At 68.7% G+C, this 113,928-nt stretch carries 111 protein-coding genes and 4 tRNA genes (2 of these 115 cut by a window edge); 75 read left to right on the top strand and 40 right to left on the bottom strand.

All coding sequences use genetic code 11. The features are described 5' to 3' along the window. Positions 1-143 carry the 5' portion of a BldC family transcriptional regulator gene (locus tag JOE30_RS01120; RefSeq protein WP_042574081.1) on the bottom strand. It extends 67 nt beyond the left edge of the window, so the window shows 143 of its 210 coding nt (coding positions 1-143); the start codon lies at positions 141-143; its stop codon lies beyond the left edge, outside the window. 168 nt (positions 144-311) lie between these two features. On the opposite strand from JOE30_RS01120, the gene JOE30_RS01115 reads away from it, so the two are divergent. Beyond that, complete coding sequence (locus JOE30_RS01115) at positions 312-629, top strand: DUF4229 domain-containing protein (RefSeq protein WP_027504527.1); 318 nt, start codon at positions 312-314, stop codon at positions 627-629. Here JOE30_RS01115 and pepN read toward each other — a convergent pair. Then, complete coding sequence (pepN, locus tag JOE30_RS01110) at positions 609-3,086, bottom strand: aminopeptidase N (protein WP_204869038.1); 2,478 nt, start codon at positions 3,084-3,086, stop codon at positions 609-611. The two genes, JOE30_RS01115 and pepN, sit on opposite strands and share 21 nt — an antisense overlap. Before the next feature lie 75 nt (positions 3,087-3,161). Here pepN and JOE30_RS01105 point away from each other — a divergent pair, with 75 nt between their 5' ends. After that, entirely contained in the window at positions 3,162-3,554 is a 393-nt protein-coding gene (locus JOE30_RS01105; RefSeq protein WP_204870669.1) for a phage holin family protein, read from the top strand. Between the two features lie 18 nt (positions 3,555-3,572). On the opposite strand, the gene JOE30_RS01100 is transcribed toward JOE30_RS01105, so the two are convergent. Continuing rightward, positions 3,573-4,055 (bottom strand): FBP domain-containing protein, encoded by a 483-nt coding sequence (locus JOE30_RS01100; protein WP_204869037.1) that lies wholly within the window; start codon positions 4,053-4,055, stop codon positions 3,573-3,575. A gap of 59 nt (positions 4,056-4,114) precedes the next feature. Beyond that, positions 4,115-4,984, bottom strand: coding sequence for a 1,4-dihydroxy-2-naphthoate polyprenyltransferase (locus JOE30_RS01095; protein ID WP_204869036.1), 870 nt, complete (start codon positions 4,982-4,984; stop codon positions 4,115-4,117). Between the two features lie 197 nt (positions 4,985-5,181). Here JOE30_RS01095 and JOE30_RS01090 point away from each other — a divergent pair, with 197 nt between their 5' ends. After that, positions 5,182-5,376 (top strand): hypothetical protein, encoded by a 195-nt coding sequence (locus JOE30_RS01090; RefSeq protein WP_204869035.1) that lies wholly within the window; start codon positions 5,182-5,184, stop codon positions 5,374-5,376. A 7-nt stretch (positions 5,377-5,383) separates the two neighbouring features. Here JOE30_RS01090 and JOE30_RS01085 read toward each other — a convergent pair whose 3' ends face one another. From JOE30_RS01085 to JOE30_RS01070, 4 genes are all read right to left on the bottom strand, one after another. After that, positions 5,384-6,505, bottom strand: coding sequence for a GAF domain-containing protein (locus JOE30_RS01085; protein WP_204869034.1), 1,122 nt, complete (start codon positions 6,503-6,505; stop codon positions 5,384-5,386). A gap of 113 nt (positions 6,506-6,618) precedes the next feature. Next, positions 6,619-7,782 carry an o-succinylbenzoate--CoA ligase gene (gene menE, locus JOE30_RS01080; protein ID WP_204869033.1) on the bottom strand — a complete coding sequence of 388 codons (1,164 nt, stop codon included), beginning with the start codon at positions 7,780-7,782 and terminating at the stop codon, positions 6,619-6,621. Beyond that, positions 7,775-8,161, bottom strand: coding sequence for a VOC family protein (locus tag JOE30_RS01075; RefSeq protein ID WP_204869032.1), 387 nt, complete (start codon positions 8,159-8,161; stop codon positions 7,775-7,777). The genes menE and JOE30_RS01075 overlap by 8 nt, the downstream gene beginning before the upstream one ends. 13 nt (positions 8,162-8,174) lie before the next feature. Then, positions 8,175-9,083, bottom strand: a complete 909-nt coding sequence (locus tag JOE30_RS01070; RefSeq protein WP_371831694.1) for a 1,4-dihydroxy-2-naphthoyl-CoA synthase — start codon at positions 9,081-9,083, stop codon at positions 8,175-8,177. Positions 9,084-9,134: 51 nt separating this feature from the next. Here JOE30_RS01070 and JOE30_RS01065 point away from each other — a divergent pair, with 51 nt between their 5' ends. From JOE30_RS01065 to JOE30_RS01055, 3 genes are all read left to right on the top strand, one after another. Beyond that, the gene (locus JOE30_RS01065; RefSeq protein ID WP_204869031.1) at positions 9,135-9,746 is read left to right on the top strand and encodes a PaaI family thioesterase; all 612 of its coding nucleotides are present in this window, start codon (positions 9,135-9,137) and stop codon (positions 9,744-9,746) included. Continuing rightward, positions 9,743-10,726, top strand: a complete 984-nt coding sequence (locus JOE30_RS01060; protein WP_204869030.1) for an o-succinylbenzoate synthase — start codon at positions 9,743-9,745, stop codon at positions 10,724-10,726. Before JOE30_RS01065 ends, JOE30_RS01060 begins: the two co-directional genes overlap by 4 nt. Positions 10,727-10,858: 132 nt before the next feature. After that, positions 10,859-11,302, top strand: coding sequence for a hypothetical protein (locus tag JOE30_RS01055; protein WP_371831693.1), 444 nt, complete (start codon positions 10,859-10,861; stop codon positions 11,300-11,302). A gap of 58 nt (positions 11,303-11,360) precedes the next feature. Here JOE30_RS01055 and JOE30_RS01050 read toward each other — a convergent pair whose 3' ends face one another. Further along, the gene (locus tag JOE30_RS01050; RefSeq protein ID WP_204869028.1) at positions 11,361-12,416 is read right to left on the bottom strand and encodes an AbrB family transcriptional regulator; all 1,056 of its coding nucleotides are present in this window, start codon (positions 12,414-12,416) and stop codon (positions 11,361-11,363) included. Then, entirely contained in the window at positions 12,413-13,006 is a 594-nt protein-coding gene (locus JOE30_RS01045; protein WP_371831692.1) for a flavin reductase family protein, read from the bottom strand. Before JOE30_RS01045 ends, JOE30_RS01050 begins: the two co-directional genes overlap by 4 nt. Positions 13,007-13,085: 79 nt before the next feature. On the opposite strand from JOE30_RS01045, the gene menD reads away from it, so the two are divergent. Next, a complete protein-coding gene (gene menD / locus JOE30_RS01040; protein ID WP_204869027.1) occupies positions 13,086-14,696 on the top strand; it encodes a 2-succinyl-5-enolpyruvyl-6-hydroxy-3-cyclohexene-1-carboxylic-acid synthase in 1,611 nt (536 codons plus the stop codon). Here menD and JOE30_RS01035 read toward each other — a convergent pair. Further along, positions 14,693-15,193 (bottom strand): DUF2505 domain-containing protein, encoded by a 501-nt coding sequence (locus JOE30_RS01035; protein WP_204869026.1) that lies wholly within the window; start codon positions 15,191-15,193, stop codon positions 14,693-14,695. The genes menD and JOE30_RS01035 overlap by 4 nt on opposite strands. A 102-nt stretch (positions 15,194-15,295) precedes the next feature. On the opposite strand from JOE30_RS01035, the gene JOE30_RS01030 reads away from it, so the two are divergent. From JOE30_RS01030 to JOE30_RS01015, 4 genes are all read left to right on the top strand, one after another. Next, a complete protein-coding gene (locus JOE30_RS01030) occupies positions 15,296-15,760 on the top strand; it encodes a DUF3592 domain-containing protein (protein ID WP_239533215.1) in 465 nt (154 codons plus the stop codon). An 87-nt stretch (positions 15,761-15,847) separates the two neighbouring features. Further along, entirely contained in the window at positions 15,848-16,993 is a 1,146-nt protein-coding gene (locus JOE30_RS01025; RefSeq protein ID WP_204869025.1) for a glycosyltransferase family 1 protein, read from the top strand. 30 nt (positions 16,994-17,023) lie between these two features. Further along, entirely contained in the window at positions 17,024-17,728 is a 705-nt protein-coding gene (locus JOE30_RS01020) for a demethylmenaquinone methyltransferase (RefSeq protein WP_027504546.1), read from the top strand. Between the two features lie 61 nt (positions 17,729-17,789). Further along, positions 17,790-18,773 (top strand): hypothetical protein, encoded by a 984-nt coding sequence (locus tag JOE30_RS01015; protein WP_204869024.1) that lies wholly within the window; start codon positions 17,790-17,792, stop codon positions 18,771-18,773. Between the two features lie 32 nt (positions 18,774-18,805). Here JOE30_RS01015 and JOE30_RS01010 read toward each other — a convergent pair whose 3' ends face one another. Beyond that, a complete protein-coding gene (locus tag JOE30_RS01010; RefSeq protein ID WP_204869023.1) occupies positions 18,806-20,083 on the bottom strand; it encodes a geranylgeranyl reductase family protein in 1,278 nt (425 codons plus the stop codon). An 82-nt stretch (positions 20,084-20,165) separates the two neighbouring features. Here JOE30_RS01010 and JOE30_RS01005 point away from each other — a divergent pair, with 82 nt between their 5' ends. Both JOE30_RS01005 and htpX read left to right on the top strand, forming a co-directional pair. Next, positions 20,166-21,200 carry a polyprenyl synthetase family protein gene (locus JOE30_RS01005; protein WP_204869022.1) on the top strand — a complete coding sequence of 345 codons (1,035 nt, stop codon included), beginning with the start codon at positions 20,166-20,168 and terminating at the stop codon, positions 21,198-21,200. A gap of 72 nt (positions 21,201-21,272) precedes the next feature. Beyond that, positions 21,273-22,139, top strand: a complete 867-nt coding sequence (gene htpX, locus JOE30_RS01000; protein WP_204869021.1) for a zinc metalloprotease HtpX — start codon at positions 21,273-21,275, stop codon at positions 22,137-22,139. Position 22,140: 1 nt separating this feature from the next. On the opposite strand, the gene JOE30_RS00995 is transcribed toward htpX, so the two are convergent. Beyond that, positions 22,141-22,632, bottom strand: coding sequence for a YajQ family cyclic di-GMP-binding protein (locus JOE30_RS00995; protein WP_056441678.1), 492 nt, complete (start codon positions 22,630-22,632; stop codon positions 22,141-22,143). A 144-nt stretch (positions 22,633-22,776) separates the two neighbouring features. Here JOE30_RS00995 and JOE30_RS00990 point away from each other — a divergent pair. From JOE30_RS00990 to rplA, 11 genes are all read left to right on the top strand, one after another. Further along, positions 22,777-22,859 (top strand) — tRNA-Tyr (locus tag JOE30_RS00990). A gap of 170 nt (positions 22,860-23,029) precedes the next feature. After that, positions 23,030-23,102 (top strand) — tRNA-Thr (locus tag JOE30_RS00985). Positions 23,103-23,137: 35 nt separating this feature from the next. After that, positions 23,138-23,210: transfer RNA gene (locus JOE30_RS00980), tRNA-Met, on the top strand. A 98-nt stretch (positions 23,211-23,308) separates the two neighbouring features. Continuing rightward, positions 23,309-23,476 carry a 50S ribosomal protein L33 gene (gene rpmG, locus JOE30_RS00975; protein ID WP_027504552.1) on the top strand — a complete coding sequence of 56 codons (168 nt, stop codon included), beginning with the start codon at positions 23,309-23,311 and terminating at the stop codon, positions 23,474-23,476. 190 nt (positions 23,477-23,666) lie between these two features. Next, entirely contained in the window at positions 23,667-24,221 is a 555-nt protein-coding gene (gene hadA, locus JOE30_RS00970; protein WP_371831691.1) for a (3R)-hydroxyacyl-ACP dehydratase subunit HadA, read from the top strand. Then, positions 24,211-24,639, top strand: coding sequence for a (3R)-hydroxyacyl-ACP dehydratase subunit HadB (hadB, locus tag JOE30_RS00965; RefSeq protein ID WP_204869020.1), 429 nt, complete (start codon positions 24,211-24,213; stop codon positions 24,637-24,639). The genes hadA and hadB overlap by 11 nt, the downstream gene beginning before the upstream one ends. Positions 24,640-24,772: 133 nt before the next feature. After that, a tRNA-Trp gene (locus JOE30_RS00960) sits at positions 24,773-24,848 on the top strand. 80 nt (positions 24,849-24,928) lie between these two features. Next, the gene (gene secE / locus JOE30_RS00955; protein ID WP_204869019.1) at positions 24,929-25,393 is read left to right on the top strand and encodes a preprotein translocase subunit SecE; all 465 of its coding nucleotides are present in this window, start codon (positions 24,929-24,931) and stop codon (positions 25,391-25,393) included. Positions 25,394-25,463: 70 nt separating this feature from the next. Next, positions 25,464-26,318 carry a transcription termination/antitermination protein NusG gene (gene nusG, locus JOE30_RS00950; RefSeq protein ID WP_204869018.1) on the top strand — a complete coding sequence of 285 codons (855 nt, stop codon included), beginning with the start codon at positions 25,464-25,466 and terminating at the stop codon, positions 26,316-26,318. A 78-nt stretch (positions 26,319-26,396) separates the two neighbouring features. Next, on the top strand, positions 26,397-26,831 hold the full coding sequence (gene rplK / locus JOE30_RS00945; RefSeq protein ID WP_027504556.1) for a 50S ribosomal protein L11: 435 nt from the start codon (positions 26,397-26,399) through the stop codon (positions 26,829-26,831). An 86-nt stretch (positions 26,832-26,917) separates the two neighbouring features. Next, positions 26,918-27,637 (top strand): 50S ribosomal protein L1, encoded by a 720-nt coding sequence (gene rplA, locus JOE30_RS00940; RefSeq protein ID WP_027504557.1) that lies wholly within the window; start codon positions 26,918-26,920, stop codon positions 27,635-27,637. A gap of 61 nt (positions 27,638-27,698) precedes the next feature. Here the strand turns inward: rplA and JOE30_RS00935 are convergent, their stop codons facing one another. From JOE30_RS00935 to JOE30_RS00925, 3 genes are all read right to left on the bottom strand, one after another. Next, positions 27,699-28,544: an alpha/beta fold hydrolase gene (locus tag JOE30_RS00935; protein ID WP_239533212.1), complete on the bottom strand. Its 846-nt coding sequence runs from the start codon at positions 28,542-28,544 to the stop codon at positions 27,699-27,701. Between the two features lie 132 nt (positions 28,545-28,676). Beyond that, positions 28,677-30,650 carry a CocE/NonD family hydrolase gene (locus tag JOE30_RS00930; protein ID WP_204869017.1) on the bottom strand — a complete coding sequence of 658 codons (1,974 nt, stop codon included), beginning with the start codon at positions 30,648-30,650 and terminating at the stop codon, positions 28,677-28,679. A gap of 112 nt (positions 30,651-30,762) precedes the next feature. Further along, positions 30,763-30,960, bottom strand: coding sequence for a hypothetical protein (locus JOE30_RS00925; RefSeq protein ID WP_204869016.1), 198 nt, complete (start codon positions 30,958-30,960; stop codon positions 30,763-30,765). Between the two features lie 333 nt (positions 30,961-31,293). Here JOE30_RS00925 and rplJ point away from each other — a divergent pair, with 333 nt between their 5' ends. Further along, positions 31,294-31,848, top strand: coding sequence for a 50S ribosomal protein L10 (rplJ, locus tag JOE30_RS00920; RefSeq protein ID WP_204869015.1), 555 nt, complete (start codon positions 31,294-31,296; stop codon positions 31,846-31,848). A 105-nt stretch (positions 31,849-31,953) separates the two neighbouring features. Further along, positions 31,954-32,340, top strand: a complete 387-nt coding sequence (gene rplL, locus JOE30_RS00915) for a 50S ribosomal protein L7/L12 (RefSeq protein WP_188543368.1) — start codon at positions 31,954-31,956, stop codon at positions 32,338-32,340. Between the two features lie 77 nt (positions 32,341-32,417). On the opposite strand, the gene JOE30_RS00910 is transcribed toward rplL, so the two are convergent. Together JOE30_RS00910 and JOE30_RS00905 are read right to left on the bottom strand one after the other, a co-directional pair. Then, the gene (locus JOE30_RS00910; protein WP_204869014.1) at positions 32,418-33,116 is read right to left on the bottom strand and encodes a hypothetical protein; all 699 of its coding nucleotides are present in this window, start codon (positions 33,114-33,116) and stop codon (positions 32,418-32,420) included. Then, positions 33,116-33,706 carry a sigma-70 family RNA polymerase sigma factor gene (locus tag JOE30_RS00905; protein WP_307806017.1) on the bottom strand — a complete coding sequence of 197 codons (591 nt, stop codon included), beginning with the start codon at positions 33,704-33,706 and terminating at the stop codon, positions 33,116-33,118. Before JOE30_RS00905 ends, JOE30_RS00910 begins: the two co-directional genes overlap by 1 nt. Before the next feature lie 140 nt (positions 33,707-33,846). Between JOE30_RS00905 and JOE30_RS00900 the strand changes: the two genes are divergently transcribed. After that, positions 33,847-34,548 carry a CHRD domain-containing protein gene (locus JOE30_RS00900; protein WP_204869013.1) on the top strand — a complete coding sequence of 234 codons (702 nt, stop codon included), beginning with the start codon at positions 33,847-33,849 and terminating at the stop codon, positions 34,546-34,548. A 13-nt stretch (positions 34,549-34,561) separates the two neighbouring features. Continuing rightward, positions 34,562-35,161: a class F sortase gene (locus JOE30_RS00895; protein WP_204869012.1), complete on the top strand. Its 600-nt coding sequence runs from the start codon at positions 34,562-34,564 to the stop codon at positions 35,159-35,161. 12 nt (positions 35,162-35,173) lie between these two features. Here JOE30_RS00895 and JOE30_RS00890 read toward each other — a convergent pair whose 3' ends face one another. Then, positions 35,174-36,349 carry an acyl-CoA dehydrogenase family protein gene (locus JOE30_RS00890; RefSeq protein ID WP_307806016.1) on the bottom strand — a complete coding sequence of 392 codons (1,176 nt, stop codon included), beginning with the start codon at positions 36,347-36,349 and terminating at the stop codon, positions 35,174-35,176. A 300-nt stretch (positions 36,350-36,649) separates the two neighbouring features. On the opposite strand from JOE30_RS00890, the gene JOE30_RS00885 reads away from it, so the two are divergent. Together JOE30_RS00885 and JOE30_RS00880 are read left to right on the top strand one after the other, a co-directional pair. Next, positions 36,650-37,930, top strand: a complete 1,281-nt coding sequence (locus JOE30_RS00885) for an aminotransferase class I/II-fold pyridoxal phosphate-dependent enzyme (protein WP_239532455.1) — start codon at positions 36,650-36,652, stop codon at positions 37,928-37,930. Positions 37,931-37,934: 4 nt separating this feature from the next. Then, positions 37,935-38,441, top strand: a complete 507-nt coding sequence (locus tag JOE30_RS00880) for a DUF2505 domain-containing protein (protein ID WP_204869011.1) — start codon at positions 37,935-37,937, stop codon at positions 38,439-38,441. A 6-nt stretch (positions 38,442-38,447) separates the two neighbouring features. Here the strand turns inward: JOE30_RS00880 and JOE30_RS00875 are convergent, their stop codons facing one another. Genes JOE30_RS00875 through JOE30_RS00865 form a run of 3 tightly spaced genes read right to left on the bottom strand, consistent with a single transcriptional unit; the run spans position 38,448 to position 43,422 of the window. Further along, on the bottom strand, positions 38,448-40,088 hold the full coding sequence (locus JOE30_RS00875) for an NAD-dependent epimerase/dehydratase family protein (RefSeq protein WP_204869010.1): 1,641 nt from the start codon (positions 40,086-40,088) through the stop codon (positions 38,448-38,450). Next, entirely contained in the window at positions 40,085-41,719 is a 1,635-nt protein-coding gene (locus JOE30_RS00870; RefSeq protein ID WP_204869009.1) for an MFS transporter, read from the bottom strand. Before JOE30_RS00870 ends, JOE30_RS00875 begins: the two co-directional genes overlap by 4 nt. Beyond that, positions 41,716-43,422 (bottom strand): MFS transporter, encoded by a 1,707-nt coding sequence (locus tag JOE30_RS00865; RefSeq protein ID WP_204869008.1) that lies wholly within the window; start codon positions 43,420-43,422, stop codon positions 41,716-41,718. The genes JOE30_RS00870 and JOE30_RS00865 overlap by 4 nt, the downstream gene beginning before the upstream one ends. A 454-nt stretch (positions 43,423-43,876) precedes the next feature. Between JOE30_RS00865 and JOE30_RS00860 the strand changes: the two genes are divergently transcribed. From JOE30_RS00860 to JOE30_RS00795, 14 genes are all read left to right on the top strand, one after another. Further along, positions 43,877-45,112 (top strand): ABC transporter ATP-binding protein, encoded by a 1,236-nt coding sequence (locus JOE30_RS00860; RefSeq protein ID WP_204869007.1) that lies wholly within the window; start codon positions 43,877-43,879, stop codon positions 45,110-45,112. Positions 45,113-45,121: 9 nt separating this feature from the next. Then, a complete protein-coding gene (locus JOE30_RS00855) occupies positions 45,122-45,916 on the top strand; it encodes an ABC transporter permease (protein ID WP_027504566.1) in 795 nt (264 codons plus the stop codon). Positions 45,917-45,918: 2 nt separating this feature from the next. Beyond that, the gene (locus tag JOE30_RS00850; protein WP_027504567.1) at positions 45,919-46,779 is read left to right on the top strand and encodes an ABC transporter permease; all 861 of its coding nucleotides are present in this window, start codon (positions 45,919-45,921) and stop codon (positions 46,777-46,779) included. After that, positions 46,776-48,107 (top strand): MCE family protein, encoded by a 1,332-nt coding sequence (locus tag JOE30_RS00845; RefSeq protein ID WP_204869006.1) that lies wholly within the window; start codon positions 46,776-46,778, stop codon positions 48,105-48,107. Before JOE30_RS00850 ends, JOE30_RS00845 begins: the two co-directional genes overlap by 4 nt. Further along, positions 48,104-49,168: an MCE family protein gene (locus JOE30_RS00840; protein WP_027504569.1), complete on the top strand. Its 1,065-nt coding sequence runs from the start codon at positions 48,104-48,106 to the stop codon at positions 49,166-49,168. The genes JOE30_RS00845 and JOE30_RS00840 overlap by 4 nt, the downstream gene beginning before the upstream one ends. Then, on the top strand, positions 49,165-50,184 hold the full coding sequence (locus JOE30_RS00835) for an MCE family protein (RefSeq protein WP_307806015.1): 1,020 nt from the start codon (positions 49,165-49,167) through the stop codon (positions 50,182-50,184). The genes JOE30_RS00840 and JOE30_RS00835 overlap by 4 nt, the downstream gene beginning before the upstream one ends. 56 nt (positions 50,185-50,240) lie before the next feature. Then, positions 50,241-51,470: an MCE family protein gene (locus JOE30_RS00830; RefSeq protein ID WP_204870654.1), complete on the top strand. Its 1,230-nt coding sequence runs from the start codon at positions 50,241-50,243 to the stop codon at positions 51,468-51,470. Between the two features lie 2 nt (positions 51,471-51,472). After that, the gene (locus JOE30_RS00825) at positions 51,473-52,735 is read left to right on the top strand and encodes an MCE family protein (RefSeq protein ID WP_204869005.1); all 1,263 of its coding nucleotides are present in this window, start codon (positions 51,473-51,475) and stop codon (positions 52,733-52,735) included. Further along, positions 52,732-53,982, top strand: coding sequence for an MCE family protein (locus JOE30_RS00820; protein WP_204869004.1), 1,251 nt, complete (start codon positions 52,732-52,734; stop codon positions 53,980-53,982). The genes JOE30_RS00825 and JOE30_RS00820 overlap by 4 nt, the downstream gene beginning before the upstream one ends. A 70-nt stretch (positions 53,983-54,052) precedes the next feature. Further along, positions 54,053-54,784, top strand: a complete 732-nt coding sequence (locus tag JOE30_RS00815; RefSeq protein ID WP_204869003.1) for a hypothetical protein — start codon at positions 54,053-54,055, stop codon at positions 54,782-54,784. 60 nt (positions 54,785-54,844) lie between these two features. Continuing rightward, positions 54,845-55,609, top strand: a complete 765-nt coding sequence (locus JOE30_RS00810; RefSeq protein ID WP_204869002.1) for a hypothetical protein — start codon at positions 54,845-54,847, stop codon at positions 55,607-55,609. 439 nt (positions 55,610-56,048) lie between these two features. Further along, complete coding sequence (locus JOE30_RS00805; protein WP_204869001.1) at positions 56,049-59,555, top strand: DNA-directed RNA polymerase subunit beta; 3,507 nt, start codon at positions 56,049-56,051, stop codon at positions 59,553-59,555. 97 nt (positions 59,556-59,652) lie between these two features. Continuing rightward, complete coding sequence (locus JOE30_RS00800) at positions 59,653-63,609, top strand: DNA-directed RNA polymerase subunit beta' (protein WP_027504575.1); 3,957 nt, start codon at positions 59,653-59,655, stop codon at positions 63,607-63,609. Positions 63,610-63,808: 199 nt separating this feature from the next. After that, positions 63,809-64,198 (top strand): VOC family protein, encoded by a 390-nt coding sequence (locus tag JOE30_RS00795; protein WP_204869000.1) that lies wholly within the window; start codon positions 63,809-63,811, stop codon positions 64,196-64,198. Between the two features lie 16 nt (positions 64,199-64,214). Here JOE30_RS00795 and JOE30_RS00790 read toward each other — a convergent pair whose 3' ends face one another. After that, positions 64,215-64,541: a hypothetical protein gene (locus JOE30_RS00790; RefSeq protein ID WP_204868999.1), complete on the bottom strand. Its 327-nt coding sequence runs from the start codon at positions 64,539-64,541 to the stop codon at positions 64,215-64,217. A 112-nt stretch (positions 64,542-64,653) separates the two neighbouring features. Between JOE30_RS00790 and JOE30_RS00785 the strand changes: the two genes are divergently transcribed. After that, positions 64,654-66,291: an alkaline phosphatase gene (locus tag JOE30_RS00785; protein ID WP_204868998.1), complete on the top strand. Its 1,638-nt coding sequence runs from the start codon at positions 64,654-64,656 to the stop codon at positions 66,289-66,291. Positions 66,292-66,308: 17 nt separating this feature from the next. On the opposite strand, the gene JOE30_RS00780 is transcribed toward JOE30_RS00785, so the two are convergent. Then, positions 66,309-67,892, bottom strand: a complete 1,584-nt coding sequence (locus JOE30_RS00780) for a GMC oxidoreductase (RefSeq protein ID WP_204870653.1) — start codon at positions 67,890-67,892, stop codon at positions 66,309-66,311. A gap of 205 nt (positions 67,893-68,097) precedes the next feature. Between JOE30_RS00780 and JOE30_RS00775 the strand changes: the two genes are divergently transcribed. Further along, positions 68,098-69,060, top strand: a complete 963-nt coding sequence (locus JOE30_RS00775; RefSeq protein WP_204868997.1) for an MsnO8 family LLM class oxidoreductase — start codon at positions 68,098-68,100, stop codon at positions 69,058-69,060. A 4-nt stretch (positions 69,061-69,064) separates the two neighbouring features. Here the strand turns inward: JOE30_RS00775 and JOE30_RS00770 are convergent, their stop codons facing one another. The 3 genes from JOE30_RS00770 to JOE30_RS00760 all read right to left on the bottom strand — a co-directional run bounded on the left by JOE30_RS00770 (position 69,065) and on the right by JOE30_RS00760 (position 72,164). Beyond that, on the bottom strand, positions 69,065-70,171 hold the full coding sequence (locus JOE30_RS00770; RefSeq protein ID WP_204868996.1) for an endonuclease/exonuclease/phosphatase family protein: 1,107 nt from the start codon (positions 70,169-70,171) through the stop codon (positions 69,065-69,067). 81 nt (positions 70,172-70,252) lie between these two features. Then, positions 70,253-71,599 carry an MFS transporter gene (locus JOE30_RS00765; protein ID WP_204868995.1) on the bottom strand — a complete coding sequence of 449 codons (1,347 nt, stop codon included), beginning with the start codon at positions 71,597-71,599 and terminating at the stop codon, positions 70,253-70,255. Between the two features lie 181 nt (positions 71,600-71,780). Beyond that, entirely contained in the window at positions 71,781-72,164 is a 384-nt protein-coding gene (locus JOE30_RS00760; RefSeq protein WP_204868994.1) for a VOC family protein, read from the bottom strand. Positions 72,165-72,317: 153 nt separating this feature from the next. Between JOE30_RS00760 and JOE30_RS00755 the strand changes: the two genes are divergently transcribed. After that, the gene (locus JOE30_RS00755; RefSeq protein ID WP_204868993.1) at positions 72,318-73,211 is read left to right on the top strand and encodes an SDR family oxidoreductase; all 894 of its coding nucleotides are present in this window, start codon (positions 72,318-72,320) and stop codon (positions 73,209-73,211) included. Here the strand turns inward: JOE30_RS00755 and JOE30_RS00750 are convergent. From JOE30_RS00750 to JOE30_RS00730, 5 genes are read right to left on the bottom strand one after another with little or no spacing between them, the layout of a single operon-like run. Beyond that, positions 73,190-73,687, bottom strand: a complete 498-nt coding sequence (locus tag JOE30_RS00750; protein ID WP_204868992.1) for a histidine phosphatase family protein — start codon at positions 73,685-73,687, stop codon at positions 73,190-73,192. The two genes, JOE30_RS00755 and JOE30_RS00750, sit on opposite strands and share 22 nt — an antisense overlap. A gap of 9 nt (positions 73,688-73,696) precedes the next feature. Continuing rightward, positions 73,697-74,494, bottom strand: a complete 798-nt coding sequence (locus JOE30_RS00745; RefSeq protein WP_204868991.1) for a glycosyltransferase family 2 protein — start codon at positions 74,492-74,494, stop codon at positions 73,697-73,699. Continuing rightward, entirely contained in the window at positions 74,491-75,483 is a 993-nt protein-coding gene (locus tag JOE30_RS00740; RefSeq protein ID WP_204868990.1) for a glycosyltransferase, read from the bottom strand. Before JOE30_RS00740 ends, JOE30_RS00745 begins: the two co-directional genes overlap by 4 nt. Next, positions 75,480-76,613 (bottom strand): glycosyltransferase, encoded by a 1,134-nt coding sequence (locus JOE30_RS00735; RefSeq protein ID WP_204868989.1) that lies wholly within the window; start codon positions 76,611-76,613, stop codon positions 75,480-75,482. Before JOE30_RS00735 ends, JOE30_RS00740 begins: the two co-directional genes overlap by 4 nt. Further along, positions 76,610-77,695, bottom strand: coding sequence for a hypothetical protein (locus JOE30_RS00730; protein WP_307806013.1), 1,086 nt, complete (start codon positions 77,693-77,695; stop codon positions 76,610-76,612). Before JOE30_RS00730 ends, JOE30_RS00735 begins: the two co-directional genes overlap by 4 nt. 194 nt (positions 77,696-77,889) lie before the next feature. On the opposite strand from JOE30_RS00730, the gene JOE30_RS00725 reads away from it, so the two are divergent. From JOE30_RS00725 to JOE30_RS00710, 4 genes are read left to right on the top strand one after another with little or no spacing between them, the layout of a single operon-like run. Then, positions 77,890-78,843, top strand: coding sequence for a WcbI family polysaccharide biosynthesis putative acetyltransferase (locus tag JOE30_RS00725; RefSeq protein ID WP_204868987.1), 954 nt, complete (start codon positions 77,890-77,892; stop codon positions 78,841-78,843). Then, on the top strand, positions 78,840-79,853 hold the full coding sequence (locus JOE30_RS00720; RefSeq protein ID WP_307806012.1) for a glycosyltransferase: 1,014 nt from the start codon (positions 78,840-78,842) through the stop codon (positions 79,851-79,853). The genes JOE30_RS00725 and JOE30_RS00720 overlap by 4 nt, the downstream gene beginning before the upstream one ends. After that, positions 79,850-81,181, top strand: a complete 1,332-nt coding sequence (locus JOE30_RS00715; protein ID WP_307806011.1) for a glycosyltransferase — start codon at positions 79,850-79,852, stop codon at positions 81,179-81,181. Before JOE30_RS00720 ends, JOE30_RS00715 begins: the two co-directional genes overlap by 4 nt. A gap of 40 nt (positions 81,182-81,221) precedes the next feature. Continuing rightward, positions 81,222-82,412: an NAD(P)/FAD-dependent oxidoreductase gene (locus JOE30_RS00710; RefSeq protein WP_204868986.1), complete on the top strand. Its 1,191-nt coding sequence runs from the start codon at positions 81,222-81,224 to the stop codon at positions 82,410-82,412. Position 82,413: 1 nt separating this feature from the next. Here JOE30_RS00710 and JOE30_RS00705 read toward each other — a convergent pair whose 3' ends face one another. Next, a complete protein-coding gene (locus JOE30_RS00705) occupies positions 82,414-83,043 on the bottom strand; it encodes a TetR/AcrR family transcriptional regulator (RefSeq protein WP_204868985.1) in 630 nt (209 codons plus the stop codon). A gap of 89 nt (positions 83,044-83,132) precedes the next feature. Between JOE30_RS00705 and JOE30_RS00700 the strand changes: the two genes are divergently transcribed. After that, positions 83,133-84,476 (top strand): cytochrome P450, encoded by a 1,344-nt coding sequence (locus tag JOE30_RS00700; RefSeq protein WP_204868984.1) that lies wholly within the window; start codon positions 83,133-83,135, stop codon positions 84,474-84,476. On the opposite strand, the gene JOE30_RS00695 is transcribed toward JOE30_RS00700, so the two are convergent. Continuing rightward, the gene (locus tag JOE30_RS00695; protein ID WP_204868983.1) at positions 84,418-84,846 is read right to left on the bottom strand and encodes a DUF1707 domain-containing protein; all 429 of its coding nucleotides are present in this window, start codon (positions 84,844-84,846) and stop codon (positions 84,418-84,420) included. The two genes, JOE30_RS00700 and JOE30_RS00695, sit on opposite strands and share 59 nt — an antisense overlap. 114 nt (positions 84,847-84,960) lie before the next feature. Here JOE30_RS00695 and JOE30_RS00690 point away from each other — a divergent pair, with 114 nt between their 5' ends. Beyond that, complete coding sequence (locus JOE30_RS00690) at positions 84,961-85,479, top strand: PadR family transcriptional regulator (protein ID WP_156380457.1); 519 nt, start codon at positions 84,961-84,963, stop codon at positions 85,477-85,479. Positions 85,480-85,564: 85 nt separating this feature from the next. On the opposite strand, the gene JOE30_RS00685 is transcribed toward JOE30_RS00690, so the two are convergent. Then, positions 85,565-86,389 (bottom strand): acyl-[acyl-carrier-protein] thioesterase, encoded by an 825-nt coding sequence (locus JOE30_RS00685; protein WP_371831690.1) that lies wholly within the window; start codon positions 86,387-86,389, stop codon positions 85,565-85,567. 14 nt (positions 86,390-86,403) lie between these two features. Next, positions 86,404-86,859: a type II 3-dehydroquinate dehydratase gene (aroQ, locus tag JOE30_RS00680; protein WP_204868981.1), complete on the bottom strand. Its 456-nt coding sequence runs from the start codon at positions 86,857-86,859 to the stop codon at positions 86,404-86,406. A 32-nt stretch (positions 86,860-86,891) separates the two neighbouring features. Between aroQ and JOE30_RS00675 the strand changes: the two genes are divergently transcribed. After that, a complete protein-coding gene (locus JOE30_RS00675) occupies positions 86,892-88,184 on the top strand; it encodes a nitrate/nitrite transporter (protein WP_204868980.1) in 1,293 nt (430 codons plus the stop codon). Here the strand turns inward: JOE30_RS00675 and JOE30_RS00670 are convergent. Further along, positions 88,132-89,349: an MFS transporter gene (locus JOE30_RS00670; protein WP_204868979.1), complete on the bottom strand. Its 1,218-nt coding sequence runs from the start codon at positions 89,347-89,349 to the stop codon at positions 88,132-88,134. The two genes, JOE30_RS00675 and JOE30_RS00670, sit on opposite strands and share 53 nt — an antisense overlap. 49 nt (positions 89,350-89,398) lie before the next feature. Between JOE30_RS00670 and JOE30_RS00665 the strand changes: the two genes are divergently transcribed. From JOE30_RS00665 to JOE30_RS00650, 4 genes are all read left to right on the top strand, one after another. After that, positions 89,399-90,430, top strand: a complete 1,032-nt coding sequence (locus JOE30_RS00665; protein ID WP_239532453.1) for a LacI family DNA-binding transcriptional regulator — start codon at positions 89,399-89,401, stop codon at positions 90,428-90,430. Positions 90,431-90,641: 211 nt separating this feature from the next. Continuing rightward, positions 90,642-91,502: a lysophospholipid acyltransferase family protein gene (locus tag JOE30_RS00660; protein ID WP_371831734.1), complete on the top strand. Its 861-nt coding sequence runs from the start codon at positions 90,642-90,644 to the stop codon at positions 91,500-91,502. 16 nt (positions 91,503-91,518) lie between these two features. Beyond that, positions 91,519-91,902, top strand: a complete 384-nt coding sequence (locus tag JOE30_RS00655) for a MerR family transcriptional regulator (protein WP_204868977.1) — start codon at positions 91,519-91,521, stop codon at positions 91,900-91,902. Positions 91,903-91,910: 8 nt separating this feature from the next. Continuing rightward, positions 91,911-92,906, top strand: coding sequence for an aldo/keto reductase (locus JOE30_RS00650; RefSeq protein ID WP_204868976.1), 996 nt, complete (start codon positions 91,911-91,913; stop codon positions 92,904-92,906). A gap of 93 nt (positions 92,907-92,999) precedes the next feature. On the opposite strand, the gene JOE30_RS00645 is transcribed toward JOE30_RS00650, so the two are convergent. Next, positions 93,000-93,746, bottom strand: a complete 747-nt coding sequence (locus JOE30_RS00645) for a giguanylate cyclase (protein WP_204868975.1) — start codon at positions 93,744-93,746, stop codon at positions 93,000-93,002. 244 nt (positions 93,747-93,990) lie between these two features. Between JOE30_RS00645 and JOE30_RS00640 the strand changes: the two genes are divergently transcribed. The 14 genes from JOE30_RS00640 (at position 93,991) to tuf (ending at position 109,743) form a co-directional block, all read left to right on the top strand. Further along, a complete protein-coding gene (locus tag JOE30_RS00640) occupies positions 93,991-94,803 on the top strand; it encodes a TIGR03084 family metal-binding protein (RefSeq protein WP_204868974.1) in 813 nt (270 codons plus the stop codon). A gap of 5 nt (positions 94,804-94,808) precedes the next feature. Continuing rightward, positions 94,809-96,512: an acyclic terpene utilization AtuA family protein gene (locus JOE30_RS00635; protein WP_204870646.1), complete on the top strand. Its 1,704-nt coding sequence runs from the start codon at positions 94,809-94,811 to the stop codon at positions 96,510-96,512. Continuing rightward, positions 96,509-97,657: an acyl-CoA dehydrogenase family protein gene (locus tag JOE30_RS00630; RefSeq protein WP_204868973.1), complete on the top strand. Its 1,149-nt coding sequence runs from the start codon at positions 96,509-96,511 to the stop codon at positions 97,655-97,657. Before JOE30_RS00635 ends, JOE30_RS00630 begins: the two co-directional genes overlap by 4 nt. After that, positions 97,654-99,252 (top strand): acyl-CoA carboxylase subunit beta, encoded by a 1,599-nt coding sequence (locus JOE30_RS00625; RefSeq protein ID WP_204868972.1) that lies wholly within the window; start codon positions 97,654-97,656, stop codon positions 99,250-99,252. Before JOE30_RS00630 ends, JOE30_RS00625 begins: the two co-directional genes overlap by 4 nt. Before the next feature lie 5 nt (positions 99,253-99,257). Continuing rightward, on the top strand, positions 99,258-101,228 hold the full coding sequence (locus JOE30_RS00620) for a biotin carboxylase N-terminal domain-containing protein (protein WP_204868971.1): 1,971 nt from the start codon (positions 99,258-99,260) through the stop codon (positions 101,226-101,228). Further along, positions 101,225-102,385 carry an acyl-CoA dehydrogenase family protein gene (locus tag JOE30_RS00615; protein ID WP_027504609.1) on the top strand — a complete coding sequence of 387 codons (1,161 nt, stop codon included), beginning with the start codon at positions 101,225-101,227 and terminating at the stop codon, positions 102,383-102,385. The genes JOE30_RS00620 and JOE30_RS00615 overlap by 4 nt, the downstream gene beginning before the upstream one ends. Before the next feature lie 56 nt (positions 102,386-102,441). Next, positions 102,442-103,263, top strand: a complete 822-nt coding sequence (locus JOE30_RS00610; protein ID WP_204868970.1) for an enoyl-CoA hydratase family protein — start codon at positions 102,442-102,444, stop codon at positions 103,261-103,263. Between the two features lie 5 nt (positions 103,264-103,268). Next, on the top strand, positions 103,269-103,958 hold the full coding sequence (locus tag JOE30_RS00605) for a TetR/AcrR family transcriptional regulator (protein ID WP_204868969.1): 690 nt from the start codon (positions 103,269-103,271) through the stop codon (positions 103,956-103,958). Positions 103,959-104,023: 65 nt separating this feature from the next. Further along, positions 104,024-104,557: a DUF3558 domain-containing protein gene (locus JOE30_RS00600; protein ID WP_204868968.1), complete on the top strand. Its 534-nt coding sequence runs from the start codon at positions 104,024-104,026 to the stop codon at positions 104,555-104,557. Then, positions 104,554-105,123: a DUF3558 domain-containing protein gene (locus tag JOE30_RS00595; protein ID WP_307806010.1), complete on the top strand. Its 570-nt coding sequence runs from the start codon at positions 104,554-104,556 to the stop codon at positions 105,121-105,123. The genes JOE30_RS00600 and JOE30_RS00595 overlap by 4 nt, the downstream gene beginning before the upstream one ends. A gap of 291 nt (positions 105,124-105,414) precedes the next feature. Continuing rightward, positions 105,415-105,789 carry a 30S ribosomal protein S12 gene (rpsL, locus tag JOE30_RS00590; protein ID WP_027504614.1) on the top strand — a complete coding sequence of 125 codons (375 nt, stop codon included), beginning with the start codon at positions 105,415-105,417 and terminating at the stop codon, positions 105,787-105,789. A 1-nt stretch (position 105,790) separates the two neighbouring features. Continuing rightward, positions 105,791-106,261: a 30S ribosomal protein S7 gene (gene rpsG / locus JOE30_RS00585; protein WP_027504615.1), complete on the top strand. Its 471-nt coding sequence runs from the start codon at positions 105,791-105,793 to the stop codon at positions 106,259-106,261. Between the two features lie 90 nt (positions 106,262-106,351). After that, positions 106,352-108,454 (top strand): elongation factor G, encoded by a 2,103-nt coding sequence (gene fusA / locus JOE30_RS00580; protein WP_204868967.1) that lies wholly within the window; start codon positions 106,352-106,354, stop codon positions 108,452-108,454. A gap of 98 nt (positions 108,455-108,552) precedes the next feature. Next, the gene (tuf, locus tag JOE30_RS00575; RefSeq protein ID WP_027504617.1) at positions 108,553-109,743 is read left to right on the top strand and encodes an elongation factor Tu; all 1,191 of its coding nucleotides are present in this window, start codon (positions 108,553-108,555) and stop codon (positions 109,741-109,743) included. A gap of 62 nt (positions 109,744-109,805) precedes the next feature. On the opposite strand, the gene JOE30_RS00570 is transcribed toward tuf, so the two are convergent. Then, entirely contained in the window at positions 109,806-110,471 is a 666-nt protein-coding gene (locus JOE30_RS00570; RefSeq protein ID WP_204868966.1) for a hypothetical protein, read from the bottom strand. 100 nt (positions 110,472-110,571) lie between these two features. Continuing rightward, positions 110,572-110,856 (bottom strand): hypothetical protein, encoded by a 285-nt coding sequence (locus tag JOE30_RS00565; RefSeq protein WP_204868965.1) that lies wholly within the window; start codon positions 110,854-110,856, stop codon positions 110,572-110,574. A 67-nt stretch (positions 110,857-110,923) separates the two neighbouring features. Between JOE30_RS00565 and JOE30_RS00560 the strand changes: the two genes are divergently transcribed. The 3 genes in view from JOE30_RS00560 to JOE30_RS00550 are tightly spaced (at most 50 nt apart) and all read left to right on the top strand, a layout consistent with a single transcriptional unit that may run on beyond the window. Beyond that, positions 110,924-111,688 carry a glutamate racemase gene (locus JOE30_RS00560; protein ID WP_204868964.1) on the top strand — a complete coding sequence of 255 codons (765 nt, stop codon included), beginning with the start codon at positions 110,924-110,926 and terminating at the stop codon, positions 111,686-111,688. A gap of 50 nt (positions 111,689-111,738) precedes the next feature. After that, on the top strand, positions 111,739-112,956 hold the full coding sequence (locus tag JOE30_RS00555; protein ID WP_307806009.1) for an MFS transporter: 1,218 nt from the start codon (positions 111,739-111,741) through the stop codon (positions 112,954-112,956). A 44-nt stretch (positions 112,957-113,000) separates the two neighbouring features. Then, a protein-coding gene (locus tag JOE30_RS00550) for a HoxN/HupN/NixA family nickel/cobalt transporter (RefSeq protein ID WP_204868963.1) crosses the window boundary here: on the top strand, positions 113,001-113,928 show its 5' portion. The gene runs 182 nt beyond the window's last position; 928 of the gene's 1,110 nt are visible here — the first part of the coding sequence; it begins with the start codon at positions 113,001-113,003; its stop codon lies beyond the right edge, outside the window.

Here is a 113,928-nt window from a genome sequence, read left to right as displayed (position 1 = left end):
TGGCCGCCGGGCGTGCGGAGCGATCCGAGCCGGCCGGCGTGGGCCCAGCGCGTGACGGTCTTCGGATCGACATGGAAGAGTGCGGCCACCTGGCCGGGGGTGAGCAGGTTCTCCTGCGTGGGGGTGTAAGCCGGTGCACTCATCGCGATCCTCCAGGGACACAGTATTCATATCGGTCGACTGCGGCTGTCTGTCCGCATCCGTTGCCCATGGTGGCACCGGGACCCCCGGGTACTCGACTCTTCTAATGTTGGTAAAGCGGAGGTAATGGACAAATCGGATACGTCGAACGGCTCCGGTAATCTGTGCCCATGACCGATCCCATCCCCACCGGCAGCACCCCGAGCGGGTCGGCGAAGGGCCGACTGGTCCGCGATCTCGGCCTCTACACCGCCGCCCGGCTCGGTCTCATCGCCGTGGTCGCGGCCGTCATCTACTTCGGTGCCGCACTGGTCGGGGTGACCGTGCCGCTGCTGATCGCGATGGTGTTCGCCCTGGTCGTCGCGTTCCCCCTGTCACTCGTGCTCTTCAAGGGACTGCGCCGACGCGTCAACGAGGACATCGCCGCCGTCGACGAGAAGCGTCGCCGCGACCGAGAGGATCTGCACTCACGCCTGCGCGGAGAGTGACCGGGCGGCGAGAGCGCGAGCCAGGTGGTCGCGCTGCTCGATCACGCACCGTCGCAGAGCCGCGGGTGCGTCCGGGTGACCCGAGAGCCAGCGATCGGCATCCCCGCTGTGGGCGGCGGACGGAAAGAGTCCGATGACGAGTCGTCGAGCGATCTCGATGCTCCGCTCCCGCCAGAACGTCTCCAGTAGGGCGTAGTACTGCTCGTCGAAGCGCTCGATCAGCGCGCGTGACGGCCCGGCGGTGAAGCCGCGAATGAGCGCCCCCACCCGTTCGTTGCTCAGGGCCGCCGAACCGGTCAGGGCGGCCCAGGTCGCGTCCTTGACCGCCGCGACGGGCTGCGCCGCCACCGCGGCGGCATACTGCACCTCACCGGCGCCCGTGCGGTCGGACTCGAGCACCGTCGCCAGCTCGGTCTCGTCGGTGTGACCGGTGGCCGACAGGGCGAACCACAGGCCCCAGCGCTGCTCGGCGTCCAGTTCGAGACCGTCGACGGCGTCCGCGCCGGAGAGCAACGCGCGCACTCTCCCTGTGTGCGACGGGTCGTGTGACGCCGCGGCGGAGAACGCCCGGAACCACTCGAGCTGCGCGTCCGACCCGGCCGGCGCTCCGGCGAGTTGCTCGGCCGCCGTCGCGGTCCACCGCCGCCGGACACCGTCCCGGTCCGCGGCGTAGTGCTCCACCGCGACCGCGGTGTCCGCGAGAATCGATCCGAGCACGGCGGGATGCGACTCGGTGGGTGCGAAGCGGACGGCCAGATCGACGTAGGTCTGCGCGGGCAGTTCGGCATCGCGCGTCGCGTTCCACCAGGACGACCACACCAGTGCGCGGCGCAGGTCGTCGGGGATGCGGTCCAGCGACTGCATCGTCGCCTCCATCGACCGCGCGTCCAGACGCACCTTCGCGTACGTGAGATCGCCGTCGTTCGGCAGGATCACCGCGGCATCGGGCAGCGCGAGCGGTGTCTCCGCATCGGTGATGTGCACCGAGATCGGTTCCGCATCGACGAGGTGGCCGTTCTCGTCCGGCGACAGGCACGCGATGTCCAACCGCTGAGGACGCGGATCCGTCTGTGTGAGAACACCTCTGGTGCGGTCGTACAGCACGGTCGACACGCCGGTGGTCTCGAGCCAGGCGGCCGACCAGTCGTCGAGCGATCGACCGGCCGGTGCGGCCAGGGCGTCGAGCAGGTCGCGGAGGGTGGCCGTCCCGAAGGCTCGAGCGCGGAAGTACGCGCGGGCGCCCTCGAAGAAGGCCTCGTCACCGACGAAGGCCCCGAGTTGTTTGATCACGCTGGCGCCCTTGGCGTAGGTGATGCCGTCGAAGTTGAGCTTGGCCGCCTCGAGGTCGACGATGTCGGCGACGACGGGGTGGGTGGTCGGGAGTTGGTCCTGCGAGTAGGCCCAGGCCTTGCGGCGCAGGGCGAACGACACCCACGCGTCGGTGAACCGGGTGGCCGCGACCGAGGCGTACGCGCCCAGGTAGTCGGCGAGGGACTCCTTCAGCCACAAGTCGTCCCACCACTGCATGGTCACCAGATCGCCGAACCACATGTGCGCCATCTCGTGCAGGATCGTGTTCGCGCGGCGTGCGTACTGCGCTCGGGTGGCCGCACTGCGGAACACGTACGACTCCGTGAACGTGACACAGCCGGGGTTCTCCATGGCGCCGAGGTTGTACTCGGGCACGAACACCTGGTCGTACTTCCCGAAGGGGTAGGGGAACTCGAACGCATCGTGGAAGAAGTCGAGACCGGCGCGCGTGACGTCGAAGATGTCGTCGTGGTCGAGGTGTTCGCCGAGCGACGCACGGCACCACGCGCCGAGTTCGATGGTGAGGTCGCCGCGGCGGTACTCCGACGTGGCGCGGTGGTACGGGCCCGCGACGACGGCCGTGATGTACGTGGAGATCGGCTGCGTGGCGGCGAAGACACGGGTGGACGACCCTGCGTCGTCGGTGGTGGTCGATTCCGCACGCTCGTTCGACAGCACGGTCCACTCGTCCGGTGCGCTCACCCGGAAGACGAACGGGCCCTTGAGGTCCGGCTGCTCGAAGTTCACGAAGACGCGCCGCGCGTCGGCGGGCTCGTACTGCGTGTAGAGGTAGGTCTCGCCGTCCGCCGGATCGACGAATCGGTGCAGGCCCTCCCCGGTGCGGCTGTACGAGCCGCGGGCGTGGATGCGCACGGTGTTGCGGCTCCCGAGATCACGCAGCAGCACCCGCGCGCCGTCGTACTCCACCTCCTGCTCGTGGTCGTTGACGATCACGCGGTCCACGCCGGCGCCGAGGAAGTCCATCCACGTCGACGACGCGGTGGCCGCGAAGCTCACGGTGGTGACGGTGCCGAATTCGGCTCGGGTCCGTGCCTCGGTCAGGTCCAGCGCCACGTCGTATCGCACGTCGGACACCACCCGGGCGCGGTCGGCGGTCTCGGCGCGGGTCAGGTTCGCGGTACTCACACCTTCATGCAACACCACCGGCGGCGCGGCTCGCGACACACCACCGTCCCGGCGACCCGTGCCATCATGGGGCGCATGATTCTGGTGCTCAGATTGATCGTCACGGCGTTCGCGATCTGGCTGGCGGCGTCCTGGGTGGACGGCATCTCGATCGCGAGTTCGGGGCGCGGGCAGGGCTGGGACCTGGCGGTGCTGATCGGGATCGCGGCCGTGTTCACCGTGATCAACGCCCTGGTCAAGCCGATCGTGCAGCTGTTGTCGCTGCCCCTCATCGTGCTCACGCTGGGGCTGTTCCTTCTGGTCATCAACGCGCTGATGCTGCTGCTCACCGCCGCCATCACCGAGAGCACCGGATACGGGCTCACCGTCGACGGTTTCGGGGCCGCCTTCTGGGGCGCGGTGATCGTGTCCGTCGTCAACTGGGTTCTCGGTGGACTGGTGCCGGACCGGCGATCGGCGCGCCGCTGAGGCTGCCGCCGATGGCGGTCAGCCCAGCCGCGCCACGAACGCGGTGATGGTCTCGCGCAGCTTGCCGACGCGCTCCTCGATCGGGGTGTCGTCGCGGTACTGCCGTCCCAGCGTCGGCGTCTTGATCCGCCGCGCGTACAGCGAGCAGGCCAGGTCCGAGCACAGGTAGGTGCCGACGGTGTTGCCGCGGCGGCCGGACTCACCGGTCTTGCGGGCCACCATCAGAGTGACGCCGCCGTTCTGATGCCCGGTGGTGCAGATGCTGCACATCTGCGACCGTCGAGAACTGCTCTCCGACCGCAGGGCGACCCCGACGAGTCGGTCGGCGGTCGGCACGACGAGGAAGCTGCGGCCCGGATACGCGGGGTCGCTCCAGCCGAGGAAGTCCAGGTCGTCCCACGGGCGACCGTCCAGATCGGTGGGGACGGGGATGCGCTTCGCCTCGCCTTTCGAGCAGTTGACGAACGATGCCCGGATCTCGGGTTCGGTCACGGGGTCCATGGGACGACCGTAGAGGGAGATCATGACCGTCGGCAACGGAATTACCCGTCGCGCGGCGACTACCCGAGCAGCAGGCCGACGGTGGTCGCCACCGCCCAGACGAGCATCGCGAGCCCCGAGTCGCGCAGCGCCGGAATGAGCGCGAGGCCCTGCTGCCGGGTGCGGACGGGGGCGTTGGCGCGCCAGGCCAAGGGGAAGGCGACGACGCCCAGCACGGCCCACGGCGAGTGCAGAAGCAACAGCAGGCTGATGAGGAACGGCACGCCGAGCAGCGCGGCATGCAGACCGCGGCTCCGGGCGTCGCCCAGCCGGACCGCGAGGGTGAGCTTGCCCGCCTCGGTGTCGGTGGGAATGTCGCGGATGTTGTTGGCCACCAGGACGGCGCTCGAGAAGCAGCCCATCGCGACGGCGCACGCGAGTCCCACGAGGTCGACGCGATCGGTGAGCACGAACTGGGTGCCGAGCACGGCGACGAGGCCGAAGAAGACGAAGACGGCGATCTCTCCGAGGCCGCTGTAGCCGTAGGGCTTAGATCCGCCCGTGTAGTACCAGGCTCCGGCGATGCACACGACGCCGACGAGAACCAGCCACCAGGCCGTCGTCAGGGCGAGGACGAGCCCCGCGACGGCAGCGAGTGCGAAGCACGCCACGGCCGCGCCGCGGACGGCCGACGGCGTCGCCAGCCGGGAACCGACGAGTCGGATCGGTCCGACGCGGTCGTCGTCGGTTCCGCGGATGCCGTCGGAGTAGTCGTTGGAGAAGTTCACGCCGACGATGAGGGCGACCGACACGAGCAGGGCCACCGGGGCCTTCCACCACGTCACGTCGCCGGCCGCCGCTGCCGCACCCGCCGCGGCGACGACCGGTGCGATCGCGTTCGGAAGTGTGCGCGGCCGTGCGCCTTCGAGCCACTGGGATGCTGTCGCCATGTGTGGATCATTGCCTACGCATGCCGATGCGGCCCCGCGCGGTCGTGTTGTGAGGTCCACCGCTCCGGGCGTACACTCCGGATGCGCCCTCGACCTCGGGGGTTTCTCACAGGCTTGTCGCGTCGGCCGTGAATGTGGCACACGAATGCGGAACCGATCGTTCGATCGGTTCACCTGTCGCACCCCGGGGATGAACGATGGACGACATCACCAGTTCCACCATCGACGCCGCCGTCGAGGCCATGACGGACGTCGAACTCGACCGCGCCATCCGCGCGCTCACACTGCGTCAGCGGTCCCTGTTGCTCGGCGGTGACCTCGACACGGCCTGGGCGGTCACCGAGGATCTCGAACGCTGCCTCGCCGCCCGGTTCGGCATGCCGCGAACCTGAGAGCGGCTCAGGTCGACCGTCTGCGCGGCCCACGACCCGGGTATCCGGTGTCGGTGGGCGGGACGGGATCGTCCTCGTCAGAGAATCCGACCGGTTGGAATTCCACCATCAGGAACCGTTGTCCCGGAACACGTGTCGCCCGCAGGTCGACCACGGTCCACCCGCCGTCGACACGGCGCAGACGCACGCCGGGGATCTCGGTGCGATGGTCCGCCCACTCGTGCATCTGCCGATAGGCCGACACGATGCGGGCGATGTCCGTGGGGTGCGGGGTGTCGCGCTGATCGGCCTGCCCCTTCCACAGGATGTTCTCCACCGGATCCGTCAGCCACCGCACGACGCGCACGCGCTCGGTGTCGATGAGCGCGATCGCGGTGGGGGAGTTGCGTGTCAGCGACCGCAGCGCGAACGCCTCGACAGACGGCCCGGCCACCACCAGTTCGTCCGCCCGGAGCGAGATCGCCAACGCATGCGAGACGGTGTCGACGTACGGGCTGCCGTCGCCGGCGGACGAGGCATCGAGCACCGTCCGCACCGCATTGCGCAGGGGCCGGGCGCCGCGCGGGGTACGCAGCGCCACCGTGCCGTCCCAGCGGGTTCCGGGTTCCGCGTCGAGCAGGGCGACGAGGAGGTACATCGCGCTGTCGGCGTCGTCCGAGTGGTCGAACAATTCGAACGCCGGTGCGGCGAGCTTCGGTGCCGAGTCCCGGCCCACGACGCCGGCGATGCCGGGGGTGAACGCGAACTGTCGACGGGACGACGACCAGTCGTAGCCGACGACGAGGGGCGGCGGCGCATCGGAATCGTCGCCCGCGTAGAGCATCACGCCATGAACGGCCTTCCGGGGACCCGGCACCGCGACGGCGCGCAGCGGACTGCGCAGTCCCGGCACGGTCTCGGCCGCGTCCTCGCCGCTCGTCGCCACGAACGCGGTCATCGCACGCGCCGCGTCCGCGATGCGCTTGCTGCCGACGGCGCGGGAGAGCGCCGTCCAGTCCTTCGCCCGACCGTCCTTGGCGACGACGGTCCCCACGGGACCCGTATCGCCGTCGGGCGGTTCGGCGAGTGTCTCCACGACGATCCAGCCGTCGTGCGCGTCGGGAGCTGCTCCCGTCGCCTGCCTCGCCATCGTCACTGTCCTCCGAACACGAACAACCAAGCCCCCGACCCGGATGTACCGGGAGGACCTTACTCACCGTCACGGTCTCGGGCGGCTCGCCCCCTCGGGCGTGCACGAGAGTGTCATTCCATAGGACTACACGCGACCAGCGTCGTTCGCGCCGCTGCGCGGTCCACCTTGCCCGGGCCGCGCGCCGGTAGTGCGTCCACGAACAGCACCTGCCGGGGCGCCGCGGCAGGGCCGAGGACGTCGGAGACGGCCGCCCGCAGGAACTCCGGCGACAGCTCGATCCCGGGTCGGAGCACCACCAGCGCGCCGACCCTTTCGACCAGGCGCGGATCGGGAACGCCGACCACGACGCACTCCGCGACGCCGTCGATCCCCGCGATGGCGTCCTCCACCACCCGCGGTACGACGGTGAGTCCGCCCGTGCTGATGGCGTCGTCGGCCCTCCCGAGAATCTGCAGGCGGTCGCCCTGCAGGCGTCCGAGATCATCGGTACGGAACCACCCCGCCTCGGCGAACGCCGGGTGATCGGGCATTCCGCGGTAGCCGTTCGCCAGTGTGGGTCCGCCGAGGCGCACCCGGCCGTCCGCCTCGAGACTCACGGTCACACCGTCCAGCGGGACGCCGTCGTAGACGCACCCGCCGCACGTCTCGCTCATCCCGTAGGTGCGGACCACGGTGATGCCCGCGGCGAGTGCGCGGTCGAGTACGGGAGCCGGGGTCGCGGCCCCGCCGAGCAGAACAGCGTCGAGGGACGCGAGCGCCGCGACGGCGTCCGGACTCTCCAGAGCCTTGACCATCTGGGTGGGGACGAGGGAGGTGTAGCGCCGGGGCCCGCTCATCGACGCGACCGCGTGGACGAGGTGCGCGGGGTCGAAACCCGTCGACACGTCCACCACCGCGGGTTCGTGGCCGGCGGCGACGGAGCGCAGCACCACCTGCATCCCGGCGATGTGATGGGCCGGCAGCGCGAGCAACCACTGTCCCGGCCCACCCAGCCGGGCATGGGTGGCGGCGGCGCTGGCCCGGAGCGCGGCGGCCCCGAGCAGGGCTCCCTTCGGGGTTCCCGTCGACCCGGACGTCGCGAGCACCATGGCGGTACCCGGCTCCGCGGGAGTGCCCGGAGACAGCGCGTCGGAGAGGCGTCGACGCTCACGATCGTCGTCGGCGGGGACCGGCAGGACCGGCTCGGCGGTGCCGTCGAGCACGGCGCGCAGTCGGGGCAGTAGACCCAGCACCGCGACGCCGCCGGGAACCGGGAGGACGGTCAGGTCAGCCACGGCGTTGCGGATGGTCGGGCGGCACCTCGACCACGACGATGCGCGTGCCGTCGGGGTCGGCGATCCACATCTCCGTCAGTCCCCAGGGCTCTGTTCTCGGAGGCCGCACGATCTCGACACCCGCCGACTCGAGCTCGGCGCGGGCCGCCTCGACGTCACGCACCTGCAGCAGAATCGTCGCTCCCCCCTGCCCGTCGGCTCTCGACCGGCCTCCGGCCTGCCCGTGCCCCGCCACCTCGATCAACGACTGCCCCGCGAAGAACACGACACCGCCGGGATATTCCCGAAAGATGCCGAGCCGCAACCGGTCCCGGTAGAAGATCAGGGTCTCGTCGACGTTCCTCGGCCGCAGAATGATTCGGCTCGCCAGCACCTCCATCGTCGGTCGCCTCTCAGAAGTACCAGGGGTAGGGAGACCAGTCCGGCTCACGCTTCTCGAGGAACGAATCGCGACCCTCGACGGCCTCGTCGGTCATGTACGCCAGGCGCGTCGCCTCACCGGCGAAGAGCTGCTGCCCCACCAGGCCGTCGTCCTGAAGGTTGAACGCGTACTTGAGCATTCGCTGCGCCTGCGGGGACTTGCCGTTGATCGTGCGCCCCCACTCGATGGCGACGGTCTCGAGGTCGGCGTGATCGACCACCTTGTTCACCGCACCCATCCGGTGCATGTCCTCCGCGGTGTAGGTGTCGCCGAGGAAGAAGATCTCGCGAGCGAACTTCTGTCCCACCATCCTCGCCAAGTACGCACTGCCGTACCCGCCGTCGAAGCTGCCGACGTCGGCGTCGGTCTGCTTGAACCGGGCGTGCTCCCGGCTCGCGAGCGTGAGATCGCAGACCACGTGGAGGCTGTGTCCGCCGCCCGCGGCCCAGCCGTTGACGAGGCAGATCACGACCTTCGGCATCGTGCGGATGAGGCGCTGCACCTCGAGGATGTGGAGACGCCCGGCGCGTGCCTTGTCGACGGTCTCCGCGGTGTCGCCGCTCGCGTACTGGTACCCGCTGCGTCCGCGGATGCGCTGGTCGCCACCGGAGCAGAAGGACCACACCCCGTCCTTCGGTGCGGGTCCGTTACCGGTGAGCAGGACGGCACCGACGTCGGAGGTCATCCGCGCGTGGTCGAGGGTCCGGTACAGCTCGTCGACCGTGCCGGGGCGGAACGCGTTGCGCACCTCGGGGCGGTCGAACGCGATGCGCACGGTCCCGTCGGTCACGTGGCGGTGGTAGGTGATGTCCACCAGGTCCTCGAAGCCGGGGACCGCGGTCCACTGCTCGGGCTGGAACGGCGAGGTCTGATCGGTCACCCTCGACAGCCTAACGACGGACCGTGTCGGACTCCGCGTTACCGTCGTCCGATGACCGACGATTCCCCCCACGGCGGATTCCCGAAGTTCACCAGGGCCACGCCGCCGCCGGACTACGGCCGGTTGATCGAGGCGTTGCGCACCGTCCAGGACCTCGCGGTGTCCACCGACCTGCCGGACGACCAGCTCGCCCTGGCCGCCGACCAGGCGGAGAAACTCGCCGCGACCATGGCGCCGTACGTGGTGCCGGAGGGGCTCTCACCGGCGGGCCGCGCGCTGGACCTCCCGGGCCGCGGCAGTCTGCTGATGCTGCCGTGGACCATCGAGAAGTACGGCGCCGAGGGCGTGCGGTCCACCGGTGTGTTTCGCCGGTTCCATCTCGGCGGCAACGGCGCAGCGCACGGTGGCACTCTGCCGCTGCTGTTCGACGACCTCTTCGGGTTGATCCAGCACGCGTACGGTCGCCCGATCAGCCGCACCGCCTTCCTGCACATCGACTACCGCGCCGTGACCCCGCTGAACGAGCAGCTCGTCGCCGAGGGGCACGTGACGAAGGTCGAGGGCCGCAAGACCTTCGTCGAGGCTCGGTTGACCAAGCAGGACGGCACGCTCGTCGCCGAGAGCAACGCCCTCATGGTGCAGTTGCTCCCCGGCCAGCAGTGACGGCGTCACCCGCTCCCGGGCTCGACGAGATCGTCGCGTCGGCTCACGTGCTGTCGCTTCCCATGCGCACCCGGTTCCGCGGCATCACGACGCGGGAGGTGCTGGTCTTCTCCGGACCCGCCGGGTGGGGTGAGTTCGGCGCGTTCCCCGAGTACGACGACGCCGAGGCATCGGCGTGGCTGCGTGCCGGTATCGAGATGGCGTGGCAGGGCGCGCCCGATCCGATGCGGGACCACGTCGAGGTCAACGCCACCGTGCCCGCGGTGCCCGCCGCCGAGGTGCCCGCCGTGCTCGCGCGCTATCCCGGCACGCGCACGGCGAAGGTCAAGGTCGCCGAGAAGGGACAGACCCTCGCCGACGACGTCGCACGAGTCGAGGCGGTCCGGGCGCTGGTCCCCACCGTGCGGGTCGACGCCAACGGGGGTTGGACGGTCGACCAGGCCGAGACGGCCCTGCGCGCCCTCACCGAGAACGGTGACCTGGAGTACGCGGAGCAGCCCTGCGCGACGGTCGAAGAACTCGCCGAGGTGCGCAGACGTGTACGCGGGGTGTCGATCGCCGCCGACGAGAGCATCCGGCGTGCCGAGGACCCGCTGCGCGTGGTGCGGGCCGGGGCCGCCGACGTGGCCGTCGTCAAGGTGCCGCCGCTCGGCGGGGTGCGGGCGGTGCTGCGGCTCGCCGAGGAGTTGGCGCAGTACGGCGTCCCCGTGGTCGTGTCGAGCGCCCTCGACTCGGCGATCGGCATGTCCGCCGGACTCGCTGCGGCGGCGGCCCTGCCGACGAGTACCGCGTGCGGCCTGGGCACCGGCGCACTGTTCGTCACCGACGTGGCCGAGCCGCGAGCGCTCGTCGACGGTCGGCTGCGGGTCGACACCGTCGTCCCCGATGCAGATCGGCTTCGCGAACTCGCCGCCCCGGACGATCGGCGGGCGTGGTGGCTGGAGCGTCTCGCCCGGTGCCATCCCCTCGCTCTGTTGTAGGGTCGCGCCGACCAGAAACCTTCTCCGAGAGCGGCCTACGGCCCGACTCTCAACCAAGAGAACGGCCCCCGGCCTGACTCTCAACCAAGAGAACGGCCTCCGGCCTGACTCCCGACGACAGGATTGTTTTCCGTGGCATCACTGCAGACCACCCTCCTCGACGAGAACACAGCACCGGCCGTGCGCGCGGACGTCCGCGCGCTGATCGACGCCGAGGTCTCCGACAAGAAGGGCGCCTCCGGCCTGGCGGTCAAGGGCGGATACGGCGCCGTGAAGAAAGTGAGCCCCAGCGTCGTCGACGATGCGGTCGCGAAGTTGTGGCCGAGCTTCGTCGAGAAGCTCGACCCGTTCTGGCAGCGCTACCAGGCGGCGCCGGCCGGCACGTTCGGTGAGTTCCTCGCCGCGAACGGTGACGAGGCGTCCGACGCGCTGCTGTCCGTCACCGACGCGCGCATCGACGAGACCAGCAAGTCGACCATCAAGAAGGCGTACTCCTCGCTTCGCCCGTCGGCGAAGAAGAACGTCACCGAGGCTCTCCCGCGCGTCGGCGCCCTGGTGCAGAAATACGCAGCCTGAATCGATCGGCGCTCGGTGCGCTGGGCCGCGGTATCCGCGGTTCGGCGCACCGTCGCCGTCAGTCCCGCCTGCGTGCCCGGGTGAACAGCGGGACCACCAGCAGCATCATGAACACCCGGAGCACCTGGGCCGCCACGACGAAGGTCACGTTCACGCTGCTCGCCGCCGCCAGCGCGAGCACGGCGTAGATACCGCCCGGCGTCGTGGCGAGGTAGGCCTCGTACGGAGTGATGCCAGTGGTGCCGACGAGGATCAATCCGAGCAGGGCGCAGCCCACCGCGATGGCGATGATCAGCAGTACCGCCCACGGGATGATGCGGCCGATGGACTTCAGGCTGTCGAGGGTGAACTGCAGGCCGGCCTGCCACCCGATGACGATGTAGACGAGCTGGAGCAGCAGGAAGGGAACGCCGGCGTTGCCCGTCCACCCCAGCAGGTCCGCGGCACCGGAGATCAGCAGCGGCCCGAGCAGGGCGGGCGCGGGCAGGCGGATCAGTCGGCCGAGGGGGATGCCCACCAGCAGGCACACCGCGATGAACAGCGCGTCCGTCCAGAGCGGGGCGGAGGCGGTGACGACAGATCCGCTCTGTCCGGTGTCCGCCGAGAAGACCACCGTGGCGACGAACGGCAGCGACGCGGTGACGAGCAGCACCCGGACGTACTGCACCACGGCGACCACCCGCTCGTCGCCACCCAGATCACGGGCGATCGCGACCATGCCGGACGCGCCCCCGGCCACGAGTGCGAGGGCGCCAGTGGTGGCGTCGAGGTCACGGTGCAGTCCGAGCAGAGCGCCGGCCGCGATGGACAGCACCAGGGTGCCGAGCGAGACGACCACCACCCAGATCCAGTCGGACCCCAGCGAGGACATCGTGTCCCGATCGAGCAGGGTGCCGATCTCGACGCCGAGCACGGCCTGCGCGCCCATCGACGCGGTGCGCGGCACCTTCCCCGGCCCCCACCCGCACAGTGCGAACACCGTCGCCACGGCGAGCGCGACGAACAGCGCGGCCGACGGAACGCCGACGCGATCCGCGAGCACGGCCACGACGGCCGTGACCAGCGCCAGTGCTGTCCAGCGGGCAGCGCGGGACCGGTCGACGGCCGGACTCAAGGCCTGTCGGGGCGCTGGATCCGTCGCACGGCCGGGGGCATGCCCCACTCGTCGCGGCCGAGTCGGCTCAGTGGTGCGAGGGCGCCGAAGTCGGGCAACCCGTCCTCTGCGAGGAACTCCGGTCGCACCGTGATCATCGTGACCGCGCCCATGACGACGAACGAGTTGCCGACTTCGACCACCTGGTGCAGCGTCGCCTCGATCGAGAGCGGGGACGCGACGACACGCGGCGGGCGCACGGTCTCGCTCGGCTCACTCTCGAGGTCGACCGCGGTGTACTCGCTCACCGACGAGTCGTAGTTGGCCGACGTCTGATTGATCTGCTCGAACAACGACTCGGTGGCGAGGTTGATGACGAACTCGCCCGTCTCCTCGATGTTGCGGAGGCTGTCCTTGCGGCCGACCGACGTGAACTGCACCACGGCGGGCGCGCTCGACGAGACGGAGAAGAAGCTGTACGGCGCCAGGTTCGGCACGCCGTCCGCGGAGACTGTCGACACCCACGCGATGGGTCTAGGCACCACTGACGTGGTGAGAAGCTTGTAGTAGTCGCCGGCGTCCATGGTCTGCGGATCGAAGTGTGTGCGCACCTGTTCATCGTGCCACCGCCCGGTGCGCCCCTCGTGCACAGCGGGTAGGCAGGTCGGGCATCTGTGACACTCTGAAATGGTGAACCCGTCCACGTCTCAAGCCGTCGTCGTCGTCGACGAGATGATCCGCGGCGGCGTCCAGGACGTCGTGCTGTGCCCCGGGTCGCGGAACGCGCCGCTCGCGTTCGCGCTCGAGGCCGCCGACCGTGCCGGTCGCGTCCGCCTGCACATGCGTATCGACGAGCGCACCGCCGGTTTCCTCGCCATCGGACTGGCGGTGTCCGGCCGTCGTCCCGTCCCCGTCGTGATGACGTCCGGCACCGCCGTCGCCAACCTCGGACCCGCTGTCCTCGAGGCGAACTACGCCCGCATTCCGCTGGTCGTGCTCAGTGCGAACCGGCCCTACGAGATGCTCGGCACCGGCGCCAACCAGACGGTCGAGCAACTCGGCCTGTTCGCGGGTCAGGTGCGCGCGACCATCAGCCTCGGTCTCGCCGAGGAGTCCGACCAGGTCAACAGCCAGTGGCGATCGGCCGTGTGCCGCGTCCTCGCCGCGGCCCGTGGAACTCGATCCGGCAACGCCGGCCCGGTCCACTTCGACATGCCGCTGCGCGAGCCCCTCACGCCCGACCTGTCCGACGCCCGCCCGGCCCCGGAGGGACGTCCCGACGGCTCCCCGTGGACCACCACGCAGTACGCGACGCTCGACGTGCCGGTGGATCTGGACCTCTCGGTGGACACCGTCGTCATCTCCGGACACGGTGCCGCCTATCGGCCGGAACTCGCCGGGCTGCCGACGGTGGCCGAGCCGACCGCGCCTCTGCACGGCCACCCGCTCAACCCGCTCGCGCTGGGTGCGCTGTCGCCGCGTCAGGCCATCATCACCGGGCGTCCCACGCTGCATCGGCAGGTCTCGAAGGTGCTGGCCGATCCGGCCGTCTCCGTCATCGCCCTCACCACCGGACCCCGCTGGCCCGACGTCTCGGGCAACGTCGTGGCGACCGGAACTCGCGCGCTGGTCACCGGGACACCGTCACCCGAGTGGCTGCGTCGCTGCGCCGACGCCTCGGAGTCGGCCGATGCCGCGGTCCGCGGTCAGCTCGACACTCTGGCGACTCCCACCGGTCTGCACGTCGCCGCCGCGGTGTCGTCGGCACGTCGGCCGGGTGACCTGCTCGTGCTCGGCGCCTCCAATCCGGTGCGCGACATGGCGCTGGTCAGCTACCCGGCGGAGGACGTCCGGGTGCTGTCCAACCGCGGTGTGGCCGGCATCGACGGCACCGTCTCCACCGCGGTGGGCGCCGCGCTGGCACACGACGGCCGCACCATCGCGCTGATGGGGGACCTGACGTTCCTGCACGATGCGTCCGGGCTGCTCATCGGCACCGGGGAGCCCCGACCGCGGGACCTCACCATCGTCGTCGCGAACGACGACGGTGGCGGCATCTTCGAACTGCTCGAGCAGGGCGATCCCCAGTACGCGGGCGTCTTCGAGCGCGTGTTCGGCACTCCGCACGGCATGGACCTCGCGGCGCTGTGTGCGGCCTACCGGATCCCGCACCGGCGGGTGGATCCCGACGAGCTCGCGAAGCTGCTCACGGGTCACGCCGAGGGCACGCGGGTGCTCGAGGTGACCACCGATCGGTCCGGGCTCCGCGATCTGCACGCCTCGATCCGCGCTGCCCTCTAGGCCCTGTCGGCGAGGTACTCCCGTGCCTGCTTGCTCTCGGAGTGCACCATCTTGCCGATCATCTCGGTGACCATGCCCTCGATCTTGCCGCCGACGAACGGCACCTTCACCTCGGCGGTGCCCGTCAGCGTGAGCCGCGATCCCGTGCCGTGCGGGGTGAGCGCGAAGTTGCCGCGCACCTTCGACGTCAGGCCCGTCGATCCGCCTTCGAGCGTTCCGTTCGCACGGTCGCCCTCGAGCGGTCCCCAGCTGTCCTTGCGCGTGATCACCAGGTCGCCGCGAATCACCTTCCGGACGAACCCCGGCAGCACGGACGCGCCGACCCCCTCGGAGATCACCACGTCGAAGCCGCCGTCGGGCCGGTGCGAGTACTCCACGCTGGCCCGGTCGGAGACCTCCTTGGTTCGCTTGTCCCACAACGCTTCGTCCGTCAAGGCGGAGTGCGCCTGCGCCGGTGTCACGTCGAAGTCCTCGGTGTAACTGAATTTCCGCCCCATGGCGGGAGACGTTACTCGGCGTACCGCTGCCGACGTCCCGCGTGGTGCGGTCGCTAGCCTGGGCTGGTGAACCCTGTCGTCCCGAGCCCGGCCGGTGCCGAGATGTCCGGTGGCGACACGCCTGCTGTCGAGACTGCCGAGGTGACCGAGGCCCCGGTGCGGCGCCGCTCGCGCGTTCCCACCGTTCTCCTGGTCATCGCCACCGTCGTCTCGGTGCTCGCGGTCCTGTTGGTCCTCGCGGCGTGGCGCAACGACCACACCATCTCCTCGGACGAGGGCGTCGCCACGGCCGAGGTGCTGTCGGCCGGACGTCTGCGCTCGGCGGTGACCTTCGTGACTCCCGACGGCGAGATGCACAATCCCAAGCTCGGTGTGCTGTACCCGACCAACCTCGTCGCCGGTCAGCGCATCGACGTCGAGTACTCCCGCAGCGACCCCGACCTGGTGCGGGTCGCCGGCCGTGACGCCTCGGTGGCCGTCGTGCCCGCGCTGTCCGTCATCGTCGTCACCTGGCTGATCGCCGGCCCGTCGATCCTCTACCTGCGGCGCCGCGACGCGCGCGTCTGACCCGGTACCGGAGGGTTCGCCCGGGGTTCGCCCGCTGGTCACGTCGCCCTCGCATCGCGGTCGTCGCGGCGCGGAACAGTCCACGGTGTGCGCATAGCCGTGGTCGCCGAATCGTTCCTGCCTCACGTCAACGGTGTCACCAACTCGATTCTCCGCGTGCTCGAACATGCGGAGTCCGCAGGTCACGACGCCATGATCGTGGCGCCGGACACGCCGGCCGGAGTGCCCGCGGCACCGACCTCGCACGGCTCGTTCCCGGTTCTGCGGGTGCCGTCGGTGATGGTCCCCAAGGTGAGCTCGCTGCCCGTCGGCGTGCCGAGCCCCGGTATGACCGCCGCGCTGCGCTCGTTCGCGCCCGACGTGGTGCACCTGGCATCGCCGTTCTCGCTCGGAGCCGGTGGCCTCGCGGCCGCGCGGAGGCTGGACGTCCCGGCCGTCGCCGTCTATCAGACCGATGTCGCCGGGTTCGCCGAGAGTTACGGTCTCGGGTTGACCTCGCGTGCCTGCTGGGCGTGGACCCGCCGGATCCACAAGGGCAGTGCCCGCACCCTCGCACCGTCGACGTCGGCGATGGACGCACTCGCCGCGCACGGCATCCCCCGCGTGCATCGCTGGGGTCGGGGAGTCGACACCGTGCGCTTCGCGCCGTCGTCGCGGAACGCGGAGCGTCGTGCGCAGTGGGACGCGGGCGACGCGTTGGTGGTGGGCTTCGTCGGCCGGTTGGCGCCGGAGAAGCACGTGGAACGCCTCGCGGTGCTCGAGCGGACACCGGGTGTGCGTGTCGTGATCGTCGGCGACGGCCCGGAGCGCGCGCGGCTCGAGGCGCTGATGCCGTCCGCTGTGTTCACCGGTCAGCTGGGCGGGCAGGCTCTGTCGGAGACCTACGCGTCGTTCGACGTGTTCGCCCACCCCGGCGAGCACGAGACGTTCTGCCAGACCGTCCAGGAGGCGCTCGCGAGCGGTGTTCCCGTGATCGGACCCGACGCCGGCGGCCCCCGCGATCTGGTGAGCCACTGCCGCAACGGGTACCTGCTGCCCGTCGATCGGTACGAGGAGTTGCTGCCGAGCGCCGTGCAGGCCCTCGCCGACCCCACCACGCGTGCGAGGTTCGCCACGTCCGCGCGGAAGTCCGTCCTGCATCGCACCTGGCCCGCGCTGTGCAGCCAGTTGATCGGTCACTACGAGGCGGTCATCGGCACCTCGGACGTGGGACGGCGGACGACGGCGGCCTAGGTGAGTGCGCGGCCCACGTACTGTTCAGGTGTGGCAGCACACGGCTCCAGAGCGCAACTGGACAAGCAACCGCACGACGTCGCGTCCATGTTCGACGGAGTCGCGAAGCGGTACGACCTGACCAACACCGTCCTGTCCTTCGGGCAGGACCGCGGCTGGCGGCGCGCGACACGCGACGCGCTCGCGCTGAAGCCCGGGGAAGCGGTGCTCGACCTCGCGGCCGGGACCGGGGTGTCCACCGAGGAACTCGGCCGGTCCGGCGCCTGGTGCGTCGCCACCGACTTCTCCAAGGGCATGCTCCGCGCGGGCCTCTCGCGCGGCGTCCCGATGATCGCGGGCGACGCGATGCACCTGCCGTACGGCGACGACGTGTTCGACGCTGCGACCATCTCGTTCGGTCTCCGCAATGTGGCCGATCACAACGCCGGCCTCGCCGAGATCCTGCGTGTGGTCCGGCCCGGCGGACGGTTGGTGGTGTGCGAGTTCTCCACACCGGTCTTCCCGGCGTTCCGCACCGTCTACATGGAGTACCTCATGAAGGCGCTCCCGGCCGTCGCCCGCACCGTCAGCAGCAATCCCGACGCCTACGTCTACCTGGCGGAATCCATTCGCGCCTGGCCGGACCAGGCCGAGCTCGCGCGGCGCATGCAGTCCGCGGGATGGGGTCGCGTGCAGTGGCGCAATCTCACCGGCGGCATCGTCACCTTGCACAGCGCCGTGAAACCGGTGTACTGAAAGATACGGAGAACGCACCTATCGGTGTTCTTACCGTGTCCGGATACGGCATGATCTGCGCATGCCCGTACCGGATTGGCTACCCTATGCCACCCTCGCTGCCTCGGCCGTCGCCGCGGGCGGGGCCGGTTGGGCCGTCAGCACCACGCGCATGCACCTCACCAGAGAGACGCGCCGCGCGCGCGAGTTGCGCACCATCCGCGCCGAGCTGACCCACGATTCCGGACGCCAGGCCGTCGAGACGTCGCTGGTACGCGACCAGGTCACCGAGCGCTACCAGGAGTTGTCGGTCGCACTGACCACCTTCCAGCGGGTCTGGATCGACGCCGTACGTCGCCGGACCGCCCCCGATGCGACCGCACTGCCGCCGGGTGCCGACGACCTGCAGGCCGACGTCGACGCCGCCTATCAGGAACTGCTCCGCGTCTCGACGATCACCGTCGTCGTGGCCCGCCAGCGCGTCGCACCGCTTCTCGAGATGCTCATGTCGCTCGATCTCCGGGTGCTGGTGCCCTACTCCACGACGGGTGCGATGCCTGGTCCGGCCGTCGAGCGCCTGAACCGTGAACACGGGTTCCTGATCGAGATCCAGCGTCTGCTGCGTGACGCCATGCGCGCCGACCTCGGTCTGCTCGACGCGAACGACCTGGGCCTGTTGATCATGGACACCAAGCGCGTCGTCGACACGCTCTCGCCGGACCGTCGGTCGATCGGCTTCGGCGCCACCGAGCGCCGCATGGTGGAGTATCTGGCCGAGTTCGGGGTGCGCGTCCTGGCGGGCGGCAACGAGCGCGACTACACGATGGAAGCGGACCGTTTCGCGTTCTACCAGGCCAAGGACCCGGCACTCGCCGGGGCGGTCGAGGCCATCCTGGCGCTGTACGGAGCCGAACTGTCCCTCGCCGTCCACGCCGGACTCGACGAGCAGGCACGGCTGCCGGTGCTGCAACGCGTCGTGGCGTCTCTCGAGTGCGGTTTCCGCGATCGCGACGGGACACTCCTGCCGGACGGCACCACCGTGTACGCCTTCCGGCCGGGACGCTGACCGGGCCCGGCTCGTGAGGCAGCCGAGCACTCTCAGGAGAACGGTGGCCGGTCGTCCACTTTCAGTGACGTCGATCCCGCGGCCCGCCAGGCGCGCGCGACCACGTCGCGATCCTCGTCGGTGATCAGATTGCCCATCACCCGCACGGCGACGGTCATGATCGCGCGCGACCGCATGCCGATCGGCCCCGTGGCGGGCAGGAACCGCGGCACCGTCAGCAGTCCCGCGAGGCGACGAGCGACCGAGAAGCTCTGCCCGTAGTGCTCGCGGAGCACCGCCGGCCACACGTCCGTCAGGTCTGCGCCGCCGAGGTGCTCGGCGATCAGCCGGCCGCCCTCGAGTCCGTAGTCGATGCCTTCACCGTTGAGCGGATTCACGCAGGCCGCCGCGTCGCCGACGAGCGCCCAGTTGGGGCCCGCCACGTCCGAGACCGCGCCGCCCATCGGCAGCAGGGCGGACTGCACGCGCCGCACACCGCCACTCAGACCCCACTCCGACTCTCGTTGTGACGCATAGAGATTCAGGAGAGGTCGCAGCGCGCCGGCAGCCGGGCGCTTCGAGGTGGCGAGCGTCCCCACCCCCACGTTGACCTCGCCGGTGCCCTCGTCGTTCACGCCCAGCGGGAACACCCACCCGTAGCCGGCCTGCAGGGTGCCCTCCCCGTCGCGGAGCTCGAGGTGCGAGGTGATCCACTCGTCCTCACTGCGGTCACTCGTGACGTACGCGCGTGCCGCCACCCCGAACGCGGTGTCGCGGTGCCACGTACGGCCGAGGATCTTGCCGAGCGGCGAGCGCACTCCGTCCGCCACGATCAGCGTGCGGCAGGCCACGGCGACAGGGCCGTCGGCGGTGTCGAACATCACCTCGGTGACCCGCCCGCTCACCAGTACCGCGTCGACGGCCTTGGCGTTCTCCATCATCACCGCGCCGTCGTCGACGGCCACCCGGCGGATCCGGTCGTCCAACTCGGTACGCGGTACCGCGGAACCGATGTCGGGCAGGGAGCCACCCGGCCACGGCAATGTGAGTTCCTGACCGAATCCGGTGAGGCGTAGGCCACGATTGACCGCCCGCGAGCGCACCCACTCACCGAGTCCCAGCTCGTCGAGCTCGGCCACGGCACGCGGCGTGAGTCCGTCACCGCAGGTCTTGTCGCGCGGGAACGTGGCGGCGTCCGCGAGAATCGTGTCGTGACCAGCACGTACGGACCAGGCCGCGGCGGCGCTGCCCGCGGGTCCCGCTCCGACGACGAGAACGTCGGTCACGCGTCGAGTTCCCGGTGTCACACCCTGTGCGCGTCCATCCGTCATCGTTCCATCTTGCAGGCACGATAGGTTGGAGGCAGACGCGGCGCCGAGGCCCGGAGCCGCGCGGGGTGTTCGACGACGAGAAATGGGTGCGAGCGCGGTGACCGAGACGAGTGCGAGTGGGGCCACCGTGGTGGCGGGCGTGGATCTCGGGAACGCGGAGTTCGCGGAGATCGTGCGCGCGGCGATGGCCGAGGTCGAGAGCCTGCTCGTGACCGAGCTGTCCGACGGTGAGGACTTCCTCACCGAGGCGGCGCTGCACCTCGCCAAGGCCGGCGGCAAGCGGTTCCGTCCGCTGTTCACCATCCTCACCGGTCAGCTCGGCCCCAAGGCGTCCAGCCCGGACATCGTCACCGCGGCCACCGTGCTCGAGATGGTGCACCTCGCGACGCTCTATCACGACGACGTCATGGACGAGGCCGCCATGCGTCGCGGCGTGGAATCCGCCAATGCGCGCTGGGGCAACAGTGTCGCCATCCTCGCGGGCGACTACCTGTTCGCGCACGCGTCCCGCCTGGTCTCGACGCTGGGCCCGTCCGCCGTGCGCACCATCGCCGAGACGTTCGCCGCGCTGGTCACGGGCCAGATGCGCGAGACGATCGGCAGCAAGCCCGACCAGGATCCCGTCGATCACTACCTCACCACGGTGTGGGAGAAGACGGGTTCGCTCATCGCGACGAGCGGTCGCTTCGGCGGCACGTTCTCCGGGGGCGACGACGAGCACGTCGAGCGGCTCGAGCGGCTCGGCGACGCGGTGGGCACCGCGTTCCAGATCTCCGACGACATCATCGACATCTCGTCCGCCGCGTCGGACTCCGGCAAGACGCCGGGCACCGACCTGCGCGAGGGCGTCCACACGCTGCCCGTGCTGTTCGCGCTGCGCGACGAGGGTGCGGACGGCGACCGGCTCCGCCACCTGCTGCGCGGTCCCATCACCGACGACGCGGAGGTGGCCGAGGCGTTGACTCTGCTGGGTCGTTCGCCGGGCATGGCCAAGGCACGCGAGACGCTCGACACCTACGCCCAGCGGGCGCGCACCGAGTTGGACGCCCTGCCGCAGGGCCCGGCCAACGACGCGCTGCGCAAGTTGGTCGAGTACACGGTCGCCCGCATCAGCTGACGGGAACTACCCGCGTCACCTCGGTCGTTGTGCGTGCAGGAAGCACGGCGGCGAGAGGATCGGCGACACACGATGAAGTTCGCGAACGGCATGAAGACGTTCGGCCTGATGGTCGGGATGTCGGCTCTGATCGTCTTCGTCGGCGCTCTGTTCCAGAACTCGACCATCCTGGTGATCGCGGTGGTCCTGGCCGTCGGCATGAACGGGTACGCCTACTTCAACAGCGACAAGCTGGCGCTCGAATCGATGCACGCCCAGCCGATCACCGAGGTCGAGTACCCGCGCATCTTCGCGATCGTCCGCGAACTGGCCACCGCGGCGCACCAGCCCATGCCGCGGCTCTACATCAGCCCCACCAACGCCCCCAACGCGTTCGCCACGGGACGCAATCCGCGCAACGCCGCGGTGTGCTGCACCAGCGGCATCCTGGCGCTGCTGAACGAGCGTGAGCTGCGCGCGGTCCTCGGTCACGAGCTCTCGCACGTCTACAACCGCGACATCCTGATCTCGTCCGTGGCGGGCGCCATGGCGGCCGTGGTGTCCGGACTCGCGAACTTCGCGTTCTTCGCCAACGCCTTCGGCGGGCGCGGGAACGGGCAGGGCGCCAACCCGCTGGCCCTGCTGCTGGTGTCGATGCTCGGACCGATCGCGGCGTCCCTGGTCAAGCTGGCCGTGTCCCGCTCGCGGGAGTACCAGGCGGACCAGTCGGGTGCCGAGCTCACCGGGGACCCCCTGGCACTGGCCTCCGCGCTCCGCAAGCTGCAGAGCGGCACCCAGGCCGCCCCGCTGCCCCCCGAGCCGCGCCTCACGGCCCAGTCGCACCTGATGATCGCCAACCCGTTCCGGGCGGGTGACCGGGCGAGCAAGCTGTTCTCCACGCACCCCCCGATGGAGGAGCGCATCGCCCGCCTCGAGCGCATGGCGGGCCCCTACAGCTGAGTCAGCGGTAGTTGACGAACTGCAGGGCGATGCCGAAGTCCTCGCCCTTGAGCAGCTGCTGAACGGCCTGGAGGTCGTCGCGCTTCTTGCTGCTCACCCGCAGTTCCTCGCCCTGGATCTGCGCCTTGACGCCCTTGGGACCCTCGTCGCGGATCTTCTTCGAGATCTTCTTGGCGTTCTCGGTGGTGATGCCCTGCACCAGCGTGCCGGTGATCTTGTAGGTCTTGCCCGACTGCACGGGATCGCCGGCGTCGAAGGCCTTGAGCGAGATGTCGCGTCGGATGAGCTTTTCCTTGAAGACGTCCAGAGCGGCCTTGGCGCGCTCCTCGGCCTCGGCGGTGATGACGATGGCCTCGTCTCCGGACCACTCGATGCTCGCACCGGTGCCGCGGAAGTCGAAGCGGGTCGACAGTTCCTTGCCGGCCTGGTTCAGAGCGTTGTCGACCTCCTGGCGGTCCACCTTGCTCACGACGTCGAACGACGAATCAGCCACTGACAACACTCCTTCGTGCGTGATCGGTACGGTGCCGACGGTAGCGTGTCCAGCCGGTTTGCCATCGAGGGGTGCGGTCGTTGTATTCTGCGTATCGCACCTGGAGCGGTCACTCGACGAGTGTCCGGCGCCATGGAGCATCCCGGCAGATTGCCCGAGCGGCCAATGGGAGCGGACTGTAAATCCGTCGGCTTATGCCTACGTAGGTTCGAATCCTACATCTGCCACACCCGACGAGACCCCGGCGAGAATCCTCGCCGGGGTCTCGTCGTCCGGGTGGGGACAGCGGTACGCGAAACGCCGTGTGCAACTCGTTCACCAGGCAATTTGGCGAGCGGTCTGACCCCTGTGTAATGTCTTCGAAGGCTTCGACGTGCACCTCGTGTGCGCCGATCCTGCCCCCTTAGCTCAGTCGGTAGAGCGTTTCCATGGTAAGGAAAAGGTCAACGGTTCGATTCCGTTAGGGGGCTCGCGGGACCGTGCGCCGGCCGGCGTCCGGCACCGAGGCGGTGTAGCTCAGTCGGTAGAGCAAACGACTCATAATCGTTGTGTCGCCGGTTCAAGTCCGGCCATCGCTACTCGACAGAGGACTCCGCCGCTGCTGCGCGCAGTGGGGTCCGGTATTCATGACCGACGCAGCACCCGTATCGCGCTCTACCCGAAAGCAGGCATCGACGTGGCCTCCTCCACTGACGTTCGGCCCAAGATCACCTTGGCGTGCGAGGTGTGCAAGCACCGTAATTACATCACCAAGAAGAATCGCCGCAACGATCCCGATCGCCTCGAGATCAAGAAGTTCTGCCCCAACTGCGGAACTCATCGCGCGCACCGCGAATCTCGCTGATCATTCGCACGTCAGCGCTGCCCCGGCACAGTCGCCGGGGCAGCGCTGACGTGTGTTCAGGTGCCGGTGACCCAGTCGGCTCGGCGCCGTCCGTCTCGAACTCGCCCGACAGAGCCGTCCGGACTGTCTCTCGTCCCACGCTCGGGTGTCCCGTGGTGAGTTCCACATCATTCTCGGGGGAGTCGACGACGTGACAGTCACCGCAACCGCTACCGATCGAGGCGACACGCCTGCCGTCGATCCGGCGGTGCACACCGCCAGCATGGTCGGGCACCACTACCGCATGCCCGACTTCTACGAGATCGGGCGCGAGAAGGTGCGCGAGTACTCGCGAGCCGTGCAGAACGATCATCCCGCGCACTCCTCGGAGGACGCCGCGGCCGAGCTCGGGTACGAGCATCTCGTCGCACCGGCCACCTTCATCTCGGTCGTCGGCATCATCGCGCAGAAGGCCATGTTCGACGAGGTCATCACCGGGTACGACCTGTCGCAGATCATGCAGGCGGATCAGCGTCTCGAGTTCCACCGTCCGATCGTGGCGGGGGACCGCCTGACCGTCGACGTGAGCCTGGAGTCCTTCCGCCAGATGGGTGGAAGCGACATCATCATCACGAAGAACATGGTCACGGACGAGGCCGGCAAGGACGTCATGACGTCCTGGACGACGCTCGTGGCGAAGACCGGCGGCGGTTCCGACCAGGATGCGCTGGAGATGGCGAAAGGTGTCATGAAGCATGACTCGTAAGCAGTTCGACGAGGTCACCGTCGGCGACGATCTTCCCGAGCGCACCTACGAGCTCACCCGCGGTGACCTCGTCAACTACTCGGGCGTCTCCGGCGATCCCAACCCGATCCACTGGAGCGACCCGGTCGCGCGCACGCTGGCCGGTCTCTCGGACGTCGTCGCTCACGGCATGCTCACCATGGGACTCGGCGCCGGCTTCGTCACCGACTGGTCGGGTGACCCGGGCGCCATCACCGAGTACAACGTGCGCTTCACCAGCCCGGTGCTGGTCAAGGAGACGGAGCCGGCCAAGGTCGATTTCACGGGTCGCATCAAGTCGGTCGACGCGGACACCCGCAAGGCCGTCGTTGCGATCACCGCGAAGTACGAGGGCAAGAAGATCTTCGGTCGCGCCGTCGCGACCGTCCAGCTGGCCTGATCCGGTCCCTCCGATCGCCCGCGCGAGTCAGCGATTTCGGGGGCGTCCGCGCGTGCAGTACACTGAGATCTCCGGGGTCGTACAGCGCTGTGCGCTGTCCGTCGCCGGTACGGCCGGGTCTCGATCCGGCCGAAGGGGCGTAGCTCAATTGGTAGAGCAACGGTCTCCAAAACCGTAGGTTGCAGGTTCAAGTCCTGTCGCCCCTGCCACGTTCGAATGCGGTGGTTCGGACAGTGGTCATGCAGAGCATTCGAGTGCAGACACCCTGCCGACGACCGAGAGGAACGACGTGAGCGATCAGCGCGGCGCGCGCGACAGCAGCTCCGACGGGTCCGAGGACCTCGGTGCGGACGATGCTGTCGCCGCCGACGATGCTGTCACCGCCCACGATGCTGCCTCCGAGTCGGCGCGGCCCACCGGTAAGCGCGCGGCCCGTCGGACCCGGTCTGCGGACGACGCACCGTCGCTGACCAAGAGTGCCGGCGCCACGACCACCCCGGGCAAGTCCGTCGCGACCGCCTCGCGCGTCGAGGGTCGCACCCGCGCCGAGGCGACGCCGAAGATGAACATCTTCAAGCGGCTCCGCAAGTTCCTCCGCGAGGTCGTCGCCGAGCTGCGCAAGGTCATCTGGCCCAATCGCAAGCAGATGGTCACCTACACCGCTGTGGTGTTGGTGTTCGTGACGTTCATGGTGGCCTACATCAGTGGGCTGGACCTGGCGTTCATCAGGGGAGTGCAGTGGTTGTTCGGCTGAGGCCGGACACGCAGGTCCGCACGACCACCCCGAGTACGACCGGAACGATTACAGGAAGCGAGTGCCTTTCGTGAGCACGCCCCATAACGACGCCACCGAAGTGGCCGCCTACGACGCTCAGGTCGAGGCGACCAAGCAGGGCCTCGAAGCGGAGCAGGCCGCACAGGACCGCGAGACCGACGAGGCCATCGCGGCCGACGTCGCTGCTGCGACCGGTGACACCGACGAGACCGAGACCGCCGACGCCGTCGACGCCGATGTGGACACCGTGGTCGCCGACGACGCTCCCATCGACGCGGAGCCGGTCGACCCTGTCGCCGAGATGAAGGCTGCGCTGCGGCGCGCCCCCGGCGACTGGTACGTCATCCACTCGTACGCCGGATACGAGAACAAGGTGAAGACCAACCTCGAGACCCGCGTCCAGAACCTCGACGTCGGTGACTACATTTTCCAGGTGGAAGTTCCCACCGAGGAGGTCACCGAGATCAAGAACGGCCAGCGCAAGCAGGTCAACCGCAAGGTGCTGCCGGGCTACATCCTGGTGCGCATGGAACTGAACGACGAGTCCTGGGGTGCTGTCCGCAACACTCCCGGTGTCACCGGCTTCGTCGGCGCCACGTCGCGCCCGTCCCCGTTGACCATCAACGAGGTCGTCAAGTTCCTCATGCCGCAGGAGGACAAGAAGAAGGCCACCGCCGGCGCCGCCACCGGTGCCGAGGGTGCGGGCGAGACGTCGTCGAAGCCGGCCATCGAGGTCGACTTCGAGGTCGGCGAGTCCGTCACCGTCATGGACGGCCCCTTCGCCACGCTTCCCGCCAGCATCAGCGAGGTCAACGCCGAGCAGCAGAAGCTCAAGGTGCTGGTGTCCATCTTCGGCCGCGAGACTCCGGTCGAGCTGGGCTTCACCCAGGTCGCAAAGATCTAGGGCGCTCAGAACCCCCCCACAACTTGCAGGCAGTACCGCAAGACATCCGAGAACCACGCAACAACCTAGGAATCACAGATGCCCCCCAAGAAGAAGAAGCTAGCCGGGATCATCAAGCTTCAGATCCAGGCCGGTCAGGCCAACCCGGCACCGCCCGTGGGCCCCGCCCTCGGTCAGCACGGCGTCAACATCATGGAGTTCTGCAAGGCGTACAACGCTGCGACAGAGTCGCAGCGTGGCAACGTCGTGCCGGTGGAGATCTCGGTCTACGAGGACCGGACCTTCGACTTCAAGCTGAAGACCCCGCCTGCTGCCAAGCTGCTGCTCAAGGCAGCCGGCGTCGCCAAGGGTTCGGGCGAGCCGCACAAGACCAAGGTCGCCACGGTGACCATGGATCAGGTGCGCGAGATCGCCAAGACCAAGGCCGAGGATCTGAACGCCAACGACATCGACCAGGCCGCGAAGATCATCGCCGGCACTGCTCGTTCGATGGGTATCACGGTCGAAGGCTGAGCCACCGGCTCACCAGCTCCACAGCATCACGTGGGAGAGCCGGCCAGGCTCGTCAACCACGCTCCGAACAACGAACGGACATCATCATGGCAAAGCGCAGCAAGGCCTACGAGGCCGCAGCAGCGAAGATCGATCAGGACCAGCTCTACTCGCCGCTCTCGGCGGCGAAGCTGGCCAAGGACACCGCGTCGAGCAAGTTCGATCCGACCGTCGAGGTCGCGATGCGTCTCGGCGTCGATCCCCGCAAGGCGGACCAGATGGTGCGCGGCACCGTCAACCTGCCCCACGGCACCGGTAAGACCGCCCGCGTCATCGTCTTCGCCGCAGGCGCGAAGGCCGACGAGGCCGTCGCCGCCGGTGCGGACGAGGTCGGCGCAGAGGACCTGATCGAGCGGATCCAGGGCGGATGGCTGGAGTTCGACGCAGCGATCGCCACCCCTGACCAGATGGCCAAGGTCGGCCGCATCGCCCGCGTTCTCGGACCGCGTGGCCTGATGCCGAACCCGAAGACGGGCACGGTCACCAACGACGTCACCAAGGCCGTCGGCGACATCAAGGGCGGCAAGATCAACTTCCGCGTCGACAAGCAGGCCAACCTGCACTTCGTCATCGGCAAGGCGTCGTTCGACGACGCCAAGCTGGTGGAGAACTACGGCGCGGCCCTGGACGAGATCCTGCGTGCGAAGCCGTCGTCGGCCAAGGGCCGTTACGTCAAGAAGATCACGGTCTCGACCACCACCGGACCGGGCATCCCGGTGGACCCGAACCGTACTCGGAACCTCCTCGAGGACGACGCGACCGCCTGAGTCACTCGTAGCACCGAAGAAGGCCGGCACCCCGCGAGGGGTGCCGGCCTTCTTCGCGTTCTCAGGCCTTGGCGACGTTCGTGAGAATCGCGTCGACCACCCGGTCCACCAGGGCGTTCGGGATGTCGTGCGCCATGCCGTCGATGAGCACCAGCTCGGACCCGGCCACGTGCCGCGCGATGGCCTTCCCGCCGGCGGGACGCACGAGGGGATCCGCGGTGCCGTGGATGACGACGGTCGGCGCCGTGATCCGCTTCGTGTACTTCGCGAGGCTCCCGGTTCCGGTGATCGCCGCGAGCTGGCGGACGATGCCGGCCGGGTAGTAGCCGCGGTCGTACGCCTCGGTCGCGTCGGCGACACGTTCGTCCCGCGTGGTGGGGAACTGCTTGCTGCCGATCGTCTGGAACGTCGTCGCCTGGTGTTCGATGATCTGCTCCCTCGTCGCGTTCTTGGGCGGCGGCCTGAGCAGTGGCGCGAGCGCACGGACGTCCGGCGGCGGCAGGAACGCCTCGTTGGTGCTGGAGAAGAGGATGGAGACCGAGCGGATGCGCTCCGGGTGCGACCCCGCGACCACCTGGGTGATCATGCCGCCCATCGAGGCGCCGACGATGTGGGCCGACTCGATGCCCAGGTGATCGAGCAGGCCGACGGTGTCCTCGGCCATGTCCACCACCGTGTACGGAACCGAGCTCGACTGCCCGAGTTCGTGGCGGACCAGTCGCAACAGGATGTTCCCCGTGACGCGCTGCCCGTCGAGCTTGCCCGAGAGTCCGATGTCTCGGTTGTCGAAGCGGATCACGCGGTAGCCGGCGTCGATCAGCTTGCGGCAGAACGGCATCGACCACGTGAGCAGCTGGCAGCCCAGTCCCATGACGAGCAGGATCGGCGGGTTCTCGATGTCGCCCATGTCCTCGTAGGCGATGTCGACTGCGCCGACCGAGGCGGTGCCGGCGCGTACCTCCACCTCGGTCTCGTAGGTCTCGGAACGGCGGGTCTCGGATCGGCCGGTCTCGGGTGTGCCTGTCATACGTGGTTCTCCTTACCAGCCGGGCTCACCGAGCAGCGGCAACGTGATGAAACTGGGGTCCGTCGGGTCGAGGTCGACGTCCTGCGGTCGCCATCGGGTGCGGAGGCGATCGGGCAGGATCGGCACGAATCGAGGCGCGTCGGCCGCGAAGATGTCGAGTCGCAGGCGGTGTCCGGGGTGCAGGACCGCCTCGGTCGAGAGTAGTTCGATGTCGAGGACGATCGGTTCGCCGGGGACCACGGGGAGCAGTGACTCGCGCGTGAGCGGATGGTGAGCCACCAGGTAGTCACCCGACTCGGTGCGGACGCTCTCCCCGTCGTCGATCGCGCGGCGCGACGCCAGCAGCGCACCGTTGGTGAGCACGGTGGGAGTGCCGTCGGGGGCGACGTCGCACAGCATCACGGCCCACATCGACTCGCGGGCGCGCGCGACGGTGCGGACGTGGACGTTGGCGGGGCCCGAGTAGACGACGGTGGTCACGACGGGAGGTGTGGTGAACGTGAGCGCGTCGCCCTCCGCGAAGCGGTTGTCGTAGGTGAAGCCACCGCCGAGAACGGCCGGAACGCCGGCCAGTACCTGCGTGGTGTCGCGGGAGACGACGGTGCGGAACCCCGGCTTCACCGTCAGACGGGCCGTGCCGGTCGGGGCCTCGAAGTGCAGGGACCCGTCGTGCCGACTGTGCGACGCGGTGCCGGACGAGTCGGCGCTCAGGTAGAGACGCCGAGCCACGGCAGCAGGCGCCGGGAACCGGCCGTGCGCCGCCCACCCGCCGCCCTGTTGACGTAGCGTGACCGGGCCGTAGCGGTCGATGCCGTTGTCGATACCGCGCAGCCACTTGTCGAACCAGGCCCGTTCGAGCACGTCGAGTCGCGGCGGAAACCCGGGTTCACCGAAGCCGATACCGGGGTTGCCGTGGTACCCGTCGCCCACCAGAAGTTGTTTGCGTCCGCGTTCGACGGTGAGCCGGTTGTACATGTCGGGTGCCGCGCCGCCGAAGATGTCGTGCCAGCAGCCGTAGAGGAACGTGGGGACCGCGATGTCCTCGATGGTGGGATCGATGGTGTCGAAGGACGGGTCGTCGTAGATGCGCGGGTCCGACCCGGTGAGGAACCCGTTCACCAGATTGCTGATGTTGGTGGCGGGGGATCGTACGCGATCCGCGAGCCAGCCGACTCCGCCGCGTCGCAGGATCTGTACTGCCGGAACCCATTTGAGGGTGTTCACGGCGGTGAGCCACAGGGGGATGAAGAGCGACGGTGCGCCGCCGGTGGCGAAGATCTCGCGGACGATGTCCTCGGAACCCTCGACGGCGAACACGGCGTCCGGTCCCGCGCTGCCCGCGGCGGCGGCCTGCAGGGAGTTGATGGCGGAGTAGGAGATGCCGGCCATACCGACGCGCCCGTCGCACCACGGCGACGCCCGGATCCACTCGAGGATCTCCAGGGTGTCGAGCTGTTCACGCGGGCCGAGGGTGTCCCACACGCCGGACGAGGAACCGGTGCCGCGCGCGTCGACGATGACCTGCACGTAGCCGCTGCGGACGAGATGACGATTCACGGTGAGCAGGTCCGCCGCACCGCCCGCGACGACACGGGTGATCTCGGAGATGCCGTCGAACGGGGTCCCCGAGAGATCGACGGACCGAGACACGCGCCGCAGTGCCGGTCCCAGCACGGGAGCGGCGAGGAGTGCGTCGATCGAGTCGAGCAGGACCGAGTTGTACGGAGTGATGTTGAGGACGACCGGGAAGCGGGACGAGACGGACCGTCCACTCGCGTCGGCGGGCAACACGACGATGGCGCGGAGAACGGCACCGTCGGTCATCGTGACGGCGGCGCCGCGGTCGATGTGCACACGGGGGAACTCCGGAGCGGACTCCACGAGTTCTGCCCATGCTCGACCGTCGGCGCCGCCGGTGGGATCTCGGTGGAAGGGCGAGACGACGTGCTCGGGTTGCACCAGTGCATGAGCCGATGTCGTCGTCATGAACGTCGAGTCAACCTCATGGCTGTGACACGCGGTACACAACACGCCATTCCCGGTCCTTCGACAACGACGAGGACACGCCGTCGTTCGATGTCACCAGACGAGTACGGTGCTACTTCCCGCCCTCGGGAGTTCCCTCGCTGTCACTGAAGAACGCCCATTCGCCGTCGTGCTCCACCTCGAGACGCCAGCCGAGCTCGGCGTCGTCGGACTTGCTCTCCTTGAACCAGCTGTGGGCGTCGGTGGAGTTGGGGATCTCCTTGGTGGCGACGACGGATCCGGTGGGGTCGAGTACGCGATAATTGGCCATGCTCGTGGTGTTCCCGCGCGGCTCGTGTTCCAACCTCGGGAGCCTCGGCAGCGGTGATTTGGGCTGCTGTACGACCCCGGGGTACCCTTGTCGACGGAGCTCACCTCATGTGGGTTCCACCTGATCTGTTCCACCCAAGACCGTTGGTCATCGTCCGCTCTCCGGAGAAGGCGATTGAAGGTCCGGCCGAGCCGGCGACCCACGCAGGAGGACCGAGGACCAGGAATTCGTGCAGGCTCGTCTGCATGCATTCTCACGCCCCGTGTGCCCTGCACCGGGGCGTTTCTGCTTGTTCGGGCCGGGCCGACTCGACGCAACGAGAGGAGGCGAAGTATGGCAAAGGCTGAGAAGGTATCCGCGGTCGCGGAGATCTCCGAGCAGTTCAAGGGCGCCACGGCGGCCGTCGTCACGGAATACCGTGGCTTGTCGGTCACCCGTCTGACGGAGCTCCGTCGGGCCCTCGGTACCGGAGCTACGTACTCCGTCGCCAAGAACACCCTGGTCAAGCGTGCCGCAGCTGATGCTGGCATCGAAGGCCTCGACGACTTGTTCGTCGGCCCGACCGCCATCGCATTCATCGATGGTGAGCCGGTCGACGCTGCCAAGGCGATCAAGCAGTTCGCCAAGGACAACAAGGCGCTCGTCATCAAGGGCGGCTACATGGACGGCCGCGCGCTGTCCGTGGACGAGGTCAACAGGATCGCGGATCTCGAATCCCGCGAGGTCCTGCTGGCCAAGCTGGCCGGTGCGATGAAGGGCAACCTGGCAAAGGCCGCAGGCCTGTTCAACGCTCCCGCTTCGCAGGTCGCGCGTCTCGCGGCTGCGCTGCAGGAGAAGAAGGCTGCAGAAGAGGGCGCTTCGGCGCCGGAAGCCGCAGCTGCCGAATAGCTGATCCGCAAGGACTGCACACCACCCCGTGTGGCCGGCCTCCGGCCTGCACGCAATCTCCTGTCCCCGGATCGGCGACAAGGACTTACAGAGAGGACCGCCACCATGGCGAAGCTCAGCACCGAAGAATTGCTCGACCAGTTCAAGGAGCTCACCCTCCTCGAGCTCTCCGAGTTCGTGAAGGCATTCGAGGAGACCTTCGAGGTCACCGCAGCTGCCCCCGTCGCCGTTGCTGCCGCAGGCGGAGCAGCTGCTCCCGCCGAGGCCGCTGAGGAGCAGGACGAGTTCGACGTCGTCCTCGAGGGCGCCGGCGACAAGAAGATCCAGGTCATCAAGGTCGTCCGTGAGGTCGTCTCCGGCCTGGGCCTGAAGGAAGCCAAGGACCTCGTCGAGAGCGCTCCGAAGGCCATCCTGGAGAAGGTGGACAAGGCTGCTGCCGACGCCGCCAAGGAGAAGCTCGAAGCTGCCGGCGCGAAGATCTCCATCAAGTGATCTAGCCCCACAGCGCGAGAAGCGGCCGTACCCCTCGGGGTACGGCCGCTTTTCGCGTCTCGGGACGGTGCGCGAGGTCAGCCCACGGTGGGCAGCGCGGCGCGGGCGAGAATGCCGCCGCCCGCGGCCCGGATCTCGATCTCCGCGACGTCGGGACGCAGCACTGCGGCGTTCATGCGGCAGTCGATGGTCACGGCGGAGCCGAGGAAGCTGCCCGACGATCGATCCGCTCCGGCCCGATCCACCAGCACCACCTCGAAGGCCGCGTTCTGCGGGACGCCCTGCATCTCCAGGACGGTCTCCGTTCCCCAGGTGTGGGCGACGAGACCACCGTCGACACTCACGTCGAGCGCTGTCTCCGTGAAGTCGACCGTTTCGAAGGCGCCCAGTTCGCCCGGAGGTCCCGCGCTCTCGGCCACCGCGATCGCGCTGTCGGCGGGTGTCGCGTCACCTCGGGTGCCGACCGTCTGCACACCGAGCACCGCCGCGACGCCCACCGCGATTCCGGCGACAGCTGCAGCGGCCGGGACGAGGCGACCGCGTGCGGACGGTCTGACGATGCGTCGTCGAAGCAGGTCACCGGGTTCCGCATCGACCCAGGTCAGACCGGCTGCCGATCCCAGCGACGTGGCCGTTTCCCGCATCGTTCGGACTTCTGCGGCTATCGAGGCGTCCTCGGCCTCCAGAGCGTGAAGCTCGCGCCGCTCGGCGTCGGTCAGGTCGTCCGCCGCTGCGGCCGCGATCAACTCCTCGCGTCGCGGATGTCCCGGAGTCATCAGGTCTCCTGACCGTCGAAGTGGGCGCGCAGTGCACGTAGTGCGTAGTACGCGCGGGTGCGCAGGGTGCCGATCGCGACGCCTGTCCCCGCCGACAGCTCCGCGTAGGACAGGCCGGTCAGGTGGATGGCCACCACCACCTGCCGATGTTCGGGGGACAGGGTGGCCAGACCTTCCACCACCCGCATCCGGGTCAGGACGTGATCGCTGCGATCGGGTTCGACGGCATCACCCTCCGCCACCGGTGACGACGCGACCGGAGGGGTGCGGCCGCGCGCCCGCAGACTGTCCGTGACGACGTTGCGCGCGATCGCGAAGAGCCAGGTGCGGGTTCCACCACGGGACTCGTCGAACCTGTCCCGCGCTCGCCATGCCCGCACGAAGGTCTCCTGCACGCAGTCCTCGGCGGCGACACGGTCCTGCAACACGTTCACGGCGAAACCCAACAGGGACGAGGCGTGGTCGTCGTAGGCAGCCGCGAGATCGAACGTCCTGCTCTCGCGCGACCGGAAGATCGTCAGCGTCGGCTCCCTCGATGTCGGGGGAGCGGTGTCGTCCGCCGGTGCCCGTGCAGGACGAACCCTACTCACCGTCGACGCCGCTCCGACCTCCATGGTGGGTGTACGTCGAGAAACGCGACGACGTTCGATCGACATGAACGGATCGGACGTTCCGGACGTATCCCCTCTCGAAGGACGTCCGCGCATCCCGATCGGAAGGTACGACCATCATGACGACACGCACAGCACGAGGAACGATCATCGTTGCCGGAGGCGCCGCGGCGTTCCTCGCATTCACCGCGGCCCCCGCGGCAGCAGAGACACCCGTCGGCGAGCCGTCGTCGTTCACCAGCGCCTTCACGGCCATGGCGACACCCGACCAGGTTCTGAACGCGGACGGCGTCGCGACACCGGGTGAGCCGGGTGCGACCGGCACGTTCACGTTCCGCATCAACTCGGACGAGAACATCGTCTGCTACGACATCACCCTCGAGGGCGTCACCGGCGATTACATGTCGCCGGCGAAGACGGCGACGCACATTCATCAGGCAGCAGTGGGTGCCGCGGGTCCGCCGCGCATCGCGTTCCCGAACCCGTCTCCGGTCGGCGACGGACCCCGCACCAGCAGCGGCTGCCTGCAGGGGCCGTTCACGACCGGCGTGATGGCGAACGGTGCCGACACCGGAACGAACTTCGACCTCGCGGCCATCGAGGCGAACGCCGCCGGGTTCGCCGCGGACAGTCACACCACCGCCTTCGCCGCCGGCGCTGTGCGCGGACAGCTGACCCCGATTCCTGTCGGCGGTGTCGAGACGGGCGCCGGTGGATCCGTCACCGACAGTTCGACTGCGACCGTCGCGGGTGCCGGTGCTGCCGTTCTGGGCGTGGCAGCCCTCGTCGGGCTGGGCGTCGCCCGTCGGCGGAACTCCTGATCGACCGACGCGAATGAGATGGTCGACGCGCGCGAGTGCGTTCCTCCTGGTGGGGCTGGTGGTCGCCTGTGCGCGACCACCGGCCGCACCGCCCACGGAGACGGCGGTGTCCGCGACGTCTCCTGCTGCCGCCGCTGTGTCCGAGACGGGGCCTCTTGTCCCGGCGCGGGTGTCGGCACCCGCGATGGATCTGGACGAACCGTTGATCGAGCTGGGTCTGAACTCGGACAACACCATGGCGGTTCCCGAGGATCACGGCGACGTCGGATGGTTCACCGGCGGCGGGCGTCCCGGGCGTCCCGGTGCGGTCGATCAGGTCGGACCCACGGTGCTGGCCGGTCACGTCGATTCGACCACGGGCCCTGCCGTGTTCTTCCGCCTCCGCGGTCTGTCGGTGGGAGACGAGGTCACGGTCACCACGACAGAGGGCATCGAGGCCGGGTACCGGGTCACGGACATCGGCGACTACGCGAAATCCGAGTTTCCGACGGCGCGCGTGTTCGGCGCCGTCCCGCGCGACGAGCTCCGATTGATCACGTGTGCCGGTGTCTTCGACGACGACGCGGGGTCCTACGAGAACAACCTCGTCGTCTTCGGCACCCGCGTCCGGTGACCCGGGGCCGCGTCAGGCCAGAGAGAAGTTCTCGCCGCGGTGGTAGGCAGCCAAGGAGGACTCGGTCTCCCGGATCGACGGCGGGTGGAACGCGAAGGCGGACACGACCGACTGCAGGTACGCGATGTCGGGATCGGTGATGAAGGCGATGCCGCCCAGGGCGGTGACGGCGGCGTCGACCGCGCGGCGCAGAGCGCCGCGCAGTGCGATGCGGCAGAACAACAGCCGCGCCGAGAGGTCGGCACCGCGCTCACCCGAGTCCATCGCCGCGGCAACTGCTTCGAGGCCCGCGATCGCTGCCTCGAGCTCGGCGGCCGCCGAGGTGTAGACGCTGTCGCTGACTTTCGGGTGCCCCACGAGACGCTCTACGAGCGCCGTGGCTGCGCCGATGTACCCGGCGGACGCGAGAATGCCGAACCACAGGAACCCGGTGAGTTCGTGCATGCCTTCCGGATCGTCCAGCGCGCCGACCATGGTCAGCGACACCGGCACTCGCACGTCCTCGAGGACGACCTCCTCGCTCTCGGCACCCGCGAGAACGGGCGTCGTCCAGAACGGACGCACCGAGACGCCGGGCATCGACGCAGGAATGAGCGCGACCGCCTTGCGCGTCTTTCCACCCTTCTTCTCGCGCGTCGCGACGCTGGCGGCGAGGAAGTCCATCGAGGCCGACAGGCTGCACGGCTTCTTGCTGCCGTTGACGACGTAGTCGCCGTCGTCGTAGTAGGCGTCCACGGACGGCACCAGCGTGCTGCCCACGCCTTCCGCGAACCCGGACGCGATGATCGACTTCTGTTCGATGAGGCCGGCGACGAGCGGCAGCTCCTCCTCGGGGCCTGCCATGGCGATCTCGATGATCGTGGCGATCGACAGGTGGTGCATCGTGACAGCGGCGGCGAGCGACGGGGAGGCCGCGCCGATGGCTCGGTGGACGCGCAGTGCCTCGACGGCGGTGGCGCCGAGCCCGCCGAGCGAGGTGGGTGCGATGAGTCCGCATCCGCCCGCGTCGCGGAACGTCGCGATGGCGTCGCTGCCGGGCGCCTCGAGCACGGACAGGGGTGTGGCCTCGAGGTAGGTGGCGAGGGCGGGCAGCAGACGACGGAGCGTGGCGCGTTCGGTGGACATGAGCCGCGACGGCTGCGCGGTCCCGTCGGACGCGAGAGCTGCTCTGTCAGCGAGAACGGACACGTACCGGCCTTTCGTCGAAGAAGGGTGACCGTGGCTGACACCGGTGTGGGACACGGTGCCAGCACGTCACTCGATACCGCAGTATTCGGGGTCGGTGACTGCCTCGATGGCGCCCGTCTCAACTGCTGTTGCAAGACACAAGGGCAATCGTGTTCGTTGGCAACTACTCACAGGTCGCGGCACCCTCGGGTCGCCCGTGCTGACCGTAGGCTCGAATCACAGACGTGTCCCGTCGCACGGGTCTTCCGGACCGACGAGCGCACTCGCGTCACGTACCGATCCCCCGATCTTGGAGCGAACATGAGCTCGCAGAGAATGCTCGACCGAATCCGCCACGACAAGCGAATCTGGGCCCACCGTGTCCTGACCAAGCACGACCAGAACCCGTTCTTCCGCGTCATGAAATCGGTCAACGCGCCGGTCGTCGACGTGGAGGACCGCAGCGTCATCATGCTCGGTTCCAACAACTACCTCGGCCTCGCCGATCACCCGCTGGTGCGCGCGGGAGCCGCTGCAGCACTGGACAAATACGGCGCAACGGTCACGGGTAGCCGGTTGCTCAACGGCACCATCTCGCTGCACACAGAGCTCGAGGAAGCGCTCGCCGACTGGCACGGGACCGAGCAGGCGCTGGTCTTCACGACCGGTTACCAGGCGAACCTGGGCGGCATCAGTGCGCTGTGCGGTGTCGGTGACACCATCATCGTCGACTCGGCCGCGCACGCGTCCATCTACGACGCCTGCCGCCTCTCGCGTGCCACCATCCGCGCCTTCCGCCACAACCGAGTGGATCTGTTGGAGGAGAAACTCTCCCGCTCCACCGGTGTCGTCATGGTGGTCGTGGACGGCCTCTACTCGATGCACGGTGATCTGGCCCCCCTCGACGAGATCGCCGCCGTCTGCGAGAAGTACGACGCGGCGCTGTTCGTGGACGAGGCGCACAGTGTCGCGGTCATGGGCGCGAAGCGCACCGGTGCCGCCGAGCTGTTCGGCATCGAGGACGACATCGACGCCCGGATGGGCTGCCTCTCCAAGGGTCTCGGATCCTCGGGTGGCTTCGTGGCCGGTTCCAAGGACATCGTCGACGCGATGCGCGTGCACGCACGCACGTTCCTGTTCACCACCGCAGGCGTGCCGGCGGCTCTGGGTGCGGCCCTCGCCTCGGTGCAGCTCATGCAGACCGAGGAGGGCGCCGAGCGCGCCACCCGTACCCTCGCCAATGCGCGCTACCTGCACGACGGGCTCGTCGCGGCCGGCGTCGACGTCCACGCGCCGAGTCCCCTCCCGGACGGGACCGACATGGTCTCGCCCATCGTCCCGGTGAACGTTCGCGACGATCTACGAACGGTGAACACCTGGCGGAAGCTGTGGGACGCGGGCATTTTCGCGTCCGCCGCCATGTTCCCCGCGGTGGCCCGTGACGGCGCACTCCTGCGTCTGTGCGTCCAGCCCGACCACACCACCACCCAGCTCGACTACGTCGTGGAGAAGATGGGCCTGTTCCTCGGCGAGAACTCGCCCACTCCCGACTCGGCCCCGGCCGAGGTGGGAGCGGCACTCGCCGCACCGGCGTCGGTCTGACCCTGTGACGACGCAGGTCGACCAGCGCACGACGTACGACTGTGCCGCCGCGGTGCTGCACGCGACCCTCACCGACGAGAGGTACTGGCTGGACCGGATCGCCGAGATCGGTGGCGGCAGTCGAGTGGTGGAGCATCGCGTCGAGGAGGGTCTGACCACCTCGGTGGTCGACCAGGACCTCGAGGCGGCGGCACTGCCGAAGGCATTGCAGCGCTTCGCCGGAGCGTCGATGTCGGCACGGTGCACCGAGTCGTGGCAGTCGGTGCGCGAGGACGGGTCCGCGCAGGGCCACTACACCCTGCGGGTCATCCGGATGCCCGTGGTCATCGACGGGGAACTCGAACTCCTCGCGACCGGAACACAGCAGTGCGTGCTCCGCTTCGTCGGTACGGTCGACGCGTCGATCCCGGTGATGGGTCCGGTGGTCGAGAAGATCATGGTCGGCGAGATCGACAAGAGCTTCTCCGCCGAGCGCGAATTCACCCAGTCGTGGCTCGCCCTCCGGGCCTGAGCCCTCTCATCTGCGGCGGGGGAGTGCGCGCAGGATCGCCTCCTGCAACCGGCGCTGACCACGGCCGGACGTGAGAGTGGTTCCGCGCGGCACCGGCACGGTCCGGTAGGAACCCGAGACCGTGTGCGGTGCCTTGTGTTCGGCTCCCCGCAGACGTCGGGGCAGGCGCGGTCCGCTCCGTGCGGCGAGCAGACCGTCCGTGCCCGGAACCGCGGTCAGGGTGTCGTCCCCACGGCGCAGTGCCGTGGCCGTCCGCCGAGTCCTGGTGCGCGGAACCCGCACGAGGAGAACGTCGGTCCCCGCGAACTCACCGGCCGCGGCGTCGATCGCCTCGGCTCGTGCCCGGCGTCCGGCGCGCCCGCGCATCCCGGTGCCGAGTCCGTGTCCCGGGGCGTCGAGCAGCACGACCCGCGGACCCTCGTCGGCAAGAGTCCGTGCCAGTCCGGTGGCGTATCGCGCGTGGGTACCGCGGGGGAGCGCGAGAAGGACGGTGGGAGCCGAGGAGTCGGTGCCCTCGTGGATCTCCGCGTGTACGGACCCGCTGGGCGTGGGGATCTGGCGGTGCTCGCACGACGTGATCGCGCGATCGAGTTCGACGCTGAACGCCTTCACGTCGGGGTCCACGTCGCCCCAGGTCCGCACGCGGCGGGTGGCGCCGTCCAGGGCCGCCTCGCACACGTGATGGCGAGCCGGGGCGTGGCGGGTCGACAGGATGGGGCGGCCGTTGAGCAGCACCATCACGGCCGCGGCCTCGGCGGACGACATCGTCGGGGTCCACCCGGTGGCGCGTTCGAAGGCCGTCGAGTCCACGGCTGCCTCGCCCGAGGAGATCCAGTGGCTGGAGAACGGCAGGACGCGGAGCGCGTACGCGAGATCGACCACGGTGCGCAGGACTCGAAGCGGTATCGGCAGCACCAACTGGCCCTGCATCGCGCCGAGTTCGCGCACCCCGAGCCAGTCGCGCGGACCCAGGTTGAAGGGACCGTTCAGGGGTGTCCGGACGGCCCGGTGGAAGGCGTCGGCCAGGTCGTCCTCGTGCAGGAACTGGTAGCGGGACTGCGCCGGATCGGGGAAGGCCACCACGGACTGGGTGAGCGTGTCGATGCCGTCGTTCGAGAAGTGCGTGCCCACGATGTAGGTGGGGCGCAGCATCGAGATGGTCATGCCGCCCTCGTGGCGACGCAGCCACCACTCGACGAAGTGCTCCACCTCGGCCTTGTCGAAGAAGTAGTAGCGCAACGGATCCGACGTCGGGAACTCCTCCTCGGTGACGGGCACCGGGAGGTCCTCGCGTCCGTAGGCGCTGACGCTCGAGGCGATGACCATCGAGCGCACACCGGCCCGGTGCGCGCACTCGACGGCGTTGCGCGAGCCCTCCAGATTGGTCGCGTGGATCGCAGCCTTGTCACGCTGCTCCTCGACGACGAAGGCCAGGTGGATCACCACGTCACAGCCGGCGAAGGCCGTCTCGAGTTCGGGAGAGCGGATGTCCATCGCGATCGAGCGGAGCTTCGGGTGCCGCACGCGCGGTGCTCGACGACCCAGCCCGATGACCTGGTCGATCTCCGGATCATTCAGCAGCACAGGCAGAATGACGGCGCCGAAATCGCTCGTCGCGCCGGTCACGGCGACGGTCAGGCCGCTCACCGTTCGTCCGCACTGAACTGACGGGTGGTGTCCTCGGGACAGGTCATGACGACTCCTGTGGTGCGGTGGTGGCGGGGAAGCATGATCGCGACGACGATCGCGCAGGCGAACACGGCCGCGGCGGCGATGTAGGACGCCACCTCGGACCCGGCCATCGCGGCGTCCTTCATGGACAGGACGAGGTTGTCGCGCACTGCGGAGAACATCTCGGGGACCGGGTACTGCTGGATCTGTTGCACGCTGAGGACGCTGCCGTTCACGTACTCCCGGTCGCGGTCCGGGAGGATCTCCGACGGGATGGTCGCGACGAGCGGGCCGACGGTGGTGTTGTAGTACGACGCGGTCACCGATCCGAGAACCGCGACACCGAGAGTGCCGCCCAGTTCCCGCGTCGTGTCGTTCACCGCCGAGCCGGCACCGGCTTCGTCGATGCGGACGGACGACATGATGGACTCGGTCGCGGGACCCTGGATCACGGCGATACCGACCGCGAGCACGATCATCGTGGGCAGCAGCAACCCGACGTACGAGCTGTCGATGCCCACCTGTCCCGCCATGACCATGCCGACGCCCACCAGCAGCAGGCCCGCGACGATCACCGGCATGGTGCCGATCCGCTGGGCCAGCGAGGTCGCGGTCGGTGCACTCACCGCGAGCGCGACCGCGAACGGCAGTGTCGCGACACCGAATTCGAGCGGCGAGTAGCCGCGGACGCCCTGGAAGTACTGAGTGATGAGGAAGACGTACCCGAAGAGGGAGAAGTAGGCGATCGAGATCGCGAGCGCCGGCATCGCGAAGGGGCGCAACCGGAACAGGCGCACGTCGAGGATCGGGCTCGGTACGTGGGACTGGCGTACGACGAAGGTGGACAACAGAATCAACGACACCGCGATCCCGCCGAGCGTGGGCACGGTCACCCAGCCGTGACCCGGCGCTTCGATGAGTGCGTACACCAGGAGCGAGACCCCCGCGAAGGACAGGGCGACACCGGGTAGATCGAGCGGACCGGTGGACGCGGCGCGGGATTCGGGCACCACGGCGACGATGCCGATCACCGCGACGGCGGCGACCGGGACGTTGAGCCAGAACACGGAGTGCCACGTGAAGTGTTCGATGAGCCATCCGCCCGAGACCGGGCCGATGGCGATGGCGACGCCGGCGATCGAGGCCCACACGCCGATGGCCACCGCGCGGTCGGCGGGAGTACGGAACAGATCGATGATGACGGCGAGGGTCGCCGGCAGCGCTGCGGCGGCGAAAACGCCCATCAGGGCCCGCGAGGCGATCAGCTGTGGCAGGTCGTCGGCGACCGCGCCGACCACCGACGTCGCGGCGAGCCCCATCACGCCGATCAGCAGCATGCGTCGTCGTCCGATGCGGTCGGTGATGTTGCCGAAGGCCAGCAGCAGACCGCAGAACGTGAGGATGTACGCGTCGACGATCCACTGCAGTCCTGTGAAGCCGGCACGGAGGTCGGTGGAGATGTCGGGCAGAGCGACGTTGACGACGGTGTTGTCGAGCACGACCAGCAGTTCGACGAGACAGATGACGAGGAAGGCGATCATCCGCCGCGGTGACGAGAGGAGGTGGGACGACGACCGCGGCGGCGGAGCGGCGTGCCGGCCGGTCATGACGGCGAGTCCGGGCCGCTGCTCGGGGCAGAACCGGCGTCCTTCGCTGCGGCGAGACGGTCCACCGCGCGCTCGTCGGAGGTCTGCGGCGCCAGCATGCCCGTCGTGCGATACGACGCCGGGAAGAAGAAGAAGACCAGTGCGGCACAGACGAACACGGCTCCCGCCGCCACGTAGGCCGCGATGGACGAGCCGCGCAGCGCAGCTTCCTTCATCTCCAGGATCAACTGTGCGCGTTGCGGTTCGAACATCGCGGGCAGGTCCCGCTTCTGGATCTCGATGACACTGAGCACGCTGGACTGCGCGTAGCCCTTCTCCGTCTCGCTCATGATGGCGGTGGGGATCCGTTCGACGAGCGGCCGCACCGTCGACACGTAGTAGGAGGCGACGATCGATCCCAGCACCGCGACACCGAGTGTGCCGCCGATCTCGCGAGTCGTGTCGTTCACCGCGGCGCCGGCTCCGGCCTCGTCGAGGGGGAGGGACGACATGATGGATTCCGTCGCGGGGCCCTGGATGATCGCGATGCCGACCGCGAGCAACAGCATCGCGGGCAGCACCAGCGTCAGGTAGGAGCTGTCGATCTCGACGCGTCCCGCGACGAGCAGGCCCGCCCCGATGAGGACGAGACCCGTCACGAGCACGGGCATCGTGCCGATCTTCTGCGCGACGATCGTCGAGACCGGAGAGCTGACGGCGAGTGCGGCGGCGAACGGCAGTGTCGCGATTCCGAATGCGAGAGGGGAGTACTCGCGCACTCCCTGGAAGTACTGGGTGATGAGGAACAGGAAGCCGAAGAGGCTGAAGAACCCCACCGCGATCGACACGGCGGGCCACGCGAACGGGCGGATGCGGAACAGCGACACGTCGAGGACGGGGGACGAGATGCGCCGCTCCCGCCGGACGAACAGCACGAGGAACGCCGCGGCGAGCACGAGTCCGCCTATCGTCCGCCACGACGTCCAGCCGAAGTTGGGTGCCTCGATGACCACGAACACCAGCAGGGTGACGCCCGCGATCGACAGGATCACGCCGGGCACGTCGAGCGGGCCCACCGCCGAGGCCTTCGACTCGGGGACGACGAGCACCACGAGCACGACGGCGACGAGGGCGACGGGGACGTTCATCCAGAACACCGAGTGCCAGGAGAAGTGTTCGAGCAGCCAGCCGCCCGACACCGGTCCGATCGCGACGGCCACGCCGGCGATGGACGACCACACGCCGATGGCGAGGGCACGTTCCTGCGGCTTCGGGAACAGGTTGGTGATGACGGCCAGGGTCGCGGGCAGGACCATCGCGGCGAAGACACCCATGATCGAGCGTGAGGTCAGGACGTGCACGAGGGAGTCGCCGAGCGCACCGATCACCGACGCGGTACCCAGGCCGGTCAGGCCGACGACGAGGAAGAGCTTGCGCCCGTATCGATCACCGAGGTTGCCGAACGCCAGGAGGAGACCGGAGAAGGTGAGCGTGTACGCGTCCACCACCCACTGGAGTCCCGAGATGCCCGTCGACAGTTCGATGCCGATGGACGGCAGCGCGACGTTGATGATCGTCATGTCGAGGACGATGAGGAGCTCCGCGATGCAGATGACGCCGAACGCCGCGAGCTGCCGGCGTCGACCGATCTCGGTTCGGATCCCGAACGTCGAGTGCCCCCGTGACGCGGACGTCCCCGTGTCGTCCTTCGAGCTGCTGCCCATGGCGTGATCCCCCGTTTTCCCCCGGACCTCGCCCGTGGATACAGCGCGGCGAGTGTCGTGCGCGAGCGCAACGCTAGGTGTCACGACGGCACTGTCGACGCTAACGGCGGGAGCGCGGGAGAAGTCGGTGTGACGTCACAGAGTTGCCTCGGCGAGCCGGTGACGCCGTACGACGCCGCAGGTGGGAGCGCTCGGCGCGCGCCGGACGGAGCGACACCGGAACGCCCCGGCGTGCACTGCCGCCACCAATTTCGGCCTTGTCGGCTCCGTTCCCTCGTGAATCGGGCGTTCATGGGTCACACTTCTAACCGGAGACTGCGGCCAGGTCGGGGGACGTGTTACTGGGCGGTAAGGTCCGTGGTCGTTGCGACCACTCGGCTGAGTTAGAGTGACGCGACGCACACCGGTGTCGACGCGTTCGCGTCGTGTGCGACGAGCAGTGGGAGGGATCCAAGTGGGTGTCGAGGTTTCGGTCGAGGGATTGACCAAGTCGTTCGGTGTGCAGAAGATCTGGCAGGACGTCACGTTGACGCTCCCGAAGGGCGAGGTCAGTGCTCTCCTGGGGCCGTCCGGTACCGGCAAGTCCGTCTTCCTCAAGTCGCTCATCGGCCTTCTCCGTCCGGAAGAGGGATCGATCGTCGTCGACGGCACGGACATCATGGAGTGCTCGTCCAAGGAGCTCTACGAGATCCGCAAGTTGTTCGGCGTGCTCTTCCAGGACGGCGCCCTCTTCGGCTCCATGAACCTGTACGACAACACCGCCTTCCCGCTTCGTGAGCACACGAAGAAGAAGGAGGACGAGATTCGCAGCATCGTCATGGAGAAGCTCGAGCTGGTCGGTCTGACCGGCGCCGAGAACAAGCTCCCCGGCGAGATCTCCGGCGGTATGCGCAAGCGTGCCGGTCTGGCGCGTGCGCTCGTCCTCGACCCCGAGATCATCCTGGTGGACGAGCCCGACTCGGGCCTCGACCCGGTGCGCACCACCTACATCAGCCAGCTGCTGCTCAACATCAACGCCCAGATCGACGCGACGATGCTGATCGTCACGCACAACATCAATCTCGCGCGCACGGTGCCGGACAACATCGGCATGCTGTTCCGCAAGAACCTCGTCATGTTCGGTCCGCGCGAGGTGCTGCTCACCTCGGACGAGCCCGCCGTGAAGCAGTTCCTGAACGGCACCATGATCGGGCCGATCGGCATGAGCGAGGAGAAGGACGAGGCGCAGATGCGCCAGGAGCAGGCCCTCTCCGACGCCGGTCACAATCTCGGCGGTGTCGAGGACGTCGAGGGCATCATGCCGCAGATGGACCCCACGCCCGGCATGCCTCGTCGTCAGGCCGTGGATCGTCGCCGCGACCGGGTGCGCAGCATCATGCACACGCTGCCCGAGCACGCACAGCACGCCATCCAGCAGAGTCTCGACGAGGCCGACAGCCAGGACGGCCGTCAGGCGGAGCCGGCCTACGCGGGTGCTCAGCAGGGCCACCAGGAGTCGTACGGTCAGCAGTCGGGCTACGACCAGCAGCCGGCCTACGGCGGTCAGACCTACGACCAGGGCCAGACCTACGACCAGGGCCAGACCTACGACCAGGGCCAGACCTACGACCAGGGCTACAGCAACCAGGGATGGAGCGAGCCCGGCCAGGACCGGAACGACGGTCTCCCTTCCAGTGGCTCGCGGGGCTGACCGAAAACAATGGCGAAAACGAAGAACCCGATTCTCAAGTCGGGCACTGCAGCGCTGGCCCAGGCAGGAAACATCGTCGAACTTCTCGTCGATGTCGCGCGGAATACCTTCCGTCGCCCCTTCCAGTTCCGCGAATTCATCGAACAGGCCTGGTTCATCGCCAGCGTCACCATTCTTCCGACTGCGCTGGTCGCCATTCCGTTCGGCGCTGTGGTCTCCCTGCAGACCGGGTCGCTGATCAAGCAACTCGGCGCCGAGTCCTTCACCGGTGCCGCCAGCGTGCTGGCAGTGGTCCAGCAGGGCAGTCCCATCGTGGTGGCGTTGCTCATCGCGGGTGCGGCGGGATCGGCCGTGACGGCCGACCTCGGTTCGCGCACGATCCGCGAGGAGATCGACGCCATGCGGGTGCTCGGCATCGATCCGGTGCAGCGCCTGGTCGTTCCCCGCGTCCTCGCGATGATTCTCGTCGCGCTGCTGCTCAACGGCCTGGTCTCGGTCATCGGCATCGCCGGTGGCTACTTCTTCAACGTGATCCTGCAGGACGGAACGCCCGGTGCGTACCTGGCGTCGTTCTCCACGTTGGCGCAGTTGCCCGACCTGTGGGTCGGTGAGCTCAAGGCCGTCGTGTTCGGTCTCATCGCCGGCGTCATCGCGTCCTACAAGGGACTGCATCCCAATCCCGGTCCGAAGGGCGTGGGTGAAGCGGTGAACCAGACCGTCGTCATCACGTTCCTGATCCTGTTCTTCGCCAACCTGATCATGACGTTGGTCTACCTGCAGGTCGTCCCTGCGAAGGGAGGGTGAGCATGACCATCGCTCGTGGTCGTGGAGACCGCACCCTGCTCCGGCTCCGTAGCGCGGCCTCGGCTCCGCTCGGTGTGCTGGACCGTGCCGGTGAACAGATGTCGTTCTACGGACGCGCGATCGGGTGGATCCCGAAGACGGCCGTGCACTACAAGAAGGAGACCCTCCGCCTGCTCGCGGAGGTCACGTTCGGTTCCGGCGCTCTCGCCGTCATCGGCGGCACCATCGGCGTCATCCTGATGATGTCCGGGTTCACCGGTGTCGTCGTCGGTCTGCAGGGCTTCGCGGCGCTCGAACAGCTCGGCAGCCAGGTGCTGACGGGCTTCCTGTCGGCGTACGTCAACACGCGTGAGATCGCGCCCATCGTGGCGTCCCTCGCGCTGTCCGCGACCGTCGGCTGTGGCTTCACCGCCCAGCTCGGCGCCATGCGCATCTCCGAGGAGATCGACGCACTCGAGGTCATGGCCGTTCCGTCCGTGCCGTTCCTGGTGTCGACGCGCATGATCGCCGGGTTCATCGCCGTCATTCCGCTCTACATCGTCGGCCTGCTGTCCGCCTATCTCGCGTCCCGCTTGGTGAGCACGGTCTTCAACGGTCAGTCGCCAGGCTCCTACGACCATTACTTCACGCTCTTCCTGCCACCGGAGGACGTGCTCTACTCCTTCGCCAAGGTGCTGGTCTTCGCCTTCGTGCTCATCATGATCCACTGCTACTACGGCTACACCGCGTCGGGCGGACCCGCCGGCGTCGGCGTGGCCGTCGGTCGTGCCGTGCGTGCCGCACTGGTCACGGTCGCGGTGCTGAACTTCTTCCTGAGCCTCGCCATCTGGGGCACCACGACGACGGTGAGGGTCGCCGGATGAACCACGCTCCGTCGGCGACACGTCGTCGCCTCCTCGGAATCGGATTCCTGCTCGTCGTCGTCCTCTTCGTCGCGTGGAGCATCACGACCTTCAACAAGACGTTCAAGGACGTCGTCATGGTCGACCTGATCACCGACACCGTCGGCAACGCACTGCCCGCCAACGCGGACGTGAAGGCGCGCGGCATGATCGTCGGCGAGGTGCGGTCCGCCACCACCGAGAACGGCGAGGTCACGTCCAAGCTGGCACTCGATCCCGGTCTCGTGGGCACCATCCCGTCCAACGTCACCGCCCGGTTGCTGCCGAAGACGCTCTTCGGTGAGCGCTACGTCGCGCTCCAGATCCCCGAGAACTCCGCCGACGCAAGCCCTCTCGCCGAGGGTGCGGTGATCCGTCAGGACACCAGCGGCAACGCGGTCGAGGTCGGCCAACTGCTCGACTCGTTGCTCCCGCTCCTCGACGCCATCCCGCCGCAGGATCTCGCCAACACGCTCGGTGCGTTGTCGCAGGCTCTCGAGGGCAACGGCGAGCGGCTCGGTCTGACTCTCGACCGGCTCGAGGAGATCTTCTCGGGCCTCAACGACGAGCTGCCGAACATCCAGCAGGACCTCGTCGGCATCGCGGACCTGTCGGAGACGTACTCGACCGCCGCTCCCGATCTGATCGACGCGCTGGACAACCTGCGCGTCACCGGAAACACGGTGGTGGAGAAGCAGAACGACGTCACCACCCTGCTGGCGAGCGCCACCGCGTCGTCGGGTTCTCTCGCCGACCTGGTGCAGACCAACGCCGAGTCCATCGTGTCCATCGCGGCGGACTCCCGCGAGGCGCTCGAACTGCTCGCCGAGTTCTCCCCGTCGTTCGGCTGCACGTTCACCGAATTCGTCCGCGTCGCAGACGAGGCGAAGAAGATCCTCTCGGTCGACGATGCGTACCCCGGCGTCCGTGCGTCGATCAACTTCGTGAACCCGAAGGGGCGCTACATCCCCAATCAGGACGAGCCGCGCCTGTTCGACACCCGCGGTGCGTCGTGCTTCGAGAACGTGACCACACCAGGCAAGTTCTTCCCGCAGTACCCGGGCAGCGGCGTCAACGACGGCTCCTACCAGGTGCCGTCGCGTAACCCCGGCCCCGCGGTGGACCCCGGCGCGCTGCCCAATCCGCTGCAGTCGCCCGTCCCGGCGGCCTACGCCGGATCGGACATCGAACGGGACACGCTGGCCGTGGTCTACGGCGGAGGCTCCGGCATCTCCCCGGACCAGGTTCCCGCGTGGACCACCCTGGTGGGCGCTCCGGCGCTCCGCGGCACGGAAGTGAGTGTGCGATGAGAGGCCTAGCGGCACCGCTGATCAAGCTGATCGTCTTCGCGGTGGTGACCATCCTGGCGACGGCTGCGCTGGCGTTGACCATCGCCAACGGCGCCGGGTCCGGCAAGACCAAGTTCTCGGCCATCTTCACCGACGTCTCCTCGCTCAACGAGGGCGACGAGGTGCGCATCGCCGGCGTGCGCGTCGGCCAGGTCGAGAAGATCGAGATCCACGAACGTGACCTGGCTCAGGTGGACTTCGCGCTGACCGAACGGGAATGGCTGCCGGCCTCCACCACCGCGACCATCCGTTACCGGAACCTGATCGGGCAGCGCTACATCGCGCTCGAGCAGGGCACGGGCGACCAGGGCGAGAAGATCACCAGCGGAGCCACCATCCCGCTCGATCGGACGTCCCCCGCGGTGAACCTGACGACGCTGTTCAACGGCTTCCGTCCGCTGTTCCAGACGCTGACGGCCGACGACGTGAACAAGCTGTCCTACGAGATCATCCAGGTGTTCCAGGGCGAGTCGGGCACCATCGGAGATCTGGTGCGCGACACCGCGAGCCTGACCAACACGGTCGCCGACAAGGATCAGGTCATCGGTGCGGTCATCGACAACCTGAACGGTGTCCTCGACACGGTGAACCAGCACGACAAGGAACTCGACCAGTTGATCGTGAACACCCAGGCGCTGGTGTCGGGTCTGTCGGCGGATCGTGACACCGTCGGCTCGGCGGTCACCTCGCTGGCCGGACTGACCGACGCGACAGCGGACCTGCTCGAGCCCACCCGCCCGTCCATCCAGTCCGCCATCTCGTCGATCGACGGACTGTCGACCAAGATCAACAACCGGCAGCAGGACTTCGACAACATCCTGTCGAACTTCCCGGTCAAGCTCGAGAAGCTGATCCGCGTCGCCAGCTACGGCTCGTGGTTCCAGTTCTACCTGTGCGGCATCGACATCGTCGCCGGGCCGGGCTACGCGCCGCAGCTCAACCTCCCGACAGGACTGCCCACCATCAATCAGCCGTTGTACACCAACTCCGCGAAGCGTTGCGCCGCAGGAGGTATCTCGTGACGAAACGCAAGCCCGCGGTGCTGGGTGCCCTCGGCATCTTCATCATCCTGATGGCGACGTTGTCCGCGTTCTTCCTCGACTCGCTGCCGATCATCGGTGCCGGATCGAAGTACACCGCGAATTTCTCCGAAGCGGCCGGACTGCGCGCCAGCAACGAGGTGCGGATCGCCGGCGTGAAGGTCGGCAAGGTCACCGACGTCGCCCTCGACGGCGACAAGGTGAAGGTCGAGTTCACGGTCAGTGACGCGTGGGTCGGCGACAAGACCTCTGCGTCCATCCAGATCAAGACGCTGCTCGGCCAGAAGTTCCTCTCGCTCGAGCCCAAGGGCGAGGAGCGGCTGAACCCGCGCGACGCGATCCCGATCGACCGCACCACCGCGCCCTACGACGTCATCGACGCGTTCTCCGACGCCGCCCGTACCACCGGCGACATCGACACGACGCAGCTCGCGACGAGCATGGAGACGCTCTCGCAGGCGTTCTCCGAGACGCCGGAGAACATCCGCGCCTCGCTCGACGGTGTCACGCGGTTGTCCGAGACAATCTCCTCCCGTGACGACGAGCTGAGCAAGCTCTTCGCCGCGACCGACAAGACGACGCAGGTTCTCGCCGACCGCAACCAGGAGTTCACCAGGTTGATCGGTGATGCCTCGGTCCTGTTGCAGGAGTTGAACAATCGGCAGCAGTCCATCTCGCAGCTGCTCATCGGCACGCAGCGGGTGTCCACGCAGCTGACCGGTCTGATTCGCGAAAACGAGGCGCAGATCGGGCCCGCACTCCAGTCGCTGGGCCAGGTCATCGACACCCTGAAGACCAACAACCAGAACATCGCCGAGGCGATCAAGCTGTACTCGCCGTTCGTCCGGCTGTACACCAACATCGTCGGTAACGGCCGCTGGTTCGACCAGGTCATCGTCAACACCTTCCCGCCCGGTCTCCCGGACATTCCGGGATACCGTGAGCCGATTCGCACCCTCGGTGTGGATCCCGTCCGTAGTCCGGGAGCAGGCCAGTGACCGCATCCACCGACCAGGAAGCTCCGTCGAGCGGCGGCTTCTTCAGCAAGCGCAACCTGGGAATCATCGCTGCCGTCGTCGCCGTCGTGGTGCTCGTCGTGTTCGCCCTGTGGTGGGCCTTCACCCGACTCGGCACCACCACGATCACGTCGTACTTCGACAAGACGGTCGGCGTGTACGAGGGCACCGAGGTTCGCGTCCTCGGCGTCAAGGTCGGCACCGTCACCAAGGTCGAGGGCCTGGGCGATCAGGTGCAGGTCGACATGCGCGTCGATCGAGGCGTCGACATTCCTGCGGACGCCCGTGCAGTCCAGCTCGCTCCGTCCGTCGTCGCCGACCGCTACGTCCAGCTCGCGCCGGCGTACACGGGCGGCGAGAAGATGGAGTCCGGCGCCGTGATCCCGCGTGAGCGCACGGCCACTCCCGTCGAGGTCGACGAGCTGTACAAGAGCATCGACGAGTTGTCGGCCGCGCTCGGACCGAACGGTGCCAACCAGAACGGCGCCGTCTCCGACCTCGTGACCACCGGCGCGCAGAACCTGGCCGGAAACGGTGAGGCGCTGAATGATTCACTGACCCAGCTCTCCGGTGCCGTCGAGACGCTCGACTCGTACCGCGGCGATCTGTTCGGCACGATCCAGAACCTGCAGACGTTCGTCAGCGCACTGTCGGCGAACGACCAGCAGGTGCGTGCCTTCAACAACCAGCTGTCCTCGCTGACGAGCTTCCTGGCGGGGGAGCGGGAGAATCTCGGCCTCGCGCTGAACCAGCTCTCGGTCACGCTCGGTGACGTCGCGACCTTCGTGCGGGACAACCGGGACCAGCTGTCCAACGACCTCGACGACCTGGCTCCGACCACACAGTTGCTCGCCGACAACCGCCAGAACCTGGCGGACACGCTGACGCTGCTGCCGCTGGCGGTCGCGAACGTCGCGAACTCGTACAACGCCGAGTCCGGATCGCTGGACGCACGCCTGATCTTCCAGGAGTTCCAGGATCCGAAGACGTTCTTCTGCAGCCTCATCGATCTGCAGAAGTTGCGCCCGGGGGATCCGCAGTTCGAGGCGCTCGGCCGGCAGATGCAGCCGATCGTCGACAACTGCAACACGATCGTCGACCAGGTCGTCTCCGGGGTGAAGACGCCGACGCTGGTCCTGCCGTTCGGGTTGCTCAGCGCCGACAACATCCAGCGCAACGTCGAGCCCGGCACCGTGCCCGGTGTCGAATCGCCGCGGGTCGACGACCTGCAGCTTCCGGGTCTGAACATTCCTGCGGAAGGGGAGTGACGATGAGAGTGCGCTCGCGTGGCCTGATGGCCGCCTCCGGTGCCTGCGTCGTCGCCGTGACGCTCAGTGCCTGCGGATCCAGCGGTATCTACGGGATCCCGCTGCCCGGCGGAGCGGACGTCGGATCGGATCCTGTCCGGTTGACGCTGCAGTTCGACGACGTGCTGGACCTGGTTCCGCAGTCGACCGTCAAGGTCGACGGTGTCCAGGTCGGCCGGGTCACCTCGGTCTCCGTGCCGAACGACTCGTGGATCGCCGACGTGGAGGTCGAGATCGACTCGTCCGTGGACCTGCCGGCGAACGCCATGGCGTCGGTCCAGCAGACCAACCTGCTCGGCGAGAAGTTCGTCCAGCTCAGCGTTCCGGCCGACGACGCGGCGTCCGGACGACTGGCGTCGGGCGACACCATCCCCGTCGAGCGCACCCGCCACGCCACCGACATCGAGCAGGTGCTCGGCGCGCTGTCGATGTTGCTCAACGGCGGCGGCGTGGCGCAGCTCGCTCCGATCGTCAAGGAGCTGAACACCGCGCTCGGCGGCCGCGAGGACCGGGTGCGGAACCTGCTCGAGGAGGCCAACTCGCTCATCGGCGGCCTCGAGGATCAGAAGGCCGACATCACGCGTGCGATCGACGGTCTCGACGTCCTCACCGGCACGCTCAACCAGCAGACCGAGAAGATCGACCGGATCCTCGTCGATCTGCCGGTCGCCACCGAGGTGCTCGAACAGCAGCGTCCGCAGCTGACACAGCTTCTCGGTCAGCTCGATCGCCTCGGGCAGGTGGGAACCGACGTCATCGAGCGTTCGAAGGACGATCTGATCGCCGACCTGCGCGCACTGCGCCCGACCCTGCAGGAGCTCTCGACCTACGGCGACGAGCTGATCACGGACCTCGCGTTCGTGCCCACGTTCCCGTTCCCCGACGGCGTCGAGAAGATCACGCAGGGCAACGCGGTGAACCTGTTCCTCAGCGTCGATCTGCAGATCGGCAATCAGCTCACCGCGCTGGGCGTCGGCCAGGGCAACCCGATCTACAGCGCGCCCCGCAACGGCGATCCCAAGCCTCGGGTCGATCCGTCGAACCCGTACTACAACGGCAACGGCCCGCGTAACTCCTTCCCGACCATCTCGCTGCTGCCTCTGCCGCCCATCATCCCGTCGCCGACCCCGGCGCCGGGTGTACCCGCCGCCGCACCGTCGGCGAACCCGTTGGACGGCATCCTGCAGCAGTTCGGGATCGTTCCTCAGAACGAAGGTGGACAGTGAGATCCAAGCTGGTCAGCACACAGCTGATCCTCTTCGTCGTCATCGCCGTGCTCGGCCTCGTGTACGTCGGTGCCAAGTACGTGCGCGTCGACCAGCTGTTCGGTTTCGGCCAGTACACGGTCACCGGTCAGTTCGCCGATTCCGGCGGCATCTTCAGTAACGCCGAGGTGACGTACCGCGGCATTCCCGTGGGGCGCGTCGGTGAGCTGAAGCTGACCGAGCAGGGCGTCGACGTCGAGCTGAAGCTCGAGAAGAGCGCTCCCGACGTCCCGGCCGACACCATCGCCGTGGTGGCCAACCGCTCCGCCATCGGTGAGCAGTACGTCGATCTGCAGCCGCGCACCGATCAGGGCCCGTTCCTCCAGGACGGCGACGTCATCCGGCAGGACGACACGTCCATCCCGACGCCGGTGGAGAGCCTGCTCAAGAACGTCAAGACGCTCGCCGACTCCGTGCCCGTCGACGATCTGCGCACCGTGGTCACCGAACTGGGTACCGGCTTCGAAGGAACCGGCGACGCGCTGGCGGGACTCGTCGATTCGCTGGACAGCTTCTCCGAGGACGGTCTGACGAACCTCCCGCAGACGCTCACCCTGATCCGGGACAGTCGCGTCGTGCTGGACACGCAGTCCGAGCAGTCGTCGTCCATCCAGCAGTTCAGCTCGGACCTCGAACTGGTGACAGCGCAGCTGCGGTCGAGCGATCCGGACATCCGTCGTCTGATCGACAACGGGCTTCCCGCCAGCGATCAGGTCGGCGCGCTCGTCGACCAGGCCGGCCCCGGTCTGACGACCAACCTGACGAACCTCGCGGGTGTGACCAGTGCACTGAGTCCGCGCACGTTCGCGCTGCGTCCTCTGCTGCAGTTCCTCCCGGCCCTGGCGCAGGGAGCGAACTCGGCGAGCCCGGGTGACGGCACCATCCACTTCGGCATCGCGCTCGAGGTGAACAACCCGCCGTCGTGCACCCAGGGATACGAGGGCACGCAGGCGATCCTCGACGCGGAGTACGCCAAGAACCCCGATTTCGATCCGACACAGCAGGATTTCCCGTTGAATCTCGACGCGAACTGCACTGTGCCGCAGGGATCTCTGACGGGTGTGCGCGGCGCGAACAGCGTGCGCTTCGCCGATCCGCAGACGGTGCAGCCGTGGGACGACAAGCCCAAGGTCGCGCCGGACCCCCTCGATCTGAACCCGATCGCGACGCAGCTGGCCGCACTGCTCGGTGTGACGGTCCGCCCCTGACCGTCGAGTCGGGTGAGGAGAGGTGCGCGGTGATGGCAGCGAGAAGTTACCCTCAAGTAGGGTGTCTGCTGTGACGCCAACCACCTCTCCTTCCGACCCGGACCTCGACGGCACCGATACCGGTGACGGCACGTCCGAGTCCACGGCCGCACCGGCGCCGCGCACGTCTCCGGTCGCCACGGCGGTGACCGCCGCGGCCGCCGCGATCACGTTGATCGCGGCCGTCGTGCTGAGCATCTTCTGGTTCCTCGCGTACCAGGAGTCCTCGGACGCCTCCCTGCGCGACGACGCCCTCGCCGGTGCCCGGCAGGCGGCGATCAATCTGAACTCCGTGGACTCGAACGATCTGGACAAGACGTTCGCCGACATCGAGTCCTCCATCACCGGTGACGAGCTCACCAACGGTCTGAACGACACCAAGGATCAGTTCCGCCAGCAGTTCGCGGAGACCGGTGTGGTCACCACCGCGGCGGTGCAACACGCGTCGCTCGTCGGGTTCAGTTCCGACGACGGCACCGCGCAGTCGCTCGTCGTCCTCACCACCGACACCACCAAGCCGGACGGCAACGAGCGGTACCAGAGCACCCTGCGTCTCGAACTGCAGGACGTGGACGGCACGTGGAAGGCCACGCGCATCCAGCCCATCGGGCAACGCATCCCCCTCGAGGTCCCCGGCGCGCCCGCCGCGACCGGCGATCCCGCTGCACCCACCGATCCCGCGGCCCCGGTCGACCCCGCAGCTCCGGTGGATCCCGCCGCGCCCGTCGATCCCGCTCCCGCACCGACCGACGGCGGTCAGTGACACCTCGCTGTCACGACGCCGTCCGTCCCGCTCGCCTCGCACCAGCCAGGAGTTCTCTCTATGCCCCCCGCACGCCGTAGACCCCCCACAGGCGCTCCCCGTGTCCCCGCCGGCAGCATTCGTCGACCCAAGGTCGCCGGACGCTCCACGGCGCCCGCCGCAGGCGGCGACGCGATCGAGAACGAGACCACGAGCGCGTCCACCGACGCGGCCTCGACCGTCGACCTGTCGAAGTCGCCGGCCGACACCGCCGAGGTCGACAGCACGGACGCGGCCTCGGACACGGGCTCTGTCGTGGCCGAGGCGGACGACGGCGCCGCCGCCGGCCGCACGGCCTGGTGGACTCCCCGCACGATGCTGCTCGCCGCACTCGCGGTGGTGTTCGCCGTGATCGCGCTCCTCGCCGTGGTGCGCCCCGGTACGTCCGAGGTGAGCAACGAGGCATGGGTCGACACTCCGGCCACCCTCGAGGTCACGTCGGCCGGGCGCGACGCTCTGCAGACGGTGTTCAGCTACAAGTTCGACACCATCGACCAGGATCAGGCGGCCGCTCGCGCGGTGCTGAACGACGAGCGCCGCGGGGAGTACGACTCCACGGCGGAGCAGACCAAGCAGGGCGTCATCCAGACGCAGACCACCACGACGGCCACCGTCACCGACATCGGGGTGTCACTGCTCGACGGTGACCGGGCCGAGCTGCTGGCCAGCATGGACATCGCCGCGACGCAGGACACGGTCGACCAGGGAACGGTGCAGACTCCGGTCTCGGTGACCATGGAACGTGTCGACGGAAAGTGGCTGCTCGCGACCATCGACAACCGCTGATCGCCCGCTTCGAGCGGATTCGGGGGACGAAACGCCGCTCTCGCTCTTGACGCGGGGGCTTCGGGAGTCCACTCTGATTACCGGATTCATCGAACGCGGGTGCGACCCCGCTGCCATGATCGAGATCGACGCCGGAGCAAATGGAGGCACCGGGCGTCGGGACCGACGGGCAGGGCGTACAGCAGTTCGTGGATCACGGCTCGTGCGGTGTCCGGGCCGAGCGCGCTCGTCGCGCGGACGCGGTTGCCATATCCGCCGCATTGGGGTACTTTTGGACGTTGCGCTGGGTGCCTCCTGTCCACTTCCAGACTTTGCCTGAATCGACACGTGTGTCGATCTCTGCTGAGCGAGGACTTCGTACGGGTAGTGACCAGCGAAGTTCCCACACAAAGAAGCAGATTAGCGACGGTCGCGTAGTGCACGAAGCGGCCCGCGTGAGGTGCTGGAAGGACGCATCTTGGCAGTCTCCACCCAGTCCAAGGAAAACGCCGGAACTCCCGGAGCCCCGAAGAGGGTGTCGTTCGCGAAAATTCGCGAACCCCTCGAAGTACCGGGGTTGCTCGATCTTCAGACCGATTCGTTCGAGTGGCTCGTCGGCACGCCGGAGTGGCGCGCACGTGCGGAAGCACGTGGCGACAGCTCTCGCAGCGGCGGTCTCGAGGACATCCTGACGGAGCTCTCTCCGATCGAGGACTTCTCCGGCTCGATGTCCCTCTCCTTCTCCGATCCGCGCTTCGACGAGGTCAAGGCCTCGATCGACGAGTGCAAGGACAAGGACATGACCTACGCGGCGCCGTTGTTCGTCACCGCGGAGTTCATCAACAACAACACCGGTGAGATCAAGAGCCAGACGGTCTTCATGGGTGACTTCCCGATGATGACCGACAAGGGCACGTTCATCATCAACGGCACCGAGCGCGTCGTCGTCTCGCAGCTCGTACGTTCCCCGGGTGTCTACTTCGACCACGCCGTCGACAAGACCACCGAGAAGGATCTGCACAGCGTCAAGGTCATCCCCGGCCGCGGCGCCTGGCTCGAGTTCGACGTCGACAAGCGCGACACCGTCGGTGTGCGCATCGACCGCAAGCGTCGTCAGCCCGTCACCGTGCTGCTCAAGGCACTCGGCTGGACCACCGAGCAGATCACCGAGCGCTTCGGCTTCTCGGAGATCCTCATGGCCACTCTTGAGAAGGACAACACGGCCGGCACCGACGAGGCGCTGCTCGACATCTACCGCAAGCTCCGTCCGGGCGAGCCGCCCACGAAGGAGAGCGCGCAGACCCTGCTGGAGAACCTGTTCTTCAAGGAGAAGCGCTACGACCTCGCACGCGTGGGTCGCTACAAGATCAACAAGAAGCTGGGCCTGAACTCGGGTCTGCCCATCGAGGCGTCGACGCTGACCGAAGAGGACATCGTCGCCACCATCGAGTACCTCGTGCGTCTGCACGCGGGCGAGAAGTCGATGACGGCACCCGACGGCGTCGAGGTTCCCGTGGAGGTCGACGACATCGACCACTTCGGCAACCGTCGTCTCCGCACGGTCGGCGAGCTGATCCAGAACCAGATCCGCGTGGGCCTGTCCCGCATGGAGCGTGTGGTCCGCGAGCGGATGACCACCCAGGACGTCGAGGCCATCACGCCGCAGACCCTGATCAACATCCGTCCCGTGGTCGCTGCCATCAAGGAGTTCTTCGGAACCTCGCAGCTGTCGCAGTTCATGGACCAGAACAACCCGCTGTCGGGTCTGACGCACAAGCGTCGTCTGTCGGCGTTGGGCCCCGGCGGTCTGTCGCGTGAGCGCGCCGGCCTCGAGGTCCGCGACGTCCACCCGTCGCACTACGGCCGCATGTGCCCCATCGAGACCCCGGAAGGCCCGAACATCGGCCTGATCGGATCGCTCTCGGTGTACGCACGCGTGAACCCGTTCGGTTTCATCGAGACGCCGTACCGCAAGGTCGTCGAGGGACAGGTCACCGACGATGTCGACTACCTGACCGCCGACGAGGAGGACCGCCACGTCGTGGCGCAGGCCAACTCGTCCATCGACACCTCGGGTCGCTTCGTCGACGAGAAGATCCTCGTCCGCCGTAAGGGTGGAGAGGTCGAGTTCGTCTCGTCGATGGACGTCGATTACATGGACGTCTCGCCTCGTCAGATGGTCTCGGTCGCCACGGCGATGATCCCGTTCCTCGAGCACGACGACGCCAACCGCGCACTGATGGGCGCGAACATGCAGCGTCAGGCCGTGCCGCTGGTGCGCAGCGAGGCTCCGCTCGTCGGAACCGGCATGGAGCTGCGTGCCGCTGTCGATGCCGGCGACGTCATCGTCAACGAGAAGGCCGGTGTCATCGAGGAGGTGTCTGCCGACTACGTCACCGTGATGGCGGACGACGGCACTCGCAACACCTACCGGATGCGCAAGTTCGCGCGCTCGAACCAGGGCACCTGTGCCAACCAGCGTCCGATCGTGGACGAGGGCGCACGGGTCGAGGCCGGCCAGGTCCTGGCCGACGGTCCCTGCACCGAGAACGGTGAGATGGCGCTGGGCAAGAACCTGCTCGTCGCGATCATGCCGTGGGAGGGCCACAACTACGAGGACGCGATCATCCTGTCGCAGCGCCTCGTGGAAGAGGACGTCCTGACCTCGATCCACATCGAGGAGCACGAGATCGATGCCCGCGACACCAAGCTCGGTGCCGAGGAGATCACCCGTGACATCCCGAACGTCTCGGACGAGGTCCTCGCCGATCTCGACGAGCGCGGCATCATCCGTATCGGTGCCGAGGTTCGTGACGGCGACGTCCTGGTCGGAAAGGTCACGCCGAAGGGCGAGACCGAGCTGACCCCGGAGGAGCGCCTGCTGCGCGCCATCTTCGGCGAGAAGGCCCGCGAGGTTCGCGACACGTCTCTGAAGGTTCCGCACGGCGAGAATGGAAAGGTCATCGGCATTCGCGTGTTCTCGCGCGAGGACGACGACGATCTGCCTCCCGGCGTGAACGAGCTGGTCCGCGTCTACGTGGCCCAGAAGCGCAAGATCCAGGACGGCGACAAGCTCGCCGGCCGCCACGGCAACAAGGGCGTCATCGGCAAGATCCTCCCCCAGGAGGACATGCCGTTCCTGTCCGACGGCACCCCGGTCGACATCATCCTGAACACGCACGGCGTCCCGCGTCGTATGAACATCGGTCAGATCCTCGAGACCCACCTCGGCTGGATCGGCAAGACCGGATGGAACATTCAGGTGGCCGCGGACGGAGTCCGACCCGACTGGGCCGCGACGCTGCCCGAGGAGATGCTGGCCGCCGAGGCGGACACCAACATCGCCACCCCGGTGTTCGACGGTGCGAAGGAGGACGAGCTCACCGGCCTGCTGGCGAGCACGATCCCGAACCGCGACGGCGAGCGCATGGTCGGCGCGGACGGAAAGGCCACCCTGTTCGACGGCCGTTCCGGCGAGCCGTTCCCGTACCCGGTCTCCGTGGGCTACATGTACATCATCAAGCTGCACCACCTCGTCGACGACAAGATCCACGCTCGTTCGACCGGTCCGTACTCGATGATCACGCAGCAGCCCCTCGGTGGTAAGGCGCAGTTCGGTGGACAGCGCTTCGGCGAGATGGAGTGCTGGGCCATGCAGGCCTACGGCGCCGCCTACACGCTGCAGGAGCTCCTCACCATCAAGTCCGACGACGTGGTCGGCCGCGTGAAGGTCTACGAGGCCATCGTCAAGGGCGAGAACATCCCGGAGCCCGGTATCCCCGAGTCCTTCAAGGTGCTCCTCAAGGAGCTCCAGTCGCTCTGCCTCAACGTGGAGGTGCTGTCCTCGGACGGCGCGGCCATCACGATGGCGGACGGTGACGACGAGGATCTCGAGCGTGCCGCGGCCAACCTGGGAATCAATCTCTCCCGCAACGAGTCCGCGACCGTCGACGATCTCGCGCAGTAATCGGTGACAGGCCGGCGCGAGGCGACTCGCGCCGGCCCACCCCCGATCACTCGTAGCAGCAGAAAACTATCCCTGAGAAGGGGAAAGGAAGTACGACGTGCTGGACGTCAACTTCTTCGATGAACTCCGCATCGGTCTCGCGACCGCGGACGACATCCGCAATTGGTCCTACGGCGAGGTCAAGAAGCCGGAGACCATCAACTACCGCACGCTCAAGCCCGAGAAGGACGGCCTGTTCTGCGAGAAGATCTTCGGACCTACTCGCGACTGGGAGTGCTACTGCGGCAAGTACAAGCGCGTGCGCTTCAAGGGCATCATCTGTGAGCGCTGTGGCGTCGAGGTGACTCGCGCCAAGGTGCGTCGTGAGCGCATGGGTCACATCGAGCTGGCCGCACCGGTCACGCACATCTGGTACTTCAAGGGTGTTCCGTCGCGCCTCGGCTACCTGCTGGACCTGGCGCCGAAGGATCTCGAGAAGATCATCTACTTCGCCGCCTACGTCATCACGTCGGTCGACGACGAGCTGCGCCACAACGAGCTCTCCACTCTCGAGGCCGAGATGGAGGTCGAGAAGAAGGCCGTCGCCGATCAGCGCGACGCCGATCTCGAGGCCCGTGCGCAGAAGCTCGAGGCCGACATCGCCGAGCTCGAGGCGGAGGGCGCCAAGTCCGACGTCCGTCGCAAGGTCAAGGACGGTGGCGAGCGCGAGATGCGTCAGCTCCGTGACCGCGCTCAGCGTGAGCTGGATCGTCTCGAGGAGATCTGGACCACCTTCACCAAGCTGGCCAAGAAGCAGCTCATCGTCGACGAGCTCATCTACCGCGAGTTGATCGACCGCTACGGCGAGTACTTCACGGGTGCGATGGGCGCGGAGTCCATCCAGAAGCTCATGGAGACCTTCGACATCGAGGCCGAGGCCGAGAGCCTGCGCGAGACCATCCGCAGTGGCAAGGGCCAGAAGAAGCTCCGTGCTCTGAAGCGCCTCAAGGTCGTCGCCGCGTTCCAGTCCACGGGCAACTCGCCCATGGGCATGGTGCTCGACGCCGTGCCGGTGATCCCGCCGGAGCTGCGTCCGATGGTGCAGCTCGACGGTGGACGTTTCGCGACGTCCGACCTCAACGATCTGTACCGCCGCGTCATCAACCGCAACAACCGTCTCAAGCGACTGATCGACCTCGGTGCTCCCGAGATCATCGTCAACAACGAGAAGCGGATGCTGCAGGAGTCGGTCGACGCCCTGTTCGACAACGGTCGTCGCGGCCGTCCGGTCACCGGACCGGGCAACCGCCCGCTCAAGTCGCTGTCCGATCTGCTCAAGGGCAAGCAGGGTCGTTTCCGTCAGAACCTGCTCGGCAAGCGCGTCGACTACTCGGGCCGTTCGGTCATCGTCGTCGGACCGCAGCTCAAGCTGCACCAGTGCGGTCTGCCGAAGCTCATGGCACTCGAGCTGTTCAAGCCGTTCGTGATGAAGCGCCTGGTGGATCTCAACCACGCGCAGAACATCAAGTCGGCGAAGCGCATGGTCGAGCGTCAGCGCGCACAGGTGTGGGACGTCCTCGAAGAGGTCATCGCCGAGCACCCCGTGCTGCTGAACCGCGCACCCACGCTGCACCGTCTGGGCATCCAGGCATTCGAGCCGCAGCTGGTCGAGGGCAAGGCCATCCAGCTGCACCCCCTCGTGTGCGAGGCCTTCAACGCCGACTTCGACGGTGACCAGATGGCAGTCCACCTGCCGCTGTCCGCCGAGGCGCAGGCCGAGGCACGCATCCTGATGCTGTCGTCGAACAACATCCTGTCGCCGGCATCGGGCCGCCCGCTCGCCATGCCGCGTCTGGACATGGTGACGGGTCTGTTCCACCTGACGCGTCTCGACGACAAGGCTCTGGGCGAGTTCCAGGCCTCGACGTCCGACTCGGCGGAGCTGGGCATCTACGCCAGCCCGGCCGAGGCACAGATGGCCGTCGATCGAGGCGTCCTCACCGTGCAGTCGCAGATCAAGGTGCGTCTGACGCAGCAGCGTCCGTCGCGCGAGATCGAGGCGGAGCTGTTCCCCGACGGCTGGACCCCGGGCGATGCCTGGACCGCCGAGACGACGCTGGGGCGCGTGCTCTTCAACGAGCTGCTCCCGACGAACTACCCGTTCGTCAACGAGCAGATGCCGAAGAAGCGCCAGGCGACGATCATCAACGATCTCGCCGAGCGGTACCCGATGATCGTGGTCGCGCAGACCGTCGACAAGCTCAAGGACGCCGGCTTCTACTGGGCCACGCGTTCGGGTGTCACGATCTCCATCTCCGACGTCCTCGTGCCGCCGGAGAAGCCGCAGATCCTCGAGGAGTTCGAGGCTCAGGCCGACCGCCTGGAGAAGCAGTACCAGCGTGGCGCTCTCGACCGGACCGAGCGCAACTCGGCCCTGGTCAAGATCTGGCAGGAAGCCACCGAGCAGGTCGGTAAGGCCATGGAGGCCCACTTCCCCGACGAGAACCCGATCCCGATGATCGTGAAGTCCGGCGCAGCCGGAAACATGACGCAGGTGCGGTCGCTCGCCGGCATGAAGGGTCTGGTGACCAACCCGAAGGGTGAGTTCATCCCGCGCCCGATCAAGTCCTCCTTCAAGGAGGGCCTGACGGTCCTGGAGTACTTCATCAACACGCACGGTGCTCGTAAGGGTCTGGCCGACACGGCGCTTCGTACCGCCGACTCGGGCTACCTGACGCGTCGTCTGGTCGACGTCTCGCAGGACGTCATCGTTCGGGAGACCGACTGTGGCACCGAGCGCGGCATCACCACGGTGATCGCGGAGAAGCTGGCCGACGGCTCGATGATCCGCGACGCGCACGTCGAGACCTCGACGTACGCCCGCACCCTGGCCGCCGACGCGGTCGACGCCGACGGCAACGTCATCGTCGAGCGTGGACACGACCTGGGCGACCCGGCCATCGACGCGCTGCTCGCAGCGGGCATCACGTCGGTCAAGGTTCGTTCGGTGCTCACCTGCACCACGGGCACCGGCGTCTGCGCCACCTGCTACGGCCGTTCCATGGCCACCGGCAAGCTCGTCGACATCGGCGAGGCCGTCGGTATCGTCGCGGCACAGTCGATCGGTGAGCCCGGCACGCAGCTCACGATGCGTACCTTCCACCAGGGTGGTGTGGCCGGCGACGACATCACCGGTGGTCTGCCCCGAGTGCAGGAGCTCTTCGAGGCTCGTGTGCCCAAGGGCAAGGCGCCCATCGCGGACGTCTCGGGTCGCATCCAGCTCGAGGACGGTGACCGTTTCTACAAGATCACCATCGTCCCGGACGACGGCGGCGAAGAGGTCGTCTACGACAAGCTCTCCAAGCGTCAGCGTCTGCGTGTCTTCAAGCACGACGACGGCACGGAGCGTCTGTTGTCGGACGGTGACCACGTCGAGGTCGGCCAGCAGCTCATGGAAGGTGCTGCCGATCCCCACGAGGTCCTGCGAGTCATGGGCCCGCGTCAGGTGCAGATCCACCTCGTCAACGAGGTCCAGGAGGTGTACCGCAGCCAGGGTGTGTCCATCCACGACAAGCACATCGAGACGATCGTTCGTCAGATGCTCCGCCGCGTGACCATCATCGATTCGGGCTCCACGGAGTTCCTGCCCGGATCGCTGACCGAGCGCAGTGAGTTCGAGTCGAGCAACCGTCGCGTCGTGTCCGAGGGTGGCGAGCCCGCCGCCGGACGTCCGGTGCTGATGGGTATCACCAAGGCATCGCTGGCAACCGATTCGTGGCTGTCCGCGGCGTCGTTCCAGGAGACCACCCGAGTGCTGACCGACGCGGCGATCAACTGCCGCTCGGACAAGCTCATCGGTCTCAAGGAGAACGTGATCATCGGAAAGCTGATCCCCGCCGGCACCGGCATCAACCGGTACCGGAACATCACGGTTCAGCCCACCGAGGAAGCACGTGCCGCGGCTTACGCGGTGCCGTCGTACGACGATCAGTATTACAGCGCGGACGGCTTCGGCCAGAACACCGGTGCTGCAGTGCCGCTCGACGACTACGGTTTCTCCGGCGACTACCGCTAGAGACGAGCAACATCGAGCCCCATCCCGCTTCGGCGGGGTGGGGCTCGTGTCGTTTCTCAGCTGCTCGGCCCGGCGCACCTCGGATCGTCCGGTGCACCCCCCATCGCGGGTGCAGGTGATGAACCGGAGTGCGGATGGTGTCGCCGGGCGAACAACACCCGCGCGATGAGTTTCAGCCCTGGCTCGGGTCTACTGAGCCATGACCGAGACTCCCAGCACCATCACGAACATCGGCGTGGCCATGTTCACCGTTGCCGATCAGGACAAGGCGCTCGACTTCTACACCCGCGTGCTCGGGTTCGAGGTGCGCGGCGACAGCCGCTTCGGGCCGAACGAGGAGTACCGCTGGCTCGAGGTGGCGCCGCGTGGGTCCACGGCGCGACTGGCGCTCAACCCGCCGATGTACGACCAGCCGGGTGGTTCCGCGATCGGTGTGGAGACGTCGGACGTGCGGGCCGAGCACGCTCGCCTGAGTGCCATCGGCGGCGTCGACGTGGAACCGCTCGGCGGGGACGACGACCCCAACGTGCCGCCGATGTTCATGCTGAAGGATCCCGACGGCAACGTCGTCACCGTCGTGCAGGCGTGAGCGGTTCCCTCCCGGCTCAGCGCAGCGCGAGGGTCGGGAGGGACAGGCTCACCAGCATCAGCGCGAACAGCAGCCACGCGGCGCCCTGCCAGATGGGCCACGTCCCGCCGTGGCGGTAGGAGCGGTAGCCGATCCACAGTGCGCCGATCCCGCCGAGCAGACAGACACCTGGAACGAGCGCCGCGATCACGACGTCGGTTGCGCCCGCTGCGAGGAACACGGCCACCGCGACGGCAGCGATACCGATCACCGCCCCGTCGTACATGGCCGCGTGCCGGATCGCGCGCGGATCGCGCCACCGCTTCTCGACGTCGCGTCTGCCCATCTCTCGCTTGTCGTCCATGAGGACGGCGTACCCGATTCGGGTGGTTTCAGCGCGAGTCCTCGCTGTTCGGCCACACCCGCGTTGCCTCCGCTCCACACGGAGTTTCCCTTCGAGGGGCACCGTTCGATCCATGAGCCGTCGAGATCTCGTCATCGGTGCCGATCGTTCTCTCCGTGCCGGCACCACGCGTCGTTCGTTCCTCACATGGACCGCACTGGTCGGTGCGCTCGCGATGACACCGGAGCTGTCGAGCGCGACGGCGCACGCGCAACCGCCGCGCGGAACCCCGGCCGACTACCCGTTCCGCCTCGGGGTCGCGTCGGGCGATCCGCTGCCGGACTCGGTGGTGCTGTGGACTCGTCTCGCGGTCGATCCGCTCGCTCCGGTCGGCGGTATGCGGCCGGGTGTGGTGCCGGTGCGGTGGGAGATCGCCGAGGACGAACGGTTCGGGCGGACGGTGAGCCAGGGCATCGAGCTGGCATCCGACGCGGACGGTTGGTCGGTGCACGTGGACGTGCGGGGTCTGGCTCCGGCGCGAGAGTACTACTACCGCTTCATGGTCGGTCCGCACGTGAGCACCGTCGGACGGACGAGGACGGCGCCCGCACCGGGATCACCCCTCGCGTCACTGTCGTTCGCGTGGGCGTCGTGCCAGAAGTGGGAGGACGGGTTCTACGGCGCCTACGCCGATCTCGCGGCGAGCGACCCGGACGTCGTGTTCTTCCTCGGCGACTACATCTACGAGTATGCGATCCCCGGCACGGGCGCCCGCGCATCGCAGCCACGGCCCGAGTCCGCGGGACGAGAGACGCTGGTACTGAACGACTATCGCGATCGGTACGCGCTGTACAAGTCGGATCCCGACCTCGCGTCGGCGCACGCGGCGGCACCGTGGATCACCACCTTCGACGATCACGAAGTAGACAACAACTGGGCCGGGGCGATCAGCCAGGATGCCGGCACTGCCGCTCCCGGCGATCCTGCGGGTGATCCGCGGTTGTTCCTCCTGCGCCGCGCCGATGCGTTCAAGGCGTGGTGGGAGAACACTCCCGTGCGGATGGCCCAGCGACCGACGGGACCGGATCTGACGGCGTACCGCCGCTTCAGTTTCGGTGACCTGGTGGACTTCTCGGTGCTCGACACCCGGCAGTACCGCAGCGATCAGGCCAACGGCGACGGCGAACACGCGCAGAACGCGGAGACCGCGGACCCGAGTCGCACCATCACCGGAGCGGCGCAGGAGAAGTGGATCCTCGACGGCTTCGGGTCCGGCGCCACGTGGAAGTTCCTCGCACACCAGACGGTGATCTCCGACCTCGCCCGCATCAGCGACGGCGAGCGGAAGGTCGGGATGGACCCGTGGAGTGGGTACGAGGCGTCACGGCACCGCATCCTCGACGGCGCCCGCGACCGGGGGATCACCCTCGCGTCCATCGTGGGCGACATCCACCGCACCATCGTGTCGGAACTGCGCCGCGACTATCAGGACGACTCCGCCCCGGTGGTGGGCGTCGAGATCGCGTCGACCTCCATCGCGTCGGGCAAGGACGGTGCGGACGTCGACACGGCCGGTGCGGACATCGCGGCCGCGTCCCCGCACGTCAAGTTCGGCAATGCCCGTCGCGGCTATCTGCGTGCGACGCTGACGCCGACCGAGTGGCGGTCCGAGGTCCGGGTCCTGGACGCGATCTCGGTTCCCGGCGCGCCGGTCCGTACGGCAGCGACTGTGACGGTGCCGGAGGGTCGGCCGGAGATCGGCCTGGCCTAGCTGACGGCCGGGTACGCCTAGCCGCCCGCGGCGATGACGGCTGCGATGTTGCGCTCGGCGAGCGCGGTGATGGTGAGAGACGGGTTGGCGGCGCCCGTGCTGCCGGGAACGAGAGCTCCGTCCATGACGTACAGGCCGGGGTGCCCCTTCACTCGTCCGTACGCATCGGTGACGTCGCCCAGGACCGCACCGCCGAGGGGGTGGGCGGTGAAGGTGTCGTCGACGTCGCGAGTGAACGGCTCGGCGGAGACGACGGTGCGGCCGGCCTGTGCCATCCGGTTCTGCACCGCACGCAGTGCCTCGACGGTGTCGCGGCTGCCGCCCTTGGGCCAGGTCAAGCTCATCCCGTCGGTCGCACGGTCGTAGCGGAAATCGGCCCGCAGCGGGTCGATGGTCATACCGAGCGATCCGAGGAACCCCATCTCGGTGGGAACGCCCGGGACGTACCAGTTCTCGACGCTGAGTGGCAGGCCCGTGTCGTCGACGATGCGCGAGGCGCACGGCGCTCCCTGCGGTCCGCCACCGACAGGGCCGAGCGAACGCGTCATGAAGGCGTCGCCGTTGGTGCCCCATCCGCGTCCGACGAACTCGTTGAGCTCGGCAAGCGCGCCGGTGGCCTGTGCGCGGACCAGCAGTTCGGTGGTGCCGATGGAGCCGGCGCCGAGGATCAGCGAGTCGCAGGTCAGCGTGCGCGTCTCGAGTGCGTTGCCCTCGGGATCGAGGCGCCGCACCTCCACGCGGTAGCGGCCGCCGCTCTCGGTGCCGATGGCGACGACCTCGTGGCTGTGACACACCACGGCGTTGCCCGTGGCCTCGGCCTGCGGGATGTAGTTCTGCGTCAGGTCGTGCTTCGCGCCGTTGGAGTTGCCGAACGTGCTGCGGCCGACGGTGGCGGACGGCCGGGACCGACCCGACATCTCGTCACGCAGCACGTTCCAGTTCCAGCCTCCGTCGACGCGCTGCGGGTCGAAACCGGCGCGGCGGGCGTGGTCGTCCCACGTCCGCGAGTGGGCGAACCCGGGGGAGGCGTAGATGTCGTCGGGCATGGTCGACGGCCGGAGCACCGAGCGGGCCTTGGGGTACCACTGCGACGCCATCTCGTCGTAGTCGACGCGGCCACCGAAGGAGAGGTCGAAGAAGCGCTTGTCCGGGGCGATGCTGACGCCGGTGTAGACGACGGAGCCGCCGCCCACCGCGGCCGCGCGCCACACCGACAGGTTCTCGTATCGGGTGGTGTCGAGAACGCCGTTGAACCAGTCGACGGGCCCGACAGGCATGCCGGTGAGGTTGGTGAACGAGCGCTGATGCCACAGGCCGCGGCCGTCGGCCGTCATGTCGGCGGTGAAGATGTCGCGGAACGGGTCGCGCGGCCAGCGGAGTCCTCGTTCGAGCACGGTGACCGATGTACCGGCCTGCGCGAGCCGCAACGCCGCAGCGCTGGCTCCGAAGCCTGATCCGATGACGAGGGCTGGTGAGTGGTCCGGTGGACGCGGGGGGTCGGTGAACAGTTCGGGCAGGAGGTTCCGGATCGAGGGGACACCGAGCGGGAGTGCAGACGCCGTCGACCGGGTGATCGCGGGCGGGACCGCGAGACCCACCATTCCTGCTGCGGCCAGTTGCAGCAGTTGCCTGCGCTTCACGTGCACACCCACCATCGATCGAGAACAGTCGAGTGCTCAGTATCCCGTGAATGGCGCAGGCGATGGAACCATTCGACCGGATTGTATGACTGTTACCAATCTCTGTGCCGGTTTCTCTGAAGTGTCGGAGCGGAACAGGGTGACTCCTGCGGCGGTTGTACAGAATATGCGTCTGTCCCTCCTCGATCGCTCCCGTACCCGCACCGAGCGGTCTGCCGCCACTGCGGTGTCGGACACGATCGAGCGTGCACGGTGGGCCGAGGCGGCGGGCTATGAGCGGTTCTGGGTGGCCGAGCATCACGCCGTCCCCGGCATCGCGAGCGGCTCACCTGCGGTCCTGCTCGCCGCGATCGGCGCGGCGACGTCGCGGATCCGGCTGGGGTCGGGCGGCGTCATGCTGCCGAACCATGCGCCCATCGTCGTCGCGGAGCAGTTCGCGATGCTCGACGCGTTGTGTCCCGGCCGTGTCGACCTCGGTGTGGGCCGGTCACTGGGGTTCACGCCGCCGGTACGCAAGGTGCTGCGGGCGGACACCGAGGACGCCGAACGCTTCGCCGACGATCTCGCGGATCTGCAGGACTTCCTGCTCGGAACCGGTCCGGTGACCGTGCAGCCCGCGCCCGAGCGACTGATCCCGATCCACGTCCTCGCGACGGGTCACGGGCTCTCGATCGCCGCGCAGCGCGGGCTTCCCGTCGTGGTGGGCGGTCCGATGCTGACGGGTGACCTGGCTCCGCTGGCGGCGTATCGACGCGAGTTCGTTCCGTCGGCCTTCGCGGCGCAGCCGTCCGTGACGGTGTCGCTCGACGTGCTGGTCGCCGACACCGACGCCGAGGCCCGCGGGCTCGCCATGGCGGAGGCGGTGGCCATGGCGGACTCCCGCCGGACCGGGGAGTTCCCACCGCTGCGGGCGGTCACCGAGATGCCCGACGGTCTCACCCCGCGGGCTCGGGAGTCGGCCCAGCGCTCCCTCGACGGCAGCGTGCACGGCAGTCCGGCGACGGTGCGCCGCCGGCTCGAGGACCTCGTCGACCGCACCGGTGCCGACGAGATCCTGTCCTCCGCCTCGACGTTCGACCGCGCCGCTCTGCGCGCGTCCGACGAGGCGTTGGCCGCACTGCTGCGCTGACGGGTCAGACCTGCAGGTCCACCCACACCAGTCTGTGATCGCTCGCCGACAGCAACTCGGCGCCCGGCTCGCCCGGCGCGGGCCAGAAGACCCCCGATCCGGTGACCGTCAGATCGATGCTTGGCAGGACGTAGTCCACCCGCAGATCACCCGGCACGGGGTCGGCGAAGTCCGCCGTGTCGGTGCCGGCGGTCGGCGAGGTGGGAGCCGGGTCCTGCAGCGCCGGGCTGTCGAGTAATTGCGCGATGGCGCCCGGGTAGGAGTCTCCGTCGACCGGATCGCTGTTCTGGTCCCCCAACACCACGAACGAGGAGCCGTCCGGCAGGCCGCCGGCCAGCCCGGTGTCGTCGACGAGGTAGTCGGCGCCGGCGATGTAGTCCGCGGTGAGCCGGATCTCGTCGTGATTGCGGCGGCCGTTCCGGTCCTCGGGCCCGTCGAAGGACGGCGGCGTGGGGTGCGAGACGAGCAGGTGGATCACCCGCCCGTCGATGTCCACGGGTACGTCCCAGTGCGACTTGCTCGACAGGCGCAGCGCGTCGGAGTTCGCGCCGTAGTACTCGCGCGGCAGCAGATTGTCGGGCATGTCGGCCCAGCGGAAGGTCTGGAAGGTGCGGACCGCGGCGGCGTCGAGCGGGAACTTCGAGAGGACGACCATCCCGTACTGGCCGGGGAACTGCCCGAAGCCCCAGGCATCGTTCGGCCCGTCGGACCGCCCGTCACCGTCGAGGTCGAGCCCGGACGGCTCGCCGGTGTTGACGGGCGCCGTGTACGCGAACGGGTAGTCGATCGGTGCGTCGCCGACGGTGAGGTAGTTGTCGCGGAAGAGGTCGACGGCACCGTCGGAGTAGTCGAACTCGTTGAGCAGCAGCATGTCCGGGGCATTGCGCTGAACCACGTCGGCCACCGACCGGATCTGCGGATCCGTTCCGGACCGCAGAGCGGCGACCAGATCGCCGGCGGCGGGACGGTTCATGCTGGCGTTGTACGTCGCGACGCGGACGGTGCGCGGGTCACCGGGCGGCTCGTCGGCGGCAGGCGCGCTGCAGGCGGTCAGGGTGTGGACGGACGCGGCGAGGACGGACGCGGCGAGGAGCACGCGGGTGAGTCGCATGGTGCGGGACGCTATCGCGCCGCCCTGACAGACGAGCGAACACGAGGAGGCGAGCAGGGGCGCGTCAGGCCACCCCGACCGTCAGGCCACCCCGTCCAGCACCCGCTGTGCGTCCGGCGACACGTACGGGTAGGCGCAGAGGGCGAGCACGCCCCCGATCAGCAGCAGGGGCAGCAGCGGAACCATGCCGGTGGTGAGGGAGCCGTACGCGTCGGACACCGCGCCGACGAGCAGCGGTCCGACGGCGCCGCCCACGGTCGCGGCGATCTGCAGCAGTCCGTAGCCCAGTCCGCGGTCGCGCGGGGCGAGCACGTCGGCGACACACGAGGTGAGCGTCGGGATGGCCCAGGCGGTGAAGAAGCCGAACACGGTGAGCAGCACGGTGAAGGGCAGCCAGCTCTCGGAGGCCAACGCCCCGGCCATGGCGACGGTGCCCAGCAGGATGCCGGTGCCGCCCACCAGGACGCGCCACTGCGACGGCGTCGAGAACAGGGTTCGCCGGGTGAGCAGGGAGCCGACGAGCGTGCCGCCGACGATGCCGATCAGTGTCAGGCCGCCGCCCGCGGACGCGGCGGCCGCTTCACCGAGGCCGAATCGGCGTTGCAGCAGGCTGGGCACCCAGAACGTCAGACCGCCGACCGCGAGACTCATGACGGTGAGTGCGCCGCCCGTGAACCACAGGGTGCGGATGGGCGCGACGCGGCGGAGTTGGATCGGCATGGGGTCGGTCGCGGCGACCGGTGCGGGTGCGTCGGCGCTGCCCGCGGCCAGCCGGTCGGCGTAGCCGCGCTCGGGCTCCCGCACGCGCGACATCAGCACGGCGACCACCACGCCGGGGATCGCCATGACGAGGAAGGCGCCGCGCCACCCGAGCCAGTCGGCGAGCACTCCGCCCAGCACGATGCCGGCGCCGCCGAGGTAGGCCGCGGTGCGCCACCAGCCGAAGGCCGTCGGGCGGGTGGCAGGTGGGTGGAAGTCGGCGAGCATGCTGGCGCTGGCCGGGTTGTCGATGGCCTCGGCGGCGGCGAGGCCCATGCGCACCAGGTAGAAGATGGCGAAGGTGGGAGCGAGCGCGGAGCCGACCGTCGCCAGGGCCCACAGGAAGACGACGACAGTGATGATGCGGCCGCGGTCGTGGCGATCGGCGAGGTAGGCGGCGGGCATCGCGAGGAGTCCCGCGGCGACGGCGGCCGCGGTGGGGATGGAACCGGCGGCGGTGTCGCCGAACCCGAACTCCGCCTGCAGCTGCGGCAGCACGGCGGCGACCAGGCTGAACTCGATGCGGTCCACGAGCGAGACCAGCACCAGCACGATCGCGGGTCCCCACCCGTACGGGAGGGTGCGGGAGTCGCGCCGGGCGCCGAGTGTCCGCCAGCGTGGCTGCGCCTGAGTCGTACCGCGCTCGGTCCGATTCTCGGTCTCCGTCACTGCGCCCCCGTCCGACCGGCACGCCTGCCGATTCGGGCGCAGCCTATTCCGGCGAAACGCCCGGGTGCCGCCGTCGCGAGAAGCTTGGGCGGACCCACCATCGGTCCCGTCCGGACCCTTGCTCCGTCACCCCCGTGCGCCTTCTGCGTATCCCTGGATGCGCAAAAGGCGCACGGGGGCGTCAGCCCACAGGCAACTGCTGCACCGCCCACCTGTTGCCGTCCGGGTCGGCGAAGTACGTGAACAACCCCCAGCCCTCGTCCTTCACCGGGGTGGCCTCGACGCCGGCGGACAGCAGCATCTCGTACGCGGCCTGCACGTCCTGCACGACGACCAGCATGCCCTCGACGGATCCGGGTGCGGCGGAGGTGATGTTCCTCCCGATCGCGATCGAGCACGCGGAACCGGGCGGGGTGAGCTGGACGTAGCGCATGTCCGGGAAGGGACTGGCGTCGTGGTCGGCGTGGAAACCGATGCGGGTGTAGAACTCCTTCGCACGGTCGACGTCGGTGACGGGCAGCATGACGAGCTGGATCTCCATGGTGAGTGGGTGCGTGGCGGTCATGGTCGGCCTCTCCTCGTGTCGGATGATGACCGAGATCGTGCTCCCGATCGAGGACAACCACGGTCCGCAGTGCGTCGCCGATTCCGAGGATCAGTAGGTGTCATCTCCGGTCACAGGTACTGTGGCCGGACATTCGTCGTCAGGAGGACTCACATGGTCAGCGTGCGCAACAAGGTCGTGCTCATCACCGGCGCGGGCCGCGGTATCGGCGAGGCGACGGCGCGGGCTCTCGCGGCCAAGGGCGCGAAGCTGGTGCTGACCGACGTGGACGAGGCGCCTCTGACGGCACTCGTGGCCGATCTCGGCGACGTCGCCATGGGGGTGCGCGCCGACGTGCGGGATCTCGCGGACATGCAGGCCGCCGTGGACGCGGGCATCGCGCGATTCGGCGGCATCGACGTCGTCCTCGCGAACGCCGGCATCTCGAGCTACGGATCGGTGCTCAACGTCGATCCGGAGACGTTCAAGCGCGTGATCGACATCAACACCACGGGCGTCTTCCACACCGTCCGCGCGGCGCTGCCCTCGCTCATCGAGCGCAAGGGCTACGTGCTGGTCGTCTCGTCGCTCGCGGCCTTCACCGCGTGCCCCGGCCTCGCGTCGTACAACGCGAGCAAGGCGGGAGCCGAGCACTTCGCCAACGCCCTGCGCCTCGAGGTCAAGTACCAGGGCGTGGCCGTCGGCTCCGCACACATGGCGTGGATCGACACCCCGCTGGTGCAGGACGCCAAGTCCGACCTCACCGCGTTCCAGGATCTGCTCGCCGTCCTACCCTGGCCGCTCGGCCGCACCCTGCCGGTCGAGGCGTGTGTCGACGCCTTCGTCCGCGCGGTGGAGCGGCGGTCACGCCGGGTCTACGTTCCCGGCATCGTGGGCGGCATCGGGTGGGTGCGCTCCGTGCTCACCACTCGGCTCGGTGAGGCCACGACGCTGCGCCACGTGCCGCGCATCCTGCCGAAGATGGACGCCGAGGTGAAGGCGCTGGGTCGCTCGGAGAGCGCGCGCAATCGCGCAGTGGTGGAGGGTCAGTCGACGCGGAGCGCGTGAGTCAGGCGGGCGCGCCCCGGCCCGAGATCCGACCAGTCGCCGGTGAACTCCAGCACCGCCAGCGCGGAAGTGGGATAGCCCCGACGGATCCACACCGCCGCGTCCGACTCCCGGTCGTCGGCGAGTTCCAGTGCCGTGAAGGGGATTCCGGGTGCGTGGCCCACCACCAACACGGTGGCCGCCGAGTCGTCGGTCGCGGTGATCTCGCGGACGATGTCGTCGGGCGAGCCCCCGTAGACGGTGCTCTCGAAGCGCACCGGCCCGTCGACGGCCGTGCGCTCGAGCGTCTGGCGGGTGCGCGTCGCCGTCGAGCAGATCACCGCGTCCACGGCGCCGACGTTCGCCCGGATCCAGTCGCCGGCCGCGGCGGACTGGCGACGGCCCCGCTCGTCGAGCGGCCGGTCGTGGTCGTCCACCCCGTCCGGGTACGAGGACTTGCCGTGGCGCATCAGGATCAGGGTGCGGGTGTCGGACATCGCTCGATGCTAGTGCCCGACCGGGCGGCGAGCGATGCTGCTGCCCTCGGGTGTCCAGTCGATGTCGCCGCGCTCACGAAAAGCGTTCAGCCACCCGATCATCGGCCAGTGTCCCCAGCGACCGTGGAAGATGGCGGCGTTGGTCACGATGTCGTCGAGATGCTCGATCGGCGGCGAGGACACGGGGTGCCACTGGTGGTGCGCGTGCGCTCCGCCGACCCACAGCAGAACCAGCCCCGACCGTTCCGCGACGCGGCCGACGTCGGTGTCCTCGCCGCCGTAGCCCGTGTAGTCCTCGCAGAAGCCCCCGAGCGTGCGCCACGTCGCTGCCGTGACCGCGAACGACAGCGACCAGAACAGATCCCAGTTCGTTCCGATCTCGACGTCACCGGGCGCCGGATTCGGGCGCGCCGCATGGGGATTCGTCCATCCGTCCAGGTCGTCCGGATATCCACCGGAGACCCGGGGCAGGTACGTGACGGGCCCGCACAGCACGGCGCCGTCGCGCGCATGACGGACGTACCGGTCGATCATCTCGCGGCTCGGGATGCAGTCGACGTCCAGGAAGATCAGCAGATCGGCGCCGGCCTCGAGGGCGAGACGGGCACCCTCGTTGCGCGCCCGCGCCAGGGGGAGCGCGTCGCCGACGCGGGGAACGACGGCGGTGGCGTCCACGACCGTCGGGTCACCCATCGACACCACGACGTGTAGATCGGCTCGGCGCGTCGAGCGAGCGAGACCGCGGCGTTGCGCAGCGAGGTGCCCCGCCCGCCCCGACACGATCGTCACCACGGCCACCGACGTCACGCCCACACGTCCTCGATCGCCGCCGCGGCACGACGCGCTGCGCCGTCCACCTCGGTCCGTGCCCGGATGTCGCCGGACAGCGCACCGGCACGCTCCAGGATCTCGGGCCACCGGTCCGGATCCGGCCACGATTCGAGCGAGATCGCCAGCCCAGCGGCACCCAGCGCGCGAGTGGTCGCGAGTTGCTCACCGTGCGGGCGGCTCTCGGCCACGACGACCGCGGGCGCACCCGATGCGGCCACGTCGGCCACGGCGTTCTGCCCACCGTGTGTGACCACCACGCCGGCGTCGGTCAGCAGCGGCCACACGTCGTCCACCCACGGCGTGCCGGGCACACCGACACCACGCCACGTGCGGGTCGGTGTGGCGGCACCCGCTCGGGCGAGGTACTCCGGGGTGAGAACTGAGCCCCCTGCGCCCGCGAGCACGACGACGGACGTCGGGTCGCGGTCGGTTCCGGCGCGGGCACGATCGGCGTGGGCACTGATCGAGCCGGCGTAGACGGTCCTGTCCTCGAACTCGCGCAACCACTCCGGCCGGTACACCGAGGCCGACCACGGAGCGACGATGCGGTCGGCGACGCGATAGGCCAGCTGATGGGGCGCATCGGTGCGCTCTCCCGGCATCGCGAACACGACCACCCGAACACCCATGAGTCGCACGAACATCGCGACCTCGACGGACACGTCCACGACGACGCATCGGGGGCGATGGTCGTCCACGAACCGCGCGAGGGCGGCCATGCGGTCGGTCATCCCGCGGACCGAGGCGGGCGCCCAGTGAACGACCCCGTGAGCGGTGGGGTCGTCCGGAGCCTCACCGTCGTCGGGTGTGTCGAGGGGAAGCGTGATCCAGCCCGCGAACGGGGCGATGTCCGACGGCCGGGGCCGCGAGGACAGCACCGTCACCGGCTCGGCGAGCGCTCGTGCGACGGACCGGGCGCGGGTCAGATGTCCCACGCCGTGGTGATGGACGTAGTACCCGATCATGCAGGGACGGCGGCGGTTCGCCCCGACGTCGTCAGCAACTCGCGGTAGAGGTCGAGGTAGCTGTCCACCATCGTCGCGTCCGAACAGATGCGCTCGGCGCGAGCGCGCGCGTGCGCACGGGGGAGGCGTGCAGCATCTCCGATGGCTCCGGCGAGAGCGTCGATGTCGTCGGCGGGCACCATCCGGCCGCACGTGTCGTCGAGGATCTCCGGGATGCCGCCGCGACGGAAGGCCGCCACCGGTGTGCCGCACGCGAGTGCTTCGGCGACCACGAGCCCGTACGGCTCGTCCCATTGCGGCGTCACCAGTGCCACGGCGGCCCCGCCGACCAGATCGGCGAGTTCCTTCTGCATCAGGTGGCCCTCGTAGGTGACGCCGTCGCCGAGGCGGGGCTCCACCGCCGTCCGGAAGTAGTCGTCGTCGGCTGCCGGTCCCGCGATGCGTAGGTGATAGCCGGCGCGCCGGGCGGCGTCGATGGCGAGGTCGACCCCCTTCTCTGGAACCAACCGGCCCGTCCACACCGCGTACTCGCCCGCGCCTGCGCGATCGCCGGTGCCCTGGCCGAACGGCCACCGGTCGAGCGGGATCCCGTTGGGAACCACGGGGATCGGACCCGCGACGGGCAGCCACTGCTGGGCCGTGTACTCGCTCACCGCGGCGTACCCGGTGTTCGGGTTGAGCGGCACCGCGGCCGCCGACTCCAGCCAGGCGAGCGGCGGGGTGTGCAGCGTCGTGAGCATGGGGACCGGCACCATCGAGGACATCGCGATGGGCAGGTAGTGGAGGCTGTGATTGTGGATCACGTCGAACGACTGTGCCAGGGGCCCGGCCAGTTCGAGCATGACCGACAGATAGGCGTGATGCTCGTGCACCACCCACGACGGTCCCATGTGTTCGGTCCGCGCGTGCGGGCTCATCTGGAACGTGTGGACGTCGATGACGTCGTGCGCGACGTCGGTCGACGTGCCTTCGGCACCGAACAGCGTGACACGATGACCGCGCTCGGTGAGGGCGTGAGCGAGGTGCCACACGTGTGCCTCGAGACCACCCGCGAACGGCTGCGCGATGGGGAAGCGCGACGATCCGAGAAGGGCGATGCGCAGTGGACGTGCGGCGGCGGCGACCGTCATACGAGCACGGCTCCGTCCGCGCGGCCCGAGGCGACGGGAGCGGACAGGGCACGGTAGAGCGCGGCATGCTCGGCGGCGACAGCGCTCTGCTGGTGGCGCCGGTAGTCGGCGAAGTCCGGGCCGGTCGGCTCGGTGCGCAGCGCCTCGCCCACCGCGGCATCGAGCGACGCGGGATCGAAGAGGCCGGGTCCGAACACGAAGGTCGGGCACGGGAACTGATCGGCGAAGTGGCCGATGTCCGGGACGACGGGGACGACGCCGAGATCGCGGCAGGCCTCCATCCAGCCCGAGTGCGTGCCGAAGCGGTACGGCAGCACGGACACGTCGATCTCGGACAGGTACTGCCACAGCTCCGCGTCGGAGAATCGACGATGTACCCGCACGTCGACGTCCGGGTGATCACGGAAGGCCAGTAACTGTTCGCCGCGCTCCGGCGCGTACCAGTGGCTCGTGTGGTCGAACACGTCGTCGTCGATGTCGAGACGCACCACGGCGTCGCGTGCCGACGCGGCCGCCACGACGGTCGCCATGACCGCCTCGGGATCGAGGTTCGCGCGCAACGACTTGGCGTGCACGGCGACGACGGCGCGCTCGTGCGCCGTGGTGTCGCGTGCGGCGATGACGTCCAGCGGTGCGACGTGCGGATGCGGGATCACCATTGCCGAGCGGCCCCACAGGCGTTCGATCTCCCGAGCTGCGCGGTCGGTCAGCGTGATGACGGCGGCCGCGGCGGGGACGAGGACGTCGAGCTGGGACCGGTGCATGTCGAGCTCGGCGAAGTGCGGATTGTGCAGGTCGTGCACCGTGAGGACCAGGGGGGTCGACGACTCGCGCAGCACGGAGACGACGTCGGCGAGACGGTCCGGAGTGGCGGCGTCGAAGCCGAAGTGCAGGTGCACCACGTCGATGTCGTCGATGTGCGCGCGCAGGTAGTCGGGCTCGAGCAGGCGCGGCGGCCACCACTGCCCGGGCGTGGTCGCCTCGAGGGGCCGGGGATCGTCGAGCAGAAGGATGTCGTCGCCCGTGGCGATGACAGCGGCGACGTACGGGTGTGCAGCAGGGATGGATGCGACGGCGATCACGGCTCGGGTCATCCTCTCGGGAGCAGACGCGCGCGCCCGAGGGGTGGGCAGGGCGGCACGGGTGTACGAACAGGGATCGGGCCGCCTTCTGGACCACGACTGACCGAGGATGCCCCGGGGGGCTCGTCCACAAACGCGGTGTCGTGCAGGTCTCTCACCGCTTCGCCCGGGCGCTGCGCGGGTAGCCCGACACCATGCCTCTCTCTGCGTCGACCGAGCCGGACGGCCGGACGCGTCACTACGGCGAGTTCTACGGTCTCGACCCGGTGCCCGACGATCCACCACTGTGGATCGTGCTCGGGAACTGCCAGGCCGAGGCCGTACGCGTGATGCTCGACCAGGTGCCGGACGCGCCGTTCCGCACCGTGCGCATGCCGCCGGTGCACGAGCTCGACTCGGCCGACGTGCGGCACCTCGCCGAGCTGGCCGGCCGGGCCTCGGTGTTGCTGGCGCAGCCGGTTCGCGACGACTACCGCGACCTGCCGATCGGGACGAACCAGGTGGCGTCGATGCTGCCGGAGCACGCCCGAGTCGTGCGGTGGCCGGTCTTCCGCTACAGCGGGCTGTACCCGTTCCAGGTGATCGTGCGGCACCCGAGCGACCCGTCGGCGTCTCCCGCCGGCGCTCCGTACCACGATCTGCGCACGGTGCTCGTGGCCGCGGGCAGGGTGGCATCCGAGGAGTGGCGCGCCGCTCCCGTTGCCCCCGAGGCGCTGCGTGCGAACGCCGAGGCGAGCATCGCCGAACTCGCACGACGCGAGCGCCGGGACTGCGACGTCGCGATCTCGGACGTCCTGACCGCCAACGGAGCGGACGCCGCACACACGATCAACCACCCCGGCAATCCGGTGCTGCTCGAACTAGCCACGCGCATCCTGTCGGCGGCCGGTGTCGACGCTGCGGCGGCGGATCCCGGCCGCGTACTGCTCGATTCGGTGCACACACCGCTGGAGTCCGCTGTCATCGACGCGCTCGACCTCGGCGCCGCGCCCCGACCGGACTGGGTGATCGGCGGCTCCGTCGTCGCTGCCGAGGAGATTCACCGTCGCCAACTGCAGTGGTACGCAGAGCATCCTGCGTTCGTGGACGCGGCACTCACCCGACACGCGGACACGCTGTCGCTGCTGCTGCCGGAGGTCGACTCGTGACGTCGGTCGCGCATCTCGTCATCGGTCCGGATCGGCACGGGGTGGTGCAGTTCGCCTTGCGCATCCGCGACGGCATCACCGACGCCGGTCTCGACTCGACGCTCCTGCGCCACGAGTCTGCGAGTGACGTCACGGCGATTCCGGACGTCGAGGTCGTGCACCTGCACGTGACGGACCGGTTGTTCGGGTCACCGGCGACGGCTGCGGCCGCGGTGGTCGAGGACCTGGCGCGGCGCATCCACGCATCGGGTTCCGCGTTCGTGGTGACGCTGCACGATCTGCCGCAGCCGTCCGACGGCCGATCCGCGTCCGCGCGCGTCGAGTGCTACCGACGGGTGGTCGCGTGCGCGGACACGGTGATCGTCAGCAGCGAGCACGAGCGAGACCTGGTGGGCGCGGCCGGAATCGAGACGCCGGAGCCGTCCGTCGTGATTCCACTTCCGGTGGCGACGGGGGCCGGCGTCCGCACGAGCAGCGACGAGGTGACCGTCGGCGTCCTCGGGTTCCTCTACCCCGGCAAGGGACACGCCGAGGTGCTGGACGCGCTGCCCCCGGGCGCGCACCTGCGGGCACTGGGAACACCGTCTCCGGGACACGATCATCTGGTCGACGAGTTGGCCGAGGCCGCAGCGGCACACGGCACCACCGTGCGTGTCACCGGCTACATCGACGACGCCGACCTTCCGGTCGAACTCGGCCGCGTCACCGTTCCCGTGGCGCATCACCGGCACATGTCCGCGTCGGGGTCGATCAACACCTGGATCGAGCACGGCCGTCGACCGCTGGTGGTGGCCGGCGCGTACACCCGCGAGTTCGCCCGGCGCTCGCCCGGCACCGTGACCCTGTACGAGGAGGACCGTCTCGCCGAGGCGCTGGCCGACGCGGTGCGTGAGCCGGCGTCGACGTGGCTCGAGAAGGGTGTGATCGCCCATCCGACCAGCGCGGAGGTGGGCGCCGCGCACGTGCGGGTGTACGCGGCGCTCGCGGAGTCGGCCGTGGTGCACGCGTGATCACCACCGCCGTCCCCACCTCGCTCGGCCACGCGGTGCCCGGCAACAGGTGGGACCTGCTGCGCGACATCGATGCTCCGCGCCCGCTGGTCAGCGTCGTCGTGCCCTATTACGAGCAGCAACGGTCGCTGGATCTGGTTCTCGCGGCTCTCGAGCAGCAGACGTACCGCGCATTCGAGGTGATCGTCGCGGACGACGGCTCGGCCACGGCGCCGCTCGTCCGCAGTGCGCTCGACGTCACGGTGGTCTCGCAGGAGGACCGTGGCTTCCGCGCCGCCGCGGCGCGCAATCTCGGGGCCCGTGCCGCGTCCGGTGACGTGCTCTGTTTCCTCGACGCCGACACGGTTCCCGAGCCCGGGTACGTCCAGGCGCTCGTGCGTCTGCCGTCGCTGGTTCCCGATGCACTCACCGTCGGTCGACGGCGTCACGCGGACCTTACCGCGCTGGGCCGACTTCCGGGACCGGACGACGAGATCCTCGAGGAGCCGCGTTGGTTGATCGACGCGTATCGCGGTTCGCGGGATCTGCTCGATGCCGATCATCGCTCCTATCGCCACGTCATCAGCGCGGTGATGTGTTGCACCGCAGCATTCTTCGAGGAGATCGGCGGCTTCGACGAGTCGTTCGACGGATACGGCGGCGAGGACTGGGAGCTGGCCAATCGCGCCTACCTCGCCGGCGCCCTGATCGCGCACGTGCCGGACGCCGTCGCCTGGCACGACGGTCCCGACTGGGCCGGCCGACCCGGTGAGCAACGCACCGAGCAGAAGAACGCGGAGGCGCTGTCCCTGCTTCCCCTCGTCACCGACCCCGCGGCGCGCACCCACGGCGTCCGATACGCCGTTCCCGACCTCACGGCCGTCGTGCACACCGACGGGCACAGCGCCGCATCGCTGTTGGCGACGGTGGGATCGGTGCTCGCGCAGGGGGACGTCACCGTGTGGGTGGACGGAACGGACGCCGCGGATCTCGTCGCGTCGTGGCGGACCGACGACCCGCGAATCCGCCTCGGTGTCCCCGGCGACGACGACGTACGGCGCAGCCGCTTCGGGCTCGACATCGTCGGTCCGGTCGTCCTGGCACCGAATGCAGCGCGGACGCTGGAGGCGTCGACGCCCGCGCAGGGCCCCGGTCTGGTGCGGTCGGCCGTACCGGGCGGCAGTCTCGAGTGGTGGTCGTGGCGCGCCGTGCGCCGGGCCCGCCGGTGGGCCGACGCACTGGATCGCACCCCGCAGCAGGCCCTCGCCGACCTGTTCGGCATCACGGACGCACCGGCCGACGAGGTCGGCATCGCGGCGGGTCCGCATCAGCCGGACCTGTCGTGGTGAGACCCCCGAACCATCCGAATCACAGGACACCGGAGGCACCATGACCACCGATCACGACATCGTCATCATCGGCGGGGGCAACGCGGGCATCAGCGCCGCCGCCCGTTTCCTGAACAAGGGCGTTTCCGACGTGGTGGTCATCGAACCGCAGGAGGTCCACACCTATCGGCCGCTCCTGTCCTACGTCGGCGGCGGACAGGCGTCCCTCGCCTCCGCTCAGCGCTCGCAGCGCTCGGTGACACCGAAGGGCTGCACCTGGATCCAGGAGCGTGTCGTCTCGGTGGACACCGCGACGCGGACGGTGCGTACCGAGTCGGGCACGGAGGTGCGCTACCGCGACCTCGTCGTGGGATCCGGTCTCGTGCCCGATCACGACGCACTGCCCGGAATCGACGCGGCACTCGCGTCGTCGTCGGTGGCGAGCAACTACCTCGACGAGGCGACGCGTACCTGGCACCTCGTGCAGACGATGCGTCCCGACGGGCACGCCGTCTTCACGGTTCCTCGTGCGCCGGTGAGCTGCACCGGCACCACCATCAAGCCGCTGTTCCTCGCCGCCGCGCACTGGCGGAAGGTGGGTGCGGCGCCGTCGATGACGCTGGTGGTCGACCGCCCGGACTTGGTCGGAGTGCCGGCGCTCGACGCCCGGCTGCGGAAGTACCTGCGGGAGCTGGATGTCCGAGTGCTTCACCGCACCGCCGTGACGGCGCTCGCGCCGGGCGAGCGATCGATCACGGTGACCGGCGCGGACGGTCGCACCGAGCGGATCGGCTACGACATGCTGCATCTGGTGCCGCCCTACCGCGGACCGCGGTGGGTCGAGGAGACCGGCCTGGCAAGCGCTGATCCCGGCACGCACGCAGTGGTGGACGTGGATCCGCGGACCTTCCGGCACCGCACACACGAGGGCGTGTGGGCCGTGGGCGACGGCGCGTCCATCGACACTGATCCCTCGGGCGGCGGACTACGGCGCCAGGTGTCGATCCTCGTCGACAACGTGCTGGCGCAACGATCGAACGAGGCGCTGGGGGAGTACGACGGCTACACGGTGGCGCCGATCCCGGTGGACGCGCGGCGACTCATCGCGGCCGAGTTCGATCGCACCGGCGAGATCACGTCGTCGTTGCCGTCGTTCCTGGACCCGCTGAAGCCCCGTCGGCTCTCGTGGGCGGGCGACCGGTTCGGCCTGCCGTTCACGTACTGGCACCTGTTGTTGAAGGGCCATCTCTGAGTCAGCTCGTCGGGCGCAGCATTCCGGTGAGGAACAGTTGCGTCGCAGCATCGACGATCTCGTCGGGGGTCGCACCGATGTGGTCCTGCAACCGGGCGGAGACGAGTTCGGAGCAGGCGCCGATGAACATCAACGCCATGAGCCGGTCCTGCGGCGGCGGGAGTGCACGGTCGGCCCAGAGTTCGTGCGAGCGTTCGACGACCACGTCCGCGACGGCGTCGATGGTGGCCTGACGTCGAGCTCGCAGGGTCGGTGACGCCATCGACTCGACGAACGCGATCCGGCCCTTGCGGGGGTCGGACAGCATGATCGACACCACGGCGCTCAGAGCGGCCCGCACGCGGTCGGCGACGTCTCCGTCCGTCGACGAGACGGCGTGGATCGCAGCGCCTCTCACCTCGTCGGCAACGCTGTCGAGCACGGCGAGCAGCAGGTCCGACTTGGTGCGGAAGCTCTCGTAGAAATACCGCTCGGTGAGCCCGGCGGCCGCGCAGACCGCGGTCATCGTGGTCTTGTCGGTGCCCACCGAGGACATGAGGTCCAGGCCCGCCTCGATAAGTGCGGCCCGGCGGCGGACGGCGCGGTCCGCCGCGTCCACTCCGCCGTAGGTCCTGCTCGCGGGTTCCGCCATGCCGTCAGTCTCGCAGGTCTTGACGAGTGCCTCTCCTGTGACGCACACTACATCTGACAGGATGTCCTGTCAGATACTCAGGAGGCCCCATGGCTCACGCGCTCGCCGCCCCACCGCTCGGCTCCGATCTCCGTCCCGTCATGGGCAGCGCGGGCATCCCCTACGTCGGCCGTTCGATGCAGTACATCCGGGACCCCCTCGCCCTGTGGCGGCAGCAGGAGCGGCGCTACGGGCAGGTCTCGTGGCACACGATGGCGGGCCGGCGCGTGGTGCTGGTGCTCGGCGCCGACGGGTGCGAGGAGATCCTGACCAACCGGGACAAGGCATTCAGCAACGCACTCGGCTGGCGGCCGCTCATCGGGCCGTTCTTCGACAACGGGCTCATGCTCATGGACCTCGGCGAGCACCGCCACCACCGGCGCCTGCTGCAGCAGGCGTTCACCAAGGACCGCCTCGCGTCCTATGCCGCGGCGATGGAACCGCTGATCGCCCGCACCGTGCAGGAGTGGGACTCGTCGGAGCACTTCGAGGTCTACCCCGCCGTGAAGTCGTTGACGCTCGGGCTCGCGACCGAGGTGTTCATGGGCGGCGTGCGCGACGGTGACACCCGGCTGGACGCCGTCAACAAGGCGTTCGTCGACTGTGTGCAGGCGGCGACGTCCATCGTCCGCCTCGACGTGCCCGGTGGACGGTGGCGTCGGGGCCTGAAGGGTCGACGTTTCCTCGAAGACTTTCTGCGGGACTATCTTCCGGATCGGCGGCGCGGCGACGGCCGAGATCTGTTCTCGGTGCTCGCCCACCTCGAGGACGACGACGGCGAGCGCTTCTCCGACGACGCGATCATCGACCACATGATCTTCCTGCTGATGGCAGCACACGACACGTCGACCATCACCATCTCCACGATGGTCGATCAGCTCGGCCGACACCCGGAGTGGCAGGAGGAATGTCGCCGGCAGTCGCTGGCCGCGGGCCCCGACGTGTCCGCACCCGCGGCGCGGGCGGGCCTGACGGCGCTCGACGCGGTGATGAAGGAATCTTTGCGCATGCTCGCTCCGCTGCCCACCATGGCGCGATGGACGGTGCGCGACACGGTGATCCGCGGCCATCACGTGCCTGCCGACGTGATGGTGGTGGCCACGCCGCACTACACGCATCACGATCCCACCTACTGGTCGAATCCCGAGGTCTTCGACCCCACCCGCTTCGACGGTCGCGCGCTGCCGCACAAGTTCGCGTGGCAACCGTTCGGCGGCGGGGTCCACACGTGCCTGGGTCAGTTCTTCTCGGCCATCGAGATCACGATGGTGCTGCACCACCTCCTGCGGCACCACACGTGGTCGGTGCCGGCCGATCGTGCGACACCGATCGATTTCACCTCCCTGCCGTACCCCAAGGACGGGCAGCCCGTGCGACTGCAGCGCCGCAGCTGACGGTGCCGAGGCCCTGTGTCGCCGCGGCGATGCTGTGTACGAGCAGCACCATGCCCCACGGCCCGGCCACCCAGACGGGCCAGGGGTACAGCATCGATCCCGAGGCGACGCAGGTGATCACGTAGATCGCGCTGCACAGCGCGACCACCGACGCCCACCGCAGCCACGCGGCCGCGGGCACGGTCGTCGGATGTCCGGGTGTGGACGGCGCTGGATGCAGATCGGCGGTGGCGGCGGCCAGGTCTGCATCGGAGCGGGCCGAGACCACGGCCGCGGAGCGGGTGTCGAACTCGTCCAGGGTCAGGCGCCCGTCTCCCACCGCGGCGGTGAGGAGTGCGAGTGCCTGCTCGTGTGTCTGCGGTGCGGTCATCGAACGCTCGATTCGTCGGGGTGGTCGAGATCGGGGTCGACAGTCCACTGTGGAATGTCCGAGCTCAGACTGCACCGTCCACTGTGGACTGTCAAGGTGTGGGACGATGACGTCATGGCCGACACTCGTGGCACCACCGTCAACGCGACGGCGGCCTCTCTGCTGGGATTCCTGCACAACGGGCCCATGTCCGGATGGGACCTCGTCGCCACGGCGCAGGTCTGCATCGGCGGCTTCTGGACGGTCACGCGCTCTCAGGTCTACCGCGAACTCTCCGGCCTCGCCCGCGCCGGACTCGTGGAGGAACTCGAGACGCAGGCGCGTGATCGCAAGCCGTACCGCATCACCGACGCGGGGCGAGCCGAGTTCGCCGCCTGGATTTCGGTGCTCCCCGAGCCGGAGGTCATTCGTCATCCGCTGCTGCTGATGATCTCCTTCGGCGAGCACGTGCCGGCGTCCGTGCTGAGCGAGGCGGTGGCGGCGCACCGGAGCACGCACGAGGAGAACCTGCGCCGGTATCGCGAGCAGAAGGACGCCGCGCTCGACGATCCGTACGCCGCGGCCACCCTCGATTTCGGCATCGCCTACGAGACGATGGTGCTGAGCTGGCTCGACGGGCTGCCCTGGCAGTAGGCGACCAGCCTCCGGCCTCCGGCCAGCTGACCGCCCCCGGGGTTTCTGCTCCCCTCACGCCCCCTGCGAGCGGGATCCCGCCGACTCAGTCGGCGAGAGGAGCAGAAACGCCACTCGCGCCGGCACGCGCCACCACGCACGCGATCGTGCGCACCGCGTCGTCCACCATGAACCACACCGTCACCGCCGGTGCACCGTCCACGTCGTGCCGACGCCAGCGCAGCGTGACGTGATCCGGCGCCATGATCGGCGAGAGGTACTCGATGACCGCGCGGTGCGGTCCGCCGGTGATCTCGCCGGACTCCGCGCGGGCGAGCACCTCCTCGACGGCCTGCCAGTAGGCGGCGTTGTTCACGTGGTTGAACGCGTCGACGTCGGTGATACGCAGCGGGAAGGCGAGATCGGTCAGCGAGGACTCCGGGGCCGGATCGCGGAGCCACTGCTTCCACTTGAGCCGACTCTCGCCCGCAGTGCGGGTGAGCAGCGCGAGCCCCTCGTCGGAGATGCGCGTCGGCATGCCCGTGGTCGACGAGATGCTGATCCAGAATCCCTCGGTGCGGATGTGGGCGCCCTTGTCCCCGGTGATGTCGACGCGCATGTTCGACCATCGCGTCGACAGACCGGAACACCAGCGGCGCAACGTGATCCGCTCGGGCCACACGGACGGCCGGTCGATGTCCATGACGGTGCGGCGCACGATCCAGAACGGATCCGTCTCCCCGAGTCCGGAGGCGTCGAGGTTGTCCGACCCGATGTCCTGCAGGTACCGGGCGACGGAGTCGTAGCGCAGCCGGTTGGCGGTGTCGACGTCGCCGGCGCGGATGGGCCACGCGGTCTCGAATCCCTCGCCCGTCGGCGGCTGTGGTGCGAGTTCGTGGCTGGTGACGGGGGAGAGGTCCATGGTGCTCATTTCCGACGTGATGGTCAGGACGTGCGGGCGCAGATCTCGTCGACGGCGTAGCGGTACCCACGGACGCCGCACCCGGCGATCACCGACACGGCGATTCCCGAGACGAAGCTGTGGTGTCGGAACTCCTCGCGGGCGTGAACGTTCGAGATGTGGATCTCGACGACAGGGATCTCGGGCACGACCAGAGCATCGCGCAGAACGACCGACGTGTGGGTCAGACCGCCCGGGTTGATGACGATTCCCGACGCAGTCCCGCGCGCCTCGTGAATCCAGTCGATCAAGGCGCCCTCGTGGTTGGACTGCTCGGCGCGGATCGTGCGCCCGTGGCGCTCCGCGGTCTCACGGCACAGCGCGACCACGTCGTCGAGCGTCTCGGTGCCGTAGACCTCGGGCTGGCGGGTTCCGAGCATGTTCAGGTTCGGACCGTTGAGCACCAGGATGGGCAGTGCGTTGTGGTGACCGTGGGTCATGGGTGCGGACTCTACCCGGGAGACTGAGCAGCATGCGCGCGTGGATCGTCTGGGGAACAGGTGTCCTCGCCTACATCGTCGGAGTCCTGCATCGCACGTCGTTCGGTGTGTCGGGGCTCGACGCGGCGGATCGGTACGCCGCGAGTCCGTCGGTGCTGTCGTCGTTCGTCGTCCTGCAGGTCGTCGTCTACGCGGCCATGCAGATCCCCGCGGGAGTGCTGCTCGACAGGGTGGGTCCGCGCGCCATGATCGTGACGGGTGCGCTGGTGATGGCGTCGGGTCAGATGATCCTGGCGTTCACCGACTCGCTGCCGGTGGCGGTGGCGGCCCGCGCCGTCGTGGGTGTCGGTGATGCGCTGACGTTCATCTCGGTGCTGCGGCTGGTGCCGAAGTGGTTCGCGCCCCGCCGGGTTCCGTTGGTCTCGCAGCTGACGGGGATCTTCGGGCAGGTCGGGCAGGTGTTGTCCGCGGTGCCGTTCCTGACGCTGCTGCACGGCGGGGGGTGGTCCGTCGCCTACGGCGCGGCCGCGGGCAGCGGGGTGGTGGTCGCGTCGGCCGCGTTCCTCGCCGTTTCGAACTCGCCCGATCCCGGACCCGACAGTGCGCCGCGGGTGACGTTCCGCGAGACGGTGCGCAACATCTCCGTCGTCTGGTCCCGGCCCGGTACCCGGCTCGGCTTCTTCTCCCACATGGGGACGCAGTTCTCCATCACCGTGTTCGCGCTGATGTGGGGAGTGCCCTACCTCAGTTCGGCGCAGGGCGTGTCGTCCGCGGTGGTGGGTGCGCTGCTCACCACGTCGGTGGTGTCGGCCATCGTGTCGGGCATCGTGGTCGGCATCCTGACGGGGCGCTATCCCATGCGCCGGTCGTGGATGGTGCTGGCGATCATGGCCAGCAACGCTCTCATGTGGGCGGTGGTGCTGGCTCTCCCCGGACCCGCGCCGACGTGGTTGCTGTTCGTCCTGGTGATCGTCATCTCGGTCGGTGGTCCGGGGTCGGCCATCGGCTTCGACTACGCGCGCACGTTCAATCCGTCGGTCGCGCTCGGCACTGCCCAGGGCATGGTGAACATCGGCGGATTCCTCGCGTCGCTGCTGGTGATGCAGGCCATGGGCGCCATTCTGAACGCGATGGGCGGCTACACCTTCGAGGCGTTCCGCGTCGCGTGGCTCACGCAGTACGCGGTCTGGGCCGTGGCGGCGACGGGTGTGCTGGTGGCCCGCCGCAAGACCCGCCGCGACGCGGGCATCTCGCCAAGGACCTGGCGTGAGGTCAGGGAGCGGATGCGGTCGCAACGACCGGCACGGGAGCCGTCGGAGCCGTGAAGGCCGACCGCCCGGCGAGGACGCCGAGCAGGGCCAGCAGCATGGTGACGGCCGCGAACACCAGCACCGCCGTCACCGAGAGAGCGTCGACGATGCCGCCGCCCACCAGGGCACCTGTCGCGATGGCCACCTGGAAGGTGACGACGTAGATCGCCGACGCGCGGTCCGCCGCGGCCCCGCCCGGTGCCGAGTGCAGGACGGCGGACTGGATGCACACCGGGATGGTGGTGAAGGCCATGCCCCACAGGGCGACGGCGACGATCGCCAGCACGCCGGATCCGGTGGACAGCGCCAAGACCAGCGCCGCGAGCGCCGTGGTGATGGCGGTGAGGACGACGATCGTCGAGCGCCACGGACCGCGGTCGTACGTGCGACCGATGAGCCAGATGCCGGCGACGCCGGCGAGTCCGTAGACGAACAGCATCGTCGAGAGCACGCTCCCCGACGTGCCGATGCCCTCGCCGACGACGAGCGCGAAGTATGTGTAGCCGGCGAAGTGGCCCAGCGCGGCGAGGAAGGTGATGCCGCACAGCAGGACGAGCACCCGGCTGATCCCGGGATGCGACCCGGCCGTGGTGGCGACCGGAGCCGCGACCGGGAGGGCGGGCAGCAAGCGGGTCAGGGCGACGGTGATGGCCAGCGCGACGACGCCGAGCGTCGCGGCGGCGACGCGCCAGTGCGTCCACTGTCCGAGGGCGGCGGTCAACGGATTGCCTGCGACGAGTGCCAACGACGTCCCGGCGTAGACGAGCGCGATCGCCTTCGCGCGCTTGCCCGGTGCGGCGAGTGACGCCGCGACCGGGGCCACCACGGCCCAGAACACACCGTGGGTGGCCGCGCAGATCAGTCGTGCTCCCACCAGCATCGGATAGCCGACGGACACCGCCGACACGAGTTGCGACACCGCCAGTGCGCCGGCGGTGATGACGACGACCTTGCGACGGTCCCACGACTTGACCGCTGCCATCAGCGGCAGCGTGATCACGGCGACCGCGTACGCGTAGAAGGTCAGCAGCAGCCCGATGGCCGATTCGCCGACACCGAGGTCGGCGGACATCTCGGGGAGCAGGCCCACCGGCAGCGTCTCCGCGGTGACGTAGATGAACGCGGTCGCGCCGAGGACGAGCAGAGCGGGCGTGTTCGCGCGCGAAGGTGCCGTGGACATGATGTGTAACGATACACACGCGCGCGGGCGGGCGATAGAGTGGCTATCGATGACCTCGCACACACGCGTCACCATGGCCGACGTCGCGGCGGCTGCCGGCGTCTCGGTCATGAGCGTGTCCTACGCGTACGGGCGCCCGGAGCGGGTCTCGGACGAGACGCGGGCCAAGGTGTTCGACGCCGCCGAGCGACTCGGCTACACCGGCCCGCACCGGGGCGCGCAGTCGCTTCGCAGCGGCCGCAGCAACAACCTCGCCGTGCTGCTGACGGAGAAGTTGACGTACGCGTTCGACGACCCGCAGGCCCGCCGGTTCCTGTCCGGAGTGGCCGACGCGTGCCTCGACACCGACACCGGCCTGGTGATCCTGCCGAACACGCGCGTCGCCCGCGACGTCGACCGGGTGCGCGACGCCGCCGTCGACGGGTACGTCTTCTGGACCACGGTCACCGGGGACCCCCTGCTCGACGCGGCCGTCGCCACCGGGCGGCCCGTGTGCGTGCAGGGCGGTCCGGAGCACGACGGAACGACGTTGATCAGCATCGACGACGCCGCGGCGGCCGAGGAGGTCGCCCTGATCGCGTTCGCGGGTGCCGCGCGACCGCTGGTGCTCGCGTTCCCTGCCGACGAGCATCGTGAGCGGTGCCTCGTGCACGGACCGGATCCGGAGGCGATCGACTTCCCGGTGACGAGGAACCGTCTGCGGGGCTACCGTGCGGCTGCCGAGGCGTTGGGGCTCGACTGGTCCGCGGTGCCCGTCGCGTTCGGCACCGGCAGCTTCCGCTCGGAGGGGACGCGTGCGATGGAGGATCACCTCGACGTGCTGCGGCCGGACACGGTGCTGGCGATGAGTGACGAGGTGGCACTCGGGGCGTTGGCGGTGGTGCGGGACCGCGGTCTCGAGGTGCCCGGCGACCTCGCGATCGTCGGGTGGGACGACACGGAGGAAGCGGCGGGCGCGGGGCTGACGACGGTGGCCCAGTCGCTGTACGAGCAGGGGCGCAGCGCTGCGCGGGCCGTGCTCGCGGGTGAGCCGGTCGCGACACCGGAGTGGCACGTCGTGCGGCGAACCTCCACGAGGTGAGGCGTGCGCAGGCTGCACACGAACCACCGCCCCGGGGCCGGATGTGCTGATTCGTCACGGCCTGTGAGCAACCGGGGGACGGCGCATCTGACCGTGCAGTAGGTTCGGCCTCATGAGTGGCGCCGATCACACAGACGTTTCCCCTGCCGGCCATCGCGATCGCGAGCTGCAGGACCAGGCCGAGCGGGTCGCCGCCGCTGCCCGGCTGACGATGAAGGACAAGCGCGAGAACGCGTCCGGTGGACTCGGCGGCCTGGTCGCCTCGCGCGCCGGCGACTGGGATCTCACGGATCAGGACGTCGACAGCATGCGGCGCCAGGAGAAGTTCTGGAACCCGCTCGTCGACAAGTACTTCCGGATGGAGATCGACGGGTGGGAGACCATTCCGCCACCACCGGTGCTGCTGGTCGGCGTGCATTCGGGTGCACCGTTCGTGTGGGACGCCTGGACGGTGGGGGCGCAGTGGTGGCGCCGGTTCGGCCCGTCACGCACGTTGCACGGCACCGCGCACGATGCGCTGATGGCCTTCCCCCTCATCGGCACGGTGTTCCGGTCGATGGGTGTCCTGCCCGCGGCTCCCGACTCGATGTCCACGGCCCTGGCCGAGGGGCGCGACGTCATCGTGTGGCCCGGAGGGGAGGTCGACTCGCTGCGACCGTGGAGCGAACGTGACGTCGCCACGCTCGGCGGGCGCACCGGCTTCATCAAGCTCGCCATCCGCTGCGGGGTGCCGATCGTGCCGATCGCCACCGTCGGCGGCGCCGACGCCATGCCCGTGCTGGTCCGCGGTGACCGGTTGTCGAAGATGCTGGGGTTGGACAAGATCGCGCGGCTGAAGGTGTTTCCCATCGCCGTGTCCCTGCCGTGGATCATCGCGCCGGCCGCACTTCCGCAGATCCCGCTGCCCGCCAAGATCCGGACCCGCTTCATGCCGCCCGTCGAGGTGGACCACGATCTCGCTCGCGTGGACGACGAGGAGTACGTGGAGGCCAAGTACGAGGAGGTGCGGCGCTCGATCCAGTCCGGCATGGATGCGCTCGCGACCAAGAGGAAGTTCCCGCTCTTCCGCTGATGCCTAAGCTGACGGGGTGAGTCACAGCATCGCGGAGGCGTCCGAGCAGACCGGGCTGACCATCGACACGCTGCGGTACTACGAGCGTGACGGGTTGCTCCTGCGCGCGGTGCCGCGGTCGTCCACCGGACAGCGCCGCTACGGCGACGACGACATCACGTGGATCGTCCTCATCACCCGATTGCGCGCCACCGGGATGTCGATCGCGGAGGTGCGGCACTACGCCGACCTGGTGCGGCAGGGCGAGGGGACGGAGCAGCAGCGTCTCGACGCGCTTCGGGCGCATCGGGAACGCGTGCTGGCGCAGCTCGCCGAGGTGACCGGCCATCTGCGCGCGATCGACCACAAGATCGAGCTCTACGTCGGCAGGCTTGACCTGGAGCGCACTCCAGCACGTTGAGTGGGGGCATGACGCTCACCTCACGCACCCTCGGCACGCAGTCCCCGCTCACGGTCTCCGCCCTCGGCCTCGGCTGCATGGGCATGTCCGAGTTCTACGGCGACACCGACCGTGCCTCCGGCATCGCCACCATCCATCGCGCTCTCGAACTCGGTGTGACCTTCCTCGACACGGCCGACATGTACGGCCCGTTCGTGAACGAGGAACTGGTCGGCGAGGCGATCGCCGGCCGTCGGGACCAGGTGGTGCTGGCCACCAAGTTCGGCAACGAGAGGCTCGCGGACGGCACCCGTCTCGGCATCAACGGCACGCCCGAGTACGTCCGCGCGGCGTGCGACGCGTCGTTGTCGCGGCTCGGTGTCGACCACATCGACCTGTACTACCAGCACCGCGTCGACAAGTCGGTCCCCATCGAGGACACGGTCGGAGCCATGGCGGACCTGGTGCAGGCGGGCAAGGTGCGCCATCTCGGGATGTCCGAGGCGTCGGCCGCGACCATCCGCCGGGCGCACGCGGTGCACCCCATCACGGCCGTACAGACCGAGTACTCCCTGTTCACCCGAGATCTCGAGGAGACCGTGCTCCCGACGCTCCGCGAGCTCGGCATCGGGTTGGTGCCGTACTCGCCGCTCGGTCGCGGGTTGCTGACCGGCGCCATCGCGCACGAGTCGGAGCTGGCGGAGAAGGACTCGCGCCGCACCGCGTACTTCCCGCGGTTCCAGGGCGAGGCGCTCGAGGCGAACCTGACGCTCGTGGCGCGCATCCGCGAGATCGCGGACCGGCTGGGATGCACGCCCGGTCAGCTTGCTCTGGCATGGGTGCTGGCACAGGGCGAGGACGTCGCGCCGATCCCCGGAACCAAGCGCGTGCGCTACCTCGAGGAGAACGTGGCGGCGGCGGACGTCGCGGTGACGCAGGAGGTCCTCGACGAACTCGAGGCAGCGGTGCCCGCGTCGGCCGTGGCCGGAGCACGCTACGGAGACATGTCGAGCATCGACGAGTGAGCCCCGAGGCCACATCCCCACCGCGAGTACGTCGACAGTGTCGTGATTCCACTCGGGATCACGACACCACGGACGTACTCGCGGAGGGGAGTGTCAGGACTGGTCGAGCCGCACCGCTCGCACGAACGTGTAGAGCAGCGCGGGAACGGCGATGACCAGCGACATCACCGGTGCCCACACGACGAGCGCGCCCAGCGGGGGGACATCCTCGAACAGCACGTTGTACCCGATGATGGACGTGACGGCGACACCGGCGATCGCGATGTGGGTGGCCAGCATCCAGCGGTCGAGGAAGACGCCGGCGAACAGGCCGAGCACCACGAAGAAGGTGGTCTTCCCGACGGCGTAGGCGGGCGGCATGTCGGCGCTGAGGTTCGCGGCGAGGATGCCCAGGTTGGACAACACGACGAAGGCGAAGGCGGTGTGCAGCCGCGGCCACGAGGTCACGGTCCACCAGAGAGCGGCCGTGAACGCGAAGGCCGCACAGCCGATCTGCACGCCCAGCGTGAACGTGGTGGTGCCGCCGAAGCCGTAGAGGATCTCGAGGGTGGCGCACACGCCCATCGACGCGGTGAAGAAGGCGATGATCCACCGCACGACGCGCTGGTCGGTGAACGACGACATCAGGCCGACGATCCACTCGTACCGAGCCTCGAGTTCGCCGATCGGCTCGTCGTTGTCGTCGTCGTACCGGGGTTCGTCGTACCCGGTCTCCTCGTGCCGCACCGGATCGGGCGCCGGGTACTCGGCTCGGGCTCCGACGCCCGGACTGAAGGCCGTGGTGAAGGCGCCAGGCGCGCTGTAGGCCTGCCCCGGTCGTCCGTCTCGTGCACTGACCATGTCGGGTCCCGTTCCCTTCGGTGCCCGCGGTCGCGGGCGGCCTCGTCCCGCCCGGCGTGTCGCGAGCGTCGTGTTGGGTGTCGTGCGGTAAAGCGTCCAACCGCCTGTGGGATCACCGTAAACCAGGCTTTCGGACCTGCGCTGCGGATGGATGGTGCCCCGGATTGTTTTGGAGTTCGTCACAACGTACAAGAACAAGCAAGCATGCTTGCTTTTTTCCCTTGCGAGTGCGACCGTTCCCGGTATGGCTGCTCTCGAGGTGTTGCTGCAGGATCTGCGTGCGGAGGGCGACGCGCTGGACGCGCTGGTCGCCGATGCCGACGACGCCGCGTGGCGCACGGACACCCCGGCAGCCGGGTGGACGGTGGCGCATCAGGTCGCTCACCTGCACTGGACCGATCATGTCGCCGCGCTGACCACGGCCGGCGCCTCCGGTGACGAGGACGCCGAAGCGGCCTTCGACGCGGTGATCGCCGACGCGATGGGCAGTCCGGACTCGTTCGTGGACTCCGCTGCCGACGCACTCGCCGGAGAGCAGGTCAGCACCCTGTTGTCGCGATGGCGGCTCGGCCGGGTGCAACTGCTCGACGTTCTGACACACGTGCCCGACGGCGCGAAGATCCGCTGGTTCGGCCCGCCGATGAGCGCGATGTCGATGGCGACGGCTCGCATCATGGAGACCTGGGCGCACGGCCAGGACGTGGCGGACGCCCTCGGCGTGGTCCGGGAACCCACGGCTCGGCTGCGTCACGTCGCGCACATCGGCGTGCGCACCCGCGACTTCGCCTACGCGCTTCGCGGCCTGACGCCGCCGTCGGCACCGTTCCGCGTTGCGCTCACCGCTCCCGACGGGAGTGACTGGTCGTGGGGGCCGGACGACGCGGAACAGAGTGTCACGGGTTCCGCTCTGGACTTCTGCCTGCTCGTCACGCAGCGTGTGCACCGCGACGACACCGACCTCGTGGCCGTCGGGGACGACGCGGCGACGTGGCTGGGTCTCGCGCAGGCGTTCGCGGGGGCTCCCGGCGGGGGCCGGGACGTGCGGGTGGCGTCGTGACGGAGATGATCAGGGTCGGGAACTGCTCCGGCTTCTACGGCGACCGGGCGTCGGCCATGCGCGAGATGCTCGACGGCGGTGATCTCGACGTCCTCACGGGCGACTACCTGGCCGAGCTGACGATGCTCATTCTCGGACGTGACCGGATGAAGGATCCGACGCGCGGCTACGCCAAGACGTATCTGCGGCAGCTCGAGGAGTGCCTGGGCACTGCACTCGACAAGGGCGTCACCCTGGTCAGCAATGCCGGTGGGTTGGCGCCCGCACGACTGGCGGACGAGATCCGGTCCCTCGCCGACCGTCTCGGTCTGACCGTCTCGGTCGCCCACGTCGAGGGGGACGATCTGCACGACCGCGCCGAGGAACAGGGTCTCGGCTCCCCGCTGACCGCCAATGCCTACCTCGGCGCCTTCGGTGTCGCGGCGTGCCTGGACGCCGGGGCGCAGGTCGTGGTCACCGGACGCGTCACGGATGCGTCGGTGGTGGTGGCCCCGGCGATCTCCCGGTTCGGATGGACCCGCGATCACCTCGACGAACTCGCGGGCGCCGTCGTCGCCGGCCACATCATCGAATGCGGAACCCAGGCGACCGGCGGGAACTACTCCTTCTTCCGTGAGATCGAGGATCTGCGTCGACCGGGGTTCCCGCTCGCGGAGATCCGGTCCGACGGGTCGTCGGTGATCACCAAGCACGAGAACACCGGCGGCGCCGTGACGGTCGGAACGGTGACGGCGCAGTTGATGTACGAGATCACCGGCCCGCGCTACCTCGGCCCGGACGTGACCGCGCGGCTCGACACGGTGCAGGTGTCGCAGGACGGACCCGACCGCGTGCTGGTCACGGGGACTCGCGGCGAGGCGCCGCCGCCCACCCTCAAGGTCTCCCGGAACACGCTCGGCGGGTTCCGCAACGAGATGACCTTCGTGCTCACCGGGCTCGACATCGAGGCCAAGGCCGACCTGGTGCGCACCCAGATGACCGAGGCGCTGACGCCGCCGCCGCGCGACGTCGACTGGACTCTGGCCCGTACCGACCACCCTGACGCCGGCTCGGAGGAGGCCGCCAGTGCGTTGCTCCGTGTCGTCGTCCGCGACGCTGATCCGCAGCGTGTGGGTCGCGTGTTCAGCGCTGCCGCAGTGGAACTCGCGCTGGCGAGCTACCCCGGTTTTTGTGTGACGACGCCTCCGGGTCAGGGGTCGCCCTACGGCGTCTTCGAGGCCGGGTTCGTCGATCAGGCGGTGCCGCGGCACGTGGCGGTTCTCGCGGACGGCACACGCGTCGACATCGCACCGCCGACCGTCACCACGGCTGTCGAGGCAGACCCGTCCGACAAGCCCGTCGGCCGCCCGTCGGCAGAACCCACACGCACGCTGCCGCTCGGCACGGTGGCCGCGGCGCGTAGCGGTGACAAGGGCGGTAGTGCCAACGTCGGGGTCTGGGTGCGCGGCGACGCCGCGTGGGCCTGGCTCCGGTCGACTCTCACCACCGAGTTGGTGACGACGCTGCTTCCGGAGACGGCGGGCCTGCGCGTGCACCGGTACGAGTTCCCGCACCTGCGGGCCGTGAACATCGTGATCGACGGGATTCTCGGAGAGGGCGTCGCGTCCGGCGCCCGCTTCGATCCCCAGGCCAAGGGCCTGGGGGAGTGGCTGCGATCGCGCCACGTCCCGATACCCGAATCAGTACTCGCAGAAAGTGGACTCGCATGAGCACCTGGGGTGGCCCCGACCGAGCGCAACTTCGCACGACGGTCCGGGGATTCGTGGACCGGGAGGTGCTGCCGCACCTCACCGAGTGGGAGCGTGACGGCCAGATCCCCCGCAGCCTGCACCGCGCGGCCGCCGAGATCGGTCTGCTCGGGGCGCCGTTCCCGGAGGCGGTGGGCGGGGGTGGCGGCTCCCTGGTCGACGCCACCGTGATCTGCGAGGAGATGCACGAGGCGGGTGCGTCCGGCGGCCTGTTCGCGTCCTTGTTCACCTGCGGAATCGCGTTGCCGCACATGGTCGCTGCGGGCAACCCCGACCACCTCGAGAAGTGGGTCCGGCCCACGCTCGACGGCGAGCTGATCGGGTCGCTGGCCATCACCGAGCCCGGCGGCGGATCCGACGTGGGGCACCTGCGCACCCGGGCGGTGCGCGACGGGGACCACTTCGTCGTCAACGGCGCCAAGACGTACATCACCTCGGGGTGCCGGGCCGACTTCGTGGTCACCGCCGTCCGGACCGGTGGCGACGGCGCGGCCGGCGTCTCGCTGCTCGTCGTCGAGCGCGGCACACCGGGATTCGAGGTGTCCCGCAAGCTCGACAAGATGGGATGGCGGGCCTCGGACACCGCCGAACTGTCGTACACCGACGTACGAGTGCCCGTGGAGAACCTGGTGGGCACGGAGAACTCCGGGTTCGCCCAGATCGCGCAGGCCTTCGTCTCCGAGCGCGCTGCGCTGGCCGCCCAGGCCTACTCCTCGGCGCAGCGGTGCCTCGATCTGACGGTGGCATGGACACGGGACCGCTCGACCTTCGGCAAGCCGCTCATCGCCCGCCAGGCGGTGCAGAACACGCTCAGCGAGATGCACCGCAAGATCGACGTGGCCCGCACGTACACGCACGCGCTGATCGACCGCCACGTCGAGGACGGCGACGACTGCATAGCCGAGGTGTGCTTCGCGAAGAACACCGCGGTCGAGGCCGGCGAATGGGTCGCCTCGCAGGCGGTGCAGCTGTTCGGTGGACTCGGATACATGGCTGAGAGCGAGGTCGAGCGTCAGTACCGCGACATGCGCATCATCGGCATCGGCGGCGGCACCACCGAGATCCTCACCTCGCTGGCCGCGAAGCGACTGGGGTACACCGCATGACGACTCTGACCTCCCGACTCGACAGCTCCGGTGACGCGTACGTCTCGGCCGCCGACACCATGATCGCCAAGCTCGCCGAGGTGGAGACCGAACACGCCAAGGCACTGGGCGGCGGGGGCGAGAAGTACGTCGCACGGCACCGCGGCCGCGGCAAGATGACCGCGCGCGAGCGCATCGAGATGCTCGTCGACCCGGATTCGCCGTTCCTCGAGCTGTGCCCGCTCGCGGCCTGGGGCACGGACTTCCCGGTCGGCGCCAGCGTGGTCGTCGGCATCGGTGTCGTCAGCGGCGTCGAGTGCCTGATCGTGGCCAACGACCCCACCGTCCGCGGCGGCACCAGCAACCCGTGGACTCTGCGGAAGACGCTGCGAGCGAACGACATCGCGATGCAGAACCGGCTGCCGGTCATCTCGCTGGTCGAGTCCGGCGGTGCCGACCTCCCCACGCAGAAGGAGGTGTTCATCCCGGGTGGCCGCATCTTCCGCGATCTGACACGCCTCTCCGCGGCCGGCATCCCCACCATCGCCCTCGTGTTCGGCAACTCCACCGCCGGCGGCGCCTACATCCCCGGCATGTCCGATCACGTCGTCATGATCGAGGAGCGGTCCAAGGTGTTCCTCGCCGGACCGCCGCTGGTCAAGATGGCCACCGGCGAGGAGACCGACGACGAATCGCTCGGCGGCGCCCGCATGCACGCCCGGACCTCCGGTCTCGCCGACCATCTCGCCGTGGACGAGAAGGACGCCATCCGCATCGGCCGCGGCATCGTGAAGCGGCTCAACTGGCACAAGCAGGGGCCGGCGCCGCGCACCGAGGTGCTCCCGCCCCGGTACGACGAGGAGGAACTGCTCGGTATCGTGCCGGCCGACCTCAAGATTCCGTTCGACCCGCGCGACGTCATCGCCCGCATCGTCGACGACAGCGACTTCGACGAGTTCAAGCCGCTCTACGGGTCGTCCCTGGTCACCGGTTGGGCGGAACTGCACGGGTATCCGATCGGCATCCTCGCCAATGCTCGCGGCGTCCTCTTCAGCGAGGAGTCGCAGAAGGCGACGCAGTTCATCCAGCTGGCGAACCGCTCGAACACGCCACTGCTGTTCCTGCACAACACCACCGGCTACATGGTGGGTAAGGAGTACGAGGAGGGCGGAATGATCAAGCACGGATCGATGATGATCAACGCCGTCTCGAACTCCACCGTCCCGCACATCTCGGTATTGCTCGGAGCGTCCTACGGCGCCGGGCACTACGGCATGTGCGGTCGCGCCTTCGACCCGCGCTTCCTCTTCGCCTGGCCCAGCGCGAAGTCCGCGGTCATGGGCGGTGCCCAACTGGCGGGTGTCATCTCCATCGTCTCCCGCGCCTCCGCCGAGGCTCGCGGACAGGCCTTCGACGAGGAGGCCGACGCGGGTCTGCGCGCGATGATCGAGCAGCAGATCGAGGCCGAGTCGGTTCCCATGTTCCTGTCCGGACGCCTGTACGACGACGGCGTGATCGACCCCCGAGACACCCGCACGGTGGTGGGGATGTGCCTGTCGGCCATCGCCTCCGCCCCGATCGAGGGCACCGATTCCTTCGGTGTCTTCCGGATGTGACGGCCATGACCATCACCTCGATACTCGTCGCCAACCGTGGCGAGATCGCGCGCCGCGTCTTCGCCACCTGCCGGGCCGAGGGCATCGACACCGTCGCGGTCCACTCCGACCCCGACGCCGCGTCCCCCCATGTTTGCGAGGCCGACGTCGCCGTCCGGTTGCCCGGTTCCGCGTCGTCGGAGACGTATCTCCGCGGAGATCTGATCATCGAGGCGGCGCGGCGCGCGGGCGCCGACGCCATCCACCCCGGTTACGGGTTCCTCTCCGAGAACGCGGAGTTCGCCCGGGCCGTGCAGGACGCGGGCCTCACCTGGATCGGTCCGCCGGTGAAGGCGATCGAGTCGATGGGGTCGAAGGTCGAGTCCAAGGCCATGATGCAGAGCGCCGGTGTACCGGTGCTCGACCGGCTCGATCCGGCGTCCGTCACGCAGGACGATCTGCCGGTGCTGGTGAAGGCGTCGGCCGGCGGCGGTGGTCGCGGTATGCGCGTGGTGCGCGATCTCGCCTCGCTGCAGGACGAGATCGACGCGGCGTCGCGGGAAGCGTTGTCCGCCTTCGGCGATGCGACGGTGTTCTGTGAGCGGTACCTCGAAACGGGCCGCCACATCGAGGTGCAGGTGATGGCGGACCGCCACGGCACGGTGTGGGCGGTGGGCGAGCGGGAGTGCTCCATCCAACGACGCCACCAGAAGGTGGTCGAGGAGGCACCGTCTCCGCTCGTCGAGCGCGTTCCGGGTATGCGGGAGAAGCTGTTCGAGGCGGCGCGCATCGCCACCGAGGCACTCGACTACGAGGGCGCCGGCACCGTCGAGTTCCTCAGCGACGAGCGCGGCAACTTCTACTTCCTCGAGATGAACACACGCCTGCAGGTCGAGCATCCGGTGACCGAGTGCACCACCGGACTCGATCTGGTGGCACTGCAGATCCACGTCGCCGCGGGCGGAGCGCTCCCGGGCGAGCAGCCCACCACGCGCGGCCACTCGATCGAGGTGCGTCTGTACGCCGAGGATCCGGCACGCGACTGGCAGCCGCAGAGCGGCGTCGTGCACCACGTGGACTTCGGTTCCGCCACGGAGTTCGCGGTGTTGGACCGCACCGGCCTGCGGGTGGACTCGGGCATCGTCGACGGCAGCGTGGTGGGGACGCACTACGACCCGATGCTCGCCAAGGTGATCTCGTACGCGCCCACCCGGGAGCAGGCGGCCGCAATCCTGGCGAAAGCGTTGCTGCGCGCCCGCATTCACGGCGTGCGCACCAACCGCGACCTGCTCGTCACGGTGCTGAGACACCCCGCGTTCCTCGCGGGCGACACCGACACCGCGTTCTTCGCCACGCACGATCTCGCGGTGCTCGCTCGGCCGCTCGTCGGCGACCGGGGTGTGCGGCTGTCCGCGCTCGCCGCGGCGCTCGCGGACGCCACCCGGTCGAGGGAATCGGCGGCGGTGGGCCGATCGCTCCCGAGCGGTTGGCGCAACCTCGCCTCGGTGCCGCAGCGCAAGACGTACGCGGTGAACGGCACCGAGATCGTCGCCGAGTATCGGCTGTCGCGCGGAACGCTCGTCACCGACGTCGACGACTGCGCGCTGGTCCGGGCCGAGTCCGATCGGGTGGTGTTGCTCGCCGACGGGGTGCGACGCGAGTTCCACGTCGCGGTCCACGGCGACGCTGTGTTCGTCGACTCGTCGCTCGGACCGGTGCGGCTCGAACGGGTTCCGGTGTTCGTCGATCCGAGTGAGATCGTCGCGGCCGGATCGCTGCTGGCACCGATGCCCGGCAGCGTCGTGCGGATCGGTGTGGCCGTCGGCGACACCGTCACCGCCGGCCAACCGATCCTGTGGCTCGAGGCCATGAAGATGGAACACACGATCACCGCACCCGCGGCGGGCGTGCTGACCGAGCTCACGGTCACCGTGGGACACCAGGTGGACGTCGACGCCGTACTGGCGGTCGTCGCAGTAGAAGGAGATCAGGCATGAGCTTCATCGAGACGGACGAGCAGAAGAGCCTCCGCGCCGCGGTGGCCGGACTGGGCAAGCGCCACAACTACATCGACTACGTGCTGCCCAAGGCGCGCAAGGGTGAGGCACTCACCGAACTGTGGCACGAGGCCGGGCAGTTGGGCTTCCTCGGGGTGAATCTCCCCGAGGAGTACGGCGGCGGCGGTGCCGGAATCTACGAGCTCGCCCTCGTCCAGGAGGAGATGTCCTCGTTCGGTGCGGGTCTGTTGCTCGTCGTCGTCAGCCCGGCGATCTGCGGCACCATCATCGCGAAGTACGGCACCCCCGAACAGAAGCAGTCCTGGCTGCCCCGTCTCTCGGACGGCTCCGCGATCATGGCGTTCGGCATCACCGAGCCCGACGCCGGCTCCAACTCCCACCAGATCACCACCACCGCGCGACGCGACGGTGACGAGTGGGTGCTGCGCGGCAGCAAGATCTACATCTCCGGTGTCGACCAGGCCGACGCGGTGCTCATCGTCTCCCGGACGGAGGACGCGAAGACCGGGAAGCTGAAGCCGGCGCTGTTCATCGTGCCGACCGATGCGCCGGGCCTGAACAAGACGCAGATGCGCATGGACATCATCGAGCCCGATCACCAGTTCACGCTGTTCCTCGACGACGTCCGGCTGCCGGCCGAAGCGCTCGTCGGTGAGCCCGACGCGGCGCTGATGCAGTTGTTCGCGGGTCTCAACCCCGAGCGCATCCTCGGCGCGGCGATGGCGGTCGGCATGGGCCGCTACGCCCTCGACGCCGCGGTGAAGTACGCGAACGAGCGCACCGTCTGGAAGAGCCCCATCGGCGCGCACCAGGGCATCGCGCATCCGTTGGCGCAGTGCAAGATCGAGCTCGAACTGGCGAAGCTGATGATGCAGAAGGCCGCGGTGCTCTACGACAGCGGTGACGATTTCGGTGCGGCGGAAGCGGCCAACATGGCGAAGTACGCGGCGGCCGAGGCGAGCATCAAAGCCATCGACCAGGCCATTCAGACGCACGGCGGCGCCGGGCTCACCGAGGAGTACGGCCTCGCGTCCATGCTCGGTGCGGCGCGTATCGCTCGCGTCGCTCCCGTCAGTCGGGAGATGATCCTGAACTTCGTGTCCCAGCACTCGCTGGGTCTGCCGAAGAGCTACTGATGGCGGGCAGGCCGGAGGCCGGTCGGGGCCCGGGCAGGCCGGAGGCAGGTCGGGGGATGGCGGGCAGGCCGGAGGCCGGTCGGGGCGACGGGCCGTCGGTGAGGGTCGATCGGTCGGATGGTGTGGTGACTCTGACGCTCGACACCCCACACAACCGCAACGCCCTCTCCACCGCGCTGGTCGAGGAACTCACGGCGGGACTCCGCGACGCGGGCGCGGATCGGGACGTCCGCGCCGTGGTCCTCACCCACACTGGCGGAACATTCTGTGCGGGTGCCGATCTCACGGAGGCGGGCGGTTCGTTCTCCTCGCGCACCGAGCAGATGCTGACGCTGCTGCGGGCGATCCTGGAGACGCCGAAGCCCGTGATCGGCAGGATCGACGGGCATGTGCGCGCCGGCGGTATGGGCCTCGTGGGCGCGTGCGATCTGGTGGTCGCCGGGCCGAGGAGTTCGTTCGCGCTGACGGAGGCGCGGCTGGGGTTGGCCGCGTCCATCGTGTCCCTGACGGTGGTGCCGAGGATGACCTCGCGTGCGGCGAGCCGGTACTTCCTGACAACGGAGACGTTCGGCGCGCACGAGGCGGAGGCCATCGGGCTCGTCACCGAGGCGGCGGCCGACGCCGGGGCCACGGTGGCCGAGCTGGTCGCGGCGATTCGTCCGTCGTCGCCGCAGGGTCTCGCGGCGTCGAAACGCCTCACCACCGCGGCGATGCTCGAGGAGTTCGACCGCCGGGGCGCCGACCTGGCGGAGGAGTCCGCGAGGCTGTTCGCATCGGACGAGGCGCGGGAGGGGATGATGGCCTTTCTGCAGAAGCGCAACCCGTCCTGGGCTGCACCGGCGGAGTCGTCCGGCGCCGCTGTGGGGAAGGAGACGTGACGGCCATGACCGTGCCCACTCGTCACCGGGTCGGTGACACCCGCAGCCCGAAGCAGGATCGCAGCCGCGCCACGCGACTGCGTCTGCTCGAGTCCACGATCGACGCGCTCGCCACCGAGGGATGGGCGGCGACGACGGTCGCCGTCGTGGCCGAGCGGGCCGGCGTCTCTCGCGGTGCCACCCAGCACCACTTCCCGACGCGGGAGGACCTCATCACCGCGGCGCTCGAGTACATGTTCGACACGCGCATGGGGGAGGCGCGAGCCGAGAGCAGTGCGCTCCCGCAGGGAGCCGGTCGAACCGAGGCTGTCGTCACCCGGCTGGTCGACTACTACACGAGCCCCATCTTCCGGGCCGCGCTGCAGGTCTGGACCGCCGCGGCCGCGGATCCCGAGATGCGTGCCCGGGTCCTACCTCTCGAGGAGAAGTTCGGTCGCGTGGCGCACCGCACGGCGGTCGATCACCTCGGCGCCGACGACAGTGATCCGCGCACCCACCGACTCGTGCAGGCAACCCTCGACCTGGCACGTGGGCTCGGTCTCGCAGACGTGCTCAGCGACGACTCGCGCCGCCGCGCCGAGATCGTGAAGGTGTGGGCCTCGGTGCTCGACGCGTCCCTGGCCCTCGACACCACCAGCACCGCCACCACCACCACCACCCCCACCACCCCCGCGAGTACGTCCGAACTGTCGTGATCGGGGCTCGCATCACGGCACTTTCGGCGTATTCGCGGAAGTCCGCACTCCGATAGGCTGCCGCCATGAACTCCGTGCGGTGGGCCGGCGTGGCAGCGATCGTGCTGCTCGGGCTCGCCGGCTGCGGATCCGACTCCGATGCCGCCACCGACGACGCGCCGTCCACGTCCGCGTCGCAGGAACCCGGCCCGTTCTTCGGCGTCTGCGGCGGTCTGTCCGACGAGGAGGTCCGCACCGCGTTCGCCGTGCCGTCGTTCGCGATCGTGACCCGCAACTCGGTGGGCTGCGAATGGGAGGTCTCCGGTCCGACCGGCCCGTCGGTCAGTTTCTCCTGGTATCGCGGCAGCCCGATCGGACGCGAGCGCAGCGGCGCCGAGCTGATCGGGCGCCCGGCCGAGGACATCGAGATCGACGGTCGGTCCGGTTTCCGGTCCACTGGTCTGAACGCGCTGGGGGAGGTCTACCTGTGCGAGGTGGGCCTGCAGTTCGGCGCGGACTTCGTCCACTTCTCCGTCATGTACGCCGACAGTGCCCCGACGGCCGATCCGTGCGCGGTGGCGACCGATCTGACCACCCTCGTCGCGGAGCGTGCGTCGTGACCGGGCCCCGGAGCAGGCGCGCAGTGGTCACGGCCGTGGCCGGCGTCCTCCTCCTCGGTGGTTGTGGCGGCACCATCGGGGGTCGGCCCGTGGCCGTGGGTCAGTCCGGCGGCGGTGGGAACGAGGAGTTCCAGCTGTTGCTCGAGGAGTGCGACACCGTCAGTGACCAGCAGATCGGCGATGTCGTAGGGGGTACGGCCATCGAGCAGGGGTTCATCGGCGCCATCTGCCGGTGGGACCTGACCGGCCCGGGCGGCGCGGTCAAGGTGACGTTCGACTGGTTCGAGACGGGGTCGCTCGCGGCCGAGCGCGAGGCGAACGAACGCATGGGGTGGACGGTGAGCGACGTCGAGGTCTCCTCGCGTAAGGCCCTCGAGATCCGTCAGCCGGACGATCCGGGATCGTGCGGCGTGGCGGCGCAGTCGCCCGACCGCGGGCAGGCCGGAGGCCGGTCGTCAGATGGCGGGGTCATCGGCTGGTGGGTGCAGTACCGGCCCGGGAACTCCACCGATCCGTGCCAGGCGGCGACGAAGCTGATGCAGCTCTCGCTCAATCTGTCGGCGTGACGACGGAAGGGTGAACTCCTGTACCCGATGCAGGGGCGTTTTGACCATCAGGCGCGCCGCCGGGTACCGTTACAGGTCGTGCCCGGCCCAGCCGGTACGTCTGTGTGCCTATGCGAGGTACAGCCGTGTTCGAGTTCACCATCGAGCAAGAACCGCGGCTGCCGTGTGGGGGTATGCGACACACCCGACCGCGGGGTGCACGAAGCCCGCGGAAGCACTACTGGGTGAGGGGCAGCGTTCTCTTGCCCCAACTGCTAGATCCCTGTTTCTCGACACGAAGAAAGCCGGTTCATGCCAACAATCAACCAGCTGGTCCGCAAGGGTCGCACCGACAAGGTCGCGAAGCTGAAGACCGCTGCCCTGAAGGGCAGCCCGCAGCGCCGTGGAGTGTGCACTCGCGTGTACACCACCACCCCGAAGAAGCCGAACTCCGCGCTTCGTAAGGTCGCTCGCGTCCGCCTGACCACGTCCGTCGAGGTCACCGCTTACATCCCCGGTGAGGGCCACAACCTGCAGGAGCACTCCATGGTGCTGGTGCGCGGTGGTCGTGTGAAGGACCTCCCGGGTGTCCGTTACAAGATCATCCGTGGCTCGCTCGACACGCAGGGCGTGAAGAACCGCAAGCAGGCTCGCAGCAAGTACGGCGCCAAGAAGGAGAAGAGCTGACATGCCACGTAAAGGCCCAGCACCCAAGCGCCCGCTGATCAACGATCCCGTCTACGGTTCGCCGCTGGTCACCCAGCTGGTCAACAAGATCCTGCTGGACGGCAAGAAGTCGACCGCAGAGCGCATCGTGTACCAGGCTCTCGAGCAGGCACGCGAGAAGACGGGCACCGATCCCGTCGTGACGCTCAAGCGTGCACTGGACAACGTCAAGCCGGCCCTCGAGGTCCGCAGCCGTCGTGTCGGTGGCGCCACCTACCAGGTTCCGGTCGAGGTTCGTCCGGGCCGCTCCACCACGCTGGCTCTGCGCTGGCTCGTCTCGTTCTCCCGCGCTCGTCGCGAGAAGACGATGGTCGAGCGTCTGGCCAACGAGCTCCTCGATGCCAGCAACGGTCTCGGCGCAGCAGTCAAGCGTCGCGAGGACACGCACAAGATGGCGGAAGCCAACAAGGCATTCGCGCACTACCGCTGGTGATCGCGTCTCGGGGGCGCCGGGAAACATCCGGCGTCACCCGAGCGTTGAACCTTCGACTCACTTCTTCCAACACCAAGGCGGGATGAATTCGTGGCACAGGACGTGCTGACCGACCTGAACAAGGTCCGCAACATCGGCATCATGGCCCACATCGATGCCGGTAAGACCACCACTACCGAGCGCATCCTCTTCTACACCGGTATCTCGTACAAGATCGGTGAGGTCCATGACGGCGCAGCCACCATGGACTGGATGGAGCAGGAGCAGGAGCGTGGCATCACCATCACGTCTGCTGCCACGACGTGCTTCTGGAACGACAACCAGATCAACATCATCGACACCCCCGGGCACGTCGACTTCACGGTCGAGGTGGAGCGTTCGCTCCGCGTCCTCGACGGTGCCGTCGCCGTGTTCGACGGCAAGGAGGGCGTCGAGCCCCAGTCCGAGCAGGTGTGGCGTCAGGCCGACAAGTACGACGTGCCGCGCATCTGTTTCGTCAACAAGATGGACAAGCTCGGTGCGGACTTCTACTTCACCGTGCAGACCATCAAGGATCGCCTCGGCGCCAAGCCGTTGGTCATCCAGTTGCCGATCGGTGCCGAGGACAGCTTCGAGGGCATCGTCGACCTGATCGAGATGAACGCGAAGGTCTGGCGCGGAGAGACGAAGCTCGGCGAGACCTACGAGACCGTCGAGATCCCCGAGGAGCTCAAGGAGCGGGCCGAGCAGTACCGCACCGAGCTGCTCGAGACCGTCGCCGAGTCCGACGAGGCACTGCTGGAGAAGCACTTCAGTGGCGACGAGCTGACCATCGACGAGGTCAAGACCGCGATTCGCAAGATGACGGTCAACTCCGAGCTGTACCCGATCCTGTGCGGTTCCGCGTTCAAGAACAAGGGCGTCCAGCCCATGCTCGACGCGGTCATCGACTACCTCCCGTCCCCGCTCGACGTCGCCGAGACCATCGGTCACGCCGTGGGCGACGAGGAGAAGGAACTCACCCGCAAGCCGTCCGCCGACGAGCCGTTCGCGGCGCTCGCGTTCAAGATCGCGACGCACCCGTTCTTCGGCAAGCTGACGTACGTGCGCGTGTACTCGGGCAAGGTCGACTCCGGCTCGCAGGTCATCAACTCGACCAAGGGCAAGAAGGAGCGTCTGGGCAAGCTCTTCCAGATGCACTCCAACAAGGAGAACCCGGTCGCGACCGCCAGCGCCGGCCACATCTACGCCGTGATCGGTCTGAAGGACACGACGACGGGTGACACGCTCTGCGATCCGCAGAACCAGATCATCCTCGAGTCGATGACGTTCCCGGACCCGGTCATCCAGGTGTCGATCGAGCCGAAGACGAAGTCCGACCAGGAGAAGCTCGGTACAGCCATCCAGAAGCTGGCCGAAGAGGATCCGACCTTCTCGGTCAAGCTCGACGAGGAGACCGGCCAGACCGTCATCGGCGGCATGGGCGAGCTCCACCTCGACATCCTCGTCGACCGCATGCGTCGCGAGTTCAAGGTCGAGGCCAACGTCGGCAAGCCGCAGGTGGCCTACCGCGAGACCATCACCAAGACGGTCGAGAAGCAGGAATTCACCCACAAGAAGCAGACGGGTGGCTCCGGCCAGTTCGCGAAGGTCATCATCGCCCTCGAGCCCTTCATCGGCGAGGACGGCGCGACCTACGAGTTCGAGAACAAGGTCTCCGGCGGTCGTATCCCGCGCGAGTACATTCCGTCCGTGGATGCCGGCGCGCAGGATGCCATGCAGTACGGCGTTCTCGCCGGCTACCCGCTGGTGAACGTCAAGCTCTCGCTTCTCGACGGTGCGTACCACGATGTCGACTCGTCGGAAATGGCGTTCAAGATCGCGGGCTCGCAGGCCTTCAAGGAAGCTGCCCGTAAGGCCGGTCCGGTCATCCTCGAGCCGCTCATGGCAGTCGAGGTGATCACGCCCGAGGAGTACATGGGCGACGTGATCGGCGATGTGAACTCCCGCCGTGGCCAGATCCAGGCCATGGAGGAACGCAGTGGTGCCCGTGTCGTCAAGGCGCTGGTTCCGCTGTCGGAGATGTTCGGTTACATCGGTGACCTGCGGTCTCGCACCCAGGGCCGAGCGAACTACTCCATGGTCTTCGACTCCTACGCAGAGGTTCCCTCGAACGTCTCGAAGGAGATCATCGCGAAGGCCACCGGGGAATAGTCTCCGAAGCTGGACCCGGTACCACCGTCACACCGCACCACCCGTAAGTACATCCGTAATGCTGCATAACGCAGGCAATAACAGTCCAGGAGGACACAGTGGCCAAGGCGAAGTTCGATCGGACCAAGCCGCACGTCAACATCGGCACCATCGGTCACGTTGACCACGGTAAGACGACGCTGACGGCTGCAATCACCAAGGTTCTGCACGACAAGTTCCCGGACCTGAACGAGGCGTCGGCCTTCGACCAGATCGACAAGGCTCCGGAGGAGAAGGCTCGTGGTATCACGATCAACATCTCCCACGTCGAGTACCAGACCGAGAAGCGTCACTACGCACACGTCGACGCTCCCGGCCACGCCGACTACATCAAGAACATGATCACCGGCGCGGCACAGATGGACGGCGCGATCCTCGTCGTCGCAGCGACCGACGGCCCCATGCCCCAGACGCGCGAGCATGTCCTGCTCGCTCGCCAGGTCGGCGTGCCGTACATCCTCGTCGCGCTGAACAAGGCCGACATGGTGGACGACGACGAGATCATCGAGCTCGTCGAGATGGAGGTGCGCGAGCTCCTCGCCGCACAGGAGTTCGACGAGGACGCTCCCGTCGTCAAGGTCTCCGCTCTCAAGGCCCTCGAGGGCGACGAGAAGTGGGCCGAGTCGGTTCTCGAGCTCATGCAGGCAGTGGACGACTCGGTTCCGGACCCCGTCCGTGAGACCGAGAAGCCCTTCCTCATGCCCGTCGAGGACGTCTTCACCATCACCGGTCGTGGCACCGTCGTCACTGGCCGTATCGAGCGCGGCTCGGTCAACGTCAACGAGGATGTCGAGATCGTCGGCATCAAGGAGAAGTCGACCAAGACCACGGTCACCGGCATCGAGATGTTCCGCAAGCTGCTCGACTCGGGCCAGGCGGGCGACAACGTCGGCCTCCTCGTCCGCGGCATCAAGCGCGAGGACGTCGAGCGTGGACAGGTCGTCGTCAAGCCCGGCACCACGACTCCCCACACGGAGTTCGAGGGCCAGGCGTACATCCTGTCGAAGGACGAGGGCGGTCGCCACACCCCGTTCTTCAACAACTACCGCCCGCAGTTCTACTTCCGTACCACGGACGTGACGGGCGTCGTGACCCTCCCCGAGGGCACCGAGATGGTCATGCCCGGTGACAACACCGAGATGTCCGTCGTGCTGATCCAGCCGGTCGCCATGGACGAGGGCCTGCGTTTCGCGATCCGCGAGGGTGGCCGCACCGTCGGCGCCGGTCGCGTCACGAAGATCAACAAGTAAGACCGCCTCACACCGAACGGCGCTCACCCTCCCGGGGTGGGCGCCGTTCGGCGTGTGTGGGGTCAGGGCAGGACGGCGACGTCCGCGGGAGAGCGCGGATCGATCTCGTAGTGGTCCTCGTACTGGCTACTCATGCCGGTGACGCGCAGTGTCTGCCCGTCGCGGATCGTGCTCACGTCGATGCCCGTCTGCGTGTTGACGAAGACGGTGGTCTCTCCGCTCCGATCCGCGACGGTGAACTTGTACCCGTACGGCAGATCGTCCACCACGGCGCTGGTGACGCGTCCGACGACCGTCACCAGCGACGCCTCGGTGGACTCGCCGACCACGCGGACCACCACCGGTCTGGGTGCCACCGCATCGACCGGTCCCAACGACACGATGCTCGTCGGCCGCACCACCAGCAGTCCGGACTGGTCCGCGAGTGATCCGGTGACGCGCACCGACGTTCCCGGTACGACGTCGGTGGGCGCCGACGCACTGATGTAGATGCCGGCGGTGCGGTCCTGGATCCCGAAGCCGACGTCGAGGAAGCTCGACGCGAAGGCGCCGGGCGGTGTGGTGACCGTGCCGACCACGGTGACCGTGTCGCCCGCTGCGAGAGTGCGAACCTGCGCGATGGGCGGAGCGCCGCCCGGAGCGGCCGATGCGGGGGACGCCCCGAGCGTGAGTGCCGCCAGGGCCGTGAGGGTCGTGCCGACAGTGCGGCGAAGGGTCGTGCGCATCATGTGAGTTCCGTTTCCGCGCCGATCCCGCGTCGGCGCGCGCGCAACCCTCGTCCGATCCGGTCGCGACGGCAACCGCGCCGACAGGCGTTGTGACAGCGACTCACTCGACGGCGAAATCCTCCACCGTGACCACAACCGGAGTCCGGACGACACGCGCGAGCGTCTCCTGCACGGCGTGGACGACGGAGTCGGGATCTCCAGGAAAGCGGACCGTGATGTGCACGGCGCAGGACTCGTGCCCCACCACCACACCCTCGATGCGTCGACCCGGCAGCAGCGTCACGGCCTCACCGAGGAGGCCGGAGTGCAGGCCGGCCACGCCGGGGACCTCGAGCACCGCCGCGGCGATGAGGTCGGCCTCGTCGGGCTCGAGCGGAGCGGTCACCCGCTCAGTCTGCGCTCGCGCGGCGACGCCCGCAGGTCGGCTGCGTACGGAGCGGTAGATTGGCACCGTGAACGTCGCGCTGATCGACTCGGGCCTGGGGTCGTTGCCCACGGCAGCCCACCTGCGTCGACTGCGCCCGTCGCTCGATCTCCATCTGTATCTCGATCCGGACAATGCACCGTGGGGACCCAAGCCCACCGCGTGGACGGAGGCGCACGTCGTCGAGACGGCGCGGCGTGCCGTCGACGGTGGAGCCGAGGTGGTGGTGCTGCCGTGCAACACCGCCAGCGTCATCGCACTCGACGCGACCCGTGCGGCCCTGGGGTCCACACCCGTGGTCGGGACGGTTCCGGCCATCAAACCTGCTGCGCTGCAGTGTGACTCGATCACGGTGTGGGCGACGGCAGCGACCACCGCGTCGTCGTATCAGGCGCGTTTGATCGCAGAGTTCGCCTCCGGGCGCACGGTGTCGGCCGTCGCGTGCCACGGGCTCGCCGATGCCATCGACCGCGGTGATCTCGCGTCCATCAGCGCGGCCATCGCGTCGGCGGCGGCGCGGACGCCGGACGACGTGCAGGGCATCGTCCTGGGGTGCACCCATTACCCGCTGGTGGCGGACGAGATCATGGCAGCGCTGCCGCCGGGGGTGCGGATGTTCGACAGCGCCGAGGCAGTCGCGGCTCAGACTCTGCGCCGACTCGACGAGGTGTCGTCGCCGCGTGAGGGACACGGGAGCGTGTCGGTGACCCTGTCCGGGCGCGACGGTTCTCTTCCCGACAGTGCGGTGCGCTTCGCGGCGGGTCGATCGCTCGCGGTACCCGCGACGCTCTGACGCCGTCACCGTCCGGGAATGAGGAGTCGGTGGGGGGAGTTGGACCCACGGTGACGACGACCGAGGTGCGACCGCAGACCTGGATGACGCCCGTTCGCTCGTTCTGGGTGGTGGCGCTCGTGTTCTTCACCGTCATGGGATCCTCGGCGGCGCCGTCACCGCTCTACCCCGTGTACCAGTCGCGATGGGGATTCGGCGCGTCGACGCTGACCATCGTCTTCGCCGTGTACGTCTTCGCGCTACTCGCCGCTCTGTTGACCGTCGGGTCGCTGTCCGACCACCTCGGCCGTAAGCCCGTGATCGTGGCGTCGCTGCTCGTGCTGATCGCCAGCCAGGTCGTTTTCGTGTTCGCCGACGGTGTCGGCTGGCTCATCGCCGCACGCCTCGTGCAGGGCCTGGCGGCCGGCGCGGCCATGGGCGCCCTGACCGCCGCGATCATCGATCTGCAGCCGACCGACCGTCTCGGCCCCCTGGTGAGCTCGGTCGCACCGGCCTTCGGGCTGGGAGCAGGCGGTATCGCGGCAGGACTGCTGGTGCAGTTCGCACCGTTCCCCACCACGCTCGTGTACGTGGTGATGATCGTCGCGCTGATCGTCCTCACGGCGCTCGTCGTGGCGGTGCCGGAATCCGCGGTCCGGGCAGGCTTCGACGACCGCCGACACGTCGTGCGGGTGCTGACACCGACCCTCGGGCTGCCCGTGTCGATCCGCTCCCGCTTCTGGCCGGTCGTCCCCGCGCTCGTCGCGACGTGGTCGCTGGGTGGGTTCCACCTGTCGCTGGGGCCGTCCATCATGGGTACGGTCTTCGATCTCCGCGGCGCCGTCGTGGGCGGACTGGACATCTTCACGATGTTCACGGCCGGAGCGATCGGTGCCGCGTCCGCCCGCACCCTGCTCCCGCGCACGGCCATGACTGCCGGTGCACTCACCCTCGCCACGGGCATCGTGGTCAATCTCGTCGGGCTGCACATCGCGTCGGCGCCGCTGTACTTCGTCGGGACCGCGGTGTCCGGGTTCGGCTGGGGCGCGACGTTCCTCGGCGCGATGAGCATCATCGGCGCTCTCGCACCGCCGGAGCATCGCGGCAGCGTCTTCGCGACGACGCTGGTGTTGAGCTACCTGGCCTTCAGCGTGCCGGCCATCGTCGCGGGTGTGGCGATCCACTCGGCCGGTCTCCTCGTCACCGCGACGGTCTACGGAGCGGTGGTCGTGGCGCTGGCGCTCGGTGCCGTCACGACGACGGTGCTCCGCTCACCCGCGCGCGTCTGACCCAGCACTGCGCGGACGGGCTCCATGAGGAATATTGGTTCTCCATGACGTCTGCCGACACCGTGCCCGGACGTGCGCGCTTCACGCACGACGAGATCCCCCGGCTCCTGGGCCTGGCAGCAGTGCTCGTGGCTCTGCACGTCGTCGGGTGGGGACTGTTCCTGCACTACGACTCGATCCCGGCGATCCACGGCCTCACCGGCGCGGACGGCACTCTCGTCTACGCGGGCGCCGGGGTGCTGGCCTACACGTTGGGCATGCGGCACGCCTTCGACGCCGACCACATCGCGGCCATCGACGACACCACCCGACTGCTGCTGCAGAAGGGTCGGCGGCCCCTGGCGGTCGGCCTGTTCTTCTCGCTGGGGCACTCGACGATCGTGTTCGCGTTCGTCGCCGCGATCGCGTTCGCCGCATCGCGCGCGACGGACTTCCGGGACGCCTTCGCGGACACCGGCGGCATCATCGGAACCCTCGTGTCCGGCACGTTCCTCTATCTCATCGCGGCCCTGAACCTGGTCGTCCTCGTCGGCATCGTGCGCATGTGGCGTGCTGCCCGGCGCGGACAGTTCTCCGACGAGACTCTCGACGATCTGCTCGCACGCAGAGGACTGCTGAACCGGATCTTCCGCGGCCGCTACGACCGGATGATCAGCCACTCGTGGCAGATGTACCCGCTGGGACTGCTGTTCGGCCTGGGCTTCGACACCGCCACGCAGGTCGGTCTGCTCGCCGTGGCCGGCACCAGCGCCATCGCCGGTGGCCTGCCACCGATGGCCATCATCGCGCTGCCGGTGCTGTTCGCGGCGGGCATGTCGACGATGGACACGCTCGACGGCGTCTTCATGTCCAAGGCGTACGGCTGGGCCTTCGTCACGCCGGTCCGCAAGATCTACTACAACATCACGATGACGAGCCTGTCGATCTTCCTCGCCCTCGTGGTGGGCACCGTACAGATCCTGTCGTTGCTCG

Source organism: Rhodococcus sp. PvP016, assembly GCF_017832185.1.
In the GTDB taxonomy this organism is placed as follows: domain Bacteria; phylum Actinomycetota; class Actinomycetes; order Mycobacteriales; family Mycobacteriaceae; genus Rhodococcoides.
This window is presented reverse-complemented; position numbering and strand designations above follow the sequence as displayed.

Bases quoted from the DNA above. Each gene is read 5' to 3' on its own strand.
- JOE30_RS01115 (WP_027504527.1), top strand. From the start codon at position 312: ATGACCGATCCCATCCCCACCGGCAGCACCCCGAGCGGGTCGGCGAAG.
- JOE30_RS01105 (WP_204870669.1), top strand. From the start codon at position 3,162: ATGATTCTGGTGCTCAGATTGATCGTCACGGCGTTCGCGATCTGGCTG.
- JOE30_RS01100 (WP_204869037.1), bottom strand. From the start codon at position 4,055: ATGGACCCCGTGACCGAACCCGAGATCCGGGCATCGTTCGTCAACTGC.
- JOE30_RS01095 (WP_204869036.1), bottom strand. From the start codon at position 4,984: ATGGCGACAGCATCCCAGTGGCTCGAAGGCGCACGGCCGCGCACACTT.
- JOE30_RS01090 (WP_204869035.1), top strand. From the start codon at position 5,182: ATGGACGACATCACCAGTTCCACCATCGACGCCGCCGTCGAGGCCATG.
- JOE30_RS01085 (WP_204869034.1), bottom strand. From the start codon at position 6,505: ATGGCGAGGCAGGCGACGGGAGCAGCTCCCGACGCGCACGACGGCTGG.
- JOE30_RS01075 (WP_204869032.1), bottom strand. From the start codon at position 8,161: ATGGAGGTGCTGGCGAGCCGAATCATTCTGCGGCCGAGGAACGTCGAC.
- JOE30_RS01065 (WP_204869031.1), top strand. From the start codon at position 9,135: ATGACCGACGATTCCCCCCACGGCGGATTCCCGAAGTTCACCAGGGCC.
- JOE30_RS01035 (WP_204869026.1), bottom strand. From the start codon at position 15,193: ATGGGGCGGAAATTCAGTTACACCGAGGACTTCGACGTGACACCGGCG.
- JOE30_RS01030 (WP_239533215.1), top strand. From the start codon at position 15,296: ATGTCCGGTGGCGACACGCCTGCTGTCGAGACTGCCGAGGTGACCGAG.
- JOE30_RS01015 (WP_204869024.1), top strand. From the start codon at position 17,790: ATGCCCGTACCGGATTGGCTACCCTATGCCACCCTCGCTGCCTCGGCC.
- JOE30_RS01010 (WP_204869023.1), bottom strand. From the start codon at position 20,083: ATGACGGATGGACGCGCACAGGGTGTGACACCGGGAACTCGACGCGTG.
- JOE30_RS01005 (WP_204869022.1), top strand. From the start codon at position 20,166: ATGGGTGCGAGCGCGGTGACCGAGACGAGTGCGAGTGGGGCCACCGTG.
- htpX (WP_204869021.1), top strand. From the start codon at position 21,273: ATGAAGTTCGCGAACGGCATGAAGACGTTCGGCCTGATGGTCGGGATG.
- hadB (WP_204869020.1), top strand. From the start codon at position 24,211: ATGACTCGTAAGCAGTTCGACGAGGTCACCGTCGGCGACGATCTTCCC.
- rplK (WP_027504556.1), top strand. From the start codon at position 26,397: ATGCCCCCCAAGAAGAAGAAGCTAGCCGGGATCATCAAGCTTCAGATC.
- rplA (WP_027504557.1), top strand. From the start codon at position 26,918: ATGGCAAAGCGCAGCAAGGCCTACGAGGCCGCAGCAGCGAAGATCGAT.
- JOE30_RS00935 (WP_239533212.1), bottom strand. From the start codon at position 28,544: ATGGGCGACATCGAGAACCCGCCGATCCTGCTCGTCATGGGACTGGGC.
- JOE30_RS00930 (WP_204869017.1), bottom strand. From the start codon at position 30,650: ATGACGACGACATCGGCTCATGCACTGGTGCAACCCGAGCACGTCGTC.
- JOE30_RS00925 (WP_204869016.1), bottom strand. From the start codon at position 30,960: ATGGCCAATTATCGCGTACTCGACCCCACCGGATCCGTCGTCGCCACC.
- rplJ (WP_204869015.1), top strand. From the start codon at position 31,294: ATGGCAAAGGCTGAGAAGGTATCCGCGGTCGCGGAGATCTCCGAGCAG.
- rplL (WP_188543368.1), top strand. From the start codon at position 31,954: ATGGCGAAGCTCAGCACCGAAGAATTGCTCGACCAGTTCAAGGAGCTC.
- JOE30_RS00910 (WP_204869014.1), bottom strand. From the start codon at position 33,116: ATGACTCCGGGACATCCGCGACGCGAGGAGTTGATCGCGGCCGCAGCG.
- JOE30_RS00900 (WP_204869013.1), top strand. From the start codon at position 33,847: ATGACGACACGCACAGCACGAGGAACGATCATCGTTGCCGGAGGCGCC.
- JOE30_RS00895 (WP_204869012.1), top strand. From the start codon at position 34,562: ATGAGATGGTCGACGCGCGCGAGTGCGTTCCTCCTGGTGGGGCTGGTG.
- JOE30_RS00885 (WP_239532455.1), top strand. From the start codon at position 36,650: ATGAGCTCGCAGAGAATGCTCGACCGAATCCGCCACGACAAGCGAATC.
- JOE30_RS00870 (WP_204869009.1), bottom strand. From the start codon at position 41,719: ATGACCGGCCGGCACGCCGCTCCGCCGCCGCGGTCGTCGTCCCACCTC.
- JOE30_RS00865 (WP_204869008.1), bottom strand. From the start codon at position 43,422: ATGGGCAGCAGCTCGAAGGACGACACGGGGACGTCCGCGTCACGGGGG.
- JOE30_RS00855 (WP_027504566.1), top strand. From the start codon at position 45,122: ATGGCGAAAACGAAGAACCCGATTCTCAAGTCGGGCACTGCAGCGCTG.
- JOE30_RS00850 (WP_027504567.1), top strand. From the start codon at position 45,919: ATGACCATCGCTCGTGGTCGTGGAGACCGCACCCTGCTCCGGCTCCGT.
- JOE30_RS00845 (WP_204869006.1), top strand. From the start codon at position 46,776: ATGAACCACGCTCCGTCGGCGACACGTCGTCGCCTCCTCGGAATCGGA.
- JOE30_RS00840 (WP_027504569.1), top strand. From the start codon at position 48,104: ATGAGAGGCCTAGCGGCACCGCTGATCAAGCTGATCGTCTTCGCGGTG.
- JOE30_RS00825 (WP_204869005.1), top strand. From the start codon at position 51,473: ATGAGAGTGCGCTCGCGTGGCCTGATGGCCGCCTCCGGTGCCTGCGTC.
- JOE30_RS00810 (WP_204869002.1), top strand. From the start codon at position 54,845: ATGCCCCCCGCACGCCGTAGACCCCCCACAGGCGCTCCCCGTGTCCCC.
- JOE30_RS00795 (WP_204869000.1), top strand. From the start codon at position 63,809: ATGACCGAGACTCCCAGCACCATCACGAACATCGGCGTGGCCATGTTC.
- JOE30_RS00790 (WP_204868999.1), bottom strand. From the start codon at position 64,541: ATGGACGACAAGCGAGAGATGGGCAGACGCGACGTCGAGAAGCGGTGG.
- JOE30_RS00785 (WP_204868998.1), top strand. From the start codon at position 64,654: ATGAGCCGTCGAGATCTCGTCATCGGTGCCGATCGTTCTCTCCGTGCC.
- JOE30_RS00780 (WP_204870653.1), bottom strand. From the start codon at position 67,892: ATGGTGGGTCTCGCGGTCCCGCCCGCGATCACCCGGTCGACGGCGTCT.
- JOE30_RS00775 (WP_204868997.1), top strand. From the start codon at position 68,098: ATGCGTCTGTCCCTCCTCGATCGCTCCCGTACCCGCACCGAGCGGTCT.
- JOE30_RS00770 (WP_204868996.1), bottom strand. From the start codon at position 70,171: ATGCGACTCACCCGCGTGCTCCTCGCCGCGTCCGTCCTCGCCGCGTCC.
- JOE30_RS00760 (WP_204868994.1), bottom strand. From the start codon at position 72,164: ATGACCGCCACGCACCCACTCACCATGGAGATCCAGCTCGTCATGCTG.
- JOE30_RS00755 (WP_204868993.1), top strand. From the start codon at position 72,318: ATGGTCAGCGTGCGCAACAAGGTCGTGCTCATCACCGGCGCGGGCCGC.
- JOE30_RS00750 (WP_204868992.1), bottom strand. From the start codon at position 73,687: ATGTCCGACACCCGCACCCTGATCCTGATGCGCCACGGCAAGTCCTCG.
- JOE30_RS00740 (WP_204868990.1), bottom strand. From the start codon at position 75,483: ATGATCGGGTACTACGTCCATCACCACGGCGTGGGACATCTGACCCGC.
- JOE30_RS00735 (WP_204868989.1), bottom strand. From the start codon at position 76,613: ATGACGGTCGCCGCCGCCGCACGTCCACTGCGCATCGCCCTTCTCGGA.
- JOE30_RS00725 (WP_204868987.1), top strand. From the start codon at position 77,890: ATGCCTCTCTCTGCGTCGACCGAGCCGGACGGCCGGACGCGTCACTAC.
- JOE30_RS00710 (WP_204868986.1), top strand. From the start codon at position 81,222: ATGACCACCGATCACGACATCGTCATCATCGGCGGGGGCAACGCGGGC.
- JOE30_RS00705 (WP_204868985.1), bottom strand. From the start codon at position 83,043: ATGGCGGAACCCGCGAGCAGGACCTACGGCGGAGTGGACGCGGCGGAC.
- JOE30_RS00700 (WP_204868984.1), top strand. From the start codon at position 83,133: ATGGCTCACGCGCTCGCCGCCCCACCGCTCGGCTCCGATCTCCGTCCC.
- JOE30_RS00695 (WP_204868983.1), bottom strand. From the start codon at position 84,846: ATGACCGCACCGCAGACACACGAGCAGGCACTCGCACTCCTCACCGCC.
- JOE30_RS00690 (WP_156380457.1), top strand. From the start codon at position 84,961: ATGGCCGACACTCGTGGCACCACCGTCAACGCGACGGCGGCCTCTCTG.
- JOE30_RS00685 (WP_371831690.1), bottom strand. From the start codon at position 86,389: ATGAGCACCATGGACCTCTCCCCCGTCACCAGCCACGAACTCGCACCA.
- aroQ (WP_204868981.1), bottom strand. From the start codon at position 86,859: ATGACCCACGGTCACCACAACGCACTGCCCATCCTGGTGCTCAACGGT.
- JOE30_RS00675 (WP_204868980.1), top strand. From the start codon at position 86,892: ATGCGCGCGTGGATCGTCTGGGGAACAGGTGTCCTCGCCTACATCGTC.
- JOE30_RS00670 (WP_204868979.1), bottom strand. From the start codon at position 89,349: ATGTCCACGGCACCTTCGCGCGCGAACACGCCCGCTCTGCTCGTCCTC.
- JOE30_RS00665 (WP_239532453.1), top strand. From the start codon at position 89,399: ATGACCTCGCACACACGCGTCACCATGGCCGACGTCGCGGCGGCTGCC.
- JOE30_RS00660 (WP_371831734.1), top strand. From the start codon at position 90,642: ATGAAGGACAAGCGCGAGAACGCGTCCGGTGGACTCGGCGGCCTGGTC.
- JOE30_RS00650 (WP_204868976.1), top strand. From the start codon at position 91,911: ATGACGCTCACCTCACGCACCCTCGGCACGCAGTCCCCGCTCACGGTC.
- JOE30_RS00645 (WP_204868975.1), bottom strand. From the start codon at position 93,746: ATGGTCAGTGCACGAGACGGACGACCGGGGCAGGCCTACAGCGCGCCT.
- JOE30_RS00640 (WP_204868974.1), top strand. From the start codon at position 93,991: ATGGCTGCTCTCGAGGTGTTGCTGCAGGATCTGCGTGCGGAGGGCGAC.
- JOE30_RS00635 (WP_204870646.1), top strand. From the start codon at position 94,809: ATGATCAGGGTCGGGAACTGCTCCGGCTTCTACGGCGACCGGGCGTCG.
- JOE30_RS00630 (WP_204868973.1), top strand. From the start codon at position 96,509: ATGAGCACCTGGGGTGGCCCCGACCGAGCGCAACTTCGCACGACGGTC.
- JOE30_RS00625 (WP_204868972.1), top strand. From the start codon at position 97,654: ATGACGACTCTGACCTCCCGACTCGACAGCTCCGGTGACGCGTACGTC.
- JOE30_RS00620 (WP_204868971.1), top strand. From the start codon at position 99,258: ATGACCATCACCTCGATACTCGTCGCCAACCGTGGCGAGATCGCGCGC.
- JOE30_RS00615 (WP_027504609.1), top strand. From the start codon at position 101,225: ATGAGCTTCATCGAGACGGACGAGCAGAAGAGCCTCCGCGCCGCGGTG.
- JOE30_RS00610 (WP_204868970.1), top strand. From the start codon at position 102,442: ATGGCGGGCAGGCCGGAGGCCGGTCGGGGCGACGGGCCGTCGGTGAGG.
- JOE30_RS00605 (WP_204868969.1), top strand. From the start codon at position 103,269: ATGACCGTGCCCACTCGTCACCGGGTCGGTGACACCCGCAGCCCGAAG.
- JOE30_RS00600 (WP_204868968.1), top strand. From the start codon at position 104,024: ATGAACTCCGTGCGGTGGGCCGGCGTGGCAGCGATCGTGCTGCTCGGG.
- rpsL (WP_027504614.1), top strand. From the start codon at position 105,415: ATGCCAACAATCAACCAGCTGGTCCGCAAGGGTCGCACCGACAAGGTC.
- rpsG (WP_027504615.1), top strand. From the start codon at position 105,791: ATGCCACGTAAAGGCCCAGCACCCAAGCGCCCGCTGATCAACGATCCC.
- JOE30_RS00570 (WP_204868966.1), bottom strand. From the start codon at position 110,471: ATGATGCGCACGACCCTTCGCCGCACTGTCGGCACGACCCTCACGGCC.